General features: G+C 75.6%; 85 protein-coding genes and 1 pseudogene. 38 read left to right on the top strand and 48 right to left on the bottom strand.

Features of this window, described 5'->3' with window-relative positions; all coding sequences use genetic code 11:
• Positions 1-216: 216 nt before the first annotated feature.
• From FHN55_RS15755 to FHN55_RS15740, 4 genes are all read left to right on the top strand, one after another.
• The gene (locus FHN55_RS15755) at positions 217-903 is read left to right on the top strand and encodes an LON peptidase substrate-binding domain-containing protein (RefSeq protein ID WP_180357877.1); all 687 of its coding nucleotides are present in this window, start codon (positions 217-219) and stop codon (positions 901-903) included.
• Complete coding sequence (gene ybaK, locus FHN55_RS15750; RefSeq protein ID WP_139713269.1) at positions 903-1,403, top strand: Cys-tRNA(Pro) deacylase; 501 nt, start codon at positions 903-905, stop codon at positions 1,401-1,403. Before FHN55_RS15755 ends, ybaK begins: the two co-directional genes overlap by 1 nt.
• Positions 1,404-1,417: 14 nt before the next feature.
• Positions 1,418-2,581: a methyltransferase domain-containing protein gene (locus FHN55_RS15745; RefSeq protein WP_139713268.1), complete on the top strand. Its 1,164-nt coding sequence runs from the start codon at positions 1,418-1,420 to the stop codon at positions 2,579-2,581.
• Between the two features lie 157 nt (positions 2,582-2,738).
• Positions 2,739-3,326: a CAP domain-containing protein gene (locus FHN55_RS15740; protein WP_139713267.1), complete on the top strand. Its 588-nt coding sequence runs from the start codon at positions 2,739-2,741 to the stop codon at positions 3,324-3,326.
• Between the two features lie 213 nt (positions 3,327-3,539).
• On the opposite strand, the gene FHN55_RS15735 is transcribed toward FHN55_RS15740, so the two are convergent.
• Entirely contained in the window at positions 3,540-4,130 is a 591-nt protein-coding gene (locus tag FHN55_RS15735) for a hypothetical protein (RefSeq protein ID WP_139713266.1), read from the bottom strand.
• Positions 4,127-7,675, bottom strand: coding sequence for a DNA polymerase III subunit alpha (gene dnaE, locus FHN55_RS15730; RefSeq protein ID WP_139713265.1), 3,549 nt, complete (start codon positions 7,673-7,675; stop codon positions 4,127-4,129). Before dnaE ends, FHN55_RS15735 begins: the two co-directional genes overlap by 4 nt.
• 203 nt (positions 7,676-7,878) lie before the next feature.
• Between dnaE and FHN55_RS15725 the strand changes: the two genes are divergently transcribed.
• Positions 7,879-8,085 (top strand): hypothetical protein, encoded by a 207-nt coding sequence (locus FHN55_RS15725; protein ID WP_139713264.1) that lies wholly within the window; start codon positions 7,879-7,881, stop codon positions 8,083-8,085.
• Between the two features lie 84 nt (positions 8,086-8,169).
• Here FHN55_RS15725 and FHN55_RS15720 read toward each other — a convergent pair whose 3' ends face one another.
• Together FHN55_RS15720 and FHN55_RS15715 are read right to left on the bottom strand one after the other, a co-directional pair.
• On the bottom strand, positions 8,170-8,664 hold the full coding sequence (locus FHN55_RS15720; protein ID WP_139713263.1) for an AAA family ATPase: 495 nt from the start codon (positions 8,662-8,664) through the stop codon (positions 8,170-8,172).
• A 7-nt stretch (positions 8,665-8,671) separates the two neighbouring features.
• On the bottom strand, positions 8,672-9,139 hold the full coding sequence (locus FHN55_RS15715; RefSeq protein ID WP_180357876.1) for a hypothetical protein: 468 nt from the start codon (positions 9,137-9,139) through the stop codon (positions 8,672-8,674).
• A gap of 207 nt (positions 9,140-9,346) precedes the next feature.
• Here FHN55_RS15715 and FHN55_RS15710 point away from each other — a divergent pair, with 207 nt between their 5' ends.
• From FHN55_RS15710 to FHN55_RS15690, 5 genes are all read left to right on the top strand, one after another.
• Positions 9,347-10,048, top strand: a complete 702-nt coding sequence (locus tag FHN55_RS15710) for an SRPBCC family protein (protein ID WP_139713261.1) — start codon at positions 9,347-9,349, stop codon at positions 10,046-10,048.
• Complete coding sequence (locus FHN55_RS15705) at positions 10,045-10,740, top strand: DUF4166 domain-containing protein (protein ID WP_139713260.1); 696 nt, start codon at positions 10,045-10,047, stop codon at positions 10,738-10,740. Before FHN55_RS15710 ends, FHN55_RS15705 begins: the two co-directional genes overlap by 4 nt.
• Positions 10,741-10,873: 133 nt before the next feature.
• Positions 10,874-11,032, top strand: a complete 159-nt coding sequence (locus FHN55_RS15700; protein ID WP_139713259.1) for a YqaE/Pmp3 family membrane protein — start codon at positions 10,874-10,876, stop codon at positions 11,030-11,032.
• Entirely contained in the window at positions 11,025-11,567 is a 543-nt protein-coding gene (locus FHN55_RS15695) for a hypothetical protein (protein ID WP_139713258.1), read from the top strand. The genes FHN55_RS15700 and FHN55_RS15695 overlap by 8 nt, the downstream gene beginning before the upstream one ends.
• Positions 11,568-11,612: 45 nt before the next feature.
• Positions 11,613-12,842 (top strand): pyridoxal phosphate-dependent aminotransferase, encoded by a 1,230-nt coding sequence (locus FHN55_RS15690; RefSeq protein WP_139713257.1) that lies wholly within the window; start codon positions 11,613-11,615, stop codon positions 12,840-12,842.
• Between the two features lie 6 nt (positions 12,843-12,848).
• On the opposite strand, the gene FHN55_RS15685 is transcribed toward FHN55_RS15690, so the two are convergent.
• The 4 genes from FHN55_RS15685 to FHN55_RS22825 all read right to left on the bottom strand — a co-directional run bounded on the left by FHN55_RS15685 (position 12,849) and on the right by FHN55_RS22825 (position 14,616).
• Complete coding sequence (locus tag FHN55_RS15685; protein ID WP_139713256.1) at positions 12,849-13,322, bottom strand: DUF4190 domain-containing protein; 474 nt, start codon at positions 13,320-13,322, stop codon at positions 12,849-12,851.
• 182 nt (positions 13,323-13,504) lie between these two features.
• Positions 13,505-13,942 carry an organic hydroperoxide resistance protein gene (locus FHN55_RS15680; RefSeq protein WP_139713255.1) on the bottom strand — a complete coding sequence of 146 codons (438 nt, stop codon included), beginning with the start codon at positions 13,940-13,942 and terminating at the stop codon, positions 13,505-13,507.
• Positions 13,939-14,286, bottom strand: coding sequence for a hypothetical protein (locus FHN55_RS15675; protein ID WP_139713254.1), 348 nt, complete (start codon positions 14,284-14,286; stop codon positions 13,939-13,941). The genes FHN55_RS15680 and FHN55_RS15675 overlap by 4 nt, the downstream gene beginning before the upstream one ends.
• Positions 14,287-14,442: 156 nt before the next feature.
• Positions 14,443-14,616, bottom strand: a complete 174-nt coding sequence (locus FHN55_RS22825) for a hypothetical protein (protein ID WP_180357875.1) — start codon at positions 14,614-14,616, stop codon at positions 14,443-14,445.
• Positions 14,617-14,887: 271 nt separating this feature from the next.
• On the opposite strand from FHN55_RS22825, the gene FHN55_RS23310 reads away from it, so the two are divergent.
• From FHN55_RS23310 to FHN55_RS15655, 4 genes are all read left to right on the top strand, one after another.
• Positions 14,888-15,310, top strand: a complete 423-nt coding sequence (locus FHN55_RS23310) for a VOC family protein (protein WP_218974717.1) — start codon at positions 14,888-14,890, stop codon at positions 15,308-15,310.
• A gap of 17 nt (positions 15,311-15,327) precedes the next feature.
• Positions 15,328-15,960, top strand: coding sequence for a LysE family translocator (locus FHN55_RS15665; protein ID WP_139713252.1), 633 nt, complete (start codon positions 15,328-15,330; stop codon positions 15,958-15,960).
• Between the two features lie 79 nt (positions 15,961-16,039).
• Positions 16,040-16,261: a hypothetical protein gene (locus FHN55_RS15660; RefSeq protein WP_139713251.1), complete on the top strand. Its 222-nt coding sequence runs from the start codon at positions 16,040-16,042 to the stop codon at positions 16,259-16,261.
• Positions 16,258-16,854 carry a hypothetical protein gene (locus FHN55_RS15655; protein WP_139713250.1) on the top strand — a complete coding sequence of 199 codons (597 nt, stop codon included), beginning with the start codon at positions 16,258-16,260 and terminating at the stop codon, positions 16,852-16,854. The genes FHN55_RS15660 and FHN55_RS15655 overlap by 4 nt, the downstream gene beginning before the upstream one ends.
• A 29-nt stretch (positions 16,855-16,883) precedes the next feature.
• On the opposite strand, the gene FHN55_RS15650 is transcribed toward FHN55_RS15655, so the two are convergent.
• The gene (locus tag FHN55_RS15650) at positions 16,884-17,066 is read right to left on the bottom strand and encodes a hypothetical protein (RefSeq protein WP_139713249.1); all 183 of its coding nucleotides are present in this window, start codon (positions 17,064-17,066) and stop codon (positions 16,884-16,886) included.
• 153 nt (positions 17,067-17,219) lie between these two features.
• Here FHN55_RS15650 and FHN55_RS15645 point away from each other — a divergent pair, with 153 nt between their 5' ends.
• The 3 genes from FHN55_RS15645 to FHN55_RS15635 all read left to right on the top strand — a co-directional run bounded on the left by FHN55_RS15645 (position 17,220) and on the right by FHN55_RS15635 (position 19,879).
• Entirely contained in the window at positions 17,220-18,113 is an 894-nt protein-coding gene (locus tag FHN55_RS15645; RefSeq protein ID WP_257571050.1) for an alpha/beta fold hydrolase, read from the top strand.
• Positions 18,106-19,029 carry a phosphotransferase enzyme family protein gene (locus FHN55_RS15640; protein WP_139713248.1) on the top strand — a complete coding sequence of 308 codons (924 nt, stop codon included), beginning with the start codon at positions 18,106-18,108 and terminating at the stop codon, positions 19,027-19,029. Before FHN55_RS15645 ends, FHN55_RS15640 begins: the two co-directional genes overlap by 8 nt.
• A 175-nt stretch (positions 19,030-19,204) precedes the next feature.
• Positions 19,205-19,879: a hypothetical protein gene (locus FHN55_RS15635; RefSeq protein ID WP_218974716.1), complete on the top strand. Its 675-nt coding sequence runs from the start codon at positions 19,205-19,207 to the stop codon at positions 19,877-19,879.
• A 246-nt stretch (positions 19,880-20,125) separates the two neighbouring features.
• On the opposite strand, the gene FHN55_RS15630 is transcribed toward FHN55_RS15635, so the two are convergent.
• The 22 genes and pseudogenes from FHN55_RS15630 to mraZ all read right to left on the bottom strand — a co-directional run bounded on the left by FHN55_RS15630 (position 20,126) and on the right by mraZ (position 46,588).
• Positions 20,126-21,949, bottom strand: a complete 1,824-nt coding sequence (locus FHN55_RS15630) for an ABC transporter ATP-binding protein (protein WP_180357874.1) — start codon at positions 21,947-21,949, stop codon at positions 20,126-20,128.
• The gene (locus FHN55_RS15625) at positions 21,946-23,850 is read right to left on the bottom strand and encodes an ABC transporter ATP-binding protein (RefSeq protein ID WP_257571048.1); all 1,905 of its coding nucleotides are present in this window, start codon (positions 23,848-23,850) and stop codon (positions 21,946-21,948) included. The genes FHN55_RS15630 and FHN55_RS15625 overlap by 4 nt, the downstream gene beginning before the upstream one ends.
• Before the next feature lie 160 nt (positions 23,851-24,010).
• Entirely contained in the window at positions 24,011-24,940 is a 930-nt protein-coding gene (locus tag FHN55_RS15620; RefSeq protein WP_139713247.1) for an RluA family pseudouridine synthase, read from the bottom strand.
• Positions 24,933-25,445 (bottom strand): signal peptidase II, encoded by a 513-nt coding sequence (gene lspA / locus FHN55_RS15615; protein WP_139713246.1) that lies wholly within the window; start codon positions 25,443-25,445, stop codon positions 24,933-24,935. The genes FHN55_RS15620 and lspA overlap by 8 nt, the downstream gene beginning before the upstream one ends.
• A 122-nt stretch (positions 25,446-25,567) precedes the next feature.
• Positions 25,568-26,221: a DivIVA domain-containing protein gene (locus FHN55_RS15610; protein WP_139713245.1), complete on the bottom strand. Its 654-nt coding sequence runs from the start codon at positions 26,219-26,221 to the stop codon at positions 25,568-25,570.
• A 181-nt stretch (positions 26,222-26,402) separates the two neighbouring features.
• The gene (locus FHN55_RS15605) at positions 26,403-26,702 is read right to left on the bottom strand and encodes a YggT family protein (protein WP_139713244.1); all 300 of its coding nucleotides are present in this window, start codon (positions 26,700-26,702) and stop codon (positions 26,403-26,405) included.
• Between the two features lie 170 nt (positions 26,703-26,872).
• The gene (locus FHN55_RS15600; protein ID WP_139713243.1) at positions 26,873-27,355 is read right to left on the bottom strand and encodes a cell division protein SepF; all 483 of its coding nucleotides are present in this window, start codon (positions 27,353-27,355) and stop codon (positions 26,873-26,875) included.
• 116 nt (positions 27,356-27,471) lie between these two features.
• On the bottom strand, positions 27,472-28,209 hold the full coding sequence (locus FHN55_RS15595) for a YggS family pyridoxal phosphate-dependent enzyme (protein ID WP_139713242.1): 738 nt from the start codon (positions 28,207-28,209) through the stop codon (positions 27,472-27,474).
• A complete protein-coding gene (locus tag FHN55_RS15590) occupies positions 28,206-28,973 on the bottom strand; it encodes a polyphenol oxidase family protein (RefSeq protein ID WP_139713241.1) in 768 nt (255 codons plus the stop codon). Before FHN55_RS15590 ends, FHN55_RS15595 begins: the two co-directional genes overlap by 4 nt.
• Positions 28,974-29,411: 438 nt before the next feature.
• A pseudogene (gene ftsZ, locus FHN55_RS15585) lies at positions 29,412-30,617 on the bottom strand (cell division protein FtsZ); the annotation flags it as partial.
• Between the two features lie 462 nt (positions 30,618-31,079).
• The gene (locus FHN55_RS15580) at positions 31,080-32,054 is read right to left on the bottom strand and encodes a cell division protein FtsQ/DivIB (protein WP_139713240.1); all 975 of its coding nucleotides are present in this window, start codon (positions 32,052-32,054) and stop codon (positions 31,080-31,082) included.
• Complete coding sequence (gene murC / locus FHN55_RS15575) at positions 32,051-33,541, bottom strand: UDP-N-acetylmuramate--L-alanine ligase (protein WP_139713239.1); 1,491 nt, start codon at positions 33,539-33,541, stop codon at positions 32,051-32,053. The genes FHN55_RS15580 and murC overlap by 4 nt, the downstream gene beginning before the upstream one ends.
• Entirely contained in the window at positions 33,538-34,707 is a 1,170-nt protein-coding gene (locus FHN55_RS15570; RefSeq protein WP_139713284.1) for a glycosyltransferase, read from the bottom strand. The genes murC and FHN55_RS15570 overlap by 4 nt, the downstream gene beginning before the upstream one ends.
• Before the next feature lie 20 nt (positions 34,708-34,727).
• On the bottom strand, positions 34,728-36,101 hold the full coding sequence (gene ftsW, locus FHN55_RS15565; RefSeq protein WP_218974715.1) for a putative lipid II flippase FtsW: 1,374 nt from the start codon (positions 36,099-36,101) through the stop codon (positions 34,728-34,730).
• A gap of 2 nt (positions 36,102-36,103) precedes the next feature.
• Positions 36,104-37,729: a UDP-N-acetylmuramoyl-L-alanine--D-glutamate ligase gene (gene murD / locus FHN55_RS15560; RefSeq protein WP_139713282.1), complete on the bottom strand. Its 1,626-nt coding sequence runs from the start codon at positions 37,727-37,729 to the stop codon at positions 36,104-36,106.
• Positions 37,730-37,748: 19 nt separating this feature from the next.
• A complete protein-coding gene (gene mraY, locus FHN55_RS15555; protein WP_139713238.1) occupies positions 37,749-38,852 on the bottom strand; it encodes a phospho-N-acetylmuramoyl-pentapeptide-transferase in 1,104 nt (367 codons plus the stop codon).
• On the bottom strand, positions 38,849-40,327 hold the full coding sequence (gene murF / locus FHN55_RS15550) for a UDP-N-acetylmuramoyl-tripeptide--D-alanyl-D-alanine ligase (protein WP_139713237.1): 1,479 nt from the start codon (positions 40,325-40,327) through the stop codon (positions 38,849-38,851). Before murF ends, mraY begins: the two co-directional genes overlap by 4 nt.
• Entirely contained in the window at positions 40,324-41,934 is a 1,611-nt protein-coding gene (locus FHN55_RS15545) for a UDP-N-acetylmuramoyl-L-alanyl-D-glutamate--2,6-diaminopimelate ligase (RefSeq protein ID WP_139713236.1), read from the bottom strand. The genes murF and FHN55_RS15545 overlap by 4 nt, the downstream gene beginning before the upstream one ends.
• Positions 41,935-42,032: 98 nt before the next feature.
• Positions 42,033-44,096, bottom strand: coding sequence for a penicillin-binding protein 2 (locus FHN55_RS15540; protein WP_139713235.1), 2,064 nt, complete (start codon positions 44,094-44,096; stop codon positions 42,033-42,035).
• A complete protein-coding gene (locus FHN55_RS22820; protein WP_180357873.1) occupies positions 44,093-44,839 on the bottom strand; it encodes a hypothetical protein in 747 nt (248 codons plus the stop codon). The genes FHN55_RS15540 and FHN55_RS22820 overlap by 4 nt, the downstream gene beginning before the upstream one ends.
• Positions 44,836-45,864, bottom strand: a complete 1,029-nt coding sequence (gene rsmH / locus FHN55_RS15530) for a 16S rRNA (cytosine(1402)-N(4))-methyltransferase RsmH (protein WP_257571046.1) — start codon at positions 45,862-45,864, stop codon at positions 44,836-44,838. The genes FHN55_RS22820 and rsmH overlap by 4 nt, the downstream gene beginning before the upstream one ends.
• A gap of 292 nt (positions 45,865-46,156) precedes the next feature.
• Positions 46,157-46,588, bottom strand: coding sequence for a division/cell wall cluster transcriptional repressor MraZ (mraZ, locus tag FHN55_RS15525; protein ID WP_139713234.1), 432 nt, complete (start codon positions 46,586-46,588; stop codon positions 46,157-46,159).
• Between the two features lie 192 nt (positions 46,589-46,780).
• Here mraZ and FHN55_RS15520 point away from each other — a divergent pair, with 192 nt between their 5' ends.
• Genes FHN55_RS15520 through FHN55_RS15510 form a run of 3 tightly spaced genes read left to right on the top strand, consistent with a single transcriptional unit; the run spans position 46,781 to position 51,382 of the window.
• Entirely contained in the window at positions 46,781-47,773 is a 993-nt protein-coding gene (locus FHN55_RS15520; protein WP_373995744.1) for an AAA family ATPase, read from the top strand.
• A 40-nt stretch (positions 47,774-47,813) separates the two neighbouring features.
• Positions 47,814-49,079 (top strand): DUF58 domain-containing protein, encoded by a 1,266-nt coding sequence (locus FHN55_RS15515; RefSeq protein WP_139713233.1) that lies wholly within the window; start codon positions 47,814-47,816, stop codon positions 49,077-49,079.
• Complete coding sequence (locus FHN55_RS15510; RefSeq protein WP_139713232.1) at positions 49,076-51,382, top strand: DUF3488 and transglutaminase-like domain-containing protein; 2,307 nt, start codon at positions 49,076-49,078, stop codon at positions 51,380-51,382. Before FHN55_RS15515 ends, FHN55_RS15510 begins: the two co-directional genes overlap by 4 nt.
• Before the next feature lie 251 nt (positions 51,383-51,633).
• Here FHN55_RS15510 and FHN55_RS15505 read toward each other — a convergent pair whose 3' ends face one another.
• From FHN55_RS15505 to FHN55_RS15495, 3 genes are all read right to left on the bottom strand, one after another.
• A complete protein-coding gene (locus FHN55_RS15505; RefSeq protein ID WP_139713231.1) occupies positions 51,634-52,080 on the bottom strand; it encodes a DUF3040 domain-containing protein in 447 nt (148 codons plus the stop codon).
• Between the two features lie 158 nt (positions 52,081-52,238).
• On the bottom strand, positions 52,239-53,543 hold the full coding sequence (gene dinB, locus FHN55_RS15500; RefSeq protein ID WP_257571044.1) for a DNA polymerase IV: 1,305 nt from the start codon (positions 53,541-53,543) through the stop codon (positions 52,239-52,241).
• Positions 53,544-53,688: 145 nt separating this feature from the next.
• Positions 53,689-58,002: a DNA polymerase III subunit alpha gene (locus FHN55_RS15495; protein ID WP_139713230.1), complete on the bottom strand. Its 4,314-nt coding sequence runs from the start codon at positions 58,000-58,002 to the stop codon at positions 53,689-53,691.
• Between the two features lie 344 nt (positions 58,003-58,346).
• Between FHN55_RS15495 and FHN55_RS15490 the strand changes: the two genes are divergently transcribed.
• Entirely contained in the window at positions 58,347-59,741 is a 1,395-nt protein-coding gene (locus FHN55_RS15490; RefSeq protein WP_139713229.1) for an MFS transporter, read from the top strand.
• Positions 59,742-59,966: 225 nt separating this feature from the next.
• On the opposite strand, the gene FHN55_RS15485 is transcribed toward FHN55_RS15490, so the two are convergent.
• From FHN55_RS15485 to FHN55_RS15470, 4 genes are all read right to left on the bottom strand, one after another.
• Positions 59,967-60,269 carry a hypothetical protein gene (locus FHN55_RS15485; protein ID WP_139713228.1) on the bottom strand — a complete coding sequence of 101 codons (303 nt, stop codon included), beginning with the start codon at positions 60,267-60,269 and terminating at the stop codon, positions 59,967-59,969.
• Positions 60,266-61,843: an MFS transporter gene (locus FHN55_RS15480; RefSeq protein ID WP_218974714.1), complete on the bottom strand. Its 1,578-nt coding sequence runs from the start codon at positions 61,841-61,843 to the stop codon at positions 60,266-60,268. The genes FHN55_RS15485 and FHN55_RS15480 overlap by 4 nt, the downstream gene beginning before the upstream one ends.
• Before the next feature lie 95 nt (positions 61,844-61,938).
• Positions 61,939-62,430: an SAV_6107 family HEPN domain-containing protein gene (locus FHN55_RS15475; protein ID WP_139713226.1), complete on the bottom strand. Its 492-nt coding sequence runs from the start codon at positions 62,428-62,430 to the stop codon at positions 61,939-61,941.
• Between the two features lies 1 nt (position 62,431).
• Positions 62,432-62,806, bottom strand: a complete 375-nt coding sequence (locus tag FHN55_RS15470) for a DUF6504 family protein (protein WP_139713225.1) — start codon at positions 62,804-62,806, stop codon at positions 62,432-62,434.
• Between the two features lie 266 nt (positions 62,807-63,072).
• Between FHN55_RS15470 and FHN55_RS15465 the strand changes: the two genes are divergently transcribed.
• The 5 genes from FHN55_RS15465 (at position 63,073) to FHN55_RS15445 (ending at position 67,764) form a co-directional block, all read left to right on the top strand.
• On the top strand, positions 63,073-63,786 hold the full coding sequence (locus FHN55_RS15465; RefSeq protein ID WP_218974713.1) for a hypothetical protein: 714 nt from the start codon (positions 63,073-63,075) through the stop codon (positions 63,784-63,786).
• Positions 63,783-64,652: a carotenoid biosynthesis protein gene (locus FHN55_RS15460; RefSeq protein ID WP_218974712.1), complete on the top strand. Its 870-nt coding sequence runs from the start codon at positions 63,783-63,785 to the stop codon at positions 64,650-64,652. The genes FHN55_RS15465 and FHN55_RS15460 overlap by 4 nt, the downstream gene beginning before the upstream one ends.
• Positions 64,649-65,770 (top strand): glycosyltransferase family 2 protein, encoded by a 1,122-nt coding sequence (locus tag FHN55_RS15455; protein WP_139713224.1) that lies wholly within the window; start codon positions 64,649-64,651, stop codon positions 65,768-65,770. The genes FHN55_RS15460 and FHN55_RS15455 overlap by 4 nt, the downstream gene beginning before the upstream one ends.
• 120 nt (positions 65,771-65,890) lie before the next feature.
• Positions 65,891-67,408 carry an NAD(P)/FAD-dependent oxidoreductase gene (locus tag FHN55_RS15450; protein WP_139713223.1) on the top strand — a complete coding sequence of 506 codons (1,518 nt, stop codon included), beginning with the start codon at positions 65,891-65,893 and terminating at the stop codon, positions 67,406-67,408.
• A gap of 152 nt (positions 67,409-67,560) precedes the next feature.
• The gene (locus tag FHN55_RS15445) at positions 67,561-67,764 is read left to right on the top strand and encodes a hypothetical protein (RefSeq protein ID WP_139713222.1); all 204 of its coding nucleotides are present in this window, start codon (positions 67,561-67,563) and stop codon (positions 67,762-67,764) included.
• A 16-nt stretch (positions 67,765-67,780) separates the two neighbouring features.
• On the opposite strand, the gene FHN55_RS15440 is transcribed toward FHN55_RS15445, so the two are convergent.
• On the bottom strand, positions 67,781-68,404 hold the full coding sequence (locus FHN55_RS15440) for a dihydrofolate reductase family protein (RefSeq protein ID WP_139713221.1): 624 nt from the start codon (positions 68,402-68,404) through the stop codon (positions 67,781-67,783).
• 89 nt (positions 68,405-68,493) lie between these two features.
• Positions 68,494-69,324 (bottom strand): methyltransferase domain-containing protein, encoded by an 831-nt coding sequence (locus FHN55_RS15435; RefSeq protein WP_257571042.1) that lies wholly within the window; start codon positions 69,322-69,324, stop codon positions 68,494-68,496.
• Between the two features lie 138 nt (positions 69,325-69,462).
• On the opposite strand from FHN55_RS15435, the gene FHN55_RS15430 reads away from it, so the two are divergent.
• Together FHN55_RS15430 and FHN55_RS15425 are read left to right on the top strand one after the other, a co-directional pair.
• Positions 69,463-72,285 (top strand): bifunctional diguanylate cyclase/phosphodiesterase, encoded by a 2,823-nt coding sequence (locus tag FHN55_RS15430; RefSeq protein ID WP_139713220.1) that lies wholly within the window; start codon positions 69,463-69,465, stop codon positions 72,283-72,285.
• On the top strand, positions 72,282-74,954 hold the full coding sequence (locus FHN55_RS15425; RefSeq protein WP_139713219.1) for a bifunctional diguanylate cyclase/phosphodiesterase: 2,673 nt from the start codon (positions 72,282-72,284) through the stop codon (positions 74,952-74,954). The genes FHN55_RS15430 and FHN55_RS15425 overlap by 4 nt, the downstream gene beginning before the upstream one ends.
• Here the strand turns inward: FHN55_RS15425 and FHN55_RS15420 are convergent.
• Positions 74,940-75,626, bottom strand: a complete 687-nt coding sequence (locus tag FHN55_RS15420; protein ID WP_218974711.1) for a CDP-alcohol phosphatidyltransferase family protein — start codon at positions 75,624-75,626, stop codon at positions 74,940-74,942. The genes FHN55_RS15425 and FHN55_RS15420 overlap by 15 nt on opposite strands.
• An 85-nt stretch (positions 75,627-75,711) precedes the next feature.
• On the opposite strand from FHN55_RS15420, the gene FHN55_RS15415 reads away from it, so the two are divergent.
• From FHN55_RS15415 to FHN55_RS15395, 5 genes are all read left to right on the top strand, one after another.
• Positions 75,712-76,935, top strand: coding sequence for a polyprenyl synthetase family protein (locus FHN55_RS15415; protein WP_139713218.1), 1,224 nt, complete (start codon positions 75,712-75,714; stop codon positions 76,933-76,935).
• A 91-nt stretch (positions 76,936-77,026) separates the two neighbouring features.
• Entirely contained in the window at positions 77,027-78,637 is a 1,611-nt protein-coding gene (crtI, locus tag FHN55_RS15410; protein WP_306821815.1) for a phytoene desaturase family protein, read from the top strand.
• Complete coding sequence (locus tag FHN55_RS15405; protein WP_218974710.1) at positions 78,628-79,659, top strand: phytoene/squalene synthase family protein; 1,032 nt, start codon at positions 78,628-78,630, stop codon at positions 79,657-79,659. The genes crtI and FHN55_RS15405 overlap by 10 nt, the downstream gene beginning before the upstream one ends.
• A 155-nt stretch (positions 79,660-79,814) precedes the next feature.
• Positions 79,815-81,287 (top strand): DASS family sodium-coupled anion symporter, encoded by a 1,473-nt coding sequence (locus tag FHN55_RS15400; RefSeq protein ID WP_139713217.1) that lies wholly within the window; start codon positions 79,815-79,817, stop codon positions 81,285-81,287.
• An 18-nt stretch (positions 81,288-81,305) separates the two neighbouring features.
• Positions 81,306-82,643 carry an MATE family efflux transporter gene (locus FHN55_RS15395; protein WP_218974709.1) on the top strand — a complete coding sequence of 446 codons (1,338 nt, stop codon included), beginning with the start codon at positions 81,306-81,308 and terminating at the stop codon, positions 82,641-82,643.
• Between the two features lie 30 nt (positions 82,644-82,673).
• Here FHN55_RS15395 and FHN55_RS15390 read toward each other — a convergent pair whose 3' ends face one another.
• A complete protein-coding gene (locus tag FHN55_RS15390) occupies positions 82,674-83,051 on the bottom strand; it encodes an Rv2175c family DNA-binding protein (protein WP_257571041.1) in 378 nt (125 codons plus the stop codon).
• A 74-nt stretch (positions 83,052-83,125) separates the two neighbouring features.
• On the opposite strand from FHN55_RS15390, the gene pknB reads away from it, so the two are divergent.
• Positions 83,126-85,171: a Stk1 family PASTA domain-containing Ser/Thr kinase gene (pknB, locus tag FHN55_RS15385; RefSeq protein WP_180357871.1), complete on the top strand. Its 2,046-nt coding sequence runs from the start codon at positions 83,126-83,128 to the stop codon at positions 85,169-85,171.
• Between the two features lie 33 nt (positions 85,172-85,204).
• On the opposite strand, the gene FHN55_RS15380 is transcribed toward pknB, so the two are convergent.
• The 3 genes from FHN55_RS15380 to FHN55_RS15370 form a co-directional block, all read right to left on the bottom strand.
• Positions 85,205-86,332 (bottom strand): low specificity L-threonine aldolase, encoded by a 1,128-nt coding sequence (locus FHN55_RS15380; RefSeq protein ID WP_139713215.1) that lies wholly within the window; start codon positions 86,330-86,332, stop codon positions 85,205-85,207.
• A complete protein-coding gene (locus FHN55_RS15375; protein WP_373995743.1) occupies positions 86,332-87,771 on the bottom strand; it encodes a class II 3-deoxy-7-phosphoheptulonate synthase in 1,440 nt (479 codons plus the stop codon). The genes FHN55_RS15380 and FHN55_RS15375 overlap by 1 nt, the downstream gene beginning before the upstream one ends.
• Before the next feature lie 132 nt (positions 87,772-87,903).
• Positions 87,904-88,932, bottom strand: a complete 1,029-nt coding sequence (locus tag FHN55_RS15370; protein WP_139713214.1) for an ATP-dependent 6-phosphofructokinase — start codon at positions 88,930-88,932, stop codon at positions 87,904-87,906.
• A 165-nt stretch (positions 88,933-89,097) separates the two neighbouring features.
• Between FHN55_RS15370 and FHN55_RS15365 the strand changes: the two genes are divergently transcribed.
• The gene (locus FHN55_RS15365) at positions 89,098-89,298 is read left to right on the top strand and encodes a DUF5302 domain-containing protein (RefSeq protein ID WP_139713213.1); all 201 of its coding nucleotides are present in this window, start codon (positions 89,098-89,100) and stop codon (positions 89,296-89,298) included.
• 27 nt (positions 89,299-89,325) lie between these two features.
• Here the strand turns inward: FHN55_RS15365 and FHN55_RS15360 are convergent, their stop codons facing one another.
• Positions 89,326-90,456 (bottom strand): site-specific integrase, encoded by a 1,131-nt coding sequence (locus tag FHN55_RS15360; protein ID WP_139713212.1) that lies wholly within the window; start codon positions 90,454-90,456, stop codon positions 89,326-89,328.
• 605 nt (positions 90,457-91,061) lie between these two features.
• Here FHN55_RS15360 and FHN55_RS15355 point away from each other — a divergent pair.
• A complete protein-coding gene (locus FHN55_RS15355; protein WP_180357869.1) occupies positions 91,062-91,535 on the top strand; it encodes a hypothetical protein in 474 nt (157 codons plus the stop codon).
• A gap of 158 nt (positions 91,536-91,693) precedes the next feature.
• Here the strand turns inward: FHN55_RS15355 and FHN55_RS15350 are convergent, their stop codons facing one another.
• Together FHN55_RS15350 and FHN55_RS15345 are read right to left on the bottom strand one after the other, a co-directional pair.
• A complete protein-coding gene (locus FHN55_RS15350) occupies positions 91,694-94,612 on the bottom strand; it encodes a cell wall-binding repeat-containing protein (RefSeq protein WP_139713210.1) in 2,919 nt (972 codons plus the stop codon).
• Positions 94,613-94,994: 382 nt separating this feature from the next.
• Entirely contained in the window at positions 94,995-95,438 is a 444-nt protein-coding gene (locus FHN55_RS15345; RefSeq protein WP_218974708.1) for a hypothetical protein, read from the bottom strand.
• A gap of 401 nt (positions 95,439-95,839) precedes the next feature.
• Between FHN55_RS15345 and FHN55_RS15340 the strand changes: the two genes are divergently transcribed.
• Positions 95,840-96,565: a TIGR02391 family protein gene (locus FHN55_RS15340; protein ID WP_139713208.1), complete on the top strand. Its 726-nt coding sequence runs from the start codon at positions 95,840-95,842 to the stop codon at positions 96,563-96,565.
• Between the two features lie 95 nt (positions 96,566-96,660).
• A partial coding sequence (locus tag FHN55_RS15335) for a transposase (protein ID WP_139713207.1) occupies positions 96,661-96,881 on the top strand: 221 nt, incomplete at its 3' end.

Raw genomic sequence — 96,881 nt, 5'->3', positions numbered from 1 at the left:
CCGCTGGAGCGCCTCGTCGACGTCGTCACCCACCCCTACGAGGAGCGCGCCGGGTGGGAGCGCTACGCCGAGCCCGCCCCCGACGCCTTCGGCCCGTACACCACCTTCTGCGGCACCTGACCGCCCCCGCCGTGATCATGGACGTCCGCCACCCCCGGGGGTGGCGGACGTCCATGATCACGGCGGGTTGTCAGGGAGGCTGCTTAGGCTGTGGCGGTGAGCGAGAGGCTGCCCCTGTTCCCGCTGCGCACCGTGCTGGTGCCCGGGCTCGTGCTGCCCCTGACGATCTTCGAGCCGCGCTACGTCGCGCTCGTCGAGCACCTGCTCTCCCTGCCCGAGGAGGAGCGGGCGTTCGGCGTGGTCGCGCTGCGCCACGGCCGTGACGCCGGGTCCCGGCCCGGCGCGGTCGACCTGCACCAGGTCGGGTGCACCGCCGTGGTCCGGGACGTCTCCGAGCCGGACGGCCCCGGGGACGGCAGGTACGAGCTCATCACCTCTGGCGCGGTGCGCTTCCGCCTGGACGGCGTCGACGACGCCGCCGGCACCCCGTACCTCACCGGCCTGGTCAGCCCGGTGCCCGAGCAGACCGGCGCCGACCCCGACCGCCTCGCCGACCTGGCCACGTCCACGGCCGCCGCGTGGACCGCGTACCGCGAGCAGCTGGGCATCGCCACCACGGGCGTGCCCGGCGGAGTCCCTGACGACCCGGCCGTGCTGAGCTACCTCGTCATGGCCGGCATGGTGCTCGACCTCCCCGAGCGGCAGCGCCTGCTGGAGCTGCCCGACACCGCCACCCGCCTGCGCGAGGAGCGCCGGCTGCTGCGGCAGGAGCAGGTGCTCATCGCCGAGCTGCGCTCCCTGCCCGCGCAGGAGCTCCTCGACGACCCGCCGGTCTACAACTGATGGCCAAGAAGACCGCCGGCGGCGGCACGCCGGCCACCACCGCCCTGGCGAAGGCCGGGGTGGCGCACACCGTGCACCCCTACGAGCACGACGCCGCCGTCTCCGCCGAGGTCGGCTACGGCCTGGAGGCCGCGCACGCCCTGGGCATCGACCCGGCGCGCGTCTACAAGACGCTCGTGGTGGAGGTCGACGGCGCGCTCGGCGTCGCGGTGGTCCCCGTCAGCGCCAAGCTCGACCTCAAGGCCGTCGGCGCCGCGCTCGGCGGCAAGCGCGCCACCATGGCCGACCCGGCCGCCGCCGAGCGCACCACCGGCTACGTCCGCGGCGGCATCAGCCCGCTGGGGCAGCGCAAGCGGCTGCCCACCGTCGTCGACAGCTCCGCCGCCGCGCACCCCACCGTCCTGGTCAGCGGCGGCCGCCGCGGCCTCGACGTGGAGCTGGCGCCCGCCGACCTCGTGGCCCTCACCGCGGCGACGGTCGCGCCCGTCGCCGCGCCCTGACCGGACCTCCCACCGTGCAGTGCGACTACTTCGACGCCGGGGCGTGCCGGTCGTGCACCCTCATGGGCGTCCCGCACGCGGTGCAGGTGGCTGACGCGCGGGCGCGCGTCGAGGCCCTGCTCCCCACCGTGCCCACCTGGCTCGAGCCCGCCGCCGGCGCCGAGTCGCACTTCCGCAACCGCGCCAAGATGGTCGTCGGGGGGACGGTCGACGCCCCGACGCTCGGGGTCCTCGACGAGGCCGGCCACGGGGTCGACCTGGTCCGCTGCGGCCTCTACCCGGCCTCCGTCACCGACGCCCTCGAGCCGCTGCGCGCCTTCGCCACCCGCGCCGCCCTGGTCCCCTACGACGTCCCGGGCCGCCGCGGCGAGCTCAAGCACGTCCACGTCACCACCAACGGCGCCGGCGAGCTCATGGTCCGCTTCGTGCTGCGCTCCACCGAGTCGCTGCCCCGGATCCGCAAGCACCTCCCGTGGCTGCTCGAGCAGCTGCCGGCGGTCCGCGTGGTCTCCGCCAACCTCCTCCCGCAGCACGCGGCGCTGCTCGAGGGCGACGTCGAGGTCCCCCTCACCCCGGCCGAGCGCCTGCCCGTCCACCAGGGCGCGGTGACGCTGCTCGCCCGCCCCCAGGGCTTCCTGCAGACCAACACCGACGTCGCCGGGCAGCTGTACACCCAGGTCTCCTCCTGGGTGGACGACCTCGACGACGACGAGCGCCGCCGCGCTGGCGCCGCTGCGCTGCGCGTGTGGGACCTCTACTGCGGGGCCGGTGGCTTCGCGCTGCACGTGGCGGGCCCGGGACGGGACGTGGTGGGCGTCGAGACCAGCGAGCAGGCCGTCGCCGCCGCCCGGGACGCCGCGGGGGCCGCCGGCCTGACGGGCAGCACCGCGTTCCTCCACGCCGACGCCACCGCGTGGGCGCGCGAGCAGCCGGACGAGGAGGCGCCCGACGTCGTCGTCGTCAACCCTCCGCGGCGGGGGCTGGGCGCGCAGCTGTGCGGGTGGCTGGACGCCGCTCCCCCACGCACCCGCCACCTGCTGTACTCCAGCTGCAACCCGGCCTCGCTGGCGAAGGACCTGGAGGCGCTGCCGGGGTGGGAGCCGGTGCGGGGGCGGCTGTTCGCGATGTTCCCGCAGACCACGCACGCCGAGGTGCTGGTCCAGCTCCGCCGCCGCTGACCGTCCCCTCCCCTCCCCTCCCCTCCGCGACGATCAAGGAAGTCAGTCACGCGAGAGGCAGGGCACCCGTGCCCTGCCGGCCGTCTCCGGATCCGGGTTTCCTCTTCCTCACCAGGGCGAACGCCCGCAGGAAGACCAGACCCGGAGGAGCCCCGCCATGTCCGCGTCCACCGCTCGCACCGCCGTCCGCCGCTTCGCCACCACCGGCCTCGCCGCCGCGCTGCTCGCCGGGGGCCTCGGCGTCGCGGCGGTCGCGCCGGCCTCGGCCGCCCCGCGCGACTGCGCCTACCTGGGCTACGGCTCCGGACCCGACCAGCTGGGCCTGCAGCTCGACACCGCCGAGCAGAAGATGTTCAACGACATCAACGCCTACCGCGCCGCCAACGGCCTGCCGGCGCTGCGGCTGTCGTCCGGTCTGGCGCGACCGACCATGTGGGCCTCGCTCGACTCCGCCCAGCGCGGCTTCTCGCCGTCGAACCACGTCGACTCCCGCGGCATGGGCCCGGCCCAGCGCGCCCAGTACTGCTCCGGCTACACCGGCCGCATCGGGGAGATCAACTACTACGGCTGGGGGAACCAGTACGCGGGTTCGAACACCGCCGCGCTCGCGTGGTGGAAGCAGTCTCCCGGCCACAACGCGCTGCTGCTGAGCCGCGACTTCACGACCATGCACGTGGGCTGGGCGTACATCGGCGTCAACGCCGAGGTGCGCGGCCACTGGACGGTGTCCTTCGGCGTCAGCTGATCCCACCGGCCGTGGTCTCCGGCCTGGGGGTGGCAGCCGCCTCAGCGGGCGGCGGCGTGGGAATCGCCAGCGGACAGCACCAGCGAGGCTCGGAGATCGGTGAGCTCGTGGAGACAGGTGGCCCGCGCGGCCGGGTGGTCCTGCCCCCCTGTGCCGTGACCACCCGCTCCCCCTCCCGCGACGATCAAGGAAGTCGGGCACACCCGAGCGCGCCTAGCTTCCTTGATCGTCGCGGAGGGGGGAGGGGGCGGGGGTGGCGAGGTCGTCGGCGTCGGCGAGGGCGGCGTCGTCGTCAGCGTCACGCGGGGTGCGAGCGCCGCTCCAGGCGGCGGACAGGTGGCCCATCGTCATCACCAGCGCCGCCAGCGCCGGCCAGGCCAGCAGCACTCCGGCGCTGTGCGCGCGCAGCGGGCTCACGAGGCCGCGCGCCGGGTCGGCCCCGCCGGCCACCTGGTCGGCCACCGACGCCGGCCCCAGCCAGGCCCCGACCTGTGAGGCGACCACCGCGCCGAAGAGGCAGCCGGCCACCACGAGCAGGCTCCGCCGCACGGGCGCGTCCCCCGGCCGGGCCGCGGCGGCCACACCGCACACCAGCCCGGCTGCTGCGCCCAGCACGACGAGCCAGCCGTCCTGGGACGCGGTGAGCTCGGGGTCGGCGGCGCCCAGCACGGACCCGCCCTGCAGCAGCACCACCGGGCCGGTCGGGGCGACCAGCCACCACACCACCCCGACGACCGCACCGAGCAGCACCGGCCCCAGCACCGGGACCAGCGCGCGCGCCCGTCCCGGCAGCCGGGGCGTCACACGAGGCAGCTGGGCCCCAGCAGCGCCTTGAGGTCCCCGAACAGCGACGGCGAGGGGGTCACCCGCAGCGCGTCGTCGAGGCAGACCAGCACCTGCTTGTCGGTGGTGAGCAGCTTGAGGTGCACCAGCGTCTGGCCGCGGTGGTCCTGCAGCACCCCGCGGAGCCGGTCGGCGACGGGCTCGGTGCACCGCTGCTCGGGCAGCGTGATGACCACCGGACCGTCGGCGGCCACGGAGGTGTCGGGCACCGACAGGTCCTGCGCGTGCAGCGACGGCACGTCGTCACGTCGCGACAGGCGACCCTTGACGACGACGACCGCGTCCGGCGCCAGCAGGTGCGCGAACTGCTCGTAGCTGCTGGGGAAGAACAGCACCTCCACCGCACCGCCGAGGTCCTCGACGGTGGCGATGGCCCACTGCTTGCCCTGCTTGGTCATCTTGCGCTGCAGGCCCGTGATGAGCCCGGCGATGGTCACCATCGAGCCGTCCTGGCGGGACTCGTCGGTGAGCAGCGTGGCGACCGAGCAGTCCGCGGCCGAGCTCAGCACGTGCTCGAGCCCGAAGAGCGGGTGGTCGGAGACGTACAGGCCGAGCATCTCGCGCTCGCGCGCCAGCAGCTCCTTCTTGTCCCACTCGGGCAGGTCGGGCACCGCGACGGACAGGGCCGAGCCCTGGCCGACCCCGTCCGCGTCGTCGTCGTCGCCCATGAGGCCGCCGAACAGGTCGTACTGGCCCTTCTCCTCCTGGCGCTTGAGGCCGACCACGGAGTCGACGGCGTCCTCGTGGACGGACAGCAGGGCGCGCCGCTTGGCGCCGAGGGAGTCGAAGGCGCCGGCCTTGATGAGCGACTCCACCGTGCGCTTGTTGCAGACCACGGCGGGGACCTTCGCGAGGAAGTCGCCGAAGCTCGTGAAGGCGCCCTTCTCCTCGCGGGCCTTCTCGATGGCGTCGACCACGTTCTCGCCGACGTTGCGGATGGCCGCCAGGCCGAAGCGGATGTCGGGACCGACCGCGGCGTAGGTGGCGATCGACTCGTTGACGTCGGGCGGGAGGACGGTGACGCCCATGCGGCGGCACTCGTTGAGGTAGAGCGCGGACTTGTCCTTGTCGTCGCGCACGGAGGTGAGCACCGCGGCCATGTACTCGGCCGGGTAGTGCGCCTTGAGGTAGGCGGTCCAGTAGGAGACGACGCCGTACGCCGCGGAGTGGGCCTTGTTGAACGCGTAGTCGGAGAACGGCAGCAGCACGTCCCACAGGGCCTTGACCGCGGCCTCGGAGAAGCCGCGCTCGTGCATGCCGCCGGAGAACTTCTCGTACTGCTTGTCCAGCTCGGACTTCTTCTTCTTGCCCATCGCCCGCCGCAGCAGGTCCGCCTGACCGAGGCTGAAGCCCGCCACGGTCTGCGCGATGGACATCACCTGCTCCTGGTAGACGATCAGGCCGTAGGTGGTGCCCAGCACCTCCGCGAGCGGCTCGGCCAGCTCGGGGTGCAGCGGCGTGATCTCCTGCTGGCCGTTCTTGCGCAGGGCGTAGTTGGTGTGCGAGCCGGCGCCCATGGGGCCCGGGCGGTACAGGGCGCCGACGGCCGAGATGTCCTCGAAGTTGTCGGGGCGCATGAGGCGCAGCAGCGAGCGCATGGGCCCGCCGTCGAACTGGAAGACGCCGAGGGTGTCGCCGCGCTGGAGCAGGGCGTAGGTCTCGGGGTCGTCGAGCTCGAGCTCCTCGAGCACCACCTTCTCGCCGCGGTTGCGCTCCACGAGCCGGACGGCGTCGTCCATGATCGTGAGGTTGCGCAGGCCGAGGAAGTCCATCTTGATCAGGCCGAGGGACTCGCAGCTCGGGTAGTCGAACTGCGTGATGACCTGGCCGTCCTGCTCGCGGCGCATGATCGGGATGAGGTCGATCAGGGGCTCGCTGGACATGATGACGCCGGCGGCGTGCACGCCCCACTGGCGCTTCAGGCCCTCGAGCTGCTTGGCCGTCTCGACGACCTTCTGCACGTCGCCCTCGGCCTCGTACAGCTCGCGGAACTCCTTGCCCTCCGCGTAGCGGTTGTGGGTGGGCTCGAAGATCTGGTTGAGCGGCACGTCCTTGCCCATCACCGCGGCGGGCATCGCCTTGGTGATCCGGTCGCCCATGGCGAACGGGTAGCCGAGCACGCGGGAGGCGTCCTTGACGGCCTGCTTGGCCTTGATGGTGCCGTAGGTGACGATCTGCGCGACGCGGCTCTCGCCGTACTTCTCCGTCACGTACTTGATGACCTCGCCGCGCCGGCGCTCGTCGAAGTCGATGTCGAAGTCGGGCATGGAGACGCGGTCGGGGTTGAGGAACCGCTCGAAGATCAGGCCGTGGCGCTGCGGGTCGAGGTCGGTGATCTCCAGGGCGTACGCGGCGATCGACCCCGCGCCGGAGCCGCGGCCGGGGCCCACGCGGATGCCGTGGCGCTTGGCCCACCGGATGAAGTCGGCGACGACGAGGAAGTACCCCGAGAAGCCCATCTTGGTGATGACGCCGATCTCGTACTCGGCCACGCGGCGGCTCTCGTCGGGCACGTCGCCCTTGAACCGCATGAGCAGGCCGCGCTCGACCTCCTTGACGAACCAGGAGTCCTCGCTCTCCCCCTCCGGCACCGGGTAGCGCGGCATGTACGTGCCGACGCCCTCGGTGAACTCCACCGAGCAGCGCTCCGCGATGGCGAGGGTGTTGTCGCAGGCCTCCGGCAGCTCGCGCCACAGCTGGCGCATCTCGGCGGGGCTCTTGAGGTAGAACTCGTCGGCGTCGAACTTGAAGCGGTTCGGGTCCGCCAGCGTGGAGCCCGACTGCACGCACAGCAGCGCCGCGTGGCCCTCGGAGTGCTCCGGGCGCGTGTAGTGCAGGTCGTTGGTGGCGACCAGCGGGATGCCGAGGTCCTTGGCGAGGCGGATGAGGTCCTTCTGGATGCGGGTCTCGATCTCGAGCCCGTGGTCCATGACCTCGCAGTAGAAGTTCTCGGCGCCGAAGATGTCGCGGAACTCCGCGGCGGCGGCCACGGCCTGGTCGTACTGGCCCAGGCGCAGGCGGGTCTGGACCTCGCCGGACGGGCAGCCCGTCGTCGCGATGATCCCCTTGCCGTAGGTGTTGAGCAGCTCGCGGTCCATGCGGGGCTTGAAGTAGTGCCCCTCCAGGCTGGCCAGGCTCGCCATGCGGAAGAGGTTGTGCATGCCGGCGGTGTCCTGCGCCCACATGGTCATGTGGGTGTAGGCGCCGGAGCCGGAGACGTCGTCGCGGCCGGCGCTCGGGTCTCCCCACTTCACGCGGGTCTTGTCGCCGCGGGCGGTGCCCGGGGTGAGGTACGCCTCCAGGCCGATCACGGGGTTCACGCCGTGCTTGCGGCCGGCCTTCCAGAACTCGTAGGCCCCGAAGATGTAGCCGTGGTCGGTGGTCGCCAGGGCCGGCATGCCCATCTCGGCCGCGGTGGCGAACAGCTCGTCGATCCTGGCGGCCCCGTCGAGCATCGAGTACTCGGTGTGGTTGTGCAGGTGGACGAACGAGTCACCGGCGGGCATGGGTCGAGGACCTCCGTGGAGCAGGCGGAGCAGGCGGGGGAAGAGGCCCCACTGTAGGCGCCGGGGACGACGGCGGGGGCGTCCCCCGAGCGCCCGTCGGCGCGCCGCTCGGGCGCCACCTGCCGCCGGCGGAGGGCAGCGTCCCGCCCAGCAGGCAGAAGTCCCGTGACGCGGCCCCCGGACCCCTCCGAGCCGACTTCTGCATGCTGGACGGGACACCGACCACCAGGAGGCGGGACCTGCCCGCGGAGGACGTGCTCGTGGTCGGCGACCGCGCCTCCCACGACGGCGCGGCCGTCGACCTCGGCATCACGACGCTGCTGGTGCCGCCGCTGCAGTCACCGCACGAGCGCCGGCTGCAGCGGGTCCTCGACCTCGTGCTGCCGGGCGCCGTCCTCAGCCCCTCCTGACCGGTGCTGTCGTCCCGTCCAGCGGGCGGGAGCGCCCCTCGGCAGCCCGCTCAGCGCCTCGAGCCGGCTCGCGCACGTCCACCGTCACAGCAGCCGCTCGGCCACCGCGAGCACCTCGCAGACCACCGCGTCCAACGGCGCTGTCGCGTCGAGCGCCACGCCGGGTGGGAGGTCCTCGCGCGTGGCGTGCAGGCGGAGCACCTGCTCGCGCTCGTCGGGAGCCGAGCCCCACTCCCCCGCCGGCCGCAGCGCCAAGCGCCGCTCGAGCGTCGCGCGGTCGAGCTGCAGCACCACCACCGCGTCGAAGAGGTCGACGAACGCCGGCCAGTTGCGCGAGCCGCCGCAGAAGAACGTCACGGGAGCCGACCGGTCAGCGACCAGCTCCTGGACCCGGTCCACCCGCCACAGGTGGTGCGCGTGCCCGCCGGCCTCCACCGGCGCCCCCGTCACCGGGTCGCCGCGGTAGGCCAGCTCCCGGTCGCCGTGGACGACGTGGTGCCCCCGCCGCTCGAGCTCCTCCGCCACCGACGTCTTGCCAGCGCACGAGACGCCCTCCACGAGCACGTTGACCCGCCCCATCAGCGGGTCACCACACCGGGCGCGCGCGAGCCGCCGCCTCGTGCAGCGCCGCCGTCGACACCTCCACCGACGTCTCGGCGATCCCCCGGTCCGGCCACGCGCACACCACCCGCATCGACGGGAGCGGCGGCAGCGGCCACAGCCAGATCCCCCGCCGCCAGCAGCCGTACCCGCCGTCCGGCCGTCCGACGCCGCCCAGCACCGGGTGCGAGGGGTTCCACTCCGAGGGATCGGCGTCCTCGGGCAGCTCGTTCCACGAGTCCTCGTCGAGGGTGGTGACCCGGCTGCCGTCCGCCATCTCGACACCCCAGCGCAGGCCCCCGGCGCCGAGGCACAGGTCGAGCTGCCCCCGCCCGTGGTGCAGGTCCAGCGCGGCGAACACCCGCCGCTGCGCCTCACGGCCCCGCTCCCGCACGTGCACGGCCAGGTCGAGCACCACACCCGACCGGTAGGCCTCGGCGCCCTGGAGGCTCACCACGGTCGAGTCAGACCGCCCGATCTCCACCCCGAGGTCCGCCACACCGGGCCGGACGCCGTGAGGAGGTCCGTACCAGTCAGCCACCTAGAAGGGCGGCTCCTCGTCGTAGGTCTCCTCGACGGGCGTGAACTCGGGGAAGAACGACGGCGAGGTCATGATCGAGCCTGGCACTCCACGACCCCGCCCGTCACTAGGGTCGCGCCCATGGGACGCCAGGTATGGGTGACCACCACGGTGACCGGCCCGCCCGCCCGCCTCTGGCACCTCACGCAGGACACCGACCACCACCCCCGCTGGGACCTGCGCTTCAGCTCCATCACCCCCGCCGGTCAGGACGACGACGGCCACCAGCGCTTCACGTACGCCCTCGCCCTGCCACACCCCCGTCTCCCGCTGCTGACGGTTCGCGGCACCGGCACGAGCACCGCGGAGCGTCGCGGCGACGACGGCGCCGGCACCTCGGCCATCCGCTTCACCGCCGGCGGCTCCTCCGCCGACCGCCTCTCGCCGCTGGCCAGCGGCGCCGGCTTCTGGCGCTACGCCCCGCAGCCTGACGGGCGCACGCGCTTCACCACCGGCTACGACTACCGCCCCGGCTGGGGCCGTCTCGGCGCGGCGCTCGACCCCTGGCTGACCCGCCCGCTGGTCGGCTGGGCGACGGCGTGGAGCTTCGACAGGCTCCGGCTCTGGGCCGAGCGCGGCCAGACCCCTGAGCGCAGCCGCGACCTGGCGCTGGCGTGGACGGCGGCCCGGGCCGTCGTCGTCGTGCTCACCGCAGCGGCGCTGCAGCAGCGACGCCCGCTCGTCGCGCTGCTCACCGCGAGCGCCCTCGCCGTCCCCACCCTGGCAGCGGTGCCGAGCGCAGTGCGCTGCGGCCGCCGCCCGACCCGAGGGGGCAGCCGGTGAGCGTGGTGCTGGACGCCCTCGGCGACGACGCCGCCCGGCTGCACCCGCAGCTGCGCCGCCGCTTCGGGGCGAGCACGGCCACCGGGTACAGCTGCGTGGGCCGCGGGGTCATGGAGGAGGTGTGGCACGGCCCGGTGTGGACGCTGCCGTTCCTGCACGTCGGCGCGTGGCGCAACATCCTCGTGCCCGACGCGGCCACGGACGTCCCCTTCACCGTGGAGAACTACGCCTACACCGACTCCCTCGGGCGCGAGACGCTGACCGTGGTCCGCACCTTCGAGGTCGCACCCGGGCGGCGGCGCCGGTTCGACGCCACGCTCGTGGACGGCTCCCCCGACGGCCGGCCCGGCTCGGGCCGGGTGCTCGACTACCTCGGCACGCACCAGCGCCTCGCCGTCGACCTGCGGCTGCGCGTCGACGAGCGCGGCGCGCTGCGCCTGACCTCCCACGGCCAGCGCTTCTACGAGGGGCCGGTCGGGTTCCGGTTCCCGATGCTCGCGTCGGGAACGGCGGAGCTGCGGGAGGCCTACGACGACGAGCGCGACCGCTTCACCATCGACGTGCGCGTCACCAACCGGCGCTTCGGGCCGCTGGTCGGCTACCGCGGGTGGTTCACCTGCACCTACCCCGAGGTGGTCGGCGGGGACGTCCCGCCGTCGGTGAAGCCGCTGCGCGAGGAGCGACGCCGCTGACCGGTCCCCGCGGTGCCGCGGCCTGGTGCGTGCTGGCCCCGCGCACCTGCGGCAGATGACGGGACGCCGACGTCCACCTGAGAGGACACGATCTCGGCGAGCGGATCGCGCCCGGTGGGACGACGCTGCGGGGATGAAGATCTTCCTGATCGTCCTGTGCTTCTTCTTCCCCTTCCTGGCGGTGCTCATCAAGGAGGGGCCGACCGCCCGCGTGCTCATCGCCTTCCTGCTGCAGCTCCTGGGCCACATCCCAGGCGTGATCTACGGGATCCTCGTCGTCTCGCGTGACTGAGGCGCCCTCGACGTCCACGCTCGTCCTCACCCGCGGGTGGCTGCCCGGGGTGAGGACGGCGAGGGTCGTCGTGGACGGCGGACCGCCTGAGCGCCTCCGAGCCGGCCAGGTGCTCGCGCTCGCCCTGGCCCCTGGTCCGCACGAGGTGCGGGTCGTGGCCGGCGGTGCCCGGAGCCACCTCCACCGCGTGGTGCTGGCGCTGGGGCAGGTCCGGGAGCTGGAGGTGGGCACCAGCTGGCCTGACGCCCTGCCCGGCACGGCTCCGGTCCCGGCGCTCCTCGACGTCGACGACCGAACCGCGCCGATCGCCTGGCGCGACGGCGTCCCCCTCGACGAGTCGCAGTGGCCCTTCTGGTCGTTCGTCCTGGGCTTCGTCGCACCGCCGGTCGGGCTGGTCGTCGCTGCGCTCGCCCTCCGTCGGCCGGGACTGAGCAGCGTGAGCAGGGGACTCGTCGTCGCAGGCCTGCTCTCGGGGGCCTGCTACGTCCTCGCCTTCGCGGTCGGCGTCGTCTGGGTCCTCACCGCAGACGTGTAGGCAGGCGCGGACGGTGACGCAGCGTCGCGTGCCAGAGTTGGTCCTGTGAGCAGCGCTGTCCGCCAGGCCGACCGGTTGCGCACGGTGCGCTACGACATCCGCGGGCCGCTGCTGCGCCGGGCCCGCGAGATCGAGGCCGCCGGGCACGAGGTGGTGAAGCTCAACATCGGCAACCCCGCCGCGTGGGGGCTGGCCGCCCCCGACGCCGTGGTCAAGGGCCTGGTCGAGCACATCAACGACGCCGAGGGCTACAGCGACGCCCGCGGCATCCTCGCCGCTCGCGAGGCCGTGGCGGACTACTACACCGGCCGCGGCGTGGTCGGTGTCGGGCCGGACCACGTGATGCTCGGCAACGGCGTCTCCGAGCTCATCGTCATGACGCTGCAGGCGCTGCTCGACCCGGGCGACCAGGTGCTGGTCCCCACCCCCGACTACCCGCTGTGGACGGGCGCGGTGCGCCTGTCCGGCGGGACGGCCGTGCACTACCGCTGCGCGGAGGAGGACGGCTGGCAGCCCGACGTCGCCGACGTCGCCGCCAAGGTCACCCCGGCCACCAAGGCGCTGGTGCTCATCAACCCGAACAACCCCACGGGCGCGGTGTACTCGCGGGAGACGCTGCTGGCGCTGCTGGACGTCGCGCGCCAGCACGGGCTGCTCGTGCTCGCCGACGAGATCTACGACCACATCCTCTTCGACTCCCCCGACGGCCCGACCGTCCACGAGCACGCCGCGGCGCTGGCCCCGGACCTCGTGGTGCTCACCCTGTGCGGGCTGTCCAAGAACCACCGGGCCGCCGGCTTCCGCTCGGCGTGGCTGGCGATCAGCGGCCCCCGCGAGCGCGCCGCCGACTACCTGGACGGCCTCGAGCTGCTCGCCAACATGCGCATGTGCCCCAACGTGCCGGCGCAGCACGCGGTGGCCTCGGCGCTGGCCGACCGGGCCAGCATCGACCCGCTGCTGGCGCCGGGTGGCCGGCTGCGCGAGCAGCGCGACCACATGCTGCGCCGCCTGAACGCCATCCCCGGCGTCTCGTGCGTGGAGCCCCGCGGGGCGCTGTACCTCTTCGCGAAGCTGGACCCGGCCGTCTACCCCGTCGACGACGACGAAGCGCTGGTCATGGACCTGCTCAACGCCGAGCACCTGCTCGTGACGCACGGGACGGGCTTCAACCTGCCGACGCCCGACCACCTGCGGGTGGTGTTCCTGGCGCCGGTGGAGGTGCTGGACGACGCCGCCGACCGGCTCGAGAGGTTCCTCGCCGGCCGCCGGCGGTGAGGCGCCTCAGCCCAGCTGGCTGAACGCGGAGCCCCAGGCCAACGTCCACAGGCCTCCGAACACGGTGACGTAGAGGATGAAGAACGCGGACATGACGCCCGCGCCCACCACCGCCACCCCGCCGCAGCTCAGGCCCGTGATGGCGAGGCCCTTGCCTGACCGCTCCGCCGTGCCGAGCCGGCGCAGCGCCACGATGCCGGTGATGACGGCGGCGACGGCGCCGACGAAGGCGGCCAGGCTGATGCCGGGCACCAAACAGGTGAGCAGCGAGACGCCCCCGAGCACGAGCGAGACGACCGCTTGAGGCTCGACCGGCGCCGACGGGGCGACCGGGTGCGGCAGGTAGGGGCCGGGGAGCTGCTGGTGGGGCGACGGGGCCCAGACCTGCACCTGGTGGTGGGGCTGCTGCTCGTCCGCGGGCGGCGCCTGCTCCTGGAGCAGCAGGTGCGACTGCTGGTGCTCGGGGGTGGTGCTGGTCATGGTGCCTCCTCGTCCGGGGCGGCGGTCGCCGCTGGAGGAGACGCTGTCGGTCCTCGCTTGCCGTCCCCTTGCCGATCGCTGGCAGGCCCCGCTGCCCCGCAGCGCTCAGGCGCGCCTCGGGAGGCGGCCGTGGCCGACGGCCGCCGCCACCAGACGGGAGGCCGTCGGCCGCGGTGGCGGCGTCAGTCGTCGGAGACGGTGACCGTCACCTCGATGTTGCCTCGCGTGGCGTTCGAGTAGGGGCACACCTGGTGCGCGGCGTCGGCCAGCTCCTGGGCGGTGGCGTGGTCGAGCTCGGGGATGGTGACCTCGAGCTGCACGGCCAGGCCGTACGCCCCGCCCTCGGTGGCGCCGAGGCTGACCCTCGCGCCGACGCTGCTGCCCTCCACGGAGACCCTCCGCTGCCGGGCGGTGCCCAGCAGCGCGGAGTGGAAGCACGCCGCGTACCCGGCGGCGAAGAGCTGCTCGGGGTTGGTCCCCTCCCCGGAGCCGCCGGTCTCCTTCGGGGGCGCCAGCTGCAGGTCGAGCGTGCCGTCGCTGGTGCGCACCTGGCCGGACCGGCCGGAGCCGGTGCTCAGGGCCTCGGCGGTGTAGAGGGTCTTCTCGAGGGTCGTGGTCACGGGGTTCCTCCGGTGTGGTCGGTCGACGGCGGGTGGTCCGGGTCGGGCGTGCGGCGCTCGAGCACGCGGCGGACCGCGGCCGTGCCGACAGCGAGGTGGTGCAGCTCGCCGTCCGTCAGCTGAGCGGTGACCTCGGCGCCGCGCGCCTGGACGCCCCGGGCCACGCCCTCGGCCCGCTCCAGCGTGCGGCGGGTGGGCGCCAGGCGCACCTCGCGGCGGTCGCCGGGGTCGGGCCGGCGCTGCAGGTGGTCGGCGTCGGCGAGCCCGTCCAGCGCCTCGCCCTCGGCGTCAGCACCTGCGCCGTCCGGGGGCGAGATCGGCTCCAGGACGCCCCTGGGCTGCACCGGTGCACGCCGTGGTCGTCGCTCCGAGCGACCGCCGCCAGTCCCGCACCTGACCGCGGTCACCTGCGGAGGCGGCGCCCCAGGACCACCTGCCCGGGACTGACCACGGTCACCTCCGGGCAGAGCGCGCGCAGGGTGCGCGGGTCGCCCCGCGGATCAGCCGCCGAGGGGGCCACCGATCCGCAGGCCGGCGAGGGCGGCGTCCTCCGCCTGCCTCTCGGCGAGCTCCACCGGGGAGCGGCTGCCGGGCGGCGGGAACCTCTTGGGTCCCAGCAGCAGCCACCCCGTGAACCGACCGACCGCCGCCATCGCGCTCCCCACCCGCCCCATGATCGGACGGTACGCCGCTGCCGCGCCCGTCACCAGCACATCCGGTCGACCACGACGACGACGTCCCGCGGTCCTCGAGGCTGACGAGCCCCCACGTCTCGCCCGGCGATCCCGTGTCGGGGTCGGGGCGAGGTCGGGGCCGCGCTGGACGCAGCGCCCTCCCTCCCGGCGACGGGCACCCCGCGCTCACGGCGTGGGTGTGGCAGCCGCCCGCGTCGAGACCAGCGGGTCTCGGGGTGCTGGTGGAGCCGCCGCGTGCGACGGTCCGAGGGTGACGATCTCCACCACCGGCTTCAGCCACGTCCGCCTCACCGTCCGCGATGTCGAGACCTCGCGCCGCTTCTACGACCGGGTCTTCGGGTGGGAGGTGGCCTACGAGGTCCCCGCCGACGCCGACCAGGCCACCCGCGACAAGCTGTGGTTCGTCTTCGGAGGTGTCATCTACAAGGTCCCCGGCGGGCTGCTCGGGCTCCGTCCCGTGGCACCGGGTGAGGACTCCTTCAGCGAGGACCGCGTCGGCCTCGACCACCTGTCGTTCTCCGTCGCCTCGAAGGCCGACCTGGACGCCGCCGTCGCCGTCCTCGACGCGGCGGGCGCCCCGCACGGCGAGGTGAAGGACGCCGGCGCGATGCACCTGCTGGAGTTCCGCGACCCGGACGGCATCGCCCTGGAGCTCGTCGCGATGAAGGGCTGAGGCCCTGGCCTCCGACCATGGTCCCTCTCGACCACCTGCTGGCGTTCCTCCTCGCGTCCGTGGTGATCGTGGTCGTCCCCGGTCCGAGCGTGCTCTTCGTGCTCGGGCGGTCCATCGCGCACGGCCGTCGCGCCGGAGTGCTGAGCGTGCTCGGCAACGCCCTCGGCACGGTGCCGGCGGTGCTGGCGGTGGCGTTCGGCGTGGGGGCGGTGGTGGCGGCGTCGGTGGTCGCCTTCACGGTGCTCAAGCTGGCGGGGGCGGCGTACCTCGTGTGGCTGGGCGTGCAGGCGGTCCGCCACCGCTACGACCACGCCCGCGTCGAGGCCCCGAAGGCGGCGAGCACCGGTCAGCTGCTGCGCCAGGGCTTCGTGGTGGGCGCGACCAACCCCAAGACCATCGCGTTCTTCGTGGCCGTGCTGCCGCAGTTCGTCGCCGTGGACGCAGGGCCGGTGTGGGCGCAGCTGCTCCTCCTGGGTGTGGTGTTCCAGCTCATCGCCCTCGTCTGCGACAGCGCGTGGGCCCTGGCCGCCGGCACCGCGCGGACGTGGTTCGCGCGGTCCCCGAAGCGCATGTCCACGCTGTCCGGCACCGGTGGCGTCCTGATGATCGGGCTCGGCGGGACCTTGGCGCTCTCCGGCTCCGAGCACTGACGTGCAGGGCGTGCGAAGGCCTCGTCGGAGGTCTGCGCAGGTCGCTGACCTGTGAGGACGGGGCTGCCACGGTGGCCGGGTGCTGCTCCGCGCCGTCGCCGTCCTGCTGGTCCCCTGGCTCCTGGTCGCCTGCGCTCCCGCAGCTGGCGGCCGGCCCGACCCGGTGGTGGTCAGGACGACGACGCCGGCTGCCGAGCCGGTGCCCGCTGCTGCGTGCGCCCCGCTGAGGGTGCCCGTCGGCCTGCTCGCGCCGCGCCCGGGTGACGGGCTGCGCCTGCTGGTCCTCGACGTGGCGTCGTGAGCCGGGCCCGGGCCGTTCAGCTGCTCGCCGCGGCGGGAGCGCTGGCCGGGGTGGCGGCGAAGGCCGCTGACGAGTCGGGCTGGCGCTGGGCCGCTGACCTCGGCAGCCAGCCCGCGGCGTGGCTGCTGGCCGTCGCCGCGGTGGCGCGGCTGTCGCCCACGGCGCCGAGCGCCGCCGCGGGGACCGCGGTGTTCTTCGCGTCGATGACCGCCGCGTACTACGCGTGGGCGGACCTCGTGCAGGGCGCCGGCCCGGCGGTGTGGCCGCTGGCCGTCACGTGGTGGCTGCTCTCGGTCACCGCGGTGCCGGCGTACGCGCTGGTCGTGCGCAGCGCGAGCCTCTGGCCGGCCGGCCGGTGGTCACCGGCGGCGGGGGCGGCGCTCGCGCTGGCGGGCGGGCTCGCCCTCGCGGAGGGCGTCGCGCCCGACCAGCCCGTGCAGGTGGTCGCCTCGGTGGTGGCCGCCCTGGTCGTCACCACCGCGCTGCCGGTCCAGGTCCGGACCCGCGCCTGGGCGCTGGCGCTCCTCGCGCCCGGCGCTCTGCTCGCCGCGGCGGCGCTGTCCGCGGCCCGAGGTGCCCACTTGCTGCCGTGACCGGGCAGGACGCGGGACGCCGGACCTCGTCAGCAGCTGGCGGCGCCTCCGCCGTCACCGCCGAGCCCGCCGAGCCCGCCGGCCTCCGGCCGACCGTCCCGAGAGGTCCTGCGTGTGCCTGCACCGCGCGGAGCCACGCCGTCACCCGGTGCCAGGAGGTCGGCGGCCAGGGCCGACAGGCGGCGCACAGCGGCCTGCAGCAGTCGTCCCACGGCTCATCCTCCTCGACGCTCCGGAACGGGCCCCCCAGCGTGATCGTCGCCGGTCCCGGCGGTCAACACCGCCGCGCAAACCGCTGGCGCGGGTCGTGGTCGGTGCGCGACGGTCGTCGTCATCACCCGCCGACGACCACCGAGGAGGCGACCGTGGCGACCACGCGCACCGCCACCACCCCCGACGGCTACGAGCTGTGGGCGCAGGAGAGCGGCGACCCCGGCGGCAGCCCGGTGCTGCTCGTCATGGGCGCGGCGTCGTCCAGCGCGGTGTGGCCGCCGCCGCTGGTCGAGCGGCTCGGGCGGCGGCACCGCGTGCTCGTGTGGGACCACCGCGACACGGGCCGGTCCGGCACCTCGGCCGGCCGGGAGCCGTACGCGCTGACGGACCTCGCCGCGGACGCTGTCGTCGTCCTCGACGCCTTCGGGGTGCCGGCCGCGCACGTGGTGGGCATGTCGATGGGCGGGCTGCTGACCCAGCTGCTGCTGCTCGACCACCCCGAGCGGCTGCTGTCGGCGACCCTGTTCTGCACCGGCCCGCTGCCGGGCGCGGACGTCGGTGACCTGGGGGACGAGCCGGCCCCGACGCCGTCGGCCGCGCTGCTGGCGCTGTGGGCGCAGCTGGGCGACGACCGCGACGAGTCCGCCGAGATGGGCTTCCGGCTGCGCCACTGGCAGCTGCTCAACGGCGCTGGCACCCCGTTCGACGAGGCGGAGTTCCGGGCGCTGGAGGAGCGGGTGGTGACCCACGGCGGACGGCTCGACGCGGCCTCGGCCACGGCCCACGCCCGCGCGACGACCGAGGGACTGGCCCGCGGGGCAGAGCTGCGCGGCGTCACCACGCCGGTGCTCGTGGTCGAGGCGCCGGAGGACCCGGCCTACCCGCCGCCCAGCGCGCGGCTGCTCGAGGCGGCGGTCGGCACCGCGGCGACCACCCGGCGCGTCGTCGTCCCCGGGATGGGGCACGCGCTGCCTCTGGCGGTGCTGGGTCCGCTGCTCGACGCGGTGGAGGCGCACCTCGACGCCGGGGACCACGCCCGTGCCTGACGACCCGGGCGACGCCGTCCGCGCGCGGTGGGGGCTGCCGGGGGCGCTGGTGCTGCCGCTGGGCGGCGGCATGAACTCCCGGACGTGGGTCGTGGAGGCCACGGCCCCCTGCGGGCGGGTGGGGCGCTGGGCCGCGAAGCAGGTGGCGCCGGAGCTGAGGGCCTCCTTCCTGCGCGGGCTGCGTGCGGCGAGGCTCGTCGAGGGGGCGGGTCTGCGGGCGGGCGTGCCTCGGCGGACCGTCGACGGCGCCGACCACGCGGACCTGCCCGAGGGCCCGCTGGCGCTGCTGCGCTGGGTGGACGGCGCTCCGCTGGACGGCGACGACGAGGACGCGCCCGCGCTCATGGGCGCCACCCTCGGCGCCGCGCACCGCGTGCTGCGCGGTGTCGACGACGGCTCGGCGGCGCGGTTCCCGCCGTGGCCGGAGCTGGAGGGGCCCCACCTCGACGTGGAGCCCTGGGTGCGCCCCGCGGTGGACGACGCGCTGGCCGCCTGCCGCGCCCTGCTCGACGACGGCCGCGCTCAGCTCGAGGTGGGGCTGCTGCACGCCGACCCGGCGCCCGACGCCTTCCTGCGCCCGGTGGTCGCCGGTGGTGCGTGCGGGCTCATCGACTGGTCGAGCGCGGCGCACGGACCGCTGCTCTACGACGTCGCCTCGGCGGTCATGTACGTCGGTGGGCTCGAGCGAGGCCGGGCGCTGGTGGCGGCGTACGCGGCGGCACTGGCCCCCGCGTCGGGCCCCGCAGCGGACGCGCTGCTGCCGCGGGTGGAGGTGCTGCTGCGGCTGCGGCAGGCGGTGCAGGCCGCGTACTTCGCCCAGCACCTGGCGCGCGACGACCGCACCGGTGTGGACGGGCCCGAGGGGAACCTCGAGGGCCTCCACGACGCCCGCGACTTCTTCGCCGCCCGCACCTGAGGAGGCTCCGCCGGAGGGAGGTGCCATGAGTCGCCTGGACGTGTCGGAACCCTGCCCGGACGTGTCGGAACCGGCGTGGGGTTCCGACACGTCGGGGCAGGGTTCCGGCACTTCCCGGCAGCGTTCCGGCGCGGCGGCCTGCCGGGGACCGGGGCAGTGAGCCACGATCACCGGCGTGGCACCGTCCACCCCCACCGCCACCGCCGACGCCACCGGGCCTGGTCCCGCACCGACGCGGCACCCCGCCCGGTGGGTGCGCTGGGCCGTGCTCGGCGTGCTGCTGGCCACCGTCGGCCAGCTGGCGGTCGGGGCGTTCAGCGACCTGCCGCAGTTCGCCGGCAAGGGGTTCGGTGCGCGGCTGGCCGCCTACCCGGTGCTCATGCTGCTCGTGCCCCTGGTGGCCGTGGGGCGTCGCGCACGGCGCAACCACCGCCACCTGCCCGCGGGACCGCTGCCGTGGACCGCGACGCTGCTGGTGGCGCTGCCGTTCCTCGTCGACGTCACCGGCAACACCCTCGACCTCTACGACGCCGTGACCTGGTGGGACGACGCCAACCACCTGGTGAACTGGGCCCTGCTCTCCGGCGGCGCCGGCCTCCTGCTGCGCGACGGCGGGGTGCGCCCCCGCTGGGCGCTGGCCCTCTGCACCGCCGGAGTGGGAGCGCTGCTCGCCGTCGGCTGGGAGCTCGGCGAGTGGGCCACCTTCATCCGCTTCGGCGAGGTCGACGGTGGGCTCGCCGCCGCCTACGGCGACACCCTCGGCGACCTGGCCCTGGGGTGCCTGGGCGCGGTGGTGGCCGGCGTCGTCGTCGCCCGGCGGCCGGACGCCGCCGCCCGCGGCAGCAGCTGAAGCGCTCAGCTCGTCGTCGTGGCGGCCGCCGCTGCCGGGCTGCTCGTCGCCCTGGCGTGCCGGCTGGTCGTGGCAGTCCTGGCCGGGCGGGTCCGCGCGGCGTCCGCCCTCGAGCACCTGCGCACACCGCGAGCGCCACCCTGCAGGACGGCGGACACAGCCGCCTCCGCCTGACGCCTGAGATCGTCAGCCGGCGTGCCCGGTGCGCCCCGCCGCAGGGTGGCCGACCGCCATGAACACGAGGGGTCAGGCGGCGGCGCTGATCGAGGCCTGCCAGTCCTCGTGCAGCCGCGCGAAGCGACCGCCGGCCGCCACCAGCTCGGCCGGTGAGCCGTCCTCCACCACGCGGCCGCCCTCCACCACGAGCACGCGGTCGGCCGTCATCACGGTGGAGAGCCGGTGCGCCACCACGACGGCGGTCCGGTCGGCGAGGAGCCGCTCGAGGGCCTCCTGCACGTGCTGCTCGCCCGGCACGTCCAAGGAGCTGGTGGCCTCGTCGAGCACGAGCACCGCGGGGTCGGCCAGGAACGCCCGGGCGAAGCTCACCAGCTGCCGCTGACCCGCGGACAGGCGCACGCCGCGGCTGTCCACCGGGGTGTCGTACCCCTGCGGGAAGGTCATGACCAGGTCGTGCACGCCGACGGCGCGCCCCGCCGCCTCGACCTCCGCCCGGGTTGCTTCCGGACGCCCGATGAGGATGTTCTCCGCCACGGACCCCGAGAACAGGTACGCCTCCTGGGTCACCATGACGACGGCGCGGCGCAGGTCCTCGGGAGCGACCTCCCGCACGTCCACGCCGTCCAGCCGCACGGCACCGCGGCGCACGTCGTAGAAGCGCGCCACCAGCTTCGCCACCGTCGACTTGCCCGCCCCCGTGGACCCGACCAGCGCCACGGTCTGCCCGGCGGGCACGCCCACGTGCACGTCGTGGAGCACGTCGGGCCCCTCGGCGTAGCCGAAGCTCACGTGGTCGAGCACCAGCTCCCCGCGCGGGCTCTCCAGGGCCACCGGGTCGGCCGGGTCGGCCAGGCGCGGCTCCTCGACCAGCAGCGAGGCGAGCTTCTCCAGGGCCGCCTGTGCGGACTGGAAGGAGTTGTAGAACATGCCGACGTCGCGCAGCGGGGTGAAGAACCGCCGCGCGTACAGCACCGCCGCCACGAGCACGCCCACCGCCAGCTGGCCGTCCAGGGCTCGCAGACCGCCCACGAGCAGCACCACGGCCACCGTCACGTTGCCGATCATGGTCAGCCACAGGTCGAAGACGCCGTTGACCCGCAGCGCCTTGTCCGTCACGGCCCGGTACTCCTCGGCGAGGTCGGCGTAGGAGCCGGCCACGGTCCGCTCGCGCCGGAACGCCTGCACGGCGCGGACCCCGGTCATCGTCTCGACGAACGCGACGATCACCCGGGCGGCCACCACGCGGGTGCGCCGGTACTGCTGCTGCGAGCGCCGCTGGAACCAGCGCGTCAGCACCACCCCGGGCACCACCGCCACCAGCAGCACCGCACCGGAGCGCCAGTCGAGCACCGCCAGCGACACCGCGGTGAGCAGCATCGACGTGGCGCTGGTCGCCAGGGTGGTGACGCCACCGTCGAGCAGCTCGCGCACGGCCTCCAGGTCGGAGGTCTGGCGCGAGATGATCCGGCCCGAGGTGTACCGCTCGTGGAACTCCAGGTCGAGCCGCTGGGTCTGGCGGAACACCCGCCGGCGCAGGTCCAGCAGCACCGTCTGGCTGGCGGCAGCCGACTGCCGGACGACGGCGGCGGACAGCGTCCCGCCGAGCACCGCCGCCGCGAGGTACCCGCACCCCACGAGGACGAGCGGCAGCGCGTCACCGTCGCGCAGGGCCGGCAGGCCGGCGTCGATGCCGGCCGCCACGAGCGCCGGACCCGCCACCACCGCGGCCTGGCTGACCACCACGAGCACCACCAGCAGCCACACGCGGGCGCGCACCGGGCGGAGCACCGAGCGCAGCAGCGGCAGGGACTGGCCGCGCTCGTCGTCCAGGTCGGCGGGCTGCGCGGGCTCGGCCGCCCGGTCGGTGGCGGCCCGGGCCGTGGCGGCGCTCACGCGGCGCCCTCCTCGTCGTCGTCCTGCGCGCTCATGGCGGTGAGCACGTAGCGGTAGTGCGGGTGCTCCCGCAGCAGCTCGTCGTGCGTGCCGACGCCGGTGATCCGCCCGTCCTCGAGCACGGCGACCCGGTCGGCCAGGGCCACCGTGGACGTGCGGTGGGCGACGACCAGCGTGGTGGTGCCGGCGAGCACGTCGCGCAGTCGCTCGGTGACCACGGCCTCGGTGGTGACGTCGAGGGCGGACAGCGGGTCGTCGAGCACCAGCACGCTGGGGTGGGCGGCCACCGCGCGCGCCAGGGCCAGGCGCTGGCGCTGCCCGCCGGACAGGCTCAGGCCCTCCTCACCGACGCGGGTCTCGACGCCGTCGGGGAGGTCGGCCACGAAGTCGGCCTCGGCCACCCGCAGCGCCTCGGCGAGGAGCCGCTCGCGCTCGGCGGCGCCGGGACCGTCGGCGCCGTCCGGCAGGCCGAGCAGCACGTTCTCGGCCACGGACTCCGAGAAGAGCACCGGGTCCTCGAAGGCCACGGCGACGGCGGAGCGCACGTCCTCGCGGCGCAGGTCCCGCACGTCCACGCCGTCGAGCAGCACCTGGCCCTCCGTGGGGTCCACCAGCCGCGGCACCAGCTGCGCGAGCGTGGTCTTGCCGCTGCCGGTCAGGCCCACGAGCGCCGTGGTGCGGCCGGGCTCGAGCACCAGGTCGACGCCGTCGAGCACGGGCCGGTCGCCGTCGTCGTGGGTGAAGGCCACTCCGCGCAGCTCCACGCGCGCCCCCTGCGGGCCGGGCGTCGGGGGCGCCAGCGGACGGGGTGGGTCCTGCACCTCGGAGACGGTCTCGAGCACGTCGAGGTACCGGTCGGTGGCGGTGCGGGCGTCGAGTGTCATGGCCAGCAGCTGGCCGATGCGCTCCACGGGCGCGTTGACCACGGCGGCGGTGGCGAAGAACGCGACCAGCGCACCCACCGACAGCCGGCCCTGGGAGGCCAGCCAGACGCCCAGCACGAGGCTCACGGCGGCGGCCGTCTCGGGGATCACCCCGAGCGCCAGCGTCACGCGCGACAGGGTGCGCGCCTTGTGGACCTCGGTCTCGCGCAGGCCCTCCGCGTCCCGCGTGAAGTCACCCAGGGCGTCGCGGCCGCGGCCGAACGCCTTGAGCACGCGGATGCCGTGGACGGACTCCTCCACGCGACCGGCGAGGTCGCCGGCCTGGTCGCGGGCGCGGCGGGCGACCACGCGGTAGTCCTCGCCGAACCGGAAGCCCAGCACCATCACGGGCACCGCACCGACGAGGTAGACCAGGCCCAGCGGCCAGGCGGTCCACAGCATCAGGCCGACGCCCACCACCACGGTGGTGATGGACACGACCAGCATGAGCAGGCCGAAGATCAGCCAGCGGCGCACCGTGGACAGGTCCGACATGGCCCGCTGCAGCAGCTGCCCGGTGGACCAGCGGTCGTGGAAGCTCAGCGGCAGGTCGAGCAGGTGGCGGAACAGGTCGAGGCGCATGGTCGCCTCGACGGTGGTGCCCGGCGTGGCCACGAAGACGCGCCGGCTCCAGATGAGCACGGCCTCGACCACGCCGAGCACCAGCACGAGGCCCACCGCCGCCAGCACGGCGGTGCGCGAGCCGGAGGTGAGCAGCGGGCCGTTGACCAGCTCGCGCAGCACCTGCGGCACGGCGAGCGCGATGAGGCTGGCGCACAGCGCCGCCAGCGTGCCCAGCAGCATGCGGGGCAGGGCCGGGCGCGCCCAGTCGACCAGGCGCAGCAGGCTGCGGACGGTCGAGGCGGGGCGCTGCGGCGGTGAGGACGACGACGGTGGGGTGGGCGCGGTGCGGGCGGCGAGGCGGCGGAGCGTGCGGGGCTGGACCCGCTCGCGCGGGGTGCGCCTGCTCGCCCTCACTGCGCCGGCGCCGTCCCCCGCCAGGAGCGGTGTTCTGAAGCAACCAGCACGCCCCCAGTGTCCTCCCGACCACCCCGTCCTGTCACCCGCGTTGATCACCTCCCCGGACCGACTCGCAGCCGAGCGCCCGGTTGCGGTTCAGGAGGGGGGACGAGCGGGGTCAGGCGGGGTCGGCGAGGACGTCGAGCGCGTGCTGCAGGTCGGCGGGGTACTCGCTGCTCAACGCCGTCCACTCCCCCGTGGCGGGGTGGTGGAAGGCGAGGCCCTTGGCGTGCAGCCACTGCCGGGTCAGGCCGAGGCGCTGCGCGAGCGCGGGGTCGGCGCCGTAGGTGAGGTCGCCGCAGCACGGGTGCCGCAGCGCGCTCATGTGCACGCGGATCTGGTGGGTGCGCCCGGTCTCCAGGTGCACCTCCAGCAGCGTGGCAGCGCGGAAGGCCTCGAGGGTCTCGTAGTGCGTGACGCTGGGCTTGCCCTCGGCGGTGACGGCCCACTTCCAGTCCGAGGACGGGTGCCGGCCGATCGGCGCGTCCACGGTGCCGGACGTCGGGTCGGGGTGGCCCTGCACCAGCGCGTGGTAGGTCTTCTCCACCGTCCGCTCGCGGAAGGCGTCCTTGAGCACGGAGTAGGCGTGCTCGCTCTTGGCCACCACCATGAGCCCGGACGTGCCGACATCGAGGCGGTGGACCACGCCCTGGCGCTCGGCCGCTCCGGACGTCGAGATGCGGTAGCCGGCGGCGGCGAGCCCGCCGATGACGGTCGGCCCGGTCCACCCGGGCGAGGGGTGCGCGGCGACGCCGACGGGCTTGTCGACCACCACGAGGTCGTCGTCGTCGTGGACGACCCGCAGCCCGTCCACCGGTTCCGCGACGACGCGGGGGGCGGCCGGCGGGTCCGGCAGGGTCACCGACAGCCACGCGCCGGCGCGCAGGCGCTCGGACTTGCCGACCACGGCGCCGTCCAGCTCCACGCCGCCGCCCTCGGCGACCTCGGCCACGCGGGAGCGGGACAGCCCCAGCAGGCGCGACAGGCCGGCGTCGAGCCGCTCGCCGTCGAGCCCGTCGGGGACGGGCAGGGACCGGGTCTCAGGCACGTCCGCCCTGACGCCCCGAGGTGGCCCGCCGGCCGTCGATCTCGACCCCCCGCAGCGCGAGGATGACGATGAGGGCGGCCGCGGTGCAGATCATGGAGTCGGCCACGTTGAACACCGGCCAGTGCGGCAGGGCCAGGAAGTCCACGACGTGGCCGCGGGCGAACCCCGGTGCGCGCACCAGGCGGTCCACGAGGTTGCCGGTCGCGCCGGCGAGCAGCAGCCCCAGCGCCAGCGCCCAGGCGCGGCTGCCGAGCTTGCGGGACACCCGCAGGACGGCGACGACGACGACCGCCGCGATGATCGTGAAGATCCAGGTGGCGCCGGTCGCGAAGGAGAACGCGGCCCCGGGGTTGCGCAGCAGCACCAGCTGCAGCAGCTCCCCCACCACGGGCACGGGCTCGCCCGGGGTGAGCAGCGCGACGGCGAGGACCTTGGTGACCTGGTCAGCGGCGAGGCCCACCAGCGCCACGGCCACGAGGAAGCGGCGCAGGCGCCGCGCCTTCACACGCCGCGCGTGCCCGAGCCCGTCCGCGCCCTCGGAGGGCGCGGACGGGCTGGCACCGGAGGGTCCCTGCGACGACGGCCCGGAGGGCGGCGTCGTGGCGGGGCTCTCCGCGGACGACTCGCTCAGCTAGCACCGCCACCGAAGGCGTAGCCGACGTCCTGGGCGGCCGGCGGGGCCGGACGGCCGTTCTGGGTGCCGGCGCTGCTGCGAGTCTCGAGGTCGCGCAGCTGCGACTCGAGGTAGGACTTCATGCGGTTGCGGTAGTCGCGCTCGAAGATGCGCAGCTCGTCGATCTTGCGCTCCAGCAGCGACCGCTCCTGCTCGAGGCTGCCGAGGGTCTGGCGGTGCTTCTCCTCGGCCTCGCGCACCAGGCGGCCGGCGCGCTCCTTGGCCTCGCCGAGGATCTGGTCGCGCTGCTCCTCACCGGAGCGGACGAAGTCGTCGTGGAGCTTCTGGGCCAGCGCCAGCATGCCGGTGGCCGACTCCAGGCCCTGGCCGCCGCCCATGACGGGCGCCGGGGCCGGAGCCTGGGCGACGGGCGCGGGCGCGGCCTGCTGGGGCACCGGGCCGGTGGCCCCGCCCCCGCGGCTGAGCTCGGTCACGCGCCGCTCGCAGGCCGACAGGCTCTGCTGCAGCTGCTCGTTCTCCGCCGTCAGGCGGCGCAGCTCACCGACCACCTCGTCGAGGAAGTCGTCGACCTCGTCCTGGTCGTAGCCCTCACGGAACTTGGTGGGCTGGAACCGCTTGTTGACGACGTCCTCGGGCGTCAGCGCCATGTGGTCACCTCTTCGAGAGTCACCGCGGTGGCACGCACCGGGCCTGCTATCAGTCGCACGCCACCGTAGCCGACGGCAAGCGCCGGTGCGGTCAGGAGAGGCACGCGGTGTGTCCGGGTGCGCACGGCGCGGGGTCGCGCGCGGGTCTGGGGAGCGCTCGGGCGACCGCTCGGGCGACCGCTCAGGCCACCGAGCGCGCGGCTCCCTGCAGCACGTTCATGAGCAGCGAGCAGCCCAGCGCCAGGATGATGAAGGCCAGGTCCAGCTGGATGCTGCCCAGCCGGATCGGCTTGATGACGCGCCGCAGGCCGCGCAGCGGCGGGTCGGTGACGGTGTAGACCGTCTCGGCGATCACCAGCACCGCGCCGCGCGGTCGCCAGTCGCGGGAGAAGACCTGCACCCACTCCAGCACCAGCCGGCCGATCAGCAGGATGAAGAAGACCAGCACGACGAGGTACAGCAGCTGGAAGATCAGGCTCACCGCACCATCATCCCCGACGCGCGGCGCTGCCGAGCGCGAGCGCCCGTGACACGCCGCAGACCCGCGGTGCCTCCCCGAGGACGCCGAAGAGGGGGCACCGCGGCAGCGGTGCCCCCTCGTGGCGGGCGGATGAGGGGCGCCTCGCCCGCCACCGCCGGTGGACCGGCAGGTCAGGACTGGTTGAAGACCGCCTTGACCTGGCCGACCGGCTCACCGGTGACCTCGACGTGCGCCGGGGAGAGCAGGAAGACCTTGTTGGTGACGCGCTCGATGTTGCCGTGCAGGCCGAAGACCAGCCCGGCGGAGAAGTCGACGAGGCGCTTGGCGTCGGCGTCGGACATGTCCGTCAGGTTCATGATGACCGGCACTCCGCCGCGGAAGCACTCACCGATGGCCTTGGCCTCGTTGTAGGTGCGGGGGTGGATCGTGGTGATGCGGCGCAGGTCCGCGGCGGGCGCGGGGGTGAAGCGGGCCACCGAGCGGTCGCGCGTGATCGGCGTCACCTCGGCCCGGTACTCGGACTCGTCCACGGCCACGTCGTCGTCCTCCCCCTCGTCCCAGGCGTCGACGTCGAGGTCGCGCGGCTCGGCGTAGCGCGGGTCGTCCTCGCGCAGCCCCATCCACACCATCGACTTGTGCAGCGCTCCAGCCATGACCCGCTCCTCCTGTCCGTGCTCCGTCCGCCCGCCCCGGCGTCCGGCGCGACACCCTCGTGACCCGCCAGCCCCTTAGGGCTCTTGAGCCTCTCTTGTCTCGCTAGTCACAGAAGTTACACGATGGCGGGCCGCGCGCCCAGCACGGCGCGGCCGACACGCACGTGTGTCGCGCCGGCGGCCACGGCGGCCTCCAGGTCACCGCTCATGCCGGCCGAGACGGCCGTGGCGCCGGGGTGCGCCGCGCGCACCGCGGCCGCCACCTGCGCGAGCCGCTCGAAGGGACCGCGGGGGTCGACCCCGGCCGGCGCCACCGCCATCACGCCCGCCAGCCGCAGCCCCTCGGCCGCTGCCACCGCGGCGGCCAGCTCGTCCACGTCGCGCGGCGCGGCGCCCCCGCGGCCGGGGTCGCGCTCGTCGTCGTCGGCGAGGTCCACCTGCACGAGGACGTCCAGGACGTGCCCGTGCGGGCGCTCCCCCTCGTCCAGCGCCCGGCGGTGCCCCCGCTCCAGCGCCGCGACGAGGCGCTCCCGGTCCACGGAGTGCACGACGTCGGCCCAGGCGGCCACCGCGGCGGCCTTCTTGGTCTGCACCTGCCCCACCTGGTGCCAGCGCAGCCCCAGGTCCGCGCAGGCGCGCGCCTTCTGCCCGGCCTCCGGCTCCCGGCTCTCCCCCACGTCGGTGGCGCCGCAGCCGGCCAGCAGCCGCACGTCCTGCGCGGGGAAGGTCTTGGTCACCACCACCAGCTGCACGGACCCGTCGGCCCGGCCGGCAGCGGACTCGGCGTCGGCGACGCGGCGACGCACCGCCGCCAGGTTCTGCGCCAGCTCCTGCGCCCTGTCCACCGCGCTCACCCCCGCCTCCACGCCAGCCCCGCCCAGCGCGGAGCGCCCGGGCCCGAGCGGCGCACCGACCCCAGCGCCTCGTCCTCCACGGTGCAGCCCGGCAGCTGCTCGGCCGCCACGCCCAGGTCGGCCAGCTGCTCCAGCACGCCGGCCGCCACGTCGAGCGCCGGCGTCCCCGTCCAGGTACACGTGGCCGCGACGGGGTGGCGGCCGGCCACCTCCGCGCGCATCGCCGCGGGCACCTCGTAGCACCGGCCGCACACCGACGGCCCCAGCGCCGCGCGGGTGCGCGAGGGCTCGGCGCCCACCTCGGCCATCAGCGCCACGGCGGCGCCGACCACGCCGGCGTCCATGCCGCGGCGCCCCGCGTGCGCCACCGCCACGACGCCGGCGGCCGGGTCGGCCAGCAGCACGGGCACGCAGTCGGCCACGAGCACCGCCAGCGCCAGCCCCGGGACGTCGGTGACCAGCGCGTCCGCCTCCGGGGGCGGTCCGTCCCACGGGCCGCGAGCCAGGACGGCGGTGGCGCCGTGCACCTGCCGCGCCACGAGCAGCCGGTCGGGGAGGACGCCGACGTCGGCGGCCAGCGACGCGCGGGCCGCGCGCGCGGCGCGCACGTCGCCACCGGTGTGGTCGGCCAGGTCCGCGCCGCCCGACAGCGCCCAGGAGGACCCTCCGGGCAGGTCGCGCCGCCACGTCGTCACGGAGGCGCCGCTCGCGGGGGCGGGCTCGGGCGAGGGGTGGGACGCGAAGAGGTCGGGCGGGCTCGCCATGGGACGAGCCTGCCCGACCTCCAGGCGGGTCCGCCGCGCGGGGCGGACCCGGTCGGCGCCGGAGCGCCGGGAGCGCTACTTCAGGAAGTCGGGGACGTCGAGGTCCTCCGGCTCGGCGCGGCCGTAGCGGGCGCGGGCGGGCTCGCGCTCCACGGCGGCGTGGCTGCCGGTGTGGACGCCGCCGTGCCCGCCGTCGTACTGGCCCGGCAGCTGGTTCGCCGCGTACGCGGGCGCCGGGGCGGGCTCGGCGCCCGGTCCGTCGTCCAGGGCGCTGGGCGTGCCCTGCGGGCTGCGCCAGTCGCTGTAGCCGGAGTCGTACTGCTCGCCGTAGCCGTCCCGGTCGGCACGGGAGTCGTGCCGGTCGTCGCGCAGGTCGGCCTGGGGCGCCGGCTGCTGGCGGGCGGGAGCCGCCTCGCCGTAGGGCGAGGGCGCGGCCGCACGGGCCGGCGCCTGCCAGCTCGGGCGGTCGGCCGGCACGGCCGGGGTCTGGCCGGTGCGGGGACCCGCGGCGCGCGCGGGGGCCGCCACGGCCGGCTGCTGGCCGGTCCGCGGCGCGGACGGGCCCGCCGGGCCGGCGCCGAAGCCGCTGTGGGCCGGGCGGCCGGGGGCGCCACCGGTCGGCACGGCCGGGGTGCGGGGCAGCGAGACGGCCGCGGGGGCGGGCTCGGCGCGGCGCTCGTCGCGGCGGGCCTGCGGCACGCCGCCGTCGAAGCCGGCGGCGATGACGGTGACCCGCACCTCGTCGCCCAGGGCGTCGTCGATGACGGCGCCGAAGATGATGTTGGCCTCGGGGTGCGCGGCCTCCTGCACCATCCGCGCGGCCTCGTTGATCTCGAACAGGCCGAGGTCGGAGCCGCCCTGGATGGACAGCAGCACGCCGTGCGCGCCGTCGATGCTGGCCTCGAGCAGCGGCGAGGAGATCGCCAGCTCAGCGGCCTCCACCGCGCGGTTGTCGCCGCGGGAGGAGCCGATGCCCATGAGCGCGGAGCCCGCGTTGCTCATGACGGACTTCACGTCGGCGAAGTCGAGGTTGATCAGACCGGGGGTGGTGATGAGGTCGGTGATGCCCTGCACACCGGACAGCAGCACCTGGTCCGCCGACTTGAAGGCGTCCAGGACGCTGACGCCGCGGTCGCTGATGGACAGCAGCCGGTCGTTGGGGATGACGATGAGCGTGTCGACCTGGTCGCGCAGCTCGGCGATGCCCGACTCCGCGCTCGTGGCGCGGCGGCGTCCCTCAAAGGTGAACGGCCGGGTGACGACGCCGATGGTCAGCGCGCCGAGCGCACGGGCCATGCGGGCCACGACGGGCGCGCCGCCGGTGCCGGTGCCGCCGCCCTCACCGGCGGTGACGAAGACCATGTCGGCCCCGCGCAGGACCTCCTCGATCTCCTCGGCGTGGTCCTCGGCCGCCTTGCGGCCGACCTCGGGGTCGGCTCCGGCGCCCAGGCCCCGCGTGAGCTCGCGGCCGACGTCGAGCTTGACGTCGGCGTCGCTCATCAGCAGCGCCTGCGCGTCGGTGTTGACGGCGATGAACTCGACCCCCTTGAGGCCGACCTCGATCATGCGGTTCACGGCGTTCACGCCGCCCCCGCCAACGCCCACCACCTTGATGACCGCCAAGTAGTTCTGCGGTGCCGCCACGGTCCCCTGCTCTCCCCGATCGCTTCGGGCCTGCCGACCCCGGATCTGCTGCTCCCGGGGCCCCCTCAGGCCCCGGTGAAGTCTCAACCTCACGTGGAGGTTGAACGTTATGTCACAACGGTGTTGTTTGCAGGCTAGGGGCCGGACGCCGAAACCCACAACTCCCCACGCCGCCACTGCTGAACAGCGGCTCTGCCATCGCAGCGCTGTGCTCACAACCGCTGACAGAGCGCTACGGCGAGCACGACCCACGCGGCGGTGGACCGCCCGTTCGGGCGATCAGGAGCGTAGAGGCGCACCCTGGGAGCCCCTCACAGGGGGCACCGCCGCAGCCGCAGCAGCCGACTTCCACGACCCCTCGCGGAAGTCGGGAAGACGTCCTCGAGAATCCCGCACGCACTGTCCGCCAGATCACGGGCAGATCACGGGGACATCTCGACCGGCACCCGTGGCGCCCCGGCGTCAGGGGGCGGTCGCCGGGGCCAGCGGGGCGCTGACGTCCACCCGGCCGACGCCCTCCCGGGGCAGCAGCTGCTCCGCCACGCGCGCCTTGAGCGCGTCGTCCCCGGGGGCCCCCCACACGACCGACTGGCCGCTGCGCAGCGCCAGGCGCACGTCGTCGGGGCCGGTGGCGGTCACGGCGGAGACCTGCTCGCGCAGCGCCGCCGGCAGCGCCAGGGCCACCGCGGAGGCGGCGCGCACCGCGTCGCCGCGGCCGGGGTCCACCTGGACCAGCGGCACGCCCTCGGGGGCGGCGTCGGCGGTGGTGATGGTGGCGCCGTCGCCGTCGATGAGGACGACGCCGGCAGCGCCGCCCGGGGCGGGGACGGCCGCCACGGGCGTCTTCTCCACCACGACGACCCGCAGGCGGTGGGCGGGGTCGCGGTGCACCTGGACGGAGGCCACCCACGGCAGCTGCTCCACCCGCTCGGTGACCGCGCCGGTGTCGACGCGCAGGAGCGGCCGGCCCAGCTGGTCTGCGGCGGCCTGCTGCACCGCCGGCGCCCCGGTGCGCTCGGCGCCGGTGACGACCACGGTGCGCAGGGCCGTGAGCGAGCTGAAGAGCAGCGCCCACACCACCAGGCCGACGAGGACGACGACGAGCGCCGCCACCGCGAGCGCGCGCCACAGGAGCCGGCGGCGGGCCGCCGGGTCGCGCTCGGCGCCGGCGGCCCGAGCGGGCCTTCCGGCGCGGCCACCGCGCACCGGGGGGCGCGCGGGCTGCTGGTCGAGGCGCGGCCCGCCGGGCGGGGGCTGCGCCCCCGCGGGGAACCGGGGCTCGTGGTGGGGCTCGGGCCGAGGGGCGGGGCGGTCGGCGCCGGGCCCCGTGGCGGGGCCGGTCTCGGGCAGGCGCACCTGCGGGTCGGGGTCGCGCTGCGGGCGCGGCGGTGCCGGCCGGCGCACCGGGGCCGGTGGGCGGCGACCGGCGGGGCTCACGCGCCGGTCCCGTCCGCGCCGGCGCCGGCCTCGAGCAGGGACAGCACCTCCGCCGCGACGGCGGTGACGTCGCCGGCGCCCACGGTCAGCACGAGGTCGCCGGGGCGGGCTCGCTCCAGCAGCGCCGGCGCCGCCGCGGCCCGGTCGGGCTCGAAGGACACGCGCGCCGGCGCGGTCACGCGCTCGGCCACGAGCGCCCCGGTCACGCCCGGCAGCGGGTCCTCGCGGGCCGCGTAGACGTCCATGACCACCACCTCGTCGGCCCCGGACAGCGCCGCGCCGAACTCGGCGGCGAAGTCCCGGGTGCGCGAGTACAGGTGCGGCTGGAAGGCCACGACGAGGCGCCCGTCACCGGCCACCTGCCGGCCGGTGGCCACGGCTGCGGCCACCTTGGCGGGGTTGTGCGCGTAGTCGTCGTAGACGCGCACGCCGCCGGCCTCGCCGCGCGGCTCGAAGCGGCGCCGGGTGCCCGCGAAGGACTCCAGGCCGTCGCGGGCGGTGGCAGGGTCGGTGCCCAGCGCCACGGCGGCGGCCCACGCGGCGGCCGCGTCGAGGGCGTTGTGCCAGCCGGGCACGGTCAGCTGCACGCGGCCGCTCCAGCCGTCGGGGGCGTGCGGGCCGGCAGCCCCCGGGGCGGCGGTGAGGTCGACGGCGATCCGCCCGCCGGAGGCGTCGGCGGCGCTGACGCGCACGTCGGCCTCGGGCGCCCCGCCGAAGGTCACCACGCGCCGGCCGCCACCGGCGCCGCCGTCGTCCTCACGGGCCTGGAAGGCGGCGGCCAGCCCCGCGGAGCCGGGGTCGTCGGCGCAGGCCACGAGCACCCCACCGGGCCGGATGCGGGCGGCGAAGGCGGCGAAGGCGGCCTGCACGCCGGCGTAGTCGCCGTGGTGGTCGAGGTGGTCGGGCTGGACGTTGGTGACCACGGAGACCTCGGGGGCGTACACGAGGAAGCTCGAGTCGGACTCGTCGGCCTCGGCCACGAAGACGTCGCCCGACCCGTGGCGGGCGTTGGTGCCCACCCCGACCAGCTCACCGCCCACGGCGAAGGACGGGTCGGCGCCGGCGTGGGCGAGGGTCGCCACGAGCATGGCGGTGGTGGTGGTCTTGCCGTTGGTGCCCGCCACGGCCACCCCGCGCAGCCCCGCCATGAGCGCCGCCAGGCCCTGGGAGCGGTGCAGCACGCGCTGCCCGGCGGCGCGGGCGGCGGCCAGCTCGGGGTTGTCCTCGCGGATGGCCGAGCCGGCCACCACCGTGTCGGCCCCGTGGAGGCGCTCCGGGTCGAACCCGGCGGCCACCCGGCCACCGAGGGCGCGCAGCGCATCCATGACCGGGAGGTCCTTCGCGTCGCTGCCGGAGACCGCCACGCCGCGCTCGAGCATGATCCGCGCGACCCCGGAGACCCCCACTCCCCCGACGCCGATGAAGTGCACCGCGCCCAGCTCGGACAGCGGCGGCACCGGCGCGGCGAGGTCGAAGCGCGCGCTCACCGCGCCTCCTCCGTGCGCCGCCCGGCGGCGCGCTCGACGAGGTCGGCGAGGCGCTCGTCGCCGTCGCGGGCCCCTGCCGCCACCGACGACGAGCCGGCGGCCGCCGCCATCGCCGCCAGGCGGCCCGCGCCGTCGGCGTCGGTGAGCAGGTCGCGCAGCGGACCGCGGACCCAGTCGGCGGTGACGTCGGCGTCGTCGACCAGCAGGGCGGACCCGGCGGCCACCGCTCCCGCCGCGTTGAGGCGCTGCTCGCCGTTGCCGACGGGCAGCGGCACGTACACGGCGGGCAGCCCCACGGCCGTGGTCTCGCAGACCGTGCCCGCGCCGGCGCGGCAGAGCACCAGGTCAGCAGCGGCGTAGGCCAGGTCCATGCGGTCGGTGTACTCCAGCACCCGGTAGACGGCGCCGTCCGGCAGCCCGGAGGGCGCCACCGCCTTCCCGGCGCCCGTGAGGTGCAGCACCTGCGGCGCCGGACCGCCGCCGGCCGGCGCGGCGAGCAGCTCCGCAGCGCCCTCGACCACGGCCGTGTTGAGCCGCTGGGCGCCCAGCGACCCGCCGGTCACGAGCAGCGTGGGGGCGTCCGGGTGCAGGTCGAACGCCGCACGGGCCTCCGCCCGCCGGGCCTCCCGGTCCAGGCGGGTCACCTCGGTGCGCATGGGCAGCCCCGTGAGCTCGCCGGTGCCGCCCTGCCCGTGCAGGTCGGTGCCGGGGAACGTCGTGGCCACGTGCCGGGTGAGCTTCGCGCCGAGGCGGTTGGCCACCCCCGGGCGGAAGTTGGCCTCGTGCACCACCACGGGCACGCCCATCCGGCGCGCCGCGAGGTAGGCGGGCACGGCCACGTAGCCGCCCACGCCGACGACGACGTCCGCGCGCGGGGCGCCCACGGCCTCCCCCGCCTGCACGACGGCGCGCTCAGCGGCGCGCACGGCGCTCAGGAGGCGCCCGGGCAGGCGCAGCAGCGCCGTCGAGGGCTTGCGGGGCAGCGGCACGCGGGGCACCACGGCCAGCTCGTAGCCGCGCGCGGGCACCAGCCGGGCCTCGAGGCCCTCGTTCGTGCCGAGCACGAGCACGCCGGTGGCGGGGTCGCGGCGGCGGAGGCAGTCGGCCAGGGCCAGCAGCGGCGAGACGTGCCCGGTGGTGCCGCCGCCGGCGAGCAGCACCGCCAGCGGCCGGCTCGCGGGGGCGCTCACCGGCGCCCTCCCCGGGAGACCACGGCCAGGGACCGGCGCACCAGGCCGGGGCGGGCGCTCAGCGCGGCCTGCGCCCCGGGGCTGTGGCGGGCGCACGAGAGCACCAGGCCGACGCCGAGCAGGGTGCACAGCAGCGCCGAGCCACCCGCCGAGATGAGCGGCAGGGGCACGCCGAGCACCGGGGCGAGCCCGATGACGACGGCGATGTTGACGGCGGCCTGGCCGAGCACCCACACCATGACGCCGGCCACGAGCACGGCGGCGAACAGGTCCTTGCTGCGGCGCACCACCCGCGCGCAGCACCAGCCGAAGACCACGAACAGCGCGAGGACGACGAGCGTGCCGACCAGCCCGAGCTCCTCGCCCAGGATGGCGAAGATGTAGTCGTTGTGGGCCTCGGGCAGCCAGCTCCACTTCTGGCGGCTGCCGCCCAGGCCCAGGCCCGTCAGGCCGCCCGAGGCGAGGGCGTAGAGGCCGCTCGTGGCCTGGTAGCCGCTGCCGAGGCGGTCGGTGTTGCCGCCGAGGAAGGCCTCGATGCGGGTGATCCGGTTGCCGGTGCTGGCGAAGGCCGCGACGGCCACCAGGCCGACCAGCGCCATGACCGCCAGGTGGCGCAGCGGCACACCGGCCGCGAAGAGCGCGCCGGCCACCACGAGCGCCATGACCATCGAGGTGCCGAGGTCGCCGCCGGCCAGCACGAAGCCGATGACGGGCACCACGCCGAGGGCCAGCGGCAGGCCCCAGCGCAGCGGCTGGTGCAGCAGCCTGTGCTTGCTCGCCAGCACCACGGCGCACCACAGGACCAGCGCGACCTTGCCGAGCTCCGACGGCTGGCCCTGGACGGACCCGATGCGCACCCAGTTCCTGTTGCCGCCCACGTCGACGCCCAGCGGCGTCAGCACGAGCGACTCCAGCACGGCCGCGACGACGACGACCACGGGCGCCACCCGGCGCCAGAAGACCGGCGGCAGCCGCGCGGCGACGAGCATCGCCACCAGCCCGAGCACCGCGAACGGCGCCTGCGAGAGGACCACCTGGAACGGCGACCTGCCGTCCGCGATCGACTCCACGCTGGAGCTGGACAGCACCATGACCAGGCCGATGGCCACGAGCATGACCACCGCGCCCTGCAGCACGCCGTAGGTGAGCAGCGGCGTGTCCCAGCGGGCCAGGCGCCCGGGCAGCGGACCGCCCAGCAGCGCGTCGCCCCAGGCGGCGGCGTGCTGGCGCCGCGTCAGCGCCGGGCGCCGGGGCGCCGGCCGCGGGGCGCGCCGGTCCGGCGCGGGGGTGCCCGCGGCCGAGGTGGTCGCCGAGGGGGCGACCCCGTCGCGCAGGTCGATCGTGGTGGTGCCCGTCGTCCTGGTGGCCACGGTCAGCCCTCCCCCTCGGTCGAGCTGCCGGTCGAGTCGTCGGTCGAGGGGTCCAGGAGGGCGCGGACGGCCGCGGCGAAGGCGTCGCCGCGCTCGGCGTAGCTGCTGAACTGGTCCATCGACGCCGAGGCGGGCGCCAGCAGCACCACGTCCCCGGGCAGCGCCGCGGCCGCGGCGGCGCGCACGGCGGCGGGCATGACGCCTCCGGCGGCCGACGCCGCGGCGGCGTCGACCTCGACCACGGGCACGCCCGGGGCGCGCCGCTCCAGGGCGCCGCGCAGCGGCTCGCGGTCGGTGCCGATGAGCACCGCGGCCCGCAGGCGGGAGGCCTGGGCGCCGACGAGGTCGTCGAACTGGGCGCCCTTGGCCAGGCCGCCGGCCACCCACACCACGCGGGTGCCGTCGTGGGCGTCCGGGCCCGCCGCGGCCGCGGCGCCGGCCAGCGAGGCGGCGGCGGCGTGGGCGTTGGTGGCCTTGGAGTCGTCCACCCAGGCCACGCCGCCGGAGCGGGCCACCACCGCGATGCGGTGGGCGCCCGGCCGGGTGGACAGCAGCCCGTCGCGCACGGCCTGCTGGGAGACGCCGTGCGCGCGGGCCAGCGCGGCGGCCGCGAGGGCGTTGGCCACCACGTGCGGGGCCACCACGCCGCCGGAGGCGTCGGCGAGGTCGGCCAGGGTGCACAGCTCGGCGGCGCTGTTCGCGCGGTCGGCCACGTAGGCGCGGTCGGCGAGGACGTCGTCCACCACGCCGAGCATCGACAGGCCGGGCACGCCGAGCGTGAAGCCGATGGCGCGGCAGCCCTCCTGCACGTCGGCGTCCACGACGAGCTGCTCGGTGGTGGGCCAGTCCTGGCCGTCGGGCCTCTCGTCGGCGTTGTAGACGCACGCGCGCTCGGTGTCGGTGTAGATGCGGCCCTTGTCGGCGGCGTACGCGCCCATCGACCCGTGCCAGTCGAGGTGGTCGGCCGCGAGGTTGAGGACGGCGGAGGCGCGCGGGGCCAGCGTGTGCGCGCCGTGCAGCTGGAAGCTGGACAGCTCCACGGCCAGCACGTCGGCGCCGGCCGGGTCGAGCACGGCCTCCACCAGCGGGGTGCCGATGTTGCCGGCCGTGGTGGCGCGCAGGCCGTGGGCCCGCAGGATGCTCGCGAGCATCGTCGTCGTCGTGGTCTTGCCGTTGGTCCCGGTGACGCACAGCCACGGGGCCGAGGAGGCCGGGCCCACGGGGGCGCCGACGGGGCCGGCCGTGCCGCGCAGCCGCCAGGCCAGCTCGACCTCGCCCCAGACCGGGATGCCGGCGCGGGCGGCCTGCGCGAGCAGTGGCGCCGACGGGCGCCAGCCCGGCGAGGCGATGACGAGGTCCGGCGGGTTCCCGTCGACGGTGTGGAGGGCGTCCGAGGCGCCGGGCCCGAGGGCCACCCTGCCGCCGAGGACGTCGAGGAGCTTGGCGCGCTCCTGCTCACCGGCGCCCTCGCGGGAGTCGACGGCGAGGACCTTCGCGCCGCGCTCGGCGAGCGCGTAGGCGGCGGCCGCGCCGGAGACGGCGAAGCCGGCGACGACCACCCGCAGGCCCTCCCAGTCGGCGGGACCGCGCTCGGGGACGCGGGAGGAGCCCGCCCGCCAGGCCGGCAGGGCGCTCGTCCGGGACGTCTCAGATGTCACTGCCGACCACCCACTCGCCGTAGAACAGGCCAAGGCCGAGGCCCACGAAGAGCCCCGCGATGATCCAGAAGCGCGTGACGATGGTGACCTCGGCCCAGCCGACCAGCTCGAAGTGGTGCTGCAGCGGCGCCATCCGGAACACGCGCTTGCGGGTCAGCTTGAACGACCCGACCTGGATCACCACCGACAGGGCGATGATGACGAACAGCCCGCCCAGCACCACCAGCAGCAGCTCGGTGCGGGTGGTGATGGCCAGGCCGGCCAGCGCTCCGCCGAGCGCCAGGGAGCCGGTGTCGCCCATGAAGATCTTGGCCGGCGAGGCGTTCCACCACAGGAAGCCGATGCAGGCCGCCATGAGCGCGATCGCCACCACGGCCAGGTCGAGCGGGTCCCGCGTGGTGTAGCAGGGCGCCAGCGGGGCCGTGGCCGTGATGCGCGGGCCCTCGCAGTTCTGGTTGTACTGCCACACGCCGATGAGGGCGAAGGCGCCGGCCACCGCGGCGGTGGCGCCGCTGGCCAGCCCGTCGAGGCCGTCGGTGAGGTTCACGCCGTTGCTGGTGGCGGCCACCATGAGCAGCGCCCAGAGCACGAACAGGACCACCCCGGCGATCATCCCGAGCCGCTCGAAGTCCACGGCGGTGTCGCGCGTGAAGGAGATCGCGGTCGAGGCGGGGGCGTTGCCCCGGTCGTCGGGGAACTGCAGCGCCAGGACGGCGAACACCAGGCCCACGAGGGTCTGCCCGATGAGCTTGGGCACGCTGCGCAGGCCCAGGCTGCGCTGCTTGGAGATCTTGATGAAGTCGTCGAGGAACCCGACCACGCCCAGCCCGACCATCAGCCCCAGCACGAGCAGCCCGGACACCGACGGCGGCGTCATGAAGACGAGGTGCGCCACGGCGTAGCCCAGCACCGTCGCCGCGATGATCACCGCGCCGCCCATGGTGGGCGTCCCGCGCTTGGTGTGGTGGGTGGTGGGCCCGTCGTCGCGGATGAACTGCCCGTACCCGCGGTGCACGAGGAACCTGATGAACAGCGGCGTGCCGAACAGCGCCACCACCAGCGAGGCGAACCCCGCCACGAGGATGCCCCTCACGGGTGCGCACCCCCCGCCGCGGCGGGGGCGCCCTCGAGGGCGAGCCGGTCCCCGAGGTGCAGGAGCCCGGCGCCGTGGGAGCTCTTGACGAGCACCACGTCCCCCGGCCGCAGCTCGGCCTCCAGCAGCGCGTGCGCCGCCTCCGCGTCAGCGACCCACACCGACTCGTCGGCGTAGGAGCCCTCCAGGACCGCTCCGGTGTGCACGGGCCGCGCCCCCTCCCCCACGGCCACCAGCCGTGAGACGTCGAGGCGGACGGCGTACCTGCCGACCGCGTCGTGCTCGTCGCGCGCGGTGTCGCCGAGCTCCAGCATCTCCCCGATGACCGCCCAGGTGCGCCCGCCGGGGCGGCGCATGGCCTTGAGCGCCCGCAGCGCGGCGCGCACGGACTCGGGGTTGGCGTTGTAGGCGTCGTTCACCACGACCACGCCGTCGGGGCGCTCGGTGACCTCCATGCGCCAGCGGCTGGCGGCGCGCGCGGCCGACAGGGCGTCGGCCACGTCGCCCAGCTGCGCGCCGACGGCCAGGGCGCACGCGGCGGCGGCCAGGGCGTTGGAGACGTGGTGCTCGCCGTGCAGCTGCATCGAGACCTCGGCGCTGGCGGCCTCGTCGCCGGAGCGGGCGTGCAGCGTGAAGGACGGCCGGCCGTGGGCGTCCACGCGGACGTCCTCGGCGCGCACGTCGGCGCCGGCGCCCCAGCCGAAGGTCACCACGCGGGCGCGGGTGCGCTCGGCCATGGCCGCCACGCGGTGGTCGTCGGCGTTGAGGACGGCGACCCCGCCGTCCTGCCCGCCGGCCGGGGGCAGGGCCTCCACCAGCTCGCCCTTGGCCACGGCGATGGCCTCGGGGCTGCCGAACTCGCCCACGTGGGCGCTGCCGACGTTGAGCACGGCGCCGACCCGGGGGTGCGCCAGCTGGCACAGGTGGGCGATGTGGCCGCGGCCCCGGGCGCCCATCTCCACCACGAGGGAGCGGGTGCCCTCCTCCACGCGCAGCAGGGTCAGGGGCACGCCCAGCTCGTTGTTGAAGGAGCCGGGCGGCGCCACCACGGGGCCGAGCGGCGCGAGCACGGCGGCCAGCAGGTCCTTGGTGCTCGTCTTGCCCGAGCTGCCGGTGACGGCGACGACGTCGAACGGCGCCGCGAGGTCCGGGTCGTCCGCGAGCGCGCGGCGGCGGGCCAGCACCTCCACCGCCAGCGCCGGCAGCGCGTCCAGCACGCGGCCGGGGACGACGACGGCGGGCACGTCCTCGCCCAGGTCGCGCTCGGCGAGCACCGCCACGGCGCCGGCACCGAGGGCGGCGGCGGCGTGGTCGTGCCCGTCCACGCGCTCCCCCGGGACGGCGGCGAACAGGTCACCGCCGGTGGCGGCGCGGGAGTCGACCACCACCCCGCTGACCACGGCGGAGGGGTCGGCCCCTCCGGTGAGGCGACCGCCGGTGGCGGCCGCGACGTCTCCCAGCGCGATCGGGATCATGCGCGCACCTCCTGGGCGGCCGCCAGCGCGGCCGCGAGCTCTTCGCGGTCGTCGAAGGGGTGCACCCGTCCTGCGACCTCCTGTCCGCGCTCGTGGCCCTTGCCGGCCACCAGCACGGTGCTGCCGGGGCCACCGGCCAGCGCGAGGGCGACCCCGCGGGCGACGGCCTCGCGGCGGTCGGGCACCTCCAGCACCTCGGCCTCCTGGCCTGCCGCCTCCCGCGCCCCGGCCAGCACGGCGGCGCGGATCGCCGCCGGGTCCTCCGAGCGGGGGTTGTCGTCGGTCACGACCACGGCGTCGGCGCCCGCGGCGGCGGCGAGGCCCATGGCGACGCGCTTGCCGGGGTCGCGGTCCCCGCCGGCACCGAGCACCACCACGAGCCGTCCGGCGGTGGACGGGCGCAGCGCGGCGAGGGCGGCGGCCACGGCGTCCGGGGTGTGGGCGTAGTCGACCACCCCCACCGGGAGGTCGGCCGGACCCGCGGTGGGAGGTGCGACGACCTCCATGCGGCCGGGCACGCCGCGCGCGCCGGCCAGCGCGGCGGCGGCGGCGCCCGGGTCGTGCCCGGCGGCGGCGAGCACGGCCACCGCCACAGCGGTGTTGGCCACGTTGAAGGTGCCCGGCAGCGGGCTCGCGGCGCGCACGGCGCGGCCGTCGGGGCAGGTCAGCTCGAAGGCGGAGCCGGGCCGCCCGTCGGAGCGCTCGCCCACGCTCGCGGGGTCCACGCGCCAGTCGGCCGCCGGGCCGTCCGGCCCGCCCGTCGTCGTCGTCGTCGTGCTCACGGTGGTGGTGGGCACCCCGGCGGCGCGGCTGCGCTCGGCGAGTCGGCGCCCCCAGGCGCCGTCCACGCAGACCACGGCCGCGCGGGCGCGCTCGGAGGTGAACAGCGCGGCCTTGGCGGAGAAGTAGTCCTCCATCGTGGGGTGGAAGTCGAGGTGGTCCTGGGAGAGGTTGGTGAAGGCGGCGACGTCGAGGACGAGGCCGTCCACCCGGTGCAGCGACACGGCGTGGCTGGAGACCTCCAGCGCCGCCGCCCGCGCCCCGCGCTCCACCGCGAGCGCCAGCAGCGCGTGCAGGTCGGGCGCCTCCGGGGTGGTGCGGGCGCTGGGCAGCTCCTCACCGGCGATGCGGGTGCAGACGGTGCCCACGAGCGCGGTGGGCGTGCCGAGCTGCTCCAGGGCGGACTCCAGCAGCGTGGTGACGGTGGTCTTGCCGTTGGTGCCGGTGACCCCGAGCACCTGCAGGTGCGCGGCGGGCTCGCCCCAGACCAGCGCGCTGGCGGCGCCCAGGACGGCGCGGGGGTCCTCGACGACGACGGCGGGCAGGTCCGCGGCGCCGCCGGCGGCGGCCAGGCGCGCGCCCTCGGCGTCGGTGAGGAGGGCGGTGGCGCCCAGGGAGGCGGCCTGCTCGGCGAACCGGGCGCCGTGGGTGCGGGCGCCGGGCAGCGCGGCGTAGAGGTCACCGGGCCGGGCGCGGCGGGAGTCGAGCACCACACCGGTGACCACGAGGTGCTCCGCGCCGGCCGGGACGGGCGCTCCCAGGAGGGCTGCGACGTCCGCCAGCGGTCGCCCGGGCGCGCTCAGGGGCCGGGAGTCGCGAGCGGGCACGGCGAGCACGCTACCCGGCCCGCCCCGGGCGTCCGGGGGGTTCGCGGCGAGCGCCCGCGGGGAGCCGCTGTGGATCACAGGACGAGGCCCTCGCGCGCTCACTGCCAGGTCAGCGGCGGCAGCTGGGCGGGGGCGCCGCTGGGCACGATCCCCTCCTTGCCGAGGGCGTAGCCCATGACGTCGGAGAACACCGGGGCGGCCACGGTGCCGCCGTAGTGGCTGGTCTTCGGGTGCTGGACGATCACGGCCACCACGAGCTGGGGGTCGTCGGCGGGGGCCATGCCGATGAAGGAGGACGTGTACTGCGGCTCGCCCGTCGCCCTCGTCGCGGGCAGGTCCTGGGCGGTGCCCGTCTTGCCGGCCACCCGGAAGCCGGGGACGGCGGCGTTCAGGCCGGTGCCGTCGGAGGTGACGACGCCCTCGAGCATGTTCGTGACCTGGTGGGCGGTCTTCTCGCTGACCACGCGCGTGCCGGCGGTGGGGGCGGCGGGGGTGTAGGTCCCGTCGGGGGCGGTGGTGCCGGCCACGATGTGCGGCGGGATGCGCACCCCGCCGTTGGCGATGGTCGCGTAGACCTGGGCGGCCTGGAGGGCGTTGACGCCGTAGCCCTGGCCGAACAGCACGTTGTACTGCGTCCGACCGTCCCACTCCTCGGGGCTGGCGAGGATGCCGCGGGTCTCCCCGGGCAGCCCCAGCTGCTCGTCCCCGATCCCGAAGGCCTTGAGGTAGTCGTAGCGCTGCTGCACCGACAGCTGCTGGCCCACCTCGATGGTGCCGACGTTGGAGGACTCGGCCAGCACCCCGGCGAAGGTCAGCTTCTGCGGGTCGTGGGAGTGGGAGTCGCGCACCGAGCCCGCGCGGCCGGGCAGCTTCAGCGTGTCGGGCACGGTCAGCCGCGTCTCCGGCGTCGCGAGCCCCTGCTCGATGGCGGCCGCGGCGGTGATGAGCTTGCCGGTGGAGCCCGGCTCGAAGGTGTCCTCCAGCGAGCGGTTGTGGCGCTCGGTCTCGGGGGTGGCACCGGGGTCGGCCGGGTCGATGGAGCCGGACTCGGACAGGGCCAGCACCTGCCCGTCCTTGGTCATCACCACCACGGAGACCCAGTCGGCGCCGGTGGCCTCGGCCTGGGCGCGGGCAGCGCCCTGGGCGTAGAACTGGATGTCGTCGTCGAGGGTGAGCCGGACGTCCGCGCCGTCCACGGCGGGGGTGTTGCTGGACTCCCCCAGCGGGATGCGCTGGCCCCTCGCGCCGCGCTCGTAGAGCAGCTCGCCGTCCGTGCCGGTGAGGACGCCGTCCTCGGCGAGCTCCAGCCCGGCCAGGGCGGTGCCGTCCTTGCCGACGTAGCCGACGAGGTTGCCCGCGGTGGTGCCCGCCGGGTAGGCGCGCTCCTCGTCGGGCTCGGAGAAGATCCCGGGGATGCCGAGCGCCTGCACCGCGCGCCACTGCTCCGGGGTGAGGCCCTTGGCGAGGTAGGTCCACTGGACGTCCTTGCCGGCGGCGGTCTTGCGCGGGGTCAGCAGGGTGACCAGCTCGTCCTCGGGGACGCCCAGCAGCGGTGACAGCTGCGGCGCGGCCTCGGCCGGCGTCAGGAGGTTCTTCGACTCCTTCGTCGGCCCGGAGAACAGGCTCGGGTCGGCGGTGGCGTTGAACCGCTCGACGCTCTCGGCGAGCACGTTCCCGTCGCGGTCGGTGATGGTGCCGCGCACGGCGGGCACGGTGACCTTGACCAGGCGCTCCTCGAGGGCCAGCTCGGCGAGCTGGCCGGTGTCGAGGGCCTGCACCTGCAGCAGGCGCCCGGTGAAGACGGCCGCCACGACCAGCAGGAGGACGACGACGACGGCGGTGCGGCGCTCCGGCGTCCCGGCGCGCACCCCGCGGCGGGCCTTCGGGCGCGGGGGCCCCTGGGGCCGCGGCGGGGCCGCTGGCCTCGCCGTCCTCGCCGTGCGGCTCGCGGGCACCGCGCGGACGGCGCTCGCGGCGCTGGTGCGGCCGGCGGTCCGGGTGCCGGTCCCCGCGGCGGTGCGAGCGGGCGTGCGCGGCAGCGTGCCGGTGCCCGCGCCGGCGGCAGCGGTCCGAGCGGCGGTGCGGGCTGCGGTGCCGGTGCGGGCCGCGGTGCCGGTGGACCGGGCCGCCGGTCGCTGCGGGGACCGGGGGGCGGGGCTCACGGCGTGCTCCCGGTGCTCGGCGAGGCGCTCCTGGACGCCCGCGACGCGGACGGGCCGGCCGAGCCGCTCGCCGAGGTGTCGGCCGAGGGGTCGGCGGAGGGGTCGGCGTCGTCGCCGGCGTCCGCGTCGACCGCGCCCTGCTCGGCGGCAGCGGCCGAGGAGGTCGGCGTGGCGGTGGCCGACCGCTGCCCGCCCGCGGGGGCCTGGGTCCCCGAGGTGGACGGCGTGGGCGTCGGCGCGGCGCTGGGGTCGCCCACCACGGCCTGCTCCTGCGGGGCCTCCAGCACCAGCCACGCGCGCTGCGGCGCCCGGACCATGCCCAGCTGCTGGGCGCGCTCGTCCACCGCTCCCGGTGAGCTCACCTGCTGGAGGTGCTCCGTGAGCGCCTGCTCCTGCTCGGCCAGCAGCGTCTGCTGCGCCTGCAGGTCGTGCTCGGCGTAGCTGCCGCGCGACAGCGCGATGTTGGTCCACAGCGCCACGAGCAGCGAGGCCACGAGCACCGCGCCGCACAGCACCACGGTGCGCGCCCGGCCGCGGCCGCGACCGGGCGCCACGGGGGCGGCGGCCCGGGTGGCCGCCCTCGGGGCGCGGGGAGCGCGGGCGGCGGGGCGCGCGGCCCGGGCCACGGGGCGCCGGACGCCGCGAGCGGGGCGCGGGGCGTGCGGCGCGCTCCCGCGCTCGCGCGGGGCGGTCGCGTCCGGCGCGGGCGCGCTCGTCGTCGTCGAGCGGGCCGACGGGCTCATGCGCGGCCCCCGCGAGCCGGCGCGCTCCCGGGGCGCACCCGCTCGGCGGCGCGCAGGCGGACCGGCGCGGAGCGGGGGTTGGCGGCCAGCTCGGCCTCGTCGGCGCGCTCGGCGCCGCGGGTGAGCAGGCGGAAGCGGGGGGCGTGCTCGGGCGGCTCGAAGGGCAGGCCCGGCGGGGCGCTGCTGGTGGTGGCGGCGGTGAGGGCCTGCTTGACGATCCTGTCCTCGAGGGACTGGTAGCTCATCACCACCAGCCGGCCGCCCACGGCGAGCGCCTGCAGGGCGGCGGGCACGGCGCCGCGCAGCGCGTCGAGCTCTCCGTTGACCTCGATGCGCAGCGCCTGGAAGGTGCGCTTGGCGGGGTTGCCACCGGTGCGGCGGGCCGGGGCGGGGATGGAGTCGCGGACCAGGTCGACCAGGCGCAGGGTGCCGGAGAAGGGCTCGCGGGCGCGCTCGCGCACCACCGCGTCGGCGATCCGGCGGGCGAACTTCTCCTCGCCGTACACGTGCAGCACGCGGGACAGGTCCCGCGCGTCGTAGGTGTTGAGCACGTCGGCCGCGGTCGGGCCCGAGGTGGGGTCCATGCGCATGTCGAGCGGGGCGTCGCGGGCGTAGGAGAAGCCGCGGTCGACCTCGTCCAGCTGCAGCGAGCTGACACCGAGGTCCATGAGCACGCCGTGGACCTCGCGGACTTCCAGGTCCGCCAGCACCTCCGGCAGCTCGTCGTAGACGGCGCGGACCAGGGTGGCGCGGTCCCCGAAGCGCTCCAGGCGGGCCCCGGCGATGGCCAGGGCCTGCGGGTCCCTGTCGACGGCCACGAGGCGCGCCGCGGGCAGCCGCTCCAGCAGGGCCTCGCTGTGGCCGCCCATGCCCAGGGTGGTGTCGACGACGACGGGGGCGGAGCCGTCCTCGCGCGGCTGCAGCGCCGGGGCCAGCAGCTCGACGCACCGGTCCAGGAGCACGGGCACGTGCCGCTCGCCCGGGGAGCGCTCAGCGGGGACGGGGGCGGGCAGGACGTCGTCCACGTGCGCTCCTCCCGTCGGCAGCCGGTACCGGCTGGTGCATGACGCTACTGATGGGACGATTGTGACTCAAGTGACGAGTCAGGCAGCGCCCCACCCATCGTGCACGCCCGGGGCGCCGTTCCGCGGACATCCGGCCCGGCACGCCGCACGGCCAGGTCCCCATCCGCTCCGACGGGCCGGGGAAGTGGCCCGCGCGGCCTGACACCGGGGAAGGTGCGTCAGGACGCGAGGAGCGGCTGGAGGCCTGGCCGTGCGGTGGCGCCGGCGTCGTCAGCCGGCGCTCAGCGGCGGCTCACAGCAGCCCCGGCAGGTCGTCGAGGGTGACCAGGTCGTAGGCGGCCTCCGCCTGCGCGAAGCGCTCGCGCCAGGAGGCCTCGTCCCAGACCTCCAGCCGCTCGCCGGCGCCCACCACCGCCACCTCGCGGTCCAGGCCTGCGAAGGTCCGCAGCACCGGCGGCAGCGTGAAGCGGCCCTGCTTGTCCAGCTCCTCCTCGGACGCGCCGGCCAGCATGACCCGCAGGTAGTCCCGCAGCGCCGGGTTGGTGGCGGTGGCCGCCCTCAGCTCCTCGACGCGCCGCTCGAACTCGGCCCTCGGGTACGCGTGCAGGCAGGGCCCCTGGCCGCGGGTCAGGTAGAAGCCCCCGGCCAGCGCCTCGCGGTAGCGCGAGGGCACGAGCAGGCGCCCCTTGTCGTCCAGGCGCGGGGTGTGCGTGCCGACGAACACGGGTCGGCACCTCCCCCGCTCGCGAGCGTGGCCCTCCCGCGCTCCGCATGCCTCCACGTTACTCCACTCCGCTCCACCGACGGGGCCTCTCGCCCCACCCGGCGCCCCCCGGCCAGGTCGGCGCCCTCGGGCCCGGCAGGCGGTGATCAGCGACGGACTGCGGTGGTCAGGGGCGTGACGTACCGTTCGACCGTGTCGATCCCCCTCCCGTGGGGCGTGCGCGATGCCGAGGGCGGCATCGCGGACGTCCGAGACGTCCTCGGCCGCATCCGGGATGCGGTCGAGAAGGTGGTCGAGGGCAAGGACGACGTCGTCCGCACCGCCCTCGTCGTGCTGCTGGCGGAGGGCCACCTCCTCGTGGAGGACGTGCCCGGGGTCGGCAAGACGATGCTGGCCAAGGCCCTGGCCCGGGCCACCGGCGTCACCGTCCGGCGCGTGCAGTTCACCCCCGACCTGCTCCCCAGCGACCTGACCGGGGTCAGCGTCTACGACGCCGAGTCGCGCCGCTTCGACTTCAAGCCCGGGCCCGTGTTCGCGCACGTCGTCGTCGGCGACGAGATCAACCGCGCCTCCCCCAAGACGCAGTCGGCGCTGCTGGAGTGCATGGGAGAGCGCCAGGTCACGGTGGACGGCACCACCCACACCCTCGCCCGGCCGTTCATGGTGGTGGCCACGCAGAACCCCGCCGAGATGGAGGGCACCTACCCGCTGCCCGAGGCCCAGCGCGACAGGTTCATGGCCCGGGTGTCCATGGGCTACCCGAGCATGGCCAGCGAGCTGGCGATGCTCGGGTCCCACGGGGCGCGGGACCCGCTGACGGACCTCGAGCCGGTCAGCGACCCCGGCGAGCTGCGGCGGGCCATCGCCGCGGCGGCCTCCGTCCACGCCTCGCCGGCCGTGCAGCAGTACCTGCTCGACCTGGTCACGGCCACCCGCACGCACCCCGCGGTCAGCCTGGGCGCCTCGCCCCGCGCCAGCCTGCACCTGCTGCGCGCCTCGCGGGCGGTGGCGGTGCTCGAGGGGCGCGACCACGTGCTCCCCGACGACGTGCAGTCCCTCGCCGTGCCCGTGCTGGCCCACCGGCTCGTGCTCTCCCCCGAGGCCTCCGCGGTGCGGCGGACCGCCGAGGACGTCCTGGTGGACCTCGTGCAGCGGGTGCCCGTGCCCAGCTCCGCGAGGGCCTGACCGCGCCGTGGCGGGTCGGGCGGGTCGGGCCGCGCGGGCGGTGCGGTCCCTCGGGCTGACCCGCCGGGGCCGCGTGCTGCTGGCGGCGGGCGCCGCGTTCGGCGCGGTGGGCCTCTGGCAGGGGCAGCAGGCGGTGCTGCGCGTGGCGCTGCTGGCCCTGCTGCTCCCGCTGGTCTCCCTGGGGCTGGCGGCGCTGGCCAGCACAGCCCTGGGCGTGCGCCGCTCCACCACCCCCTCGCGGGCGGTCGTCGGGCAGCCCTGCCGGGTGCGCCTGGACCTGCGCAACCCGGGCCGCGTGCCCACCCCGGTGCTGCTCGCGCAGGACCACCTGCCCGCCGGCTGGTCGCGCGCCCCCCGCTTCACCGTCGACCCGCTGCCCCCCGGCGGCCGCGCCGCGGTGGCGTACTCGGCGGTCCCCCCGCGCCGCGGCCACCACCGGCTCGGCCCGCTGCGCGTGCGCGTCACCGACCCCCTGGGCCTGTGCGAGCTGCCGGCGCGCTCCGGCGGCAGGGACGACGTGCTGGTCCTGCCGGCCACCGAGCCCGTGCCGGGCGCCACCTCGCTGCTCACCGGCCAGGGCGGCGACGACGTGGGCGGCGGCGCGGGCGTCGCCGCGGGAGAGCGCGGCATGAGCACCCGCGAGTACCGCCCCGGCGACGACGTGCGCCGGGTGCACTGGCGCTCGACGGCCCGCCGCGGCGAGCTGATGGTCCGCCAGGACGAGCAGCCCCGGCAGCGCCGCGGCGCCGTGGTGCTCGACCGCCGCCCCGGCGCCTTCGGGGAGCCCGGTGCCGACGCCTTCGAGCGCGCCGTCTCCGCCGCCGCCTCGCTGGCCGTGTCCCTGCACGACGCGGGGGCTGCCGTGCACCTCGAGCTCGGCCCGCCGTCCGTCCCGCTGGCCGGGGCTGCCGGCCGCGAGGGGCTGCTCGAGGCGCTGGCCCTGGCCGACCTCGGCGAGGAGTCCTCGCTGACCGCCGCCCTGGCCGCCGTGCGGGGAGGGCGCAGCAGCGCCGAGACCCGCGACGGCGTGCTGGCGCTGGTGGCCGGTGCCCTGTCGCGCGCAGACGCCGAGATGGTGGCGGGGGTGCAGGCCGCCGGGGCCACCGGCGTGCGCCGGCGCACCGCGGCGCTCGTGGTGCTCGTGCAGGCGCCGGCGCCGGGCGCCGTGGAGGCGCTGCTGCGCGCGGGCTGGGCCGTGCTGGACCTGTCCGAGGGGGAGCCGCTGGCCGACGCGTGGCTGCGCGCCCGGGAACCTGCCGCCGCCGGCGCCGCCGCGGCCGGAGCTGCTGGAGGGATCGCCTCATGAGCTCGACCGGTCGGCTGCGGCTGGCCGCCGCCGTCGCGGTGCTGGCCACCGCGGCAGGGCTGCACCTGGTGGTGCAGGGCGCGGCCTGGTACGTGCAGGTGGTGCTCGCCGTGGCGGTGGTCTCGGCGACCGGCGCCGCGGCCTCCGCGCTGCGGCTGCCGTCCTGGGCCGGGGCGCTGGCCCAGCCGGTGGCCCTCCTCGTGGTGCTGTGCGTGCTGTTCGTCCCCGGTCAGGCGGTGCTCGGGCTGCTGCCGGGCCCGGAGGCGCTGCGGGCGCTGTGGGCGCTCGTGCTCGAAGGCCGCGAGGTGGTCCAGGGCCAGGCGGCGCCGGTCACCGGCGAGCCCGGTCTGAGGCTGCTGGTCACCGCCGGCGCGGGCGCCGTCGCCGTCGTCGTCGACGTGGTGGCCGTGGTGCTGCGTTCCCCCGCGCTGACCGGGCCGGTGCTGCTCGCGGTCCACGCCGTGGCGGTGGTGTTCGCTCCCGGAGGGGTCTCGTGGGGGTGGTTCGCCCTCGCCGTGGCCGGGTGGCTGCTGCTCGTGGCCGCTGACGCCGGCTCGCGCGCCGCGGCCTGGGGACGGCGCGTGCAGCAGCGCCGCCCCGCCTCCGGCGCCGCCGGGTCGCGCGGGTCGCGGGGGTCCGGGGTGGGCCTGGCGGGGGTGGCGGGCGCCGTGGCCGTCGTCGCGGTGGCCCTGGTGGCGTCCGTGGCGGTGCCGCCGCTGGTGCCCGGCACCACCTCCGTGGTGCTCGTGGGCGGGAACGGCCAGGGCATCGGCGGCGCCGCCGCCAACTCCGTCAACCCGCTGCTGGACCTCCGCTCGGACCTGGAGAGCCAGGGCACCGCGGAGGTGCTCAGCTACCGCACGTCAGCCGTCACGCCGTCGCCGCTGCGCATCGTCACCGTGGACGACTTCACCGGCGAGGTCTGGCGCCCCACCACCATCGACCCCGCGCAGACCCGGGCGCTGCGGGACGGCATGCCCGCCGTCCCCGGGCTCGCCGAGGACACCCCGCGCACCGACGTCACGTACCGCTTCACCGTCGAGGCGCTGCGCCAGCAGTGGCTGCCCACGCCCTACCCGGCCACCGGGGTGCAGGTCGACGGCGACTGGGTCGTCGACACGAGCACCCTCAACATCCGCGCCCAGGGCCGCACGGTCACGCAGCAGGGACAGCGCTACGACGTGACGCAGGCGGCCGTGGACCCGACGCCGGAGCAGCTGAGGGACGCCCCGGACGCGCCCGCCGACGTCGCGGAGCGCTACACCGCCCTCCCCCAGGACCTCCCGGCCCAGCTGCGGCAGACCGCGCTCGACGTGGTGGGCGGGGAGACCAACAAGTTCCTGCAGGCCAGCGAGCTGCAGGACTGGTTCCGCAGCACCGGCGGCTTCACCTACTCCCTCGACGCCCCGGAGCCGCGGACGGCCAACGCCCTGGTCGACTTCCTCGACGACAAGACCGGCTACTGCGTCCACTACGCCTCGGCGATGGCGGTGATGGCCCGCACGCTGGGCATCCCGGCGCGGGTGGCGGTCGGGTTCCTGCCCGGAGCCGCCCTCGGCGACGGCAGCTGGCAGGTGACCCTGCAGGACGCCCACGCCTGGCCCGAGCTGTACTTCGAGGGCGCGGGGTGGGTGCGCTTCGAGCCGACGCCGGGCGCCCGCACCGGCACGGCCCCGTCGTGGACGCAGGCGCCGGTGGCGCCCTTGACCCCCACCGCCCCGGTCGACGGGTCGAGCGCGACGGCGGCGCCCTCCAGCTCCTCCACCACCGCCTCGGCGGCGCCGACCACCACCAGCGCGGTCGCCGGTGAGCAGGAGCAGGCGCAGGTGCCGTGGTCGGGCCTGCTGGTGGTCCTCGCGCTCGTGCTCGGCGTCCTGGCTGCGCCCCTGGCCAGCCGGTCGCTGGTGCGGCGGCGGCGCTGGAGCAGGGCCGGGACCGACGCGGCGCGCGCCGAGGCGGCCTGGGCGGACCTGGTCGAGCAGATCGGCGACCTGGGCGTGGCGCTGCCACCGTCCCAGACCCCGCGCCAGGTGGGGGCGCGGCTGGAGGCGGGGCTGCGCCACGAGGACGGGCCGAGCGCGCAGGCGCCGGCCGTGGCCCGGTTGGTGGGAGCGGTGGAGGGCGCCCGCTACGGAGCCGGCGGCTCGAGCGGCTCGACGGCCCTGGCCGAGGACGTGCGCGAGGTGGTCGGCGCGGTGGTCGCCCAGCGGCCGGGCTCCGCCACGTGGCGCTGGCGCCTGCTGCCGCCGTCGGGGGTGGCGCACCTGAGGCGCTGGGGCCGGGCGCTGCTGCGCCGCGGCTGACCCGAACCCTGCGTTCCCCCGTCCGGCACTCGCGCACCCCAGTGCGCCTTCACGCACCCCCCATCCCGCACTCGCGCACCCCAGTGCGCCTTCACGCACCCCCCATCCCGCACTCGCGCACCCGAGTGCGGGACGGGGCGTGCGGGCGCGAGCCGCCGGTCAGTGACCCGGCACCCGCCCGACCGCGCGCACGCGGAGAGGCCCGCCCCCGGTGGGGACGGGCCTCTCGACGTCAGCGTGCGGGCTGGGGGTCAGCCCCAGCGGTCGTCGCGGCGGCGGTCCCACCGCTGCTCGAGGCGCTGCATGAACGTGCCCTGGCGGCGGGGCCTGCCCGGGCGCTGGTGCCCGGCCTGCGGCCGCGGGGCGGTGCGCCCGTCGGCGCCGACCACGCCGACCGGGCCGCTCTCACCGCCACCCCCTGCGCCGGAGACGGCGTAGAGGATGCCGCCGAGCATCACGAGGAAAGCCAGACCGCCGATGCCGTAGACCCAGCCGCGGTGCTCGGCGGGGATGAGGATCACGGTGGCCACGAGCGCCGCCAGACCGGCGACGGCGACACCCACGCCGACGACCACGCTGCGCTTCCCCCCGCCCTGGCGGCGGGGGCCGCGCATGGTCGAGGCGAATCGGGGGTCGTCGGAGAGCAGCTGCTGCTCCATCTGCTCCAGCAGACGCTGCTCGTGCTCAGACAGCGGCACTGCGACCTCCTGCGGTCATCACTCCGGGGTCTCAGGATAGGCGCCGTCAAGGGGAGGGGAAAGCCAGTCTGCCGCCGTGGGCGCAACCTGTGCGCAACACCGCATTCACGGTCCCACCAGCACCACTGTCACCACGAGCACCACGCTGGCGGAGATCATCAGGAGGCTCCTCCCGCCGGTGCGCGGCCCTGCCCACCGGGGCGCGGCAGCAGCAGCGACGCGGGGGTCACCACGCCGCTGCCGAACCGCCGGCTCGCCGCGTCCACGGCCCGGTCGGCCTCGCGCCACCCGCGCTCCGGTTCGTCCAGGCGGAGCTGGCGTGGCACCCGCTCGGCGTCCACCAGCCCCTCCACGCGGACCCCCACCAACCGGATACGGGCGCGCTGCAGGCCCATCGCCGTCCACAGGGCCGCCGCGGCGGCGTAGACGTCACGCCCGGAGTCCGTGGCCTCGCGCAGCGTCCGCGAGCGCGTGACCGTGGTGAAGTCGGCGAAGCGCACCACGAGCACCACCGTGCGGCCCACGTGCCCGTCGCGGCGCAGGTGGCGGGCCACCCGCTCGGACATCCGCAGCACCTCGCGCAGCACCACCTCGGGGTCGTCGACGTCGACGGCGAAGGTCTCCTGGGCCCCGGTGCTCCGCTCGGCCACGGCCGCGCTGGCCACCACCGGGCGGGGGTCGCGGCCCCAGGCGAGCTCGTGCAGGGAGGTGCCGAGCGCGTCGCCGAGAGCGCGGCGCAGCGTGGCGGACGGCGTGTGCGCCACCTGCCCCACGGTGTGCAGGCCCAGGCGGGCCAGGGCCTGCTCGGTCTTCTCCCCCACGCCCCACAGCGCACTGGTGGGCAGCGGGTGCAGGAACGGCACCACCTGGTCGGCCGGCACCACGAGGGCGCCGTCGGGTTTGGCGCGCCCGGAGGCGAGCTTGGCCACGGCCTTCGTCGTCGCCAGGCCCACCGAGCAGGTGACGCCCTGCTCGTCGGCCACCCGGTCGCGCAGGTCGGTGGCGATCTCCAGCGGGGAGCCGTAGCGGCGGACGGCGCCGGAGACGTCGAGGAAGGCCTCGTCCATGCCCAGCTGCTCCACCACCGGGGTCACCGAGGTGAACAGGGCGACGACGGCGGCCGAGACGGCGGCGTACCGGTCGGGGTCGGGCGGCAGGACCACGGCGTCGGGGCACAGGCGGCGGGCGCGGCTCATGGACATCGCGGAGTGGACCCCGGAGCGCCGCGCCTCGTACGTGGCCGACAGGACCACCCCGCGGCTGGACCCACCGCCCACGATCACGGGCTTGCCGCGCAGGTCGGGGCGCTCGAGCAGGGAGACCGAGGCGTAGAAGGCGTCCATGTCCACGTGGAGCACGGTGCAGCCGTCGCTGGCGTCGCCCCGGGTGTGCTCGCGCAGACCCGCCACCGAGGCCGCCACCGCCGGGTCGAGGCTCGCCCGGTCGAGCTGGCTCCGGCTCACGCGCCCCCACCCCCGCCCGCTCCCCTGCTCGCACTTTCCGCGGAAAGTGCGCTTCCAGGGCCCCTCCTTCTCGCACTTCCCGCGGAAAGTGCGAGAAGAGAAGGAGGACGACGACGGGCGCGGGCGGCTGCGAAGAGCACCGCGGTCACCACCCGGCGCTCCCGGAGCTGGAGTGCCACAGCTTGCGCGGCGCCCCTCGACCGGCACCGCGCTCGGTCTCGAGGAGGTCCTCGAGGGCGTCGTCGGCCGAGCGCTCGGGCGCTCCACCGCCGTCGTCGGCGGCCGAGGCGGCGGAGACCCGCGTGTTGCGGGTGTCGCTGCCGGGCGGGGCGACGTCGGCGTACGGCGAGAGCAGGAAGCCGCTGGCGTGCACGAACACCCGCCGCGGCGAGGCCCCTCCCATGCCGCCGGCGCGGCGCGCGGCGTCGTCGGCGGTGCGCCCGGCGCCGGGCCGGTCCCCCACCGGCAGCCCGCTGGCGGCCGCCGCAGCCGCGGCCTCCTCCTGCGCCGCGGCCTCCCGCGAGGCTGCACCCGCGTACCGCCCGTCGCGCTGGCCGGGACCGGAGCGGCCGGCGTCGATCCCGGGCACCGCGCCGTCGTCGCGGCCCTGACCGATGACCCGCGAGGGCGCCATGACCGGCCGGCTCGACCGGGACGCCGCCGCCCCCGCCACCGCCGCCGAGCCGTACCCGGCGGCCGGCTGGCCGGCCATGACGCGGCGCACGCCGTCCACCCCGTGCTCGGACCACACCCGCCACAGCGCTGGCATCGCCCACGCGCCGGTGGCGCGCAGCGAGACGCCGCGCGGGCCGGTGCGCCGCAGCTCCCCGCGCACCACGAGCAGCCACGAGCCGAACACCGTGGAGGCGTACGGGCCCTGCGCGTCCTCGAAGAAGGTGGCGTCGACCGGGCCGGTGGAGTCGTCCAGGGTCAGGAACACCACGCGCCGCCCGGAGCGGATCGGCGGGGTCTGCGTGGCCACCTTCACCCCCGCCACCAGCAGGTCGCTCCGCGAGTGCTGCTCGCGCAGAGCGCTGGAGCGCACCACGCCGATCGCGTCGAGCATCGGCCCGTACGCGGCGACCACGTGGTGGCTGGCGTCCAGGCCGAGCACCTCCAGCTCGGTGCGCACCTGCTCGGCGGGCGTCATCTCCGGCAGGCCGGAGGGCTCGACGTCGCCGGGGGCGTCGCCCAGGTCGAGCGCGAGCTGCACGTCCTCGGACGAGGCCGCCGCCGAGGTGGCCGACTTCCCATGATCACGGCGAGGGGACCGGGACGACGAGGGGCGGGCGCGGGCGGCGCCCCGCTCGAGCGCACGGGTGTGCCGGTCGAGGTCGGCCACCTGCAGCAGCAGGTCGCGCCGCGTCACCACGCCGCGGCGGCGCACGGGCGCGGTCAGCCCCAGCCCGTAGACCGCGTCGAGCGCCCCGGTGAGCACGAGCCGCTCCAGCACCGGGCGGGACGGGCGCGCGCGGTTCCACAGGTCGGACAGCGAGTGGTACGGCTGACCTGCGACGATGCGCGCGACCTCGGCGTCGCTGATGCCCTTGACCTCGGCCAGCGACAGCCGGATGCCCCAGTCGCGCCCGTCGGGCACGGCGGCGTCCAGGCGGTAGCGGCTGGCGAACGGGCCGTACCGCTCCGAGGCCTCCCGCTCGCCCCAGCGCGGGGGCTGGGCGGGCGCCGGCCGCGGGCGCTCGTCGTCGTCCTTCCCCGGTCCGGCGGGGAACTGCTGCAGCACCGCGGGCGGCGGCTGGTCCCAGGGGGCCACCGGCTCCACCCGGTACTCGCCGGTGGAGGCGTTGACGTCGAGCGGGAGCACCGCGATCCCCATCGTGCGGGCGTCGTCGAGGATGAGGCGCTTGGGGTACATGCCCGGGTCGTGGGTGAGCACGCCGGCCAGGAAGTGCGCAGGCCAGTGGGCCTTGAACCACGCCGACTGGTAGGTGGGCAGCGCGAACGCCGCTGCGTGGGCCTTGCAGAAGCCGAACGAGGCGAAGGCCGCCAGCACCTCCCAGATCCGCTGCACCTGCTCGGGCGTGAACCCCGCCGCGAGCGCGCGGGGCCGCCACCAGGTCTCGACCTCGGCCTGCCCGTCGCGGGTGCCCAGCGCCCGGCGGACCTCGTCGGCCTGGGTGAGGCTCACCCCGGCGGTCTCGGCGACGATCTCGAGCACCTGCTCGTGGAAGACCACCACCCCGCAGGTCTGCTCCAGCGCCGTCCGCAGGCGGGGGTGCAGGTGGTCGGGCGCGCGCCAGCCCTGCCGGGCCATGAGGAACGGCGTGACCATGTCGGACTTCACCGGCCCGGGGCGGAACAGGGAGATGTCGATGACGAGGTCGGCGAAGTCCTGCGGGGCGAACTTGCCCACCAGCTCGCGCTGTCCGGGCGACTCGATCTGGAAGCACCCCAGGGTGCGGGCGGAGCGGACCAGCCGGAAGGCGTCCTCGTCGTCCAGGGGCAGCGCGTCCAGGTCGATGCGCTCACCGGTGGTCCGCTCCACCTCGCGGGTGGCGTGCGCGAACGCCGACTGCATCCGGATGCCCAGCACGTCGAGCTTGAGCAGGCCCATGACCTCGACGTCGTCCTTGTCGAAGGAGCTCATGGGGAAGCTGGTGGCGGACGGCTGCACCGGGGTCCGGTCAAGCAGGCCGGCGTCGGAGAGCAGCACCCCGCACGGGTGCAGCGCGGTGTGGCGGGGCAGCCCGTCGAGGCTCTCCACGAGGTCGTAGAGCAGGTCGAGGCGTGGGTCGGCCAGGCCCGAGGCGCGCAGCTCGGGCAGGTCGCGCAGGGCGTGGCGGACGTCGCGGGCGCGCAGGTGCGGGAAGGCCTTGGCGATGGCGTCGACCTCTCCGGGCGGCATGCCGAGGGCGGCGCCGACGTCGCGGACGGCGTGGCGCACCCGGTAGGTGTCGGTCATGGAGACGGCGGCCACGCGGTCTCCCCCGAAGCGGGCCAGCACGGCGTCGTAGACCTCGGTGCGGCGGGCGGACTCGACGTCGACGTCGATGTCGGGCAGCTCCGCCCGGGCGGTGGTGAGGAACCGCTCCATGAGCAGGCCGTGGGCGATGGGGTCGACCCCGGAGATGCCGAGCAGGTGGTTGACCAGGCTGCCGGCGCCGGAGCCGCGGGCGGCCACGCGCACGCCCAGGCGCCGGGTGAGGTCGCAGACCTCGGCCACGGTGAGGAAGTAGGTGGGGAAGCCGAGCGCGCCGATGACGCCCAGCTCCTCGTCCATCCGCGTCCGCACGCGCTGCAGGTGCGCCAGCGAGGCGCCCGGGTAGCGGGTGTGGACGGCGGCCTCGCAGCGGGCGCGCAGCACGGCGCCGGCGTCCTCCACGGTGCGCACGGACGGTCCGGCCACCAGCCACGGCTCGGGCAGGTGGACCCCGCCGATGCCGAGGTCGGCGCGGGGGTCGAGGTGGCAGCGGGCGGCGAGGCGCTCGGTGTCGGCCAGCAGCTGCGCGGCGCCGCCGGCCTCGCGGGCGCGGGTCGCGCCGGCGGCGGTGGCGATCCGCTCGGCGAGGTCCCGCATGGCCGCGGCCGGCTTGAGCCAGCCGTGACCGGTGGCCCGGTCGAGGTGGCGGCTGGCCAGCGGCACCAGGCGGCGGGCGGCGTCGAGCACGTCGGCGGTGGCGGCGCCCTCCGGGCCGGCGTGGCGCACGGCGTTGGTGAGGACGGCGGGCACGCCGGCCTCCCGGGCCAGGGCCAGGGTGCGCGCGGCGTGCCCGAGGCTGGCGGGGGTGCCCTCGGCGCCGAGGTGGCAGACCACCTCCACCGCCAGGCAGCCCAGCGGCAGGGCGGAGTACCAGCGGGCCAGCAGCGCGCGGGCGAGGTCGGGGCGGCGGGCCAGCAGGGCGCGGCCCACCTCGCTGTCCGGGCCGAGCAGCACGGTGAGCGCGGGGGCCCCGGAGGCCGGGTCGACGGCGTGCTCGGCGATCTCGGCCAGCGTGGTCACCGGGGTGCCGCGCCGTCCGCCGACGGCGCTCAGCGAGCCGGGCGCCTCGCCGCGGGTGTGCGCGGCGGTCGACAGCCGGCACAGGCGGGCCCAGCCGGCACCGGTCGGCAGCGGCGGGTCGCCCGGGTCGGGCGTCCAGCCCGCTGCCGCGGTGAGGGAGGCGCTGGAGCCGTGGGCGAGGACGACGACGCGCGGCAGCCGCGCGTCCACGGCGGCTCCGCCGCGCACGGGCGTCCTGCCCTGCTGGTCCCGTCCCTGCTCGAGCAGGCCGCTGGGCTCGACGGCGAGGTCCATCCCCAGCAGGGGGACGACGCCCTCCTGCGCGCAGGCGACGGCGTGCTTGACGGCGCCCCGCAGCCCGTCGCGGTCGGTGAGGGCGAGGGCCCGCTGGCCGTCAGCGGCGGCGCGCTCGACGAGCGCGGCCGGGGTGTCGGTGCCGTGCTGGAGGCTCCAGCCGGAGGCGACGTGCAGGTGCGTGAAGGGCTGCTGTGACGGCGGCACCTCGCTCCTCCCCGGGCCGGCCCGCGGTGTGCTCCGCGGGGCAGCAGGCCGGGGAAGGTCGGCCTGGTCGAACTCCTGTTCGACTCCACGGACACTACACGGCCTCCGGCGCCAGCCGCAGGGGGGCGCCGCGACGACTGCTCCACCCGGGTGACCCGCACCGACGCCCTCGACTGGTTGCCGACGACAACCAGGCGTAGCGTCGCGCCGCCGTCGAGGACGCGGCACGGAGGAGGAGAGCGATGGCCACCGCACGTCCTGCAGCACCGGGAACCGCGGGCTCCATCAGGAGCCTGATCCCCGCACGCATCGACCGCCTGCGATGGGCCCCCTTCCATACCCGGATGATCATGGCGCTGGGGACCGCCTGGATCCTCGACGGGCTCGAGATCACCGTCGCCGGGTCGCTCAACCCGATCCTCCAGGACAAGGCCGCCCTCGGGATGTCGGTCACCGAGACCGGCCTCATCGCCACCGTCTACCTCGTCGGCGAGGTGGTGGGCGCGCTGGTCTTCGGGCGCATCTCCGACGCCCTCGGGCGCCAGAAGCTGTTCATGCTCACCCTCGCCGTCTACCTCGGCGGCAACGCGCTGACGGCCCTGACGTGGAACGGGGAGACCTCCGGGCTCGTCTTCCTCTACCTGACCCGGTTCATCGCCGGGGCCGGCATCGGCGGGGAGTACGCGGCCATCAACTCGGCCATCGACGAGATGATGCCGGCGCCCTACCGGGGCCGGGTGGACATCGGCGTCAACGGCACCTACTGGGCCGGCTCGATCATCGCCACGCTCGGCACCTACCTCCTGCTCGACACCATGCCGGTGAGCTGGAGCTGGCGCGTGGCCTTCCTCATCGGCCCGGTGCTCGGCATCGCCATCCTCTTCCTGCGCCGCCACCTGCCCGAGAGCCCGCGCTGGCTGCTCATGCACGGCCGCGAGCAGGAGGCCGAGGACAACATCGCCGCCATCGAGCGGCAGGTCGAGGACAGCGGCCAGCAGCTGGCGCCGGTGGACGGCTCCAAGGCCATCGAGGTCCGCCCCGCCCCGGCGCAGGGCTACGTCACCCTGGCGAAGGTCCTCTTCAAGACCTACCCCCAGCGCGCCACGCTCGCCGCCACGCTGATGATCACGCAGTCGTTCCTCTACAACGCCATCTTCTTCACGTACACGACGGTCCTCACGGCGTACTACGGCGTCGCGGCCAGCAACACGCCGCTGTACCTGATCGGCTTCGCGCTGGGGAACTTCATCGGTCCGCTCGCCCTCGGGCACCTCTTCGACACCTGGGGCCGCAAGAAGATGATCGCCGGGACGTACCTGCTCTCGGGCGTCCTGCTGGCCATCACCGCCGTGCTCTTCAACGCGGGTGTGCTCAACGCGGTCACCCAGACCATCGCCTGGGCCGTCATCTTCTTCTTCGCCTCGGCGGGTGCGAGCTCGGGCTACCTCACCGCGAGCGAGCTGTTCCCCATGGAGGTGCGCGCCCAGGCGATCGCCATCTTCTTCGCCATCGCCCAGCTCTGCGGGGCGGGCGCTCCCCTGCTCTACAGCGCGCTCATCGGCAGCCTCGACGACCCGTCGGTCACCCGGCTGTTCATCGGGTACCTCATCGGCGCGGCGGTGATGGTCATCGGCGGTGTCGTGGCGGCGTTCCTCGCGGTGGACGCCGAGGGCAAGTCCCTCGAGGACGTCACCATGCCGCTGTCCGCGGTGAGCACGCGGCCCCGCGCCACCGGCTGAGGCCCCGACCGGCTGACGCGAGACGCCCCGACGCCCTGGGGCGCAGCCGCTCGGGGCGCCCCGAGGGGTGCGAGCACCTGACCCGCGAGCGACCGCGGTCACCTGCGGCGCGACGCTCCTGGGCCGACGGCTCCGCACCTGACCGCGGTCATCCGCGGCGAGGCTCGCCGTGCGGCTCGCCGAGGGGCAGGGCGCGCGGACGCGGGTGCCGCGACGCGACGGCGCTCAGGCCAGACCGCGGTGGGCGCCCCAGAGGGCGGCGGCGCGGTCAGCCGCAGCGCTCACGAGCTCCGCCAGCTCGGGCCGGTCGGCCGGGACGGGGAAGGACACGTACCCGCCACGGCCGCCGGCGACCGGGCGGCCGTAGGCCTTGACCGCGAGGTGGCCGTCGGGCAGCAGCCGCACGGTGAGCGAGGTGAGCACGAACTCCTCACCCCGGCGGACGGCGGTCCAGCGCAGGCCCTCCGGCACTGTCGCGTTCACCGCGACACCGTTGAGCTCCACGTCCGGGCCACCGGGCCCGGTCATGAGCGGGACCGGGTGGGAGCGTCGGCAGAGAGCCCGACGGGGACCTCGACGACGACGTCCGCGGGCAGGCCCGCCGCGGTGCCGACACCCACCTCGACCGGGCCGGCGGCCGGGCCACCCGCCGGTGCGGGCGCGGCCTGCGCAGCTGCGTACGAGGCGGACAGCCGGCGGTACTGCGGGCTGGCCAGCGCCAGGAGCGTGACCACGAGCCCCACCAGCCCGGTGATGACGAAGACCAGCGCGATGGCACGGGCCTGACCGGTGCCGAACCAGCCGCCGATGGCCCGGGCACCAGCGCCGTCACCGCTCATGAGGGGGACGACGACGAACTGCGTCAGCGGCCCCATGAGGAAGGCGGTCAGCGGTGCCGCGGACTGCTCCACGCTCTGCGCGAAGCCGAAGACGCGCCCCTGGCGCTCGTAGGGCACCACGCGCTGCAGCACGGTCTGCTCCGCCGCCTCGGCGAACGGCATGAGCAGCATGAACACCGCCATCGCGGCGGTCAGGCTGACCACCGACGAGGTCAGCGGGAAGAGCATCGTGGCCGTCCAGGAGGCCGCGTTGACGAGCAGCAGCAGCCTCACGGGCCGGCTGCCCAGGCCGAGGCGCGCCACGAGCAGGCCTCCGACGATCATCAGCGCGCTGAGCCCGCCCCACAGCAGGCCCCACACCTGCACCGAGACCAGCGACAGGCCGTAGGCGTCCATGAGGGCCATGAAGCCGCCGCCGATGAAGTTGTTGAAGCAGCTGAAGGCGATGAGCGGCACGAGCCCGGGCACGCCGCGCACCAGCCGCCAGGTGCCCCGCAGGTCCACCCCGCCAGCGCCGCTCCCGCCGTGGTCGGCACCCGCCTGCGCGACGCCGCCCTCGGTCGCGCCGGCGGCCGCGGCACCGCCGGCGGCGGGCGCCGTCCCGGGCTCCGGCTCGGGCACGTGGACCCGCGCCAGGTGTACCACGGAGGCGGCGAGCACCACGAGGGCCAGCAGCAGCACGTGGAGCATCCCGCCGGAGGCGACGAGCACGCCGCTGATGACGGAGGTGACGAGCATCGAGGTGCCCGTCACCGTGCCCACGAGGCCGTTGGCGCGGTCGCGCCGGTCCTCCGGGACCAACAGCGTGACGAGGGTGGGCAGCGCGATCGCCCGCGGGTTCCCGGCGATGACGCCGAGCATGAGCACCACGATGAACGCCCACAGCTGCCAGGAGGTGACGTCGCGGAACACCTCCGGCGGCGTCAGCAGGTACAGCGCCAGGGAGGCGGCGTAGACCACCGCCGAGGCCACGGCCGAGCCCTGCATGACCGCGCGCTTGCGGTGGTTGTCGACGAGGCTGCCGAACCAGATGCCCGTGGCCGCGGTGGCGACCACGAAGATGCCCGCGACCATCCCGGTGGCGAAGACGGACCGCGTCTCCAGGAAGACCCAGAAGGTGATGGCGAACCACACCGTGTAGTTGATGACCGAGACGACGGCGTTGCTGGCGAGCAGGTGGGCGAACACCCGCTGCGTGCCGTGCCGCAGGTCCAGGCGCGGCTGCGCCCGGTCTGCCTCGGGGGTCGGGTCTGCGGTGGTCACGGTGTCTCCTGCTCCTCGGGCTCCGTCGTCACCACCCTGACCGCCGGGAGGCCCCGGAGTCATCGGGGTTTCCGCCACGGCCCGGCCGGTCCGCCTCAGGAGGCCGCGAGCGGGAGCCCCCCGATCCAGACGCTCACGTCGAGCAGCGCCGAGACCCGTCCGGTGAACGCCTCGGCCCGCGCCAGGTGCGCGTCGGCCTCGGCGGCCTCCACGGCGGGCCCCCGGCCGCTGTCGACGGCGGCGCGGCGGTCGGCCGCTGCACCGAAGAAGCGGGCCCAGTCCTCCAGCTCGGGGGCCAGCGCGAGCAGCGACTCCCACACGTTGACGGGCCCGCGGCGGCGCCCGCCCACGAGCTGGCGGGCCGCGACCACCGCGGCGCCGGCGCGCAGGGCGGCCAGGTGGGCGGTGACGAACCGCTCGGCGGGGTCGGTCGAGGCGGCCGCCAGCGACAGCTCCGTGGCGGCGCGCTCCAGCAGCCGGACGGCGCCTGCGGGTGCGGGCGGGCGCGCCACCGGGACCGCCCCGTCACCGGTGCGCGTGGTGGTGCGGCCGGCCGGGCCGGCGCGACGGGGCCGGACGGCGGCCACGTCAGTCCACCACCCGGACGAGGCGCCAGCGCGGCGCGCCGCCGGCGGCCCCGGCGGGCTCGCTGGCCAGCTCGAAGGTGCCCGGCTCCACGCCGAAGCCGGCGCTGGCGACCACGCGCCACACCTGCTCGTCGGCGGCGGGCCCGGCGGACCGGACGCCCGGCTCGCGGGCGAGGGCGCTGCTGCCGCTCACCTCGACCGGCTCCCCGCGCAGCGCCCTGGCGGCGACGCCCTGCCACCACGGCAGGCGCGCGCTCCAGCCGGCCAGCACCTCGCGCACCACGAAGAGGCGACCGCGCCAGACGAAGGCCGACGGCTCCCCCGAGCCGCTCTCGGCCACCTGGACGTGCACGACCTCGTCGAACGACCGGCTCACAGCTCCTCCTCCTGAGGCACTGGCGGCGCGGCCCCGGGGCTTCCCCTCCCCGGAGGCCGCGCCCGCCGACATCGAACACCAGTTCGACAGCAGCAGTGAAGCGCTGATCTCGCTCCGCGTCAACCCGCTGTCCATGGCGACAACAGTGCCCGCGGGGTCTGACATCCCGCTCTCACCTGCGGTGACGTCCCGGCGAGCGCTCGGTGGACAGCCGGTGCGCGCCGCTCGGGAGGCCCGCGGTCAGCGCGCGCGGCTACGGTGCTGCCGTGGACCCCCAGCGCGCCGTCCCGGCCTGCGCGGTCCTCCACCTGTGGCGGGTCCCCACCACCGCGGTGCCCGCCGCCGTCGCCCGCATGGCGCTGGACCGGCGCCACCTGCGCACCAGCGGCGCGGCCTTCTGGAAGCTCCTCGGCACCGGTGACGGGCGGACCTTCACCCCGCGCGACGCCGACCCGCACCACTGGGCCGTGCTCACCACCTGGGCCGACGACGCCGGCGCGACCGCCTTCGAGCGCTCTCCCGCGGTGCGGGCCTGGGACCGCCTGGCCGCCGAGCGGCTGCGGGTGGAGATGGTCCCCGTGGCCAGCCGCGGCCGCTGGTCGGGGCGGGAGCCCTTCGGCGCCCCGGTGCCCTCCCGCGCCGCGGCCGCCGGGAGCGGCGGGATCGCGAGCATCACCCGGGCCCGGATCCGCTTCGGCAGGGGCCGGGCGTTCTGGGGCGCCGTCCCGCCGGTCTCCGCGGACCTGCACGCCGTGCCGGGGCTGCGCCTGGCGGTGGGTGTCGGCGAGGCGCCGGTCGGGCTGCAGGGCACCTTCAGCCTGTGGGAGGACGCCTCCTCTCTGCGCGACTTCGCCCACGGCCGCGCCGCCCACCGCGACGTGGTGGAGCGCACCGGGCGCGAGCGCTGGTACGCCGAGGAGCTGTTCGCCCGCTTCGCCGTCCGGTCGCTGGAGGGCACGCACCGCGGGGTGGCCCCGTGAGCGCCGCCCCCTCCCGCACCGCGGTCGAGGCGCGCCGGCCGCTGCAGGGCACGGGCGCGCAGCGCGCGGCGCTGGTGCTCGCGGCCGTCGCCGTCGTCGTCCAGGTCGCCCACCCGCTGCTGTCCGGTGGGGTGCTCACCACCGCCACCGTGGTGAGCGTCCTCGTGTTCGCCGCGGCCTCGCTCGTGAGCGCCGCCGCCACGCACGGGCTGCGGGCCGCGGTGGTGCTCGCGCTGGGCGCCGGGGGCGTGGGGCTGCTGGCGGAGGCGGTGGGCGTCAGCACGGGCTTCCCGTTCGGCGAGTACGCCTACGCCGGCACGCTCGGGCCGCAGGTGCTCGGCGTGCCCGCGGTGGTGCCCGCCGCCTGGCTGATGATGGCCTGGCCGACCGTGCTCGCCGGGCGCTCCGTGGTGGACCTGCTGCGGGCGCGCTTCGGGCCGGTGCCGCACTGGGTGGCGGTGCCGCTGGGGGCGTGGGCGCTCACCGCGTGGGACCTCTCCCTCGACCCGCAGATGGTCGCCGCGGGCCACTGGGCGTGGGTGCACCCCGAGCCGTCGCTGCCGGGGATCCCGGGCATCCCGCTGACCAACTACGCCGGGTGGCTGCTCGTCTCGCTGGTGGTGCACGCGGTGCTGCACGTCGGCGTGCCGCACCGGGTCCGCCCGGGGGTCGCCCCGGGTGCCGCGCTCGCCGCCGGGGCGCCCGCGCTGCTGCTGGGGTGGACGTGGCTCGGCTCGGCGCTGGGGAACGCGGTCTTCTTCGGGCGACCGTGGGTCGCCCTGTGGGTGCTCGTGGCGATGGGCCTGGTGGCCCTGCCGGCGCTGGCGCACCTGCGCAGCCGTCCGGCGCGGTCCTCCGGGGCGTGAGGACCGTCCGGCTCGTCGGAGCGGCCAGCGCGGCGGCCGTCGTCGTCGCCGTCCACACCGCCGTGAACGCCGCGCTGCTGCGGCGCCCGGCCGCCGCACCGCCGGCCGCCGCGGAGCGGGTGAGCGTGCTGCTGCCCGCGCGCGACGAGGCCCACCAGGTGGGACGAGCGCTGGCGGCGGTGCTCGCGAGCACGGGCGTGCCCGACCTCGAGGTGCTCGTGCTGGACGACGGCTCCACCGACGGCACCGCCGCCGCAGCGGTGCGCGCCGCCGGCGGCGACCCGCGGGTGCGCGTGCTGACCGGAACCCCGCTGCCGCCCGGGTGGCTGGGCAAGCCGCACGCGCTGGCGCAGCTGGCGGCCGCCGCCTCCGGCTCGGTGCTGGTCTGCCTGGACGCCGACGTGCGCGTCGCGCCGCACGCCCTGGCGGCGACGGTCGACCTGCTGCGGCGGCACGGGCTGGCGCTGGTCAGCCCGTACCCGCGGCAGGAGGCGGTGAGCGCCGCCGAGCGGCTGGTGCAGCCGCTGCTGCAGTGGAGCTGGCTGGCCACGCTGCCGCTGCGCCTGGCGGAGCGCTCGCCGCGGCCGTCGCTGTCGGCGGCGAACGGGCAGCTCATGGCGCTGGACGCCGCGGCGCTGTCGCGGGCGGGCGGCTTCGCGGCGGTGAGGGCGGAGGTGCTCGACGACGTCGCCCTGGTCCGCGCGGTCAAGGCCGCGGGCGGGCGGGGTGGTGTGGTGGACGGCACGGACCTGGCCACCTGCCGGATGTACGACGGCTGGCCGGCCGTGCGCGACGGGTACGCGAAGTCGCTGTGGTCGGCCACGGGCTCCCCCGCCGCTGCGCTGAGCCTGGTCGCGGGGCTGGGCGCGGTGTTCGTGCTGCCCGCGGTCGCTGCGGTCACCGGCGCGGGGGGTGGCCGCGGGCGGCTGCTGGGGCTGCTCGGCTACGGCGCCGGCGTCGCCTCGCGGGTGGTCGCGGCGCGGCGCACGGGCGGGCGGGCGTGGCCGGACGCGATGGCGCACCCGGCCTCGGTGGCGGTGCTGGGCGGCCTGGTGGTGCGGTCGTGGCGGCTGCGCCGCGCCGGCGGCCTGGCCTGGAAGGGTCGCGCGCTGCCCTGACGGCGTCGCCCCGGGTGGATCTGCACCACTCCCCCGATGGCACGGGGTGGCCCTGTGCCGGTAGGAGTGGCACAGGGCCACCCCGTGCCATCGAGGAGGGGCGCGCATAGCGTGGCGGGCGTGGCCCGGGTGATCGTCGTGGGCGCGGGCCTGGGCGGGCTCGCCGCTGCCGCGCGCCTGGCCGCCTCGGGCCACGACGTGACGGTCTGCGAGCAGGCTGGGACCGTCGGCGGCAAGCTCGGCTGGTACGAGCGCGACGGCTTCGCCTTCGACACCGGCCCGAGCCTGCTCACCTGGCCCGACCAGCTGCGCCGCCTCTTCGCCGCCACGGGCGCCCCGCTGGGCGCCAGCCTCGACCTGCGCCCCGTCGCGCCCACCGACCACCGCTTCACCGACGGCTCGCGCCTGCACCTGACCGACGACCTCGGCCCCGGCTGGCGCCGCCTCCTGGACCGCGCCCGTCGCATCTGGGACGCCACCGAGGGCCCGTTCCTCAGCCGGCCGCTGCACGGCCCCCGCACCCTGGCCCAGCTCGCGGCGCGCCCCGGCGGCCTGCGCGACGTCGCCACCATCGCGCCCGGCACCTCGCTGCGCGCCCTGGCGCGGGCCCACCTCGACGACCCCCGCCACGTCGCCCTGGTCGACCGGATGGCCACCTACACCGGCTCCGACCCGCGCCGCGCGCCCGCCGCGCTGGCGTCGGTGCTGCACCTGGAGCTGACCGGCGGCTCCTGGTACACCCCCGGCGGGCTGCGCCGCGTGGTGGACGCCGTCGCCGACCGCGCCCGCGAGCGCGGCGTCCGCGTCCTCACCCAGACCCGCGTCGAGGAGGTGCTCGTCCACGCCGGCCGGGCCGCGGGTGTCCGCCTCGCCGGCGGGCGGCGGCTGCCGGCCGACGTCGTCGTCGTCAACGCCGACGCCGCGGCCCTCTACGGCGTCCGGACCCCACCCGGCCAGCACCCCCTCCTCCCCGCGGCGACCGCGACGGCGCCCACCCGCGGAGCGCGCGCGGGACTGGCCGCCACCACACCGTCGCTCAGCGGGTTCGTGCTCCTGCTGGCCCTGCGCGGGCGCACGCCCGACCTCGCCCACCACACGGTGCTGTTCCCGCCGCTGGACGGCGCGGGCTACGACGACGAGTTCGACGCCGTGTTCGGCTCAGGACGACGCCGCGGGCGGCCGAGCGCCGTCCCGGAGCCCGCGGTGTACGTCAGCGCCCCGGACGACCCGGCGCTGCGCCCGGACGACGGCTCCGAGGCGTGGTTCGTGCTGGTCAACGCCCCTCGCCACGCCCCCCACGACGTCCGCGCGGGCGTCGACTGGCGGGCACCGGGCTTCGCCGAGGCGTACGCCGACCACGTGCTGGCCGTCATGGCGCGCCGCGGGCTGGACGTGCGCGACCGGGTGCTGTGGCGCCAGGTGCGCACCCCGGCGGACCTGGAGGTGGCCACCGGCGCCGTGGGCGGGTCGATCTACGGCTCGTCCAGCAACGGCGCGCGGGCGGCGTTCCTGCGGCCCGCCAACCGCTCCGGAGTGCCGGGGCTGCTGCTGGTGGGCGGCTCCAGCCACCCCGGCGGGGGGATCCCGCTGGTGCTGGCCTCCGCGGCGATCGCAGCGGGGCTGGTCGGCCCGGTCTGACGGGGAGGGCGCGTCGGGGGACGGCCGGGGTGACGGCCGAGCGGGTGCCTCCCCCCGCACGGGCCTCCAGGTGCGGGTGCGAGCTGTCGATCACGGTGGCGCAGCGGCCCGCTCGGACCGCCGTCGGGCACCACCGACCGGAAGGGGTCCACGTGGACACCACCGCCCTGCTGGACGTCGCCGGAGTCATCGGGCTGGGGGCCACCGTCGTGGTCGCCGCGTCCACCCTGGAGCGCGCGCTGCGCGGCGGCCAGGCCCAGCCCGCCCGTGAGCTGGTGCGCGCCGACGGCCGCCGGGACACCACGCCCGCCGAGGCGTTCGAGCACGCCGAGGGCGCCACCGCCTGGACGCGCTGACGGGTCGTCGCGCCCCTCAGAGCTCGCTCATGTCGCCGGTGCCGGGCACGCCCTCGCGCAGGCCGTAGCGCAGGTGCACCACGCCGCTCGGGCTGGCGGCGGGAGGCTGCAGCAGCTCCAGGGAGGTCGGGGCGGCGCCGGCGGCGAAGACCCGCTTGCCCTGCCCGAGCACCACCGGGTGGAGCCAGAGGTCGACGACGTCGAGGAGGCGCTCGGCCAGCAGGGTCTGCACCAGGTCGAGGCTGCCGACCACCATGACGTGCTCGTGGCGCTCCCGCAGGGCCCGCACCGCGGCGGGCAGGTCCGGACCGAGCAGCTCCGAGCCCGCCCACGCCAGCTCCGGCGTCCCCCGCGAGGCCACGTGCTTGGGGATCCTGTTGAACAGCGCGGCGAAGCCGCCGTCCTGGGAGTCGTCGCGGTGGGGCCAGTACGCGGCGAAGATGTCGTAGGTCCTGCGCCCCAGCAGCAGGGCGTCGACGCCCTCGTAGGCCGCGTCGACCTGGGCGCCGGACTCCTCGTCGAGCAGGGGCGCCTGCCACCCGCCGAAGGCGAACCCGCCCTCCGGGTCCTCCTCGGGGCCGCCGGGCGCCTGCCCGACGAGGTCGAGGGTGGCGAAGAGCGCGGTGCTGATGACGCCCACGGCGGGACTCCCCTGCTGTCGCTGTCCTGACGGTCGAGGGGTCGACCGCGCGGCGGCCCACGACTCATCGGTGGCCGTCGCCGCCCGGCTCAGGGCAGCCGGACGAGCATCTCCCCGTGCAGCAGGGCGATCCAGCCGTCCGGCGCGGCCGCCCAGCGCCGCCACGCCGCCGCGACGTCCTCGAGGTCCTCGCGGGACGCGGCGCCGCTGGCCACGGCCTGCTCGGCGAAGGCCGACGCCGTCGCGCGGCCCGCCCACGACGTCCCCCACCACGTGCGCTCCGCGGGTGAGGCGTAGCACCACGCCGACGCGCTGGCGGTGAGGGTGGCACCGCCGCCGTCGTCGTCGCCCTGGTCACCGGTCAGACCCGCCTCCCTCGCCCAGGCGAGCAGGCGGCGGCCTGCGTCCGGCTCACCGCCGTTGCCGCGGGCGACGCGCTGGTACAGCGCGAGCCACGCGTCCAGCCCGGGCTCGGCCGGGTACCAGGTGGTGGCGGCGTAGTCGACGTCGCGCACCGCCAGCAGGCCACCGGGACGGAGCACGCGCGCGGCTTCGCGCAGCGCGCCCACGGGATCGGCGAGGTGCTGCAGCACCTGGTGGGCGTGGACCACGTCGAAGCTCGCGTCGTCGAAGGGCAGCGCCAGCGCGTCCCCCACCACCCGCTCCACGGCGACGCCACGGCGCTCGGCAGCGGCGGCGGCCTCGCCGAGCACCTCGGCTGCGGCGTCGAGCCCGACCGCGCGTCCTGGCGCGACGCGCCCGGCGAGGTCGGTGGTGATGGTGCCGGGACCGCACCCGAGGTCGAGGAGGTCCAGGCCGGGCCGCAGGTGCGGGAGCAGGTAGCCGCAGGAGTTCTCCGCCGTGCGCCAGCGGTGGGAGGCCAGGACGGGCTCGGCGTGTCCGTGCGTGTAGGTGACCACCGCCCCATCCTGCCCTTTTGTCTCACTGAGCGGGATCCACGTCTCATCAGACGAGACGAAGATCGGCTCGGGGCGACCGAGCGGGGGACCGGACCCCTTCATGCTCAAGACCGGCTCCAAGATCGACGATCAAGCGGCGTGCAGAAGCTCCCGGCCGTCCACCTCCTCCGCGGTCACGCCGCGGCGGCGGCCGTCGTCTCGCTGGTGCTCCTCGCCTGGACCGGCGTGCTGCTCGTGACGCGGGGGACGCCGGCGGCCGAGACGGCCGCCCGCACGGCGCTGGTCGCCCTCGTGCTGGGCGTGTCGTGGTGCGCCCACCGCGCCTCCCTGCGCCTGTCCGGGCTCGACAGGTACCTGTGGCGGGTGGTGAGCGTCGCCGTGCTCGGCTCGTGCGCCCTCTTCGCGTCCACCGGGTGGCGGGGCTGGCTCGCCGGCTCGGCCCAAGAGGGCTCGGCGCAGCCGCTGGACACCGCCCTGCTGCTGGTGGTGGTGGGCGCCACCCTCGCCTGCACCGCGCCGCTGCTGTGGTCCACCAACACCCCCGCGGGCGCGGTGCGCGACGCGGTCGACTGCGCCCTCCTCACGGCGGTCGCCGCCACCGGCGCCTGGTACCTCGTCTTCGCGGGGCAGCCGGCCACGGGGGACGTGGGCCCGCTGACGGCTCCGACGGCGCTGGCGGTGCTGGCCGAGCTGGTCGCCGCCGTGGTCGCCGCCCAGACCGCGGTGCGGACCCGGAGCCTGCACCCCGGGCTGGTGCTGCTGAGCGTGGGCGGGGCCTGCCTGGTGGTCGGCGACCTCGCGGCGGCGGCGCTGTCGGGGAGCGGGCAGCGCCCCCCGGGGGACGTCGTCCAGTGGTGCTGGGCGGTGGCCTCGGCGCTCATGCTCGCCGGGGCGGTCACCGCACGGCGCAGCGCCGGACGCGCCGGCAGCTCACCGGCCGCAGCCCCCACCCTGCTCAGCGGTGCGGCAGCCCCCTGCACCGCCGTGGTCCTGGCCCTGGTGTCCTCCCTGCCCGCGGTGCTCAGCGGTGCGCCGGCCGGCCAGACCGGCAGCTGGCTGCACCTCACCGTGCTGGTGCTGCTGGTCGTCCGGACCACGCTCCTCGTGCTCGACGGCGAGCGGCTCACCCGGGGCCTGGAGCGGCTGGTGGAGACCCGCACCCGCACCCTGAGCAGCGAGGAGCGGCGGTTCGCCGCACTCGTCGTCCACAGCGCCGACGTGGTGGGGGTGGTGGACCCCGACGGCACCCTCTCCTACGCGAGCCCGGCCGTGGAGCACATCTTCGGCACGCGCCCCGAGGAGCTCGTCGGGCGCTCGGTCCTCTCCCTGCTGACGGGCAGCGCCCCCGGGAGCCCACCGGTCGACGAGGCGCTCCGCGAGGTGCTCGAGGGGCGGTGCTCCCGGCGCGAGGTGCGCGCCACCCTGCCCCTCGCCGGCGGTCGCCTCATCACCGTGGACGTCACCCTGACCGACCTGCGCGACGACCCGGCCGTGCGCGGTGTCGTCCTCAACGCGCACGACGTCACCGAGGCGGTGCGCCTCCACGACGAGCTGGGCCGGCAGGCCTTCAGCGACGCCCTCACCGACCTGCCCAACCGCGCCCTGTTCACCGACCGGCTCGAGCACGCCCTCCGCGGCCGCGGGACGCGCGGCCCCGTCGAGGTCCTCTACCTGGACCTGGACGGCTTCAAGGCCGTCAACGACACCCTGGGCCACGACGCCGGCGACGAGCTGCTCGTGGCCGTGGCCCACCGGCTGCGCGCCGTCGTGCGAGAGGGCGACACCGTGGCCCGCCTCGGCGGAGACGAGTTCGCGGTCCTGCTCGACGAGACGGCCGGCGGACAGGAGGCGGAGAACCTCGCCCAGCGCGTCTGCGACGCGGTGCGCCGCCCCTTCACCGTGCGCGGCGTGGAGGTGCACGTCGCCACCAGCGTGGGGATCGCCAGCACCAGGACGGCGGGCCGCGACGTCCAGCAGCTCCTGCGCGGCGCTGACCTGGCGATGTACCACGCGAAGAGCCAGCGCCAGGGCGGTCACGCCTCCTACCACCCGCGCATGCACGAGCAGCTCACCGAGCGGGTCCAGCTCGAGGCCGACCTCCACCGCGCGGTGCGTGAGGGCGAGTTCCGCGTCGTCTACCAGCCGCTGGTCGACATGGGCACCGGCGGCGTCTCCGGCGTCGAGGCCCTCGTGCGCTGGCACCACCCCCAGCGCGGCGTGGTCCCGCCCGCCGCCTTCATCCCCCTGGCCGAGGCCACCGGCCTCATCGACGCCATCGGCGCCTTCGTGCTGCGCGAGGCCTGCCACCAGGTGGCCGCCTGGCGCCAGGAGGTGCCCGGCGCCGAGGACATGCGCCTGTCGGTCAACCTCTCGGGCGTGCAGCTGGCCGACCCTCACCTGACCGGGCAGGTGCTGGCCGTCCTGGAGGAGACCGGCCTGCCCGCCACCGCCCTGGTCCTGGAGGTCACCGAGAGCATGATCGTCGACCAGGACCAGACCGCCCTGGACGGGCTGAACGCGCTGCGCGCCCACGGCATCCGGCTGGCCGTCGACGACTTCGGCACCGGCTACTCCTCCCTGAGCTACCTGCACCGCCTGCCCGTGGACATCCTCAAGATCGACAAGAGCTTCGTCGACAGGCTCACCAGCGACGGCGACCTCTCCCTGGTCGACGCCATCATCAGCATGGCGGGCTCGCTGGACCTGGCCACCGTCGCCGAGGGGATCGAGCACGAGCACCAGCGCGCGGCGCTCGCCGCCCAGGGGTGCTCCACCGGGCAGGGGTACCACTTCTCACCCCCCGTCGAGCCGCACCTGCTCCCCGGTCTCGTCGTCGACGCCCTCCGCCCGGCCCGCGCCGGCCAGCCCGGCCAGACCGGCCGGCCCGAGCAGACCGGTCAGACCGGTCAGACCGGTCAGACCGGTCAGACCGGCGCCCCCACCGCGGAGGTGGCCCGGTGACCACCGCCACGGCCGCCACCGCGCTGTCCCTCGTCGTCGCGCTCCTCGCGGGTGCGTCCGCGGTCGGGAGCTCGCGCTCGCGCTCCGGCGCTCAGCGCCGGTTCTGGGTGCTGCTCGGTCCCGCGGCCGCCGTGTGGACCACCGCCCTGGCCCTGGCGACGGTCGCCCAGGCCAGCGGCTCGGCGGAGGGCCGGTCGGCCACCGACCTGGGACTCGCCAGCCTCGTCTCCTTCGTCGCCTGGCCGGTCCTGGCCGTGGCGGCCGTGGCCGCCCTGACCGTCCGGCACCAGGCGCGCACCACCCTCCCCCGCGACGTGCTCGACTGCGTCCTCCTGACCCTCACCGGCGCCAGCGCGCTGTGGTCGTTCGTGCTGGCGCCCGCCTGGGGGCGGGGGACCGTGCCGCCGGAGACCTGGGTGGTCGTCATCACGCTGATGGCGCTGGCGACCCAGGTGCCCCAGACGGCGCTGCACGCACACCTGCGCAGCCCCGAGCGGGGAGGCGGCCTCCACCTGGCGCTCCTGGGCCTCGCCGTGGTCGCCGCCGGCGACGTGGCCTCGGCGAGGGGCTACCTGCTCACCGGACGCAGCGCTGACCCCACCTCCCTCGCGCTGTGGAGCGCGGGCTGGTCGGTGGTGCTGGCGGGCGCGCTGCTCCACCGGCGTCGCCCGCAGCTCCCGGTCACCCGCCCGGGGCTGGTCCGCGGTCCCGCGCTGCCGCTCTCGGCAGCCGCGATCGCCGTCCTGGCGACGGCCCTCGCCGTGGTCCGCGACGACGGCAGCACCGGGCCGGTGGCGTTCTGGCTGAGCACGGGGGTGCTCGTCGCGCTGACCAGCCGCACGCTCGTCGAGCTGCGCCGCACGACCCTCCTGCAGCGCCGCCTCGAGCGGAAGGTGCAGGAGCGGACGCGGGCGCTGGCCGACAGCCGGCACCGGTTCGCCTCGCTGGTCGCCCACAGCACCCACCTCGTCGTCGTGGTCGACCGGGACCTGCGGCTCACCTACACCAACCCCGGCGCGACGCGCCTGCTGGGCGGCGAGCAGGCGCCCCCCGTCGGACGGCCGGCGGCCGACCACCTCCACGACGGCGAGGGGCCGGCCACCGCCGCCGCTGCGCTGCGCTCCGTGGTCGAGGGCCGCGTCGAGCAGCTGGAGGTGCGGCTGGCCCTGCGCCACGCCGACGGGCACCGCGTGGACGTGGACGCCGTGGTCACCAACCTCCTGGACGACCCCGACGTCCAGGGCCTGGTCGTCAACGGCCGCGACGTCACCGAGGCGCTCGCGCTGGAGCGCCGGCTCAGCGAGCAGGCCTTCACCGACGCCCTCACCGGGCTGCCCAACCGCGCCCTGTTCCGCGACCGCCTCGAGCAGGCGCTGCGCAGCCGCGCCGCCCGCGGACCGGTCAAGGTGATGTACCTCGACCTCGACGGCTTCAAGCGGGTCAACGACACCCTCGGCCACGACGCCGGCGACGAGCTGCTCGTGGCCGTCGCGGAGCGGCTGCGCAACGTGCTGCGCGAGGGCGACACCGTCGCCCGCCTGGGCGGCGACGAGTTCGCCGTCCTGCTCGACGAGGGCGTCGTCCTCGACGAGGCGACAGACCTCGCGCAGCGCCTGTGCGACGCGGTGAGCCGGCCCTTCAGCGTCCGCGGGACGGAGGTCCGCGTCGGGACCAGCACCGGCCTGGCCAGCAGCCGGATCGCCGGGCGCAGCGCCGAGGACCTGATGAAGGCGGCCGACCTGGCCATGTACGAGGCCAAGGCGGCGGGCCGCGGGCGCTTCGCCGTCTACCACCCCGTGATGCAGCGGCAGCTCGCCGAGCGCGTCCAGCTCGAGGCCGACCTGCGCAGCGCTGTCGAGCACGGCAGCTTCGCGGTCGTCTACCAGCCCCTGGTCGACATGGGCAGCGGCGCCGTCTCCGGCGTGGAGGCCCTCGTGCGCTGGCTCCACCCGGAGCGCGGCGTGGTGGTCCCGGCCGACTTCATCCCCCTGGCCGAGAGCACGGGCCTCATCGACGCCATCGGCTCCTTCGTGCTGCACGAGGCCTGCCTGCAGGTCGCCACGTGGCGCGCCGAGGTGCCCGGCGCCGAGACCATGCGCCTGTCCGTCAACCTGTCGGCCCACCAGCTGCGCGACCCCGAGCTGGTGGCCTCCGTCGTCCACGCCCTGGCCTCGTCCCGCCTCCCCGCCTCCTGCCTGGTGCTGGAGGTCACCGAGAGCGTCTTCGTGGGTCAGGACGACGCGGCGCTGCAGGCGCTCGACGCCCTGAGGGAGCTCGGCGTGCGGCTGGCCATCGACGACTTCGGCACCGGCTACTCCTCGCTGAGCTACCTGCACCGCCTGCCGATCGACATCATCAAGATCGACAAGAGCTTCGTGGACAGGCTCTCCAGCGACGGCGACACGTCCCTGGTCGACGCCATCCTCAGCATGGCCGGCACCCTGGGCATGTCCACCGTCGCCGAGGGCGTGGAGCACGAGCACCAGCGCGCGACGCTGGCCGCGCAGGGCTGCGCGACCGGCCAGGGCTTCCACTTCTCCCCGCCGGTGGAGGCCGACGTCCTGCCGGAGCTGCTGCTGCGGGCGCTGGCGGCGGCCGCCGAGGGCGGTGGGGCCGCCGGGAGCGGTGGGACCGCCTCCGAGGCACCGGCTGCCTCAGCGACGGCCTGACAGCGCGCGGCGCACCGCCGCGAGGACCTGCAGCAGCCCCGCGAGGGCCGCCGCCGCCCCCACCCAGGCCCCCACCGCGGCCCACGTGGCCGCGGCCTGCGGGTAGGCGCCGCAGCCGAGGGCGAACATCGCCGCGACCGCCACCCGCGTGGGCCGTTCGGAGACCGTCACCGCCCCCGGCCCGGTCATGCCCTCGGCCTGAGCGCGGGCGCGCGCGTACTCGTGGAGCTGCCCGGCTCCCACGGCCACCAGCACCGGCAGCGCGGGGGCGCCCAGGAGCCACAGCGCCGCCACCGCCGCCGCGTCGGCCACGCGGTCGCAGGCGGCGTCGAGCACCGCTCCGCCCCGCGAGGCGGTCCCGCCCAGCACCGCCACCGCGCCGTCGAGCCCGTCGGCGAGGGCCGCGAGGGCCAGCAGCAGCGCCACCAGGAGCGCCCACCGGCCCCCCGCCTCGGCCTGGGCCGCGGCGGGCGCCAGGGCCGCGAGGCCGAGCACCAGCCCCAGCACCGTGACCGCCGAAGGAGGGACGCCCGCGGCCGCCAGCGGCGAGGCGACCCGCCGGACGCCGTCGAGCCAGACGCGCACCACCGGTGACGCCGGGGTGCCGCCGTGGGCGGCCGACCAGCGCCGCAGGTGCTCCTCGCGGCCCATCTCGCGCGTCCCGCCAGCCACAGCGGTGACCCTACGGCCGTGACGCGCGTCCCTCGGGGCCGTCGCTCGACGAGCGGCGGGCGGATCGACGCATAGGCTCCACCGGGTGAGTCCCGCCCACGTCCTGGACGCCGATGACCTGCGGGCCCGCGTCCAGACCGAGCTGGACGCCGTGCTGGCGGCGCAGGCGTCCGTCCTGGCCGACGTCAGCGACGACTGCGACGCCCTCATCTCCGCCGTCGCGCGCCTGGTCGCCGGCGGCAAGCGGCTCCGCCCGGCGTTCTGCTGGTGGGGCTGGCGCGGCGCCGGCGGGGACCCGTCGGAGGCCGCCGCGGGGGACGCCGTGGTCCGCGTGGCCACCGCGCTGGAGCTGTTCCAGGCCGCGGCGCTCATCCACGACGACGTCATGGACGCCTCCGACACCCGCCGCGGCATGCCCGCCACGCACCGCTACTTCGCCGGCATCCACGCCGAGCGCCGCTGGGACGGGGACGGCGACAGGTTCGGCGACGCCGGCGCGATCCTCACCGGGGACCTGTGCCTGGCCTGGTCGGACGAGGTGTTCCGCAGCGCGGACCTCGCTCCCGACCGGCGCCGCGAGGCCGAGCTGGTCTTCGACAGGATGCGCACCCAGCTCATGGGCGGGCAGTACCTCGACATGCTCGCCCAGGCCGCGCCGCTGCGCCGGATCGCGGCGGCGGCGGTGCACGGGGGCGCGGCCGGCGCCAGCGCCGGGACCACGGCGCCGGCCCCGCGCCGGGACAGCGACGACGACGGCGAGGACGGCCAGGAGGCCGCGCTGCGCCGCGCCGAGGCCGACGCCCTGCTGGAGCGGGCCCGCCGCGTCATCTGCTTCAAGAGCGCGAAGTACTCGATCGAGCACCCGCTGCTCGTGGGCGCGGCCCTGGGCGGCGCCCCGGCCGAGCTGGTCGAGGCCTACAGCGCCTACGGCCTGGCGCTCGGCGAGGCCTTCCAGCTGCGCGACGACGTGCTCGGCGTCTTCGGCGACCCGGCCCAGACGGGCAAGCCCGCCGGTGACGACCTGCGCGAGGGCAAGCGCACCGTGCTCGTGGCCTGCGCCCTCGGCGCGTCCAGCGCGGCCCAGGCCGACCTGCTGCACCGCCACCTCGGCGACCCCCGCCTCGACGCCGACGGCGTGGCGGCGCTGCGCCGCGTCATGGTGGAGACCGGCGCGCTGTCCCGCGTCGAGGACCTCATCGACGACGGCGTCCGCCGGGCCCGCGAGGCCCTGGCGGGAGCCCCCGTCACGCCCCAGGCCCGCGACGCGCTCGAGGCGCTCGTCGTCGCCGCGACGTCCCGCGCCGCGTGACCGCCCCGCCACCGCACCGCACCCAGGACCCCGCACCCGCTCCCCGCTCGCCGCACCTCTCCGCGTCCAGCCCCAGGCCAGGAGGCACCCCGTGACCGCGCTCTCGTCCCCCCTGCTCAGCACCTCCCCCGGCGTGGCGCTCCGCCGCGCCGCCGACGCCGTCATCCCCGGGCGCCAGCGGGGCGTGGTCGGGCCGACCGACCACGTCGTCGTCGTCGGCGCCGGGCTGGCCGGCCTGTCCGCCGCCATGCGGCTGGCCGGCGCCGGCCGCAAGGTCACCGTGGTGGAGCGCGAGGCGCACCCCGGCGGGCGCGCCGGCCGCATCACCGCCCCGGCGCCCGACGGCGCGGGCGACTACCGCTTCGACACCGGTCCCACCGTGCTGACGATGCCGGACCTCATCGCCGACTGCTTCGACGCGCTCGGCGAGGACATGGCCGACTGGCTGACGCTGGAGCCGGTCAGCCCGCTGTACCGCGCGCGGTTCGCCGACGGCTCCTCGATCGACGTCCACGCCGACCCCGAGCAGATGGCCGAGGAGGTCCGCCGCGTCTGCGGCGCCGACGAGGCCGCCGGCTACCGGCGCTTCGTGGAGTTCGTCTCCCAGCTGTACCGCGCGGAGATGCGCACCTTCATCGACAGGAACATCGACACCCCGCTCGACCTGGTCCGTCCGGACCTGCTGACGCTGCTGCGCCGCAAGGGCTTCGCCAAGCTCGCGCCGGTGGTGGCGCAGTACCTGCGCGACGAGCGGCTGCAGCGCGTCTACTCCTTCCAGGCGCTGTACGCGGGCCTGTCCCCCTACGACGCGCTGGCCATCTACGCGGTCATCGCCTACATGGACTCCGTGGCCGGCGTCTTCGCCGCTCGCGGCGGCATGAGCGCGGTGCCCTCCGCCATGGCCGCGGCCGCCGCGGCGCACGGGGTCGAGTTCCGCTTCTCCACGACGGTCGAGAGCGTGGAGCACTCCGGGGGCCGCGCCAGCGCGGTCATCACGGCGGACGGCGAGCGGATCGCGGCGGACGCCGTCGTCCTCAACCCGGACCTGCCGGTGGCCTACCGGGACCTGCTCGGCGTCAAGCACCGCCGCCTGCGGCCGCTGGTGTACTCGCCGTCCTGCTACCTCATGCTCGCGGGCTCGAAGGCGTCCTACCCCGACGCCGCCCACCACACGATCCTGTTCGGGCGGGCGTGGAAGGAGGTCTTCGAAGAGCTCACGGGCGGTCGCCTGATGAGCGACCCGAGCGTGCTGGTCTCCACGCCCACCGTCAGCGACCCGGGCCTGGCCCCGGACGGGCGCCACGTGTACTACGTGCTCTTCCCCACTCCGAGCCTGTCGGCCGGCGCCAAGCACGGGCTCGACTGGAACGAGGTCGCCCCCCGCTACCGCGAGCACGTGATCTCGACCCTGGAGCGGCGCGGCTACCCCGGGTTCGGCGACGGCATCGAGGTGGAGGACATCACCACCCCGCTCGACTGGGAGGCCCGCGGCATGGCCGACGGGGCCCCGTTCGCCTCCTCGCACACCTTCGGGCAGACCGGGCCGTTCCGGCCGGGCAACCTGTGGGGCGAGAACGTGGTCTTCACCGGCTCGGGCACGCAACCCGGCGTCGGGGTGCCGATGGTGCTGGTGTCCGGTCGCCTGGCCGCGGAGCGCATCACGGGCCGCGACCCCCGCTACCGCTCCCGCGCGTGGCGGTGACCGGTCTGGGCACGACGACGACGGGGGCGGCAGCGCCCGTCCCGTCGCTGCGCCGCCGGCCCGCCGGCAGCGCCAGCCTCGACGCGGCGGGCATCACCGACCCGCAGCTGCGCGCCGACCTGCTGGAGTGCCGCCGCCTGCACGCCGAGCACGGCAAGACGTACTTCCTGGCCACCGCCCTGCTCCCCCCGGCCAAGCGCCCGTGGGTGTGGGCGCTGTACGGCTTCGCCCGCTACGCCGACGAGTTCGTCGACTCCCTCACCGACCCCGACCCCGACGCCCTGGTCTCCTGGTCCGACGAGTTCCTGGCCAGCCTCGACGGGCGCGCGCAGCCGACGGAGCCGGTGGGCCGGGCGATGCTCGCCACCGTGCGGCGCTGGGACGTGCCGCTGGGCACGGTGACGGCGTTCCTGGAGTCGATGCGCGCCGACATCACCACCACGCACTACCCGACCTACGCCGACCTGCAGGGCTACATGTACGGCTCGGCCAACGTGATCGGGTTGCAGATGCTCCCCGTGCTGCAGCCGCTGCCCGGCGCCGAGGCGGAGGCCGCTCACCGCGCCGAGCTGCTGGGCGAGGCGTTCCAGGTGAGCAACTTCATCCGCGACGTCGGCGAGGACCTCGACCGGGGCCGCACCTACCTGCCGGACGAGCACCTGGCCGCGTTCGGCGTGACGCGCGAGCTGCTCGAGGCGGGCCGCCGCGCCGGGCCAGAGGCGCCGCTCGACGGACGCGTGGAGGAGCTGCTGCGCTTCGAGGTGGCGGAGAACCGCAAGGTCTACCGCGAGGCCGAGCCGGGCATCGCCCTGCTCCACCCGACCAGCCGCGACTCCATCCGCTGCGCCTTCGAGCTGTACGGCGGGATCCTCGGCGCCGTCGAGGACGCCGACTACCGGGTGCTGGCCCAGCGCGTGTCCGTGCCGGTGCCGCGCCGCCTGGCGGTGGCCCTGCCGGCACTGGCCCGGGCGCGAGCGGCCCGCCGCGAGATGGCCCGCTGGAAGGCCCTCCCCGCTCGGTGACCCCCTCCCCCTCTCCGTGATCATGGGCGGTCGGCCACCTCCAGGTGGCCGACCGCCCATGATCACGGTCGGGGGGGGCGGGGGGTGAGCGGCGCCACAGTGATCACAACGACCACAAGTGGAGCGGGCCAGGAGCCCCCGGGTACCCAGGGCACATGACCACCACCGCGCCCGTGGCGAAGAGCCCCGAGGCCGGGCCGCCCGCACCGCGACACCCCTCGCGCGCAGCGCTGCGCTCGACCGCCGTCATCGCCGTCGTCGTCCTCGCCCTGTTCTTCCTCCCGCCGCCCGACGGCGTCGACCCGCGCGGCATGCACATGCTCGCGATCTTCGTCGGCACGGTGCTGGGACTGATCCTGCAGCCGCTGCCCAGCGCCCCGGTGGCGCTCATCGGGCTGACGGCGGCCATGGTCACCGGCGCCATGGACCCCGGCACCGAGGCGCTGCAGGGCTTCAGCAACTCCACGGTGTGGCTCATCGTGGCCGCGTTCTTCATCGCCGACGGCTTCCTGGTGACCGGGCTGGGCCGGCGCATCGCGCTGCTGTTCATCACCCGGCTCGGCCGCTCCAGCGTGGGCCTGTCGTACGGCCTGGCCCTCACCGACCTGGTGCTGGCCCCCGCGACGCCGTCGAACACGGCCCGCAACGGCGGCGTGGTCTACCCGATCATCTCCTCCCTGAGCAGGGTCCAGGGCTCCACGCCCGACGACGACGCCTCCCGCAAGCGCCTCGGCGCCTACCTGGCGCTGACGTCCGTGCAGGTCAACGTGGTCACCTCGGCCATGTTCCTCACGGCCATGGCGGGCAACCCGGTGGCCCAGAGCATCGCCGCGAAGGCCGGCGTCGAGGTCACGTGGGGCGGCTGGGCGCTGGCGGCCCTCGTGCCGGGCCTGGCCAGCCTGGCGCTGGTGCCCTGGCTGATGGCGAAGGTCTACGGGCCCACGCTGCGGGAGACGCCGGACGCCCCCGCAGAGGCCCGCGCGGAGCTGGCGCGCCTCGGCGGCACCTCCCGCCGGGAGGTCGTCATGATCGCCGTCTTCGGCCTGCTGCTCGTGCTGTGGTGCCTGGGCGCCGAGATCGGCTTCTCCGCCACCGCCGCGGCCTTCCTCGGGGTCAGCCTGCTCCTGGTGACCGGCGTGCTGTCGTGGAAGCAGCTGGCGGCCAACAGCTCCGCCTGGCAGACGCTGGTCTTCTTCGCCGTGCTGGTGGGCATGGCCGACCAGCTGGCGCAGCTGGGGGTGGTCGACTGGGTGGGCGCCAGCGTGAGCGGCGCCGTCGGCGGGCTGGGCTGGGTGACGGCCCTCGTGGCGCTCGCCCTCGTGTACTTCTACGTGCACTACCTCTTCGCCTCCAACACCGCGCAGGTCGTGGCGATGTACGGGGTGTTCCTGGGCGCGGCCGTCGCCGCCGGGGCCCCGGCGCTGCTGGCCGCCCTCGTGCTCGGCTTCGTCGGCAACCTCTTCGGCGGCATCAGCCACTACGCCTCGGGCCCGGCGGGGGTGGTGTTCGGCTCGGGGTACGTGACGTCGAAGGAGTGGTTCCGGGTCGGCTTCGTCATGGGGCTGGCGCTGCTGCTGGTCTGGGGTGTGCTGGGATCGGTCTGGTGGAAGGTGCTCGGCCTCTGGTGACCCGTCGGTGACGCCGTCGTGAGGGCGCTGCGGCCGCAGGACCGCGAGGTCCTGCGCCTGGCGGTGCCCGCGCTCGGGGCGCTGCTGGCCGAGCCGCTGTTCCTCCTGGCCGACTCCGCCATCGTCGGGCGCCTCGGCGTGCTGCCGCTGGCCGGGCTCGGCGTGGCCGGGGCGCTGCTGGCCACCGCGGTGTCGGTGTTCGTCTTCCTCGCCTACGGCACCACCGCCACCGTCGCCCGGCGGATGGGCGCCGGTGACCTGCGCTCGGCGCTGCAGGCCGGGGTCGACGGCATGTGGCTGGCCCTCGGGCTGGGTGCGGTGGTCGCGGTGCTGGCCTTCGCCACCAGCGGGCTGCTGGTGGACGCGCTCGGCGCCTCCCCCGAGGCCCGCCCGTACGCCCTGGCCTACCTGCACTGGAGCCTGCCCGGCCTGCCCGGGATGCTCGTGGTGCTGGCCGCCACCGGCGTGCTGCGGGGCCTGCAGGACACCACCACCCCGCTGGTGGTGGCGGTCACGGGCGCCGTGGTCAACACGGTGCTGAACCTGCTGCTCGTCGTCGGGGCCGGGCTCGGGGTGGCGGGGTCGGCCGCCGGCACCGCGCTGACCCAGCTGGGCATGGCGGCCTGGCTGGCCGCGGTCGTGGTCCGCGGCGTCCGCCGCGAGACCGGCTCGTGGACGGCGCTCGCACCCCGCGGGCTCGGAGTGCTGCGCAGCGCCCGCGACGGCGTCCCGCTGCTGGTGCGCACCCTGGCGCTGCGCGCCGCGCTGCTGCTCACCACCTACGTCGCCGCCCGCCAGGGCGACGCCGGCATCGCCGCCCACCAGGTGGCCACGGTGCTCTGGACGACGACGGCGCTGGCCCTGGACGCCCTCGCGATCGCCGCGCAGGCGCTGGTCGGGCGGGCGCTGGGCGCCGGCGACGCCGCCGGGGCGCGGGCGCAGGTGCGCCGCCTCGTGGTGTGGGGCGTGGGAGCGGGCGTGGTCATGGGCGCGGCGCTCGTCGTCCTCGCCGTGCCGGTCGCCGCGCTCTTCAGCCCCGACCCGGAGGTCAGGTCGGCGCTGGCCGCCGCCACCGTGGTGCTGGCGTGCTGCCTGCCGCTGGCGGGGTGGGTCTTCGTGCTCGACGGCGTGCTCATCGGGGCCGGGGACGGCCGCTACCTCGCCGGCGCGAGCATCGCCTCGGCCGCGGTGTACGCGCCGCTGGCGCTGGCGGTGCTGGCGTGGGTGGATCCCGGTCGGACGGGCCTGGTCTGGCTGTGGGTGGCCTTCGCGGGCGCCTACACGCTGGCTCGCCTGGCCACCCTCGTCCCCCGCGAGCGCGGCGGCGCCTGGCTGGTCACCGGCGCCGTCCGCTGAGCGGGCCGGGCCGTCCGCCGCGGGGAGCGGTCAGTAGCCGAGCACCTGCGCGCGCCGGCGCACCGGCGCGATGCGGTTGGCGCGCAGCGCCTCCACGGGCGAGCAGCCGAGCGCCTCGTCGGGCGTGAACAGCCACCGCAGGGCCTCGGCGTCGGAGAAGCCGGCGTCGAAGAGCACCGTCAGCGTGCCCGGGAGGCTGACCATCGGCTCGGGCTCCACCAGCACCGTCGGCACCTGCAGGACCTTCGGGGACCCGCGGCGCACGCCGAGGAGGAGGCGCTCGTCGAGCATGCGGCGCACCTTCGGCACGTCGCTGTCCAGCCTCTCGACGATGTCGGGCACGGTCAGCCAACCGTCGTCGGGCACCAGCGAGGACAGCAGCTCCAGCTCTTCGGACGTGTCAGCCACGGCCCAGAGCCTGCCACCGACCGCTTGTGGAGAGACGGCCACCCGCGGCGGAGGGCGACCGTAGACTCGCTGGCGTGGCGACCGCGGTGAAGGACCCCCTCGTCGGGCGCCTCATCGACGGCCGCTACCTGGTGCACGACCGCATCGCGAGCGGCGGCATGGCCACGGTCTACCTGGCCACCGACACCCGGCTGGAGCGCCCGGTGGCGCTCAAGGTGATGCACACCCACCTGGCGGCCGACGCCTCCTTCGTCGCCCGGTTCACGCGCGAGGCCCGGTCCGCGGCCCGCCTGAGCCACCCCGGCGTGGTGTCCGTCTACGACCAGGGCGCCAGCGACAGCACCGTGTACCTGGCCATGGAGTACATCCCCGGCCGCACCCTGCGCGACCTGGTGGCCGCCTCCGCCCCGCTGACCCTCGGCGACGCCCTGGACCTCATCGAGGAGGTGCTCGACGGCCTGGCCGCCGCGCACGCCGCCGGGCTGGTGCACCGCGACGTCAAGCCCGAGAACGTGCTCGTCGGCGACGACGGCCGCCTCCGCGTGGCCGACTTCGGCCTGGCGCGCGCCGCCACCACGGCCACGGGCGGCGCCACGAGCACCCTCATCGGCACCGTGGGCTACCTCGCGCCGGAGCTGGTGCTGGACGGCGCCTCCGACGAGCGCGCCGACGTCTACGCCGCCGGCGTGGTGCTCTACGAGCTGCTCACCGGGCGCGCCCCGTTCGCGGGCGGCGCTCCCGCGCAGGTGGCGTTCCGGCACGTCAGCCAGGACGTCCCGCCGGTCTCCGAGGTCCGCCCGGGCCTGCCGCCCGGTGTGGACGAGCTGGTGGCGAGCGCCACCGACCGCGAGCCGGACCGCCGCCCCCGCGACGCCGGCGTCATGCTCGACCTGGTCCGCGACCTGCGCGACTCCCTGCCCGACGCCGTGCTGGACGCGCCGCCCGCGCTCGTGCCGCAGGGCGAGGCCGCGGCCGCGCTGGCCGAGGGCACCCGCGTCCACGGCCGCGACCACGTGGTGGCGCTGCCGGTCAGCGAGCTGCGCGACGCGGCGGCCGTCCCCGCGCAGCCCACGCGCGCCGAGACCCGCGCCGAGCTGCGGGAGGCCGAGCGCAGCGCCACCCGCTCCCTCCCCCGGCCCTCGCCCGCCGGCTCGGGCCCGCTCGGCCTGTCCGACGATGACGACGACGAGCGCCGCCGTCCCGCCGCGGGTGAGCGCCGCAGCCGGCGCCGGCTGCTGCTGGTGCTGGTGGCCGCGCTGGTCGCGGTGCTCCTCGCCGGCGGCGGCGCCGCCGTGTGGGCCTACACGGCCGGGCCGCTGAGCAAGCTCGTGGTGCCCAACGTGGTCCCCGGCACCCAGACCTCCGCGGAGCAGACCCTGCGCTCCCGCGAGCTGACCTCCCAGGTCGAGTACGTCTACCGCGACGACGTCGCCGTCGGAGGCGTCGTCTCCACGAGCCCACCCGCGGGCACGCGCGTCGACAAGGGCTCGGCCGTCACGCTCGTGGTCTCCCAGGGCGCACAGCTGCGGCAGGTGCCGGACCTGGTCGGCGAGGACGAGGACGCCGCCCGCAAGGCCCTCGAGGACGCCGGCCTGGCGGCCGGCAAGGTCACCCAGGACTGGTCCGAGACGGTGCCGGAGGGCCTCGTCGTGCGCCAGCAGTGGGGCCTCAACGTGCCGCCGCTGGCGGCTGGCACCGAGGTCGGCTTCACCCTCTCCAAGGGCCGCGAGCCGATCACCGCCCCCGCGGACCTGCAGGGCAAGTCCGTCGCGGACGCCACCAAGGAGATCACCGACGCCGGGCTGAAGGTCGGCAAGGCCGATCGGAAGAACGACGACACGGTCCCCAAGGACGCGGTCATCTCGGCCACCCCGGCCCCCTCCGGTGACCAGCTGCACCGCGGCGACGCGGTGGACCTCGTCATCTCCGACGGCCCGTCGCAGGTGGCCGTGCAGGAGGTGCGCGGCAAGTCCCTCGACGAGGCCCGCGGCATCCTCGAGGGTCAGGGCCTGGAGGTCACCGAGCAGCGGGTCTGGTTCGGCAACACCGTCCAGAACCAGCAGCCCGCAGCGGGCACGTCGGTGGCGCCAGGGTCGAGCGTCACGCTCCTCGTCGGCTGAGCGCGACCAGCGCGCCCAGCGCCGCCGCTCCCGTCAGCGGCTGAGCAGCTCGCTGAGGACGGACGCGGCCAGGTCTGCGCCGTCGTCGTCGACGTCGAGGTGGGTGACCAGCCGGGCCGTGCGCGGGCCGAGCGCCGACAGGCCGACGCCCCGCTCGGCGGCGGCGAGCACGAGGGCGCGCGCGTCGTCGACGTCCAGCACCACGATGTTGGTGTCCACGGCCGCCGGGTCGGTGCACCCGGGACGCGCCGCGGCGGCGGCCTCGGCGAGGCGGCGGGCGCGGGCGTGGTCGTCGGCGAGCCGCTCGACGTGGTGGTCCAGCGCGTGCAGGCCCGCGGCTGCGAGCAGACCGGTCTGGCGCATGCCGGCGCCCACCCGCTTGCGCCACGTGCGCGCCCTGGCGATGTTCTCCTGCGAGCTGACCAGCACGGACCCGACCGGGGCGCCCAGGCCCTTGGACAGGCACACCGACGCGGTGGCGACCATCCCGCCGACCTCGCGCACCACGCCCTGCCAGCCGCCGGGGTGCTCCGCGCCCTGGACGACGGCCGCGTTCCACAGCCGTGCGCCGTCCAGGTGGAGGGCCACCCCCGCCGCCGAGGCCTGCTCGTGCAGCCGGTGCAGCGCGGCCAGCGGCTGCACGCTGCCGCCGCCGAAGTTGTGGGTGTCCTCCACGGCGACGGCCGCAGTGGACACCAGGTGCGGGCCGGCGTCCGGCGTCATCATCGCGACCACGCGGTCGACCGCGTCGTCGTCGAGGAGGCCCCGGGAGGAGTCCCACGTGCGCGTGGTGACCCCGGAGGTGACGGCGTGGGCGCCCAGCTCGGCGCGCACCACGTGGGCGCGGGCGTCGCAGAGCAGCTCCTCGCCGGGCTCCACCAGCAGCCGCACGCCGAGCACGTTGGCCAGCGAGCCGGACGGCGTGAACAGGCCCGCCTCGTGGCCGAGCAGCTCCGCGACCCTGGCCTCGAGGGCGGTGGTGGTCGGGTCCTCGGCGTAGACGTCGTCCCCGACCTCCGCCTCGGCCACCGCCCGGCGCATCGCCGGCGTGGGCCGGGTCAGCGTGTCCGAGCGGAGGTCGACGCGGACGGGAGGCCGGTCAGCCGGGGCTGCCGCCCCGTAGCCGCTGGCCCCGGCGGCCCCCGACGTGCTGGACGCCATCAGGCGGAGCGCTCCTGCAGCATCTCGGCCACGAGGAACGCCATCTCCAGGGACTGCTGGTGGTTCAGGCGCGGGTCGCACAGCGACTCGTACGCCGTCGACAGGTCGGAGTCGACGATGTCCTGGTGGCCGCCGAGCACCTCGGTGACGTCTCCGCCGGTCAGCTCCACGTGCAGACCGCCGGGGATGGTGCCCAGCGAGTTGTGCACCTCGAAGAAGCCGCGGACCTCGTCGATGACGTCGTCGAAGCGGCGCGTCTTGTAGCCGGACGGGCTGGTGATGGTGTTGCCGTGCATGGGGTCGCACGTCCACACCACCTGCGCGCCGGAGTCGGCGACGGCCTCGACCACGGCGGGCATCTTGTCGCGGATCTTGCCCGCGCCCATGCGCGTGATGAAGGTGAGGCGGCCAGGGCGGCGCTGGGGGTCCAGCTTGTCCACGAGGCCGAGCACCTCGTCCTTGGTGGTGGTGGGGCCGAGCTTCACGCCGATGGGGTTGCGCACGCGGGAGAGGAGGTCCACGTGGGCGCCCTCGAGCTGGCGGGTGCGCTCACCGATCCACAGGTAGTGCGCCGAGACGTCGTACAGCTTGCCGGTGCGGGAGTCGGTGCGGGTGAGCGCGCGCTCGTACGGCAGCAGCAGCGCCTCGTGGCTGGAGTAGAACTCCACCCGGCCCAGCAGCTCGTCGCTGTAGGCGCCGCACGCCTCCATGAAGGAGATGGCGCGCTCGATGTCGCGCGCGGTGGCCTCGTAGCGGGCGTTGGCGGCGTTGCGGGCGAAGCCCTTGTTCCAGGTGTGCACCTGGCGCAGGTCCGCCTCACCACCGGTGGTGAAGGCGCGGACGAGGTTCAGCGTGGCCGACGACGCGTGGTAGGCCTTGAGCAGCCGGGTCGCGTCGTTGCGGCGCGCCTCGGGGGTGAAGGCGAAGTCGTTGACGGCGTCACCGCGGTAGGCCGGCAGCGTCACGCCGTCCCGGGTCTCGGAGCCGCTGGAGCGGGGCTTGGCGAACTGGCCGGCCAGGCGCCCGATCTTCACCACCGGGGTGCTCGCCGCGTAGGTGAGCACCACCGCCATCTGCAGGATGGTGCGCATCCGCTTGCGGATGGAGTCGGCGGTGGCGTCAGCGAAGGTCTCCGCGCAGTCACCGCCCTGCAGCACGAAGGCGCGGCCCGTGGCGGCAGCCGCGAGGCGGTCGGTCAGGGCGTCGCACTCGCCGGCGAAGACCAGCGGCGGCAGCGTGGACAGCTCGGCGACGACGGCGGCCAGCTCGGCCTCGTCCCACTCGGGCTGCTGCGCCGCGGGCAGCTGCGCGGGCAGGTCGGCCACGGCGCCGTTGGGCGCGGCGAGCGCGTCGAGGGCGGAGCGGTAGGCCACGCCGGCCGGCGTCCCCTTCGGCGAGGAGGCGGGCGGGACGGCGCCGGGCTGCGTCGTGGTGCTCACAGCCGTCCAGGGTACGGGCGCGTCCACCACCTTTCCGCCGCCGCCCGTCGTCGTCATCCGCCCGGACGGCGGACGGGCCGCCACCACCGCCTGATCGGCGGCAGGGACGGCCCGTCAGCGGGACCGGTGGTCTCAGCCGGAGACGTGCGCCAGCTCGTCGATGCGGGCCTTGCTCACGGTCTTCAGCTCGCCGGTGGCCTCGGCCAGCGGCACCTGCACCACCTCGGTGCCGCGCAGCGCCGCCATGGTGCCGAAGTTGCCCTCGGCGATGGCGGTGACGGCCGACAGGCCCGAGCGGGTGCCCAGGATGCGGTCGTAGGCGGTGGGGGTGCCGCCGCGCAGCAGGTGGCCGAGCACCGTGACGCGGGTGGGCAGGTCGGGCAGCTTCTCGTTGAGGATGCGCTCGAGCGCCTCGCCGGCGCCCTTGAGCTGCACGTGGCCGAACGCGTCGAGCTCGGCGCCGGTGTGGGTGACGTCGCCGCCGGCGGCGATGGCGCCCTCGGAGATGACGACGAGCGGGGCCTCGCCGCGCTCGGCGACCTTGGCGATGGTCGCGGCGACCTCGTCGGCGTCGTACTCCTGCTCGGGCAGCAGCGTGACGTGGGCCGAGGCGGCCATGCCGGTGTGCAGGGCGATCCAGCCCGCGTGGCGCCCCATGACCTCCACGATCATGGCGCGGTGGTGGCTGGCGCCGGTGGTGGCCAGGCGGTCGCAGGCGTCCACGGCGATCTGCACGGCGGTGTCGAAGCCGAACGTGTAGTCGGTGGCCGACAGGTCGTTGTCGATGGTCTTGGGGGCGCCGACCACCTTGATGCCCTGGCTGTGCAGGTGCGTGGCCACGCCGAGGGTGTCCTCGCCGCCGATCGCGAGCAGGGCGTCGATCTCGAGGCGGGCCATGGTGGCGCGGATCGCGTCGACCCCGCCCTCCATCTTGACCGGGTTGGTGCGGGACGAGCCGAGGATCGTGCCGCCCACGGGGAGGATGTGCTCCACGACGGAGCGGTCGAGCGGCGTGGTGAGCCCCTCGATCGGGCCCTTCCAGCCGTCGCGGAAGCCCACGAACTCGAACCCGTACGTGTCCGTGCCCTTCAGCACGGCAGCACGGATGACGGCGTTGAGGCCGGGGCAGTCGCCGCCCCCGGTGAGAACTCCGATGCGCATGGTCGCCCACCCTAGCGAGGCGCCCCGGCGTCCCCCGCCGCCGTCGTCCTGCCGTGCACCCGTCGGTGGGCGCGCCCCGAGGCGCTGGGGAAACCCCCGTGACCGCGCGTCACAGGGCGCGCGAGGATGGGGCGGCCAGCACCCGACGCCCACCAGGAGGACGACGTGCCTGAGCCCACCGATGCAGCCCACGACGACGCAGCGACCGGCGAGACCGCCGCGGAAGCGCAGAAGCGGCGCTTCAAGGAGGCCCTGGAGCGCAAGCAAGGCGTGAAGCACCCCCACGACGAGGTGCAGGGGGGCAAGAACCTCCACGGCCGCGGTGGCGCCACCGCCCGCCAGGAGTTCCGCCGCAAGTCTGGCTGACCTGCATCGCTGCAGGTCAGAGCGTTTTCAGAGGCGCTTAGTCCGCAGTTGGTCCGCAGGAATCTCGGCGCGGGGAGCAGCGCTGGCGAGGTCGTCGAGCAGACCCGCCAGCGCGGCCCGCGTGCGGTCCTCCGCGCTCGGCCAGAGGTGGCTGTAGGTGTTCAACGTGACGCTCGCGCTGCGGTGACCGAGGGCCCGCTGGACGGCGACGACGTCGACGCCGGCCGCGATGAGCCCCGAGGCGAAGTAGTGGCGCAGGTCGTGCAGGCGCATGCCGGTGACACCGGCTCCGCGGCGGGCCCGACGCCAGCGGTCGCTGGCGATGTTCTGGGTCAGCGGCGCTCCCCCGCCTTCGGTCAACAGCCACCGGGTCGGCTGGTTGCCCGGACGGTGTTCTTGGACGTATCGCGCGACGGCTTCGAGCAGGGCGTCAGGCACGGGGACGTCGCGCTCGCTGCCGTACTTCGGCGGGCTCTCGACGAGGGCTCCCCCGGTTGCCCGCGTGAGCTGGCGCCGCACGCGGATGGTCCGGCGCAGGAAGTCGACGTCGGCCACCTGCAGGCCGCACAGCTCCCCGAGGCGCAGCCCCGCACCCGCAGCGAGCAGGACCATCACGCGAGTCTCGGGCTCAGCCGCGGCGGCGAGCACGGCCGCCACTTCCTGCGGGGCGGGGAGGCGCATTGCCGCCTCGGCCCGACGCAGCCGCGGCAGCGTCACGCCAGCGCTGGGGTCTGAGACGAGATACCGGTCGAGGACGGCGGCGCGTAGGACCGAGCGCACGTTGTTGCGCCGGGTGCGGATGGTGCCCGGTGCCAGGCCCTGCTTGCGCATGCCAGCGACCCAGGACTCGACGTGGCTGCGCCGCAGGCGGCCCAGCGGGAGGTCGCGGAAGGTGCAGGTCCTGACGGCGATGTCGACGGCGCGGGCGGTGTTGGGCGCCCACACCTGCCGCTCGGACCACGCGGCGTAGAACTCGGCCAGGGTCGTCTGGGCGGCCGTGGGGTCGACGTACTGGCCGGTGACGACGGCGGTCGTCACCTCGTCCAGCCAGCGCTGGGCTTCGACCTTGCGGCGGAAGTGGCGCGAGCGCTCCTTGCCGTCCTCGTCGCGAAACCTGGCGCGCCACATGCCGTCGGAGCGCTTGGCGATGCTGGACACTGTCAACCTCGTCCGTGCGGCTCAGCTTGCTGACGCGTGCTCGCCGAAACAGGCCGGAAGTCGGGGGTCTTCTGTTTCTCGGCTTTGCTCCGGTGGCGCATCGGCGGAGCGTCCGGGCCGCACCGCCCGAAGTCGCTGAGTCACAGTGAATCTGTGGACAACGCACCCTCGTGCACACGCCTGTGGACAGACGCCTGCGGTGGCACGCCATGCGACCGGCCCCGGTTGCCCGCGCCCATCGGCGGCTGTGCCGGCGAATCGGCTCGTCAGCCGCTGAGGAGTCCGCGAGGCGTCTTCTTTCCGACCGCGCCGGTCGGGAAGACCCGCCGCAGGCAACCGGAGTGGGTCACCACTCCGTATATCTTGCTCCGCCCTACAGCTATTCCCAGCACCTGCGGGAAGACGCCCGCCGCTCGTCTCGTTCGCCGCACCGAGGTGAGACACACCACCGAACAGGGCAAATGAGACTTGAGCACGCGGCGTGACGACGTCGGCCGCCGGCAGTCCGACCGCTCTCCGTTGGGCGGTCCGCCTGGGAAACGCTTCTGCGCTGCCTGACCTCTGGTCCACCCGACTGCTTGACGTGGTCGGCGGTTGTGCACCGCGTGCGCGACGTGATCCTCTGCGGTCGGATCTCAGGAAAGCGAGCGCTTGTGGACATCGCCCTCGTCGCCGTCGGTGGCATCTTGATAATCTTTGCCCTGCTGCTGTCGTTCAAGCAATACCGGCGCCTCGGGCTTCTCCGTCAATCGGTGCAGCACCTCACCAACCGGCAACGGCGCGAGCTCACACGTCACTTCCTGAGCGGCTCACAGGTTCCGACCGCGCTATCTCAGGACGCGACCGAGTTGGCTCGCTTATACCTCTCCCAGTACGTCGCCGTCCTGCTCAACCTCGGCCTGGCCATCATGCTCATCGGGCAGGTGATCGGCCCTCTCAGTGACGGCGGCCCATGGCGCCTGATCGCGATCCTGGCCGCTGCATCTGGCCTAGTTGGGGTGATCTTGGGCGGCCGTCAGACCTTGGCGGGGCGTCGCTTCCTCAGTCGTAACGATCAGGTAAATGCTCAGCGGCGTTGATGCCCTATCGCCCAGCTATCCGCTCTGCGACAGATGGCGCGGCGTCGGTCGCCGGCCTCCGCGTGGAGGTACGCCGCGTGCGGTCAGCGGTCCCCATCTGACACGGCGATGGCCCCCCACCCGAGGGGTGAAGGGCCATCGCGCGTCGCGGTGGAAGGTCAGCTGTCCAGCAGTGCCCCGGCCTTGTCGTAGGCCTTGGCCGGGATGACCGAGGTGCCACCGAAGACCAGCACCCGCTTGGCGTCCAACCCGCTCAGCGCCGACGCCGTCGAGGCCGGCACGGTCTCCGACCCGGTCGGGGTCAGCAGCAACGGCCCACCAAGGGCGGCCATCGCCGCAGACCCCGCCAGGGCATCGGGCCAGGACGCCCCGCCGGCGAGACCAGCCGAGGCGACCGTCGTCGAGGCGGTGCTCGAGGACGTCGAGCTCTTGGTCATCGCCGCGGCGAGCTTGGCGGAGGTGTCGAACCGGTCCGCCCCGACGATCGCCCTGCTCGCAGCGCCGGTCAGCCCGGCGCTGGTGGCGGCGGCCTTGGCCGGCCCACCAATCGCGACCGCCCGGTCACCCTTCGGGTCGTGGTCAGCGAGGTACTTCGCCGTCGCCGCGGGCATCTTGTCCCCGTCGGTCAGCAGCACCACACCACCGGTGGACTGGGCGTAGGCACCCACGGAGACCCCGTCGGCGAAGTCCTTGCCGGTGACCAGGTAGATCGGGCCGACGTCCCCGGAGCGCTTGACCGTGGCATCGGCGACCATCGCGGCGGTCTCGAAGCGGTTGGCCCCGCCGACGCGGACGAGGGTGTCACCGGTGACGAGGTCACCGGTGGCCTTGGCCACCGCATCCGAGACCGCGGCGTCCCCACCCAGGACGTACACGGTGCCGCCGGCGGCGACCAGGCGCTTGACCTGCTCAGCGGCCTCGGGGGACAGGGTGTTGCCGTTGGTCAGCAGCAGCGGGCCACCGACCTGCCCGGCCAGGCGGGTCCCGGCCAGGGCGTCGGCGAAGGACCCGGCGGTGGCGATGACGACGTCACGGGATGTGCCGGGTGCGGGGGTGGTGAAGACCTTGGCGGCGATGTCCGCCGACGTCGCGACCCGGTCGGCGCCCGCGAAGCGCTGCGGCCCGGCCGGCAGAGCTGCGGTCACGGTCTGCTCGGCGGTGATGGTGATGTCCACGTTCTTGGTCGCCGCGGAGTGCGTGGCGGCGGCGGCGGCGGTGATGGTGATGGTGCAGGTCCCGGCCTTGACTGCGCTGACCACCCCGGAGGCGTCCACGGTGCACACCCCGGCTGAGGAGGTGGAGTAGGTGAGCTTGCCGGCGCCGGAGGCGACGGCGTTCAGCGCCGCGGTGCGCGAGGTCAGCGCCAGCGTCGCCGGGGCGGTGGTGGTGATCTGCTGGGCCAGCAGGCTGGGGCCAGCCGAGGGCGGGGGCGCCACCGGGCTGACCGAGGCCGACGCCACCGAGAAGTTACTGGTGCCGGCGCTGTTGGTGGCCTTCACCCTAAAGGTGTACGCGGTGCCGTTGGTCAGCCCGGAGACCGTGCAGGCGGTGGTGGTGCTGGTGCACGTCAGGCTTCCGGGGGTGGAGGTGACGGTGTACCCGGTGATCGCCGCGCCGCCGTTGTCGGCCGGCGCGGTCCAGGTGAGGTTGGCGCTGGCGTTGCCGGCGGTGGCCGCCACCGCGGTCGGCACCCCCGGAACGGCGGCCAGGGGGATGACCGCGTTGGAGACGGTCGAGGCCGCTGTGCCGGTGCCGGCCTGGGTGGCCTGGGTCGCGGTGAAGGTGTAGGACGTGCCCACCGTCAAATCGGTGACGTTGCAGGTGCCCTGCACGGTGGACGTGGTGCAGCTCTGGCCGCCGGGTGAGGCCGTGACCGTGTACCGGGGAAGCAAGCCACCGGTGTCGGTGGAGAGGACGGAGACCGCCGCCCGCCGCGGGCCCGCGACTGCGCTGATCCCGCTCGGGGCGGCCGACGGCGGCAGCGCCAGGGAGCGCACCTGCCCGCGGTTGGCACCGTCGACCTCGCTGACGACGATGCCGCCCCTGTAGGCAGCAACACCCCGGACCTGTCCGATCCCGTTGGTCTGAGAGGTGGCGCCGGGGGTGACCGCAGCACTGTCGTTGAGGGTTCCGGTGAGCCAGTCCACTGTCGTGGTCCCGTGCTCGACGCGCCAGACCGCGCCCTGGCCCCCGATGAGGAGGTCGCCGTTGGGGGCGACGTCCAGGCTGGTTGGGAAGCGGATGGGGTCGTTGGTCGAGCTGGTGTTCCCGGGCGGCACCGTGGTCGCCGCAGACCCGGTCCCGACCAGCACGGAGCTCGTTCCGGCCGAGTTGACGCTGACGATCTGGTTGTTGCTCGTGTCGGCGACCAGCAGGTTGCCGGCGCCGTCGAATGCGAGACTGGCAGGGTCTTGCACCCCGACGAACCGGGTCATGGTCCCTGCAGGGGTGACCTTGGCGACCTCGCTGCCGCCAGGATCGGAGCCGTAGTTCGCCGGTGAGGCGACGTAGACGTTGTTGGAGCCGTCGATCGCCAAGGCCGACGGCTGGTTGAGGAGCCCTGTGCCCGTGCTCGCGTCGCCGGCAGTGGTGAGGGTGCCAGCGAAGATGACGGGGTTGGACAGGTCCGGGTTGGTCTTGTAGACCACGTTCCGGTCCGCTGAGGCGATGTAGGCGTTGCCGGCGGAGTCGAAGGCGATGTCAGAGACATAGCCGAAGTTGAAGAAATCGGCTTGTCCCCCTGACGCCTTGATGCGCGTGAGGTAATCGCCGGTGATGTAGAGGTCACCGTTGTGGACCTGGACGTTGTAGTACGCGGTGTTGCCCACACTGAAGTCGCCATAAAGCCCGAGCGGACTGGTGAGCCCGGTGGCCAGGGTGTAGGTCTTGTAGGCCGGGGGTGGCGTGGCCCAGGCGGGAGCGGGAAGGGCCGGCAGCAGCAGACCGGCGACCAGGCCGGCGGTGGACAGAGCACCCACCCGGCGCGCCAGGCTCGCCCGGCGGCGCCGCGGCGCGGGCTGAGCGTCGCGACGCGGCTCGGTCGCGTGGGTGGCGGGGTGGTGCAGCTGGTGGGTCACGGGCGCGGGCCCTTTCGTTGCGCGCCAGGGGTTCGACGCTGATGCGGGTGGAGCAGTCCTCGCGATCTTCCATACCGAGTCCCCCTCGCTCGGGGATCTTGGTGGGCGTGTCGGCCCCCCCAAGTGGGAGACGGGGTCGGGGTGTGACGTGTACGAACGACCGACGACCGCGCGCTGGCGGCCGAGCTAGTACGTCAGCGGCGATGTTGTGTCACTCGTCGATGGTCAGCGAGACGCTGACCGGGCAGCGATTCCATCTGCGACGGACGGCGCCCGCGACGGCTCGGAGCCGCGAGGTGCGACGCAGCGGGCGGTCATCGGTGGTCAGCCAGATGCCGACCCGAGCAGGAGTGATCCAGCACCGGAGCGAACCGGTGGCCGGCTACGGCTCCAATGGATCGATGTAGCTCACCGCCGCGAGCCCCCGTCCTGAGAAACACGCCGGCAGCTCCTCGCGCCACTGCTCCACGAGGCCGTTGTCGGCGATACCGCCTCCACCGCTGCCCCCATAGATGTCATCACCGACGTGCAGCTCAACCCCATCCGGGGTGACCACGCCGCCGCCGTCCTCGGAAACGGTCGTGCCGTGCTCCAAGACGAGGACGTCCGGATCCGACCCTCCGTCATCGAGTCCCCAGCAGCCGCCGTCGAGCTGGACGATGGTGCCGGGAACACCGATCGCGGGGACGTCACCGCTGTACTTCGCCCCGACGAAGACCGCCGTGCCGTCATCCAGCGAGAGCCGCGACCCAGACGAGGAGCAACCTGAGCTGGCAACAGCGCATGCGAGCACCACCACCGCTGGCAGAGCTGTGCGACGACGCATCGGCACTCCTTCATCAGTCCGGCTGGGGTCACGAGCATGACGTCATGGGCTGCATGCGCGTTGCAGATGCCTAGCCGTGTCCGAACCCGGTGTTCGTCCACCCCGCCTGCAAGCTGAGGGATGACGCGAATGGCGACCATCAGAGGGAGAAGTGGCCGCCTAGGCGGAGATCGAGCCGCCCGGGCAGCGATCCCGACTGCGACGACCAGCACCGCGCTGCCGGCGATGCGTGACGGGGTTGAGGAGACCTTCGGTCCATCGGTCCGATCCATACGGGGATCCTGGTCAGGAGCGAAGGTGCGCCAATAGCGGTTCGTCTTTCCTCACCCTTGGAAGGACACCGGCTTGCGCGGGATGAAGGACGACCCCTCACGGTCGGTACTCCTCCCTACCGTGGGCCGATGACCTACCTTCCGCCGGTTCCCATCCGTCTGCTGCGCACCTTGGGCACTCCAGAGCTGGCGCTGGAGCTACTGCGTCAGCTCTCGAAAGGTGACCAGCCGAACATCAACAGCCTGCTGCGCGGAGCCGATCCGGCACTGCACCAGGAGCGCGATTACCGGGACCTGATGCGGCGCCTCTCCGACGCGTGGGCGTGGCTCGTAGCTCAGGGCTTCCTGGGGCCGCACGAGCAGAACACGCCCTCGGAATGGATGCGCGTCACCCGGGAGGGACGAGCCGCGCTAGGCGCCACGGCACCGATGGCCGCCATCAACGCTGCAAACCTGCTGACGACTGACCTCGACCCCGTGATTGCCGCGAAGGCTCGCCCAATCTTCGGCCTCGGGGATTACGAGACTGCGGCGTTCGCAGCCATGAAGCAGGTGGAGGTGGAGGTGCGCCGGCTATCAGGGCTGAATCAGTCCCTGATCGGCACGAAGCTCATGCAGGAGGCCTTCGCCAAGGACCGCGGGCCGTTGACGGACACCTCAGCCGAAGGCGGGGAGCAGGTGGCCACCATGAACCTGTTTATGGGCGCCATCGGCACCTTCAAGAACCCCTCGAGCCACCGCACGGTCAGCTTCGACGACCCCGTCGAGGCCGCTGAGGTCATCCAGCTCGCTGACCTGCTGATGAAGTTGCTGCGCCGCGTTGCGCGACGCCTTGGCAGCGCAGGAGGCTCTTGAGGGCCGCCGTCCAACCTCCTCGTCAACGTCACCCTTCGGGTTTGTGCCCGACTAGGCCGTGTCTGACGGATCAGCGATCGGGGTAGTACCCCGACGTGGCCGCTGACGAACGGCATGACCTCAAGGACGCCGAGTGGGCGCTGCTGGAGCCCTTGCTGCCTGACTGCACCCCACGCCGTGGTGGGCGCTGGAGTGACCACCGGTTGATCGTGGACGCGGTGCGCTGGCGGGTGCGCACTGGCTGTCCCTGGCGTGACCTGCCCGATCGCTTCGGCCCTTGGCAGACGGTGTACTCCCGTCACCGCCGCTGGTGCGC

The sequence above is a fragment of the Streptomyces sp. NP160 genome (genome assembly GCF_006335115.1).
Taxonomy (GTDB): domain Bacteria; phylum Actinomycetota; class Actinomycetes; order Actinomycetales; family Quadrisphaeraceae; genus Quadrisphaera.
The sequence above is the reverse complement of the archived record's forward strand: the minus strand, read 5'-3'. Positions and strand labels throughout refer to the sequence as shown.

Bases quoted from the DNA above. Each gene is read 5' to 3' on its own strand.
- FHN55_RS22825 (WP_180357875.1), bottom strand. From the start codon at position 14,616: ATGGGGCGGGTGGGGAGCGCGATGGCGGCGGTCGGTCGGTTCACGGGG.
- FHN55_RS15600 (WP_139713243.1), bottom strand. From the start codon at position 27,355: ATGGCTGGAGCGCTGCACAAGTCGATGGTGTGGATGGGGCTGCGCGAG.
- FHN55_RS15380 (WP_139713215.1), bottom strand. From the start codon at position 86,332: ATGGCGTCCAGCACGTCGGGGGCCGCCGGGGCCAGCGGCTACGGGGCG.
- FHN55_RS15490 (WP_139713229.1), top strand. From the start codon at position 58,347: ATGATCATGGCGCTGGGGACCGCCTGGATCCTCGACGGGCTCGAGATC.
- FHN55_RS15725 (WP_139713264.1), top strand. From the start codon at position 7,879: ATGCTGGACGGGACACCGACCACCAGGAGGCGGGACCTGCCCGCGGAG.
- FHN55_RS15720 (WP_139713263.1), bottom strand. From the start codon at position 8,664: ATGGGGCGGGTCAACGTGCTCGTGGAGGGCGTCTCGTGCGCTGGCAAG.
- dnaE (WP_139713265.1), bottom strand. From the start codon at position 7,675: ATGCCCGCCGGTGACTCGTTCGTCCACCTGCACAACCACACCGAGTAC.
- FHN55_RS15400 (WP_139713217.1), top strand. From the start codon at position 79,815: ATGACCACCACCGCGCCCGTGGCGAAGAGCCCCGAGGCCGGGCCGCCC.
- FHN55_RS15510 (WP_139713232.1), top strand. From the start codon at position 49,076: ATGAGCTCGACCGGTCGGCTGCGGCTGGCCGCCGCCGTCGCGGTGCTG.
- FHN55_RS15590 (WP_139713241.1), bottom strand. From the start codon at position 28,973: ATGGCGAGCCCGCCCGACCTCTTCGCGTCCCACCCCTCGCCCGAGCCC.
- FHN55_RS15665 (WP_139713252.1), top strand. From the start codon at position 15,328: ATGGTCCCTCTCGACCACCTGCTGGCGTTCCTCCTCGCGTCCGTGGTG.
- murF (WP_139713237.1), bottom strand. From the start codon at position 40,327: ATGATCCCGATCGCGCTGGGAGACGTCGCGGCCGCCACCGGCGGTCGC.
- FHN55_RS15345 (WP_218974708.1), bottom strand. From the start codon at position 95,438: ATGCGTCGTCGCACAGCTCTGCCAGCGGTGGTGGTGCTCGCATGCGCT.
- ybaK (WP_139713269.1), top strand. From the start codon at position 903: ATGGCCAAGAAGACCGCCGGCGGCGGCACGCCGGCCACCACCGCCCTG.
- FHN55_RS15700 (WP_139713259.1), top strand. From the start codon at position 10,874: ATGAAGATCTTCCTGATCGTCCTGTGCTTCTTCTTCCCCTTCCTGGCG.
- FHN55_RS15710 (WP_139713261.1), top strand. From the start codon at position 9,347: ATGGGACGCCAGGTATGGGTGACCACCACGGTGACCGGCCCGCCCGCC.
- FHN55_RS15610 (WP_139713245.1), bottom strand. From the start codon at position 26,221: ATGGCGCTGACGCCCGAGGACGTCGTCAACAAGCGGTTCCAGCCCACC.
- FHN55_RS15340 (WP_139713208.1), top strand. From the start codon at position 95,840: ATGACCTACCTTCCGCCGGTTCCCATCCGTCTGCTGCGCACCTTGGGC.
- FHN55_RS15685 (WP_139713256.1), bottom strand. From the start codon at position 13,322: ATGACCAGCACCACCCCCGAGCACCAGCAGTCGCACCTGCTGCTCCAG.
- FHN55_RS15740 (WP_139713267.1), top strand. From the start codon at position 2,739: ATGTCCGCGTCCACCGCTCGCACCGCCGTCCGCCGCTTCGCCACCACC.
- FHN55_RS15485 (WP_139713228.1), bottom strand. From the start codon at position 60,269: ATGACCGGGCCCGGTGGCCCGGACGTGGAGCTCAACGGTGTCGCGGTG.
- FHN55_RS22820 (WP_180357873.1), bottom strand. From the start codon at position 44,839: ATGAGCCCGTCGGCCCGCTCGACGACGACGAGCGCGCCCGCGCCGGAC.
- FHN55_RS15370 (WP_139713214.1), bottom strand. From the start codon at position 88,932: ATGCGCATCGGAGTTCTCACCGGGGGCGGCGACTGCCCCGGCCTCAAC.